This is a genomic window from Shewanella gelidii (assembly GCF_014647855.1).
Taxonomy (GTDB): domain Bacteria; phylum Pseudomonadota; class Gammaproteobacteria; order Enterobacterales; family Shewanellaceae; genus Shewanella; species Shewanella gelidii.
The window spans coordinates 634,386-749,728 of sequence record NZ_BMPZ01000001.1 but is presented as its reverse complement, the minus strand read 5'-3'; the positions used below and the strand labels follow the sequence as shown (position 1 = coordinate 749,728).

Annotated in this window: 92 protein-coding genes and 1 riboswitch (2 of these 93 cut by a window edge); of the genes, 51 read left to right on the top strand and 41 right to left on the bottom strand. The window is 44.2% G+C overall.

The window, feature by feature from the left end; genetic code table 11:
* Together IEY18_RS03230 and IEY18_RS03225 are read left to right on the top strand one after the other, a co-directional pair.
* Positions 1–20: the end of a DUF3297 family protein gene (locus tag IEY18_RS03230; RefSeq protein ID WP_188917913.1), read on the top strand. Its footprint begins 229 nt before the window's first position; only the last 20 of its 249 coding nucleotides appear in the window; the start codon falls outside the window, past its left edge; its stop codon occupies positions 18–20.
* A 182-nt stretch (positions 21–202) separates the two neighbouring features.
* Entirely contained in the window at positions 203–598 is a 396-nt protein-coding gene (locus tag IEY18_RS03225) for a ribosome recycling factor family protein (RefSeq protein WP_188917714.1), read from the top strand.
* An 81-nt stretch (positions 599–679) separates the two neighbouring features.
* On the opposite strand, the gene IEY18_RS03220 is transcribed toward IEY18_RS03225, so the two are convergent.
* The 3 genes from IEY18_RS03220 to IEY18_RS03210 form a co-directional block, all read right to left on the bottom strand.
* Positions 680–1,360: a YiaD family glycine zipper/OmpA-like lipoprotein gene (locus IEY18_RS03220; protein ID WP_188917712.1), complete on the bottom strand. Its 681-nt coding sequence runs from the start codon at positions 1,358–1,360 to the stop codon at positions 680–682.
* 343 nt (positions 1,361–1,703) lie between these two features.
* Entirely contained in the window at positions 1,704–3,212 is a 1,509-nt protein-coding gene (ccoG, locus tag IEY18_RS03215; protein ID WP_188917709.1) for a cytochrome c oxidase accessory protein CcoG, read from the bottom strand.
* 269 nt (positions 3,213–3,481) lie between these two features.
* On the bottom strand, positions 3,482–4,924 hold the full coding sequence (locus tag IEY18_RS03210; protein WP_188917707.1) for a sigma-54 interaction domain-containing protein: 1,443 nt from the start codon (positions 4,922–4,924) through the stop codon (positions 3,482–3,484).
* Positions 4,925–5,154: 230 nt separating this feature from the next.
* Here IEY18_RS03210 and IEY18_RS03205 point away from each other — a divergent pair, with 230 nt between their 5' ends.
* Positions 5,155–6,093, top strand: coding sequence for a LysR family transcriptional regulator (locus IEY18_RS03205; protein ID WP_188917706.1), 939 nt, complete (start codon positions 5,155–5,157; stop codon positions 6,091–6,093).
* Between the two features lie 96 nt (positions 6,094–6,189).
* On the opposite strand, the gene IEY18_RS03200 is transcribed toward IEY18_RS03205, so the two are convergent.
* Positions 6,190–7,092, bottom strand: coding sequence for a DUF4437 domain-containing protein (locus IEY18_RS03200; protein WP_188917703.1), 903 nt, complete (start codon positions 7,090–7,092; stop codon positions 6,190–6,192).
* 224 nt (positions 7,093–7,316) lie between these two features.
* Entirely contained in the window at positions 7,317–8,729 is a 1,413-nt protein-coding gene (locus tag IEY18_RS03195) for a TonB-dependent receptor (RefSeq protein ID WP_188917700.1), read from the bottom strand.
* A gap of 411 nt (positions 8,730–9,140) precedes the next feature.
* On the opposite strand from IEY18_RS03195, the gene IEY18_RS03190 reads away from it, so the two are divergent.
* From IEY18_RS03190 to IEY18_RS03180, 3 genes are all read left to right on the top strand, one after another.
* Complete coding sequence (locus IEY18_RS03190; RefSeq protein ID WP_188917698.1) at positions 9,141–9,389, top strand: hypothetical protein; 249 nt, start codon at positions 9,141–9,143, stop codon at positions 9,387–9,389.
* 225 nt (positions 9,390–9,614) lie between these two features.
* On the top strand, positions 9,615–10,460 hold the full coding sequence (locus tag IEY18_RS03185; RefSeq protein WP_188917696.1) for an HDOD domain-containing protein: 846 nt from the start codon (positions 9,615–9,617) through the stop codon (positions 10,458–10,460).
* A gap of 179 nt (positions 10,461–10,639) precedes the next feature.
* A complete protein-coding gene (locus IEY18_RS03180) occupies positions 10,640–11,290 on the top strand; it encodes a class I SAM-dependent methyltransferase (protein ID WP_188917694.1) in 651 nt (216 codons plus the stop codon).
* A 153-nt stretch (positions 11,291–11,443) separates the two neighbouring features.
* Here the strand turns inward: IEY18_RS03180 and IEY18_RS03175 are convergent, their stop codons facing one another.
* Positions 11,444–11,815, bottom strand: coding sequence for a hypothetical protein (locus IEY18_RS03175; protein ID WP_188917692.1), 372 nt, complete (start codon positions 11,813–11,815; stop codon positions 11,444–11,446).
* Between the two features lie 492 nt (positions 11,816–12,307).
* Between IEY18_RS03175 and IEY18_RS03170 the strand changes: the two genes are divergently transcribed.
* The 4 genes from IEY18_RS03170 to IEY18_RS03155 all read left to right on the top strand — a co-directional run bounded on the left by IEY18_RS03170 (position 12,308) and on the right by IEY18_RS03155 (position 18,508).
* The gene (locus IEY18_RS03170; protein WP_188917690.1) at positions 12,308–12,967 is read left to right on the top strand and encodes a nitroreductase family protein; all 660 of its coding nucleotides are present in this window, start codon (positions 12,308–12,310) and stop codon (positions 12,965–12,967) included.
* Positions 12,968–13,233: 266 nt separating this feature from the next.
* Complete coding sequence (locus tag IEY18_RS03165) at positions 13,234–16,854, top strand: FG-GAP repeat domain-containing protein (protein WP_188917688.1); 3,621 nt, start codon at positions 13,234–13,236, stop codon at positions 16,852–16,854.
* 255 nt (positions 16,855–17,109) lie between these two features.
* Positions 17,110–18,084 (top strand): CDF family Co(II)/Ni(II) efflux transporter DmeF, encoded by a 975-nt coding sequence (gene dmeF / locus IEY18_RS03160; RefSeq protein WP_188917686.1) that lies wholly within the window; start codon positions 17,110–17,112, stop codon positions 18,082–18,084.
* 7 nt (positions 18,085–18,091) lie between these two features.
* Positions 18,092–18,508 (top strand): MarR family winged helix-turn-helix transcriptional regulator, encoded by a 417-nt coding sequence (locus tag IEY18_RS03155; RefSeq protein ID WP_188917684.1) that lies wholly within the window; start codon positions 18,092–18,094, stop codon positions 18,506–18,508.
* Here IEY18_RS03155 and IEY18_RS03150 read toward each other — a convergent pair.
* On the bottom strand, positions 18,492–18,728 hold the full coding sequence (locus IEY18_RS03150) for a hypothetical protein (protein ID WP_188917682.1): 237 nt from the start codon (positions 18,726–18,728) through the stop codon (positions 18,492–18,494). The genes IEY18_RS03155 and IEY18_RS03150 overlap by 17 nt on opposite strands.
* A 227-nt stretch (positions 18,729–18,955) precedes the next feature.
* Here IEY18_RS03150 and IEY18_RS03145 point away from each other — a divergent pair, with 227 nt between their 5' ends.
* Complete coding sequence (locus IEY18_RS03145) at positions 18,956–21,931, top strand: bifunctional diguanylate cyclase/phosphodiesterase (protein ID WP_188917679.1); 2,976 nt, start codon at positions 18,956–18,958, stop codon at positions 21,929–21,931.
* Positions 21,932–22,016: 85 nt separating this feature from the next.
* Here the strand turns inward: IEY18_RS03145 and IEY18_RS03140 are convergent, their stop codons facing one another.
* From IEY18_RS03140 to pntA, 4 genes are all read right to left on the bottom strand, one after another.
* Positions 22,017–22,940, bottom strand: a complete 924-nt coding sequence (locus tag IEY18_RS03140; protein ID WP_188917678.1) for a LysR family transcriptional regulator — start codon at positions 22,938–22,940, stop codon at positions 22,017–22,019.
* 175 nt (positions 22,941–23,115) lie between these two features.
* Positions 23,116–23,838: an SDR family oxidoreductase gene (locus IEY18_RS03135; protein ID WP_188917676.1), complete on the bottom strand. Its 723-nt coding sequence runs from the start codon at positions 23,836–23,838 to the stop codon at positions 23,116–23,118.
* A 214-nt stretch (positions 23,839–24,052) separates the two neighbouring features.
* A complete protein-coding gene (gene pntB, locus IEY18_RS03130; RefSeq protein ID WP_188917674.1) occupies positions 24,053–25,426 on the bottom strand; it encodes a Re/Si-specific NAD(P)(+) transhydrogenase subunit beta in 1,374 nt (457 codons plus the stop codon).
* Between the two features lie 10 nt (positions 25,427–25,436).
* On the bottom strand, positions 25,437–26,969 hold the full coding sequence (gene pntA, locus IEY18_RS03125; RefSeq protein ID WP_188917672.1) for a Re/Si-specific NAD(P)(+) transhydrogenase subunit alpha: 1,533 nt from the start codon (positions 26,967–26,969) through the stop codon (positions 25,437–25,439).
* Positions 26,970–27,995: 1,026 nt separating this feature from the next.
* On the opposite strand from pntA, the gene IEY18_RS03120 reads away from it, so the two are divergent.
* Entirely contained in the window at positions 27,996–29,267 is a 1,272-nt protein-coding gene (locus IEY18_RS03120; protein ID WP_188917670.1) for an outer membrane protein transport protein, read from the top strand.
* A gap of 13 nt (positions 29,268–29,280) precedes the next feature.
* On the opposite strand, the gene IEY18_RS03115 is transcribed toward IEY18_RS03120, so the two are convergent.
* Positions 29,281–30,237, bottom strand: a complete 957-nt coding sequence (locus IEY18_RS03115; RefSeq protein ID WP_188917668.1) for a hypothetical protein — start codon at positions 30,235–30,237, stop codon at positions 29,281–29,283.
* A gap of 268 nt (positions 30,238–30,505) precedes the next feature.
* Between IEY18_RS03115 and IEY18_RS03110 the strand changes: the two genes are divergently transcribed.
* Positions 30,506–30,808: an NrfJ gene (locus IEY18_RS03110; RefSeq protein WP_188917666.1), complete on the top strand. Its 303-nt coding sequence runs from the start codon at positions 30,506–30,508 to the stop codon at positions 30,806–30,808.
* Between the two features lie 512 nt (positions 30,809–31,320).
* Positions 31,321–32,637 carry an MATE family efflux transporter gene (locus tag IEY18_RS03105; protein WP_188917664.1) on the top strand — a complete coding sequence of 439 codons (1,317 nt, stop codon included), beginning with the start codon at positions 31,321–31,323 and terminating at the stop codon, positions 32,635–32,637.
* Positions 32,638–33,345: 708 nt separating this feature from the next.
* Here IEY18_RS03105 and yghU read toward each other — a convergent pair.
* The 3 genes from yghU to IEY18_RS03090 form a co-directional block, all read right to left on the bottom strand.
* Entirely contained in the window at positions 33,346–34,209 is an 864-nt protein-coding gene (gene yghU, locus IEY18_RS03100; RefSeq protein ID WP_188917662.1) for a glutathione-dependent disulfide-bond oxidoreductase, read from the bottom strand.
* A gap of 281 nt (positions 34,210–34,490) precedes the next feature.
* Positions 34,491–36,407 (bottom strand): monovalent cation:proton antiporter-2 (CPA2) family protein, encoded by a 1,917-nt coding sequence (locus tag IEY18_RS03095; RefSeq protein WP_188917660.1) that lies wholly within the window; start codon positions 36,405–36,407, stop codon positions 34,491–34,493.
* Complete coding sequence (locus tag IEY18_RS03090) at positions 36,404–37,021, bottom strand: NAD(P)H-dependent oxidoreductase (RefSeq protein WP_188917658.1); 618 nt, start codon at positions 37,019–37,021, stop codon at positions 36,404–36,406. The genes IEY18_RS03095 and IEY18_RS03090 overlap by 4 nt, the downstream gene beginning before the upstream one ends.
* 211 nt (positions 37,022–37,232) lie before the next feature.
* Between IEY18_RS03090 and IEY18_RS03085 the strand changes: the two genes are divergently transcribed.
* Positions 37,233–37,901, top strand: a complete 669-nt coding sequence (locus tag IEY18_RS03085; RefSeq protein WP_188917656.1) for a haloacid dehalogenase type II — start codon at positions 37,233–37,235, stop codon at positions 37,899–37,901.
* A 31-nt stretch (positions 37,902–37,932) separates the two neighbouring features.
* Here the strand turns inward: IEY18_RS03085 and IEY18_RS03080 are convergent, their stop codons facing one another.
* A complete protein-coding gene (locus tag IEY18_RS03080; protein WP_188917654.1) occupies positions 37,933–38,484 on the bottom strand; it encodes a carboxymuconolactone decarboxylase family protein in 552 nt (183 codons plus the stop codon).
* Between the two features lie 147 nt (positions 38,485–38,631).
* On the opposite strand from IEY18_RS03080, the gene IEY18_RS03075 reads away from it, so the two are divergent.
* Complete coding sequence (locus IEY18_RS03075) at positions 38,632–39,213, top strand: TetR/AcrR family transcriptional regulator (RefSeq protein WP_188917652.1); 582 nt, start codon at positions 38,632–38,634, stop codon at positions 39,211–39,213.
* 252 nt (positions 39,214–39,465) lie between these two features.
* Here the strand turns inward: IEY18_RS03075 and IEY18_RS17370 are convergent, their stop codons facing one another.
* Entirely contained in the window at positions 39,466–40,215 is a 750-nt protein-coding gene (locus IEY18_RS17370) for a putative bifunctional diguanylate cyclase/phosphodiesterase (RefSeq protein WP_229779705.1), read from the bottom strand.
* 21 nt (positions 40,216–40,236) lie between these two features.
* Positions 40,237–41,736 (bottom strand): diguanylate cyclase domain-containing protein, encoded by a 1,500-nt coding sequence (locus tag IEY18_RS17365; protein WP_229779704.1) that lies wholly within the window; start codon positions 41,734–41,736, stop codon positions 40,237–40,239.
* A 331-nt stretch (positions 41,737–42,067) separates the two neighbouring features.
* On the opposite strand from IEY18_RS17365, the gene IEY18_RS03060 reads away from it, so the two are divergent.
* Positions 42,068–43,249, top strand: a complete 1,182-nt coding sequence (locus IEY18_RS03060; protein ID WP_188917651.1) for a cyclic di-GMP phosphodiesterase — start codon at positions 42,068–42,070, stop codon at positions 43,247–43,249.
* 67 nt (positions 43,250–43,316) lie between these two features.
* On the opposite strand, the gene IEY18_RS03055 is transcribed toward IEY18_RS03060, so the two are convergent.
* Complete coding sequence (locus IEY18_RS03055) at positions 43,317–44,297, bottom strand: hypothetical protein (protein WP_188917649.1); 981 nt, start codon at positions 44,295–44,297, stop codon at positions 43,317–43,319.
* A 488-nt stretch (positions 44,298–44,785) separates the two neighbouring features.
* On the opposite strand from IEY18_RS03055, the gene IEY18_RS03050 reads away from it, so the two are divergent.
* Positions 44,786–45,406 carry a putative quinol monooxygenase gene (locus tag IEY18_RS03050; RefSeq protein WP_188917647.1) on the top strand — a complete coding sequence of 207 codons (621 nt, stop codon included), beginning with the start codon at positions 44,786–44,788 and terminating at the stop codon, positions 45,404–45,406.
* 21 nt (positions 45,407–45,427) lie between these two features.
* Complete coding sequence (locus IEY18_RS03045; protein WP_188917645.1) at positions 45,428–45,742, top strand: DUF1330 domain-containing protein; 315 nt, start codon at positions 45,428–45,430, stop codon at positions 45,740–45,742.
* 7 nt (positions 45,743–45,749) lie between these two features.
* On the opposite strand, the gene IEY18_RS03040 is transcribed toward IEY18_RS03045, so the two are convergent.
* Entirely contained in the window at positions 45,750–46,697 is a 948-nt protein-coding gene (locus IEY18_RS03040; RefSeq protein ID WP_188917642.1) for a LysR family transcriptional regulator, read from the bottom strand.
* Positions 46,698–47,216: 519 nt separating this feature from the next.
* Here IEY18_RS03040 and IEY18_RS03035 point away from each other — a divergent pair.
* A complete protein-coding gene (locus IEY18_RS03035; protein ID WP_188917641.1) occupies positions 47,217–47,699 on the top strand; it encodes a DUF2059 domain-containing protein in 483 nt (160 codons plus the stop codon).
* A 61-nt stretch (positions 47,700–47,760) separates the two neighbouring features.
* On the top strand, positions 47,761–48,204 hold the full coding sequence (locus IEY18_RS03030) for a hypothetical protein (protein WP_188917638.1): 444 nt from the start codon (positions 47,761–47,763) through the stop codon (positions 48,202–48,204).
* Positions 48,205–48,766: 562 nt separating this feature from the next.
* Here IEY18_RS03030 and IEY18_RS03025 read toward each other — a convergent pair.
* Positions 48,767–49,483, bottom strand: coding sequence for a FadR/GntR family transcriptional regulator (locus IEY18_RS03025; RefSeq protein ID WP_188917636.1), 717 nt, complete (start codon positions 49,481–49,483; stop codon positions 48,767–48,769).
* A gap of 361 nt (positions 49,484–49,844) precedes the next feature.
* On the opposite strand from IEY18_RS03025, the gene IEY18_RS03020 reads away from it, so the two are divergent.
* The 4 genes from IEY18_RS03020 to IEY18_RS03005 all read left to right on the top strand — a co-directional run bounded on the left by IEY18_RS03020 (position 49,845) and on the right by IEY18_RS03005 (position 55,159).
* A complete protein-coding gene (locus tag IEY18_RS03020) occupies positions 49,845–51,521 on the top strand; it encodes an FAD-dependent oxidoreductase (RefSeq protein WP_188917634.1) in 1,677 nt (558 codons plus the stop codon).
* Between the two features lie 72 nt (positions 51,522–51,593).
* Positions 51,594–51,947, top strand: coding sequence for a cytochrome c3 family protein (locus IEY18_RS03015; protein ID WP_188917632.1), 354 nt, complete (start codon positions 51,594–51,596; stop codon positions 51,945–51,947).
* Positions 51,948–52,002: 55 nt separating this feature from the next.
* Complete coding sequence (locus tag IEY18_RS03010; RefSeq protein ID WP_188917630.1) at positions 52,003–53,256, top strand: OprD family outer membrane porin; 1,254 nt, start codon at positions 52,003–52,005, stop codon at positions 53,254–53,256.
* Between the two features lie 121 nt (positions 53,257–53,377).
* Positions 53,378–55,159 (top strand): tannase/feruloyl esterase family alpha/beta hydrolase, encoded by a 1,782-nt coding sequence (locus IEY18_RS03005; protein ID WP_229779703.1) that lies wholly within the window; start codon positions 53,378–53,380, stop codon positions 55,157–55,159.
* 1,135 nt (positions 55,160–56,294) lie between these two features.
* Here the strand turns inward: IEY18_RS03005 and IEY18_RS03000 are convergent.
* The 4 genes from IEY18_RS03000 to IEY18_RS02985 form a co-directional block, all read right to left on the bottom strand.
* On the bottom strand, positions 56,295–57,383 hold the full coding sequence (locus IEY18_RS03000; protein WP_188917626.1) for a DUF6765 family protein: 1,089 nt from the start codon (positions 57,381–57,383) through the stop codon (positions 56,295–56,297).
* Positions 57,384–57,554: 171 nt separating this feature from the next.
* Positions 57,555–58,640, bottom strand: coding sequence for a YHYH domain-containing protein (locus IEY18_RS02995; protein WP_229779702.1), 1,086 nt, complete (start codon positions 58,638–58,640; stop codon positions 57,555–57,557).
* Between the two features lie 103 nt (positions 58,641–58,743).
* The gene (locus IEY18_RS02990; RefSeq protein WP_188917623.1) at positions 58,744–60,471 is read right to left on the bottom strand and encodes an RluA family pseudouridine synthase; all 1,728 of its coding nucleotides are present in this window, start codon (positions 60,469–60,471) and stop codon (positions 58,744–58,746) included.
* Positions 60,472–60,990: 519 nt separating this feature from the next.
* Complete coding sequence (locus tag IEY18_RS02985; RefSeq protein ID WP_188917621.1) at positions 60,991–61,374, bottom strand: VOC family protein; 384 nt, start codon at positions 61,372–61,374, stop codon at positions 60,991–60,993.
* 323 nt (positions 61,375–61,697) lie between these two features.
* Between IEY18_RS02985 and IEY18_RS02980 the strand changes: the two genes are divergently transcribed.
* On the top strand, positions 61,698–62,444 hold the full coding sequence (locus IEY18_RS02980) for a substrate-binding periplasmic protein (RefSeq protein ID WP_188917619.1): 747 nt from the start codon (positions 61,698–61,700) through the stop codon (positions 62,442–62,444).
* Positions 62,445–62,775: 331 nt separating this feature from the next.
* Positions 62,776–62,898, top strand: coding sequence for a hypothetical protein (locus tag IEY18_RS17450; RefSeq protein WP_268244242.1), 123 nt, complete (start codon positions 62,776–62,778; stop codon positions 62,896–62,898).
* Positions 62,899–62,999: 101 nt separating this feature from the next.
* Here the strand turns inward: IEY18_RS17450 and ppiC are convergent, their stop codons facing one another.
* Complete coding sequence (gene ppiC / locus IEY18_RS02975) at positions 63,000–63,278, bottom strand: peptidylprolyl isomerase PpiC (protein ID WP_188917617.1); 279 nt, start codon at positions 63,276–63,278, stop codon at positions 63,000–63,002.
* 118 nt (positions 63,279–63,396) lie between these two features.
* Positions 63,397–64,317, bottom strand: coding sequence for a LysR family transcriptional regulator (locus tag IEY18_RS02970; RefSeq protein ID WP_188917615.1), 921 nt, complete (start codon positions 64,315–64,317; stop codon positions 63,397–63,399).
* A 96-nt stretch (positions 64,318–64,413) separates the two neighbouring features.
* Here IEY18_RS02970 and IEY18_RS02965 point away from each other — a divergent pair, with 96 nt between their 5' ends.
* The 5 genes from IEY18_RS02965 to yfcE all read left to right on the top strand — a co-directional run bounded on the left by IEY18_RS02965 (position 64,414) and on the right by yfcE (position 68,459).
* The gene (locus tag IEY18_RS02965; protein WP_373290701.1) at positions 64,414–65,217 is read left to right on the top strand and encodes a class II aldolase/adducin family protein; all 804 of its coding nucleotides are present in this window, start codon (positions 64,414–64,416) and stop codon (positions 65,215–65,217) included.
* A gap of 57 nt (positions 65,218–65,274) precedes the next feature.
* Positions 65,275–66,153, top strand: coding sequence for a bile acid:sodium symporter family protein (locus IEY18_RS02960; protein ID WP_188917613.1), 879 nt, complete (start codon positions 65,275–65,277; stop codon positions 66,151–66,153).
* Positions 66,154–66,683: 530 nt separating this feature from the next.
* Positions 66,684–67,166, top strand: a complete 483-nt coding sequence (locus IEY18_RS02955) for a GNAT family N-acetyltransferase (RefSeq protein WP_188917611.1) — start codon at positions 66,684–66,686, stop codon at positions 67,164–67,166.
* An 18-nt stretch (positions 67,167–67,184) separates the two neighbouring features.
* Entirely contained in the window at positions 67,185–67,754 is a 570-nt protein-coding gene (locus tag IEY18_RS02950; protein WP_188917609.1) for a hypothetical protein, read from the top strand.
* A 159-nt stretch (positions 67,755–67,913) separates the two neighbouring features.
* Complete coding sequence (gene yfcE / locus IEY18_RS02945) at positions 67,914–68,459, top strand: phosphodiesterase (protein WP_188917606.1); 546 nt, start codon at positions 67,914–67,916, stop codon at positions 68,457–68,459.
* 82 nt (positions 68,460–68,541) lie between these two features.
* Here yfcE and IEY18_RS02940 read toward each other — a convergent pair whose 3' ends face one another.
* The gene (locus IEY18_RS02940; protein WP_188917604.1) at positions 68,542–69,255 is read right to left on the bottom strand and encodes a hypothetical protein; all 714 of its coding nucleotides are present in this window, start codon (positions 69,253–69,255) and stop codon (positions 68,542–68,544) included.
* 167 nt (positions 69,256–69,422) lie between these two features.
* Here IEY18_RS02940 and IEY18_RS02935 point away from each other — a divergent pair, with 167 nt between their 5' ends.
* The 3 genes from IEY18_RS02935 (at position 69,423) to IEY18_RS02925 (ending at position 74,053) form a co-directional block, all read left to right on the top strand.
* Positions 69,423–70,406 carry a LysR family transcriptional regulator gene (locus IEY18_RS02935; protein ID WP_188917602.1) on the top strand — a complete coding sequence of 328 codons (984 nt, stop codon included), beginning with the start codon at positions 69,423–69,425 and terminating at the stop codon, positions 70,404–70,406.
* 330 nt (positions 70,407–70,736) lie between these two features.
* Positions 70,737–73,358, top strand: coding sequence for an ABC transporter substrate binding protein (locus tag IEY18_RS02930; protein ID WP_188917600.1), 2,622 nt, complete (start codon positions 70,737–70,739; stop codon positions 73,356–73,358).
* A gap of 200 nt (positions 73,359–73,558) precedes the next feature.
* Positions 73,559–74,053, top strand: coding sequence for a TlpA disulfide reductase family protein (locus IEY18_RS02925; protein WP_188917598.1), 495 nt, complete (start codon positions 73,559–73,561; stop codon positions 74,051–74,053).
* Between the two features lie 104 nt (positions 74,054–74,157).
* On the opposite strand, the gene IEY18_RS02920 is transcribed toward IEY18_RS02925, so the two are convergent.
* The 3 genes from IEY18_RS02920 to IEY18_RS02910 all read right to left on the bottom strand — a co-directional run bounded on the left by IEY18_RS02920 (position 74,158) and on the right by IEY18_RS02910 (position 76,839).
* Complete coding sequence (locus IEY18_RS02920; RefSeq protein ID WP_188917596.1) at positions 74,158–74,943, bottom strand: PepSY-associated TM helix domain-containing protein; 786 nt, start codon at positions 74,941–74,943, stop codon at positions 74,158–74,160.
* Between the two features lie 32 nt (positions 74,944–74,975).
* Positions 74,976–75,506 carry an FMN-binding protein gene (locus tag IEY18_RS02915; protein ID WP_188917594.1) on the bottom strand — a complete coding sequence of 177 codons (531 nt, stop codon included), beginning with the start codon at positions 75,504–75,506 and terminating at the stop codon, positions 74,976–74,978.
* Between the two features lie 148 nt (positions 75,507–75,654).
* Positions 75,655–76,839 carry a porin gene (locus tag IEY18_RS02910; protein WP_188917592.1) on the bottom strand — a complete coding sequence of 395 codons (1,185 nt, stop codon included), beginning with the start codon at positions 76,837–76,839 and terminating at the stop codon, positions 75,655–75,657.
* 300 nt (positions 76,840–77,139) lie between these two features.
* Between IEY18_RS02910 and IEY18_RS02905 the strand changes: the two genes are divergently transcribed.
* From IEY18_RS02905 to IEY18_RS02890, 4 genes are all read left to right on the top strand, one after another.
* On the top strand, positions 77,140–77,841 hold the full coding sequence (locus tag IEY18_RS02905; protein ID WP_188917590.1) for a DUF3581 domain-containing protein: 702 nt from the start codon (positions 77,140–77,142) through the stop codon (positions 77,839–77,841).
* Positions 77,842–78,110: 269 nt separating this feature from the next.
* A complete protein-coding gene (locus IEY18_RS02900) occupies positions 78,111–81,797 on the top strand; it encodes an ATP-binding protein (RefSeq protein ID WP_188917588.1) in 3,687 nt (1,228 codons plus the stop codon).
* Positions 81,797–82,465 carry a hypothetical protein gene (locus IEY18_RS02895; protein WP_188917586.1) on the top strand — a complete coding sequence of 223 codons (669 nt, stop codon included), beginning with the start codon at positions 81,797–81,799 and terminating at the stop codon, positions 82,463–82,465. Before IEY18_RS02900 ends, IEY18_RS02895 begins: the two co-directional genes overlap by 1 nt.
* Positions 82,462–83,679 (top strand): phosphoenolpyruvate carboxylase, encoded by a 1,218-nt coding sequence (locus IEY18_RS02890; RefSeq protein ID WP_188917584.1) that lies wholly within the window; start codon positions 82,462–82,464, stop codon positions 83,677–83,679. Before IEY18_RS02895 ends, IEY18_RS02890 begins: the two co-directional genes overlap by 4 nt.
* A 127-nt stretch (positions 83,680–83,806) precedes the next feature.
* Here the strand turns inward: IEY18_RS02890 and IEY18_RS02885 are convergent, their stop codons facing one another.
* On the bottom strand, positions 83,807–85,189 hold the full coding sequence (locus IEY18_RS02885) for a sigma-54-dependent transcriptional regulator (RefSeq protein WP_188917582.1): 1,383 nt from the start codon (positions 85,187–85,189) through the stop codon (positions 83,807–83,809).
* Positions 85,186–87,189, bottom strand: coding sequence for an ATP-binding protein (locus IEY18_RS02880; RefSeq protein WP_229779701.1), 2,004 nt, complete (start codon positions 87,187–87,189; stop codon positions 85,186–85,188). Before IEY18_RS02880 ends, IEY18_RS02885 begins: the two co-directional genes overlap by 4 nt.
* Before the next feature lie 713 nt (positions 87,190–87,902).
* Between IEY18_RS02880 and IEY18_RS02875 the strand changes: the two genes are divergently transcribed.
* Positions 87,903–88,547 carry an acetate uptake transporter gene (locus IEY18_RS02875; protein ID WP_346347683.1) on the top strand — a complete coding sequence of 215 codons (645 nt, stop codon included), beginning with the start codon at positions 87,903–87,905 and terminating at the stop codon, positions 88,545–88,547.
* A 1,022-nt stretch (positions 88,548–89,569) separates the two neighbouring features.
* Positions 89,570–90,907, top strand: a complete 1,338-nt coding sequence (locus tag IEY18_RS02870) for an FAD-binding protein (RefSeq protein ID WP_188917579.1) — start codon at positions 89,570–89,572, stop codon at positions 90,905–90,907.
* Between the two features lie 171 nt (positions 90,908–91,078).
* Here IEY18_RS02870 and IEY18_RS02865 read toward each other — a convergent pair whose 3' ends face one another.
* Positions 91,079–94,480, bottom strand: a complete 3,402-nt coding sequence (locus IEY18_RS02865) for an EAL domain-containing protein (protein ID WP_188917577.1) — start codon at positions 94,478–94,480, stop codon at positions 91,079–91,081.
* 248 nt (positions 94,481–94,728) lie between these two features.
* Positions 94,729–95,673 (bottom strand): pyrimidine-specific ribonucleoside hydrolase RihA, encoded by a 945-nt coding sequence (gene rihA / locus IEY18_RS02860; protein ID WP_188917575.1) that lies wholly within the window; start codon positions 95,671–95,673, stop codon positions 94,729–94,731.
* 528 nt (positions 95,674–96,201) lie between these two features.
* On the opposite strand from rihA, the gene IEY18_RS02855 reads away from it, so the two are divergent.
* The 4 genes from IEY18_RS02855 to IEY18_RS02840 all read left to right on the top strand — a co-directional run bounded on the left by IEY18_RS02855 (position 96,202) and on the right by IEY18_RS02840 (position 101,181).
* Positions 96,202–96,867, top strand: a complete 666-nt coding sequence (locus tag IEY18_RS02855) for a hypothetical protein (protein WP_188917573.1) — start codon at positions 96,202–96,204, stop codon at positions 96,865–96,867.
* A gap of 376 nt (positions 96,868–97,243) precedes the next feature.
* Positions 97,244–97,450: riboswitch (cobalamin riboswitch) on the top strand.
* 161 nt (positions 97,451–97,611) lie between these two features.
* Positions 97,612–99,591: a TonB-dependent receptor gene (locus tag IEY18_RS02850; RefSeq protein WP_188917571.1), complete on the top strand. Its 1,980-nt coding sequence runs from the start codon at positions 97,612–97,614 to the stop codon at positions 99,589–99,591.
* 98 nt (positions 99,592–99,689) lie between these two features.
* Positions 99,690–100,274, top strand: a complete 585-nt coding sequence (locus IEY18_RS02845; RefSeq protein ID WP_188917569.1) for a GDSL-type esterase/lipase family protein — start codon at positions 99,690–99,692, stop codon at positions 100,272–100,274.
* Positions 100,275–100,452: 178 nt separating this feature from the next.
* The gene (locus IEY18_RS02840) at positions 100,453–101,181 is read left to right on the top strand and encodes an HDOD domain-containing protein (protein WP_188917568.1); all 729 of its coding nucleotides are present in this window, start codon (positions 100,453–100,455) and stop codon (positions 101,179–101,181) included.
* 151 nt (positions 101,182–101,332) lie between these two features.
* Here IEY18_RS02840 and IEY18_RS02835 read toward each other — a convergent pair whose 3' ends face one another.
* A complete protein-coding gene (locus IEY18_RS02835; protein ID WP_188917566.1) occupies positions 101,333–102,235 on the bottom strand; it encodes a LysR substrate-binding domain-containing protein in 903 nt (300 codons plus the stop codon).
* 513 nt (positions 102,236–102,748) lie between these two features.
* On the opposite strand from IEY18_RS02835, the gene IEY18_RS02830 reads away from it, so the two are divergent.
* The 5 genes from IEY18_RS02830 (at position 102,749) to IEY18_RS02810 (ending at position 107,792) form a co-directional block, all read left to right on the top strand.
* A complete protein-coding gene (locus tag IEY18_RS02830; protein ID WP_188917564.1) occupies positions 102,749–103,327 on the top strand; it encodes a peroxiredoxin family protein in 579 nt (192 codons plus the stop codon).
* The gene (locus IEY18_RS02825) at positions 103,321–103,992 is read left to right on the top strand and encodes a gluconate 2-dehydrogenase subunit 3 family protein (RefSeq protein ID WP_188917562.1); all 672 of its coding nucleotides are present in this window, start codon (positions 103,321–103,323) and stop codon (positions 103,990–103,992) included. The genes IEY18_RS02830 and IEY18_RS02825 overlap by 7 nt, the downstream gene beginning before the upstream one ends.
* A 33-nt stretch (positions 103,993–104,025) precedes the next feature.
* A complete protein-coding gene (locus IEY18_RS02820) occupies positions 104,026–105,696 on the top strand; it encodes a GMC family oxidoreductase (protein WP_188917560.1) in 1,671 nt (556 codons plus the stop codon).
* An 89-nt stretch (positions 105,697–105,785) separates the two neighbouring features.
* Entirely contained in the window at positions 105,786–106,832 is a 1,047-nt protein-coding gene (locus IEY18_RS02815) for an endonuclease/exonuclease/phosphatase family protein (RefSeq protein ID WP_188917558.1), read from the top strand.
* A 39-nt stretch (positions 106,833–106,871) separates the two neighbouring features.
* A complete protein-coding gene (locus IEY18_RS02810; RefSeq protein ID WP_188917557.1) occupies positions 106,872–107,792 on the top strand; it encodes a hypothetical protein in 921 nt (306 codons plus the stop codon).
* Positions 107,793–107,817: 25 nt separating this feature from the next.
* Here the strand turns inward: IEY18_RS02810 and IEY18_RS02805 are convergent, their stop codons facing one another.
* The 5 genes from IEY18_RS02805 to IEY18_RS02785 all read right to left on the bottom strand — a co-directional run bounded on the left by IEY18_RS02805 (position 107,818) and on the right by IEY18_RS02785 (position 113,917).
* A complete protein-coding gene (locus IEY18_RS02805) occupies positions 107,818–108,513 on the bottom strand; it encodes a flagellar brake domain-containing protein (RefSeq protein ID WP_188917555.1) in 696 nt (231 codons plus the stop codon).
* 313 nt (positions 108,514–108,826) lie between these two features.
* Positions 108,827–109,387, bottom strand: coding sequence for a hypothetical protein (locus IEY18_RS02800; RefSeq protein ID WP_188917554.1), 561 nt, complete (start codon positions 109,385–109,387; stop codon positions 108,827–108,829).
* 189 nt (positions 109,388–109,576) lie between these two features.
* Positions 109,577–111,709, bottom strand: a complete 2,133-nt coding sequence (locus IEY18_RS02795; protein ID WP_188917553.1) for an LruC domain-containing protein — start codon at positions 111,707–111,709, stop codon at positions 109,577–109,579.
* 255 nt (positions 111,710–111,964) lie between these two features.
* A complete protein-coding gene (locus tag IEY18_RS02790; RefSeq protein WP_188917552.1) occupies positions 111,965–112,315 on the bottom strand; it encodes a putative quinol monooxygenase in 351 nt (116 codons plus the stop codon).
* 111 nt (positions 112,316–112,426) lie between these two features.
* Positions 112,427–113,917, bottom strand: a complete 1,491-nt coding sequence (locus tag IEY18_RS02785; protein ID WP_188917551.1) for a peptide MFS transporter — start codon at positions 113,915–113,917, stop codon at positions 112,427–112,429.
* Positions 113,918–114,406: 489 nt separating this feature from the next.
* Between IEY18_RS02785 and IEY18_RS02780 the strand changes: the two genes are divergently transcribed.
* On the top strand, positions 114,407–115,343 hold the beginning of the coding sequence (locus IEY18_RS02780) for a peptidase U32 family protein (protein ID WP_188917550.1). 983 nt of this gene lie beyond the right edge of the window; 937 of the gene's 1,920 nt are visible here — the first part of the coding sequence; the start codon lies at positions 114,407–114,409; the stop codon falls past the right edge of the window.

Below are 115,343 nucleotides of genomic sequence, written 5' to 3'. Positions count from 1 at the left end.
TTGAAGCGTTTTATCGCTAGGTTGTTCGCTTAACGATTCGACTTCCTGGACAGCTTGTTGCACCGTCAAGACATTGCCGTATTCATTGGGCAATTGTCTTTATTGGTGTCAAGCATGCGCCAACCGGTATTGCGGTTGGTGCCTTAAAACTATTCAGTCATAATCAGTCTATTCAACCTATTTGGCATGTCCGATACTCTTCATGGCTAGCAAGCAGTATATTGAGATCCCTTTGCCTTCTCTCATTCATCGAATTGGCGGAGAAAAGGTAAAACAGGCAAAAGGAATTGCAGTTGAATACGACTGTCTTCTTAGCCGTGTTCGTCGTTCTCGGCATTGGCGGTTAAGTGGCGATGCCATTGCGATTCAATCCTATAAAGAGCAGCTACAATACCTTGCAGATGATAGGTTTCGTTTTTTAATCCAAAAAGTAGAAGCTGCACTGCTCGCGCATCCAGACAAGTTGGAAACCCTTGAGCAAAAGCTGGCCCGCTTGATCGCCGAGAACCCCAACGTTACCCTTGCAGAATTAATCGAGTTGACGCAATGCACGCTGGCAGAGGCGAGAATTGCTCGAGATCGAGCTGATGCTTGGTAGGAATAGGACATGTACTAAAAAAGCTGCCAATGGGCAGCTTTTTTTAGGGTTAAAGGTAAAAATAAGGTGGGGCGAGATGCGCTAACCTTGTGGTAATGGACTTAAGACAATCTCAACACGGCGGTTTTGCGCTTTGCCCGCTTTGGTCGCATTGCTCGCAATTGGACGACTTTCACCTAACCCTTGAGCACTGACTCGATTTGCCGCCACCTGTTGAGCAATCAAGTAGTTACTGACTTCATAAGCCCGGTTCTTTGAAAGGTTTAGATTGTAGGATTCGCTTCCTGAACTGTCGGTATGGCCGAGTACATTCAACAAGGTTTTATCGTACTCTTTGGCAACTAAAGCCACACTATTGAGGACATTCTTAGCGCTTGGGCTAAGGCTAGATTGGTCGACAGCAAAAGTCACTTCGTTGGGCATGTTTAAGATAATGTTATCGCCATCTCGGGTGACACTCACTCCCGTTGAACGCAGCTGCTTGCGTAACTCCGCCTCTTGCGTATCCATGTAATAACCGATCCCGCCGCCTATTGCTGCGCCAGATGTTGCGCCGATGAGTACGCCCTTACCCCGATCACTTTTGCTAGAGGAAGCTGCGCCAATTGCTGCACCCGCAATGGCACCAATAATTGCACCATTGGTTGCTTTAGAGTTTTCAGACTCATTGGTATAGGGGTTTGTGGTTTGGCATCCTGCCATTGCGATAAATGAACAACCAATAATGGCTTTTACCACAGAAGAACTTTTAAGAATTTGCATAGCTACTCCATTGATGCACTAAATAAAAAAACACTGAATTATTATCAAAAATCTCATGAATACCGCCTGAACAAGCTGCGAAAATGATTCGATTTCAGTGCTATCTCTTTATTGTGTCATATCTAGCGCTGGAAACCATGGTTGGTTGCGCAATTTTTCTCATGTATAAACCGCTGCTGATAACGTATTGGCGAAGGGAGTCCTTTCGTTTAAGGGGCAAGGTTAAAAATATCGCATGATATCGCGTTAGCGACGCCATTAACTGGTGCCACAATACGCGATGATCATGTTCTTCTCGGGCTCATCTTTATATGGGGCTACATTGATTTTACCTCTTAACTTTCTAGCGCATTGTGGTCGCGCTGAAGAAGTTACTTTGTTGAGAAACCCGTTGGCCTGGATTGTTAAGGTCAGTGACCAGAAAGCGAATCGAGATTTGCCGTTGCTCGATTTTACTTTTGTTTCCGAGTACCGTGATTGGGTAGTGAATTTGCTCTCCTGCCGCAATTGATATCTCAGCTTTACGAGGTAGGTACAGGTAGCTGGGGCTTTCAATCGTGACCCGATATCGTGTTGCTTGCTGAGTCTTGTTGCGAATTTTTAGCAGGTAAGTGTTTTCATAATGGCCTTGAATATCTGAGTCTCGATAAAGTTCTTGGCGGTCTCTGAGTACATTGAGCTGAATATCCTCTCGATTGAGAATATCGATACTCATAATGATGAGCATAATAATAATCGCGCAACCATAAGCGGCAAATCGACCAGAATCCCATATTGATTTCGCTTGGCTTTGTCGCGCGTTTTCACTGGTATATCGTATTAATCCTGGCGCATAACCAAATTTATCCATGGTCTGGTTGCATGCATCGATACATGCACCACAGCTAATGCATTCATATTGCAAGCCATGACGTATATCGATACCAGTTGGGCAAACATCCACGCACAAATTGCAATCCACACAATCTCCTAGATCTGTGTCTTGTTTGCGTTTACGTGGTCCCCTTAATTCACCGCGAGCCGAATCATAGGTAACCGTTTTCGTGTTTGCGTCAAACATAACTGATTGAAAACGAGCATAGGGGCAACAGTGCAGGCACATTATTTCTCTCATCCAGCCAGCATTTAAATAGGTGCATGCAGCAAAGAAAGCCACCCAGAATGTGACCCAAATGCTGGCATTTAAACTCCATACTGAAAGGTATAACTCTCTTGCCGGTACAAAATACGAAACAAACGCGCAACCGGTTGTAATGGCGAGCAATGCCCAGCACAAATGCTTGAGGAAACGTTTACTCAGTTTCTTTAGTGTCCATGGCGCTTTGTCGAGGGCATGCCGTTTGTTTTTATTTCCTTCGATTTGGGTCTCAAACCAGATAAAAATGAAACTCCAGCTGGTTTGTGGGCATAAGTATCCGCACCACACGCGTCCCCAAAACACAGTCACAAAAAACAATATGAAGGCCGCAGTAATAAATACCCATGCCAACAAGGTGAAGTCTTGTGGCCAAAGGGTGGTTCCGAAAATGAAAAACTGCTGCTCAGCAAAATCAAACAGAATGGCTTGCCGGCCGTTATATTGAATAAAAGGAACAAGCGCAAATAGGGCAATCATGAAGGCGTTGATACTGGTCCTAAGTCGCTGTAATGGCCCTTTTTGTGTACGAATATGGAGCTTGTGTTGCGAAGGTTCATCGACAAGCTGGACTGGGATCCGCTGATTCGGTGCCTGCTTTGCGATTATGGGGTGAAGCTGAGGTATAGACTGGGCTTCTCGCTCTTTTGAGCCTGCAAGTTCGCTTGTTGGATAAGCGTCTTGATGAGATGGTACAAATACGGTTTTGTTTGACATTGGGCTCTGCACTTTCTGCTGGTTGTGCCTGCAAATTCTGAGTGCAGGCAGTGCCTAGAACGCTTCGCGTGAATCGCCGCTCATGAGAAGGGCGCTGCACCCGCGATAAAAGCTTTCTAGGCAAAAAACAAATGGAATCAGACATAGCAGTATTTGAGCCATAATTTATTTGGCTCATCCTATTGTTTTTTAAGTGCATTTTGTTTGCTGTGATTTCAATGTGACGCGATATATCGTGGTTTGGCGATATATCGCGATTTAAACAACATTTAAGGGGATTTGATAATACCCAGCTTCTTCATTTTTGAGCGTAAGGTGCTCGCGGGAAGTGCAAGTAGAGTGGCTGCACCGTTGGGACCCGAAATACGCCAGTTGCAGTGGTTCAATGTTTGTCGAATGTGTTGCGTTTCTGCTTCAGCGAGCGTGATGGGAGATGCTTTGTCGACCTTTTGGGGATCGCTCGCCGTGATGGCGAGGTGTTGGCATTGGAGGATGTTGCCTTGACTTAGAATCGCTTCTCGCTCTAAAACGTTTTGTAGCTCTCGAACATTTCCTGGCCATTGATAACCTGCGAGTTTTTTAAGCCCTTGCTTGCTAATCGCTTCGATCTTTTTACCCAGTTTATGGTTTAAATGGCTGAGTATATGTGTCGCCAATTCGGGAATGTCTTCTAGCCGATCCCTTAGTGGCGGCACATGAATGGGGAATACATTGAGTCGGTAATACAAATCCATTCGGAACAAGCCCTGCTCTACACGCTTTAACAAATCATAATGGCTAGCAGCGATCAATCGAATATCGACCTGAATCGTTTCACTGCTGCCGACGCGCTCAAACTCTTGTTCTTGAATCACACGAAGCAATTTTGATTGTGCTTCTAGGGAGAGCTCTGCCACCTCATCTAAAAATAAAGTGCCTTGGTGGGCGAGCTCAAAGCGGCCTTTACGGCGCGAAGTGGCGCCGGTAAACGCTCCTTTTTCGTGACCAAATAATTCGCTTTCCAGCAAGGTTGATGAGAATGCAGCACAGTTGACACTCACCAAAGGTTTGGATTTGCGGTCGCTCAATTGATGTAGATTTCGGGCTACAAGCTCCTTACCTGTACCGTTTTCGCCACAAATCAGTACAGTACTATTGGTATTGGCGACCAATTTGATTTGCTGGATCATTTGTCCGATAGCCAGGCTGCTACCCGCAATCCCCACACTGCCCGATTTATCGGCGAGCTCTGCCTGTAGATAATGATTTTCGCTTGTGAGCTGTTCAGAGAGTGCTTGTACTTGGGCGAGAGCTTCTCGGAGAGATTGCTCCGTGTGTTTTTGCATACTGATATCGCGAAATATAGCAACTACTCCAATAAGTTGCCCTGATTTATAGACAGGTGTAGAGGTGTAGTGAACCGGAAATGAACTACCATCTTTACGCCAAAATACTTCGTGATCGATTTCTCTGGCAATACCATCTTTGAGGGTGCTGTAAATTGGGCAGTCATGTTGATGATAGGGGCTGCCGTCTGCGTGGCTATGATGGTGGCAATCATGAATGTTCTTACCAAGTAGATCTTGCGTTTGCCAACCCGTCATTTGCTCCGCAGCTGGATTAATGAAGACGGCGTTTCCATCTAAATCAAACCCATAAATTCCCTCTTTGACGGCATTCAGTAAAAGCTTATTTTCAGGTAGAAATCCCGTGTAACCAGCTACGTGCGTCATCTTTACTTCACTTTTTTCATTGTTATTTCACGATATTATAGTTCAGTTTATCTAAGGCGCGAAATATCGCGTTTTTTTGGCGTCGAGCAATGTGCAACTAAGCTCGGTTAAAATAGTGATGTCACTTGAAGGTGGGCTTGCGCAGATAAAGATTTTTAGCTTAAGTGCGTATTTTTATTCGGTAATAAGCAATACAATAAGCTCAACATTATCAAATTTGGATAGATAATATGTTACTTGAAGATCTACAAGTGATTCTGAAAGTTGCTGAGTTTGGCAGTATTACTGGGGCCGCGACCAATTTAGATATGCGCACTGCAACTGCGAGTGCAGCAGTTAAACGGGTGGAGGCGGCACTTGGTGCGGAACTGTTTGTTAGAACGACTCGGCAGCTTCGATTATCTAGTGCGGGGGAGCGCTATATTCCCGAATGCCAGCAAGCTCTAATGATGTTAGAACAGGCCAAGCAAAATATGCGTCAAGAGCAAGGCATTATTGATGGTGAAGTGCGTATTGCGATGTCATCTGATTTAGGCCGCAATCTCGTTACACCTTGGCTCGATGAGTTTTTGGAGAGTCACCCGAATGTGGCTTTACGAAGCAATATTAGTGACAGCAATATTGATTTCTATCGAGATAAAGTTGATATGGCGTTGCGTTATGGAGCGCCGTCAGACTCGAGTATGTCGGGGTTTAAAATTTGTAATGTGCCGCGTTTAGTATGCGCAAGTCCCAGTTATATCAAGCATTACGGTGCGCCTGAACAACCTGAGCAGTTAAAAACTCACGCGGGACTGTGTTATCAGTTACATGAGATGTTGCAGAATGAGTGGCAATTCCAAAGAGGTGAGCAGAACTTGAAAGTGAAGCTCAGTCCAACTCGGGTGACCAATGATGGCGATTTAGTCCGTCGTTGGTGTGTTGCGGGGAAGGGGGTCGCGATTAAATCTTGTTTGGATATGTCGCAAGATTTACTTGCGGGTCATGTGGTGCCCTTGATGCAGGAGTACCAACCGACACCAACGGAGTTGTGGCTGATTTGTCCTAGTCGGCAATCCATTACACCTACAGTTCGATTGCTGCGAGATCTATTTCGCGAAAGAACGGCAATAATATTGCAACAGCTCGTCGCCAAGGGGTGGATTGACTGCAAAGCGTTAGCTCGATAACAGTGTGAACGATTGCGTCATACCTTATGAAAAACAGGGGCTATTGCCCCTGAGAGATCACCGATTGCCCTAGCCAAATCGATTGGCGTTTCTTCGCTACATTTCTGAAAGCTTAAATGCACCATGAGTGCGTAGATAAAGCAGCGCCGGTTTGTTGCCTAGATTTTTAACAAATTGTGGCGAGCGATCTTGGGCACCGAAATATCCACCTGCTGGTAAATGGGTGACATGGTGCAGCGCCGATTGGTGCTCGATTTCGCCTTCGATAATGACCGCATGGAGCTGTTGGCCTAGGTATTCAATTTTCCCTTGAAAGCCCGCAGGCAGCTTTATCAGCGTTCCCCTCGGCAATGTTGAGTTGCGCTCGCCCCAGAGTAAGGCTAACTCTGCACTCTGTGTATCATCTGTCGCAGTAACCCAATTGAGCTCATTAGCGGAGATCCACACAATATTTGATGGTGCTATATTTACCGCGCGTTCACCGCTATCAAAAGCTTGTGCTGTCGGCTTGACTAAATAGGGGCCTGAGTCGATTTCGATATACGCCAAAGCGTCTTGCCCTTTGGCTGCAGTGATATGGACATGGCCTTTAGGCTGAGTCCAGTAGGATCCGCTTGGCATCCACATTTCCGCAGCATTGGGATCATCGTTATGGATCTGCCCTTGGATTACGATGCCCCGATAGGAGACGTTGTGAATATGTGGCGGAGACTGGAAGCCATCTTTGGGCTTGAGTAAGAAGCCTGTCGCTTCTGTGCCATTGCGGTTTCCCCACAAGGTGCCGGCTTGCGGTGCTTTATCACCTCGGGCTGGGTTGAGATGTTGCCATTCGACCTGTGAAGGTTTTAAAACTCGGTTAAGCTGGCTAGTTTGAGCTGCTGTTGGTGGTACGTGGGATATGTTGTTTGCGTCCGATGTTTGCAGGTATGCAAGTGTGCTGCAACCACTACTCGATGCAAGAACCAATAAAAAAGCCGTGCTTTGGATGATTGATTTCATAGTCAGAATTTGAATGAATAACTTTGGGGTCAGTATGTTAAGTCATCAATACTATGTGAATGAACAGGGGGTGATTTGATAGAGTTTCAAATAATAATTGATAATCGGCTAAATATTTTCACGTGTGCACTAACAATGCGGTAAAAAGGCGAACAGAGAGGTTGTTCACCTTTTCATCGCAGCGCTTGTCCGGCTTGAAGCAGAGCCGGCAGGATCTTGTATTGCTAGTCTCGATATCCAAAAAGCTTATTGGTGATTATGGCTTGGCCAACTTCTTCAGGCACGGCATTGAGCCATTCACCTTGACCACGGAGGATCTGCTGCAGAATTTCACGAGAGTAAATACTAAATAGATCTTCATTGCTTGATTCGATACTGGCAATAAAGTCATTGTCGATTAAATGGCGGAACAAATAGCGTAAGTTATTGGGAACGCTAACGGTAGAGAGGTCATGAAGTTCGCCTTTTTCATTGAGCTCTGGGTAAACAAATAATTTGGTATTATCAGGGAACAACTTACCAAACCCTTCCAAAATTCCACCTTCCAAGCCACGATAGAACTCTTCATCAAAGATTTGTTTGATATTAATCATGCCCACGACGATACCGATTTGCAGTTGGGTATATTGACGGAAATAGGCACGCAGTGAAAAGTAACGGGTATAGTCTGAAATCATCACATTGTAACCCATGACATTCAGCAACTTAACCCGTTCCATGATGTCCTTTTCGGCGATATTAGCGTCTTTACCGTACAAATCGTTGAGTGAGATTTCTGCAATCATCACGGTATTGTCTTGCGTGACACCATCCAGCTCGGAGAAAGCTTTTAGGCCTTGCTCCATCATATCGATATTGAGTTTGGTGACGGGTTTAAATGAACCCCGAATCGCTAAGACATTTTTTTTATAAAGAAGCTCTGCTGGAACGGCGACACTGCCGTCTGCTTTAAACATAATGGCGCGAGTTTTCCAGCTGCGGATCAAATGGATATTCTTGGCTTGATTATCAACTTCTTCAAAGTAGGGACCTTGGAAGTCAATGCTATCGATTTCCAGACGGTTAGCTTTTAAATTATCGGTTAATGAATCGATAATCATTTTCGGGTCTTCAAAATAATAGTAGGCGGCGTAAATCAGGTTTACACCAAGAACACCTAAAGCCTGCTGTTGTGCTTCTGCGTTGTCATCGAGCATGCGCACATGCACCACAATATTTGAAGGGGCCGCACCAGGATACATTTGAATTCGCACCCCACACCAAGCATGGCATTCGTTTTTGCGATTAAAGCTTTTGGCTGCCACGGTTGTCGCATAGGTAAAATATCGTGACGAGCGCGAACGGATGTCACCAACACGATCAAGAACCAGATCAAATTCGGTTTCCATCATAGCCAGTACACGAGATTTACTGACATAACGGCGATCTTCTTGGACACCATAAATGGCATCAGAGAACTTCATATCGTAAGCAGACATGGTTTTCGCAATTGTGCCGGCAGCTGCGCCAGCAACAAAAAAGTTACGAGCGACTTCTTGACCCGCACCAATTTCAACAATCGTTCCGTACTTTTTATCGTCTAAATTAAGGCGAAGTGCTTTTTCTTTAGTACCACGGGAACTGACTTGCTTATCCATATTTTCTCCGGTCGATAGAATATTCTTTGCTACACGTTAACGGTTTTCAGCTCGAGATATTCGATACTGGTTTTATCGATGTGCTGTAAGCATGAAGTGCTAGGCCTTTCTTTTCAAGAACTGACTGACTTATTCCGTCAATCCCCTTTATACAGCAGTAAAACACCCTAGTTGGTACGACCTTTTAGGTACAAAAAACACTAATTTTCAGTGCTGTGAGCTATCTCTAGCTGCATGGTCGCGCTGGGTTATAGCAAGGTGAGAAAACAGTGTGTGGCAGTAGTGGTCGAATTTTTGAGGGGGAGTATGACTCGGCTTGCTACGCGTGAAGGTTTCAATCTTCAACTTGCCTAGGTAAAGTAGCGACATTACGTGGTATCACGACAAAAATGTTTATATGGGACAATTAAAATGAATAATGAGTTAGCCGTAATTGAAACCTTGGAAGAGTTAAAAACATTTGTGCTTTCGATAGAGTCGGGCGGTTTGGGCCTAGAGGGTGTGGTTGGTATTGGGATGGCGACGAGTAATAAAGACGGCCGTCATTTTGTGGCCGTGTTTGGAGAGAATCACAAATTGTTGTTGGGGCGTTGGATTACTCAAGAAGTATTTGAAAATGGCAAAGAGATTGTGCAAAACGGTGTGCAAGGGGCGCATTAGTCGCGGGGCTGTATTTGCATTAGCACGTTGCCACGGTTTGTGGAACCGTGCTTTTATATTCTCAAAGTGCTTATAACAGGCAGAGAATCATTCGTGGATTTTACCCCTTTATAACGCGTTTTTAGAACCCAGTGAGGCCTTTTTCTCTTGTTGCACATTTGCGTTTTGAGAATGAATTGGGTTTTATTATGATTAGGTTTATTCGATTTCAAAGAGCAACATCACATGTCAAAGTCAGCCGTTGATTACGCCCAGCAAGCACAGGAATTATGTGTCTTATCTGATGTATACATTCAGTTAAATGAAATGCTATCTCGTGATGATTGCAGTATGGAGCAATTGTCAGATGCGATTGCATATGAACCCGCAATCGCCGCCAGCTTATTAAAACTGGCGAATAGTGCGATGTTTAATATGCCACGGCAGGTCGATAATCTTGCTCGTGCTTTAGTATTGCTTGGTTTAAAAGAGGTGAAGCAACTGGTAAGCGCTTATGGGGTAACTGCGGCGTTCGCAGGGGTTAACCCTGACGTAGCAGATATGGACCGTTTCTGGGAGATAAGTGTTGATTGTGCGCTCATTTGTCAGCATCTCGCGAAAGCGAAACAGAGCCCATATGCCGACAGTATTTTCCTTTCAGGTTTGTTCCATAACCTTGGCATGTTGGCGATGGTTCATAGTGAGCCGCAAAAAGTAAAATATTGCGAGAGCTATGACCGCGAAGAAACGCCTTGGGAAAGGCAGCAAAATGTGTTTGGATTCAGGTTTTCAGATTGTGGTGCAGAGCTGTTAAAGCTGTGGAGTTTGCCTGATGCGATTGTACGTCCGATTACTGAGTTTAATCGAAAAGACGTGATACAACTGGCTGAGGATAGCAGTATACTCTATATCGCATCTCGGTTAGCCGTGATGAATGCAGATCCTAGCATCTATGCGAAACAGCAGATAATTGACCCTGCCGTATTGAAAAAATTGGGCCTTACGAAGCAGGATTTAAAGGATGCACTGGCTTATTGTAATGAGCAAGCGATGGAATTACTGGCGACTTTTCCGATCCAAAGATCAACATAAGCGCATTATTAGGGTTGTTGATTGTTCGATAGTTGAAACAAAAGTGGTACGCATTATCCTTTTGAGATGAATGGAATTAGTTTGCCATTCTGCTTAAAACCTATACTCTAGATGAAACATTCGTTTCGTCACTTATCCTAGATAGTTGGCTTAGCGCCCATTTATGAAGGCAGCCAACTATGACCGATCTACGATTGAAGTACCAAACTGTTGAGTTTGGTACCACCGACATTCATCTTTGTACTCTGCGAGATCGCCAAGAGTTTTATGACCCAAAGGGCATTGCCGAAAAGTTGGGTATTTCGTCTGCGACCTGGCCAATATTTGGGGTGATCTGGCCTTCGAGTATGGTGCTGGCTCACTATATGTCTCAGTACAATACGAAGAGCAAGAGAATTCTTGAAATTGGCTGTGGAATGGCGCTTTCAAGTCTTCTATTAAACAAACAGCAAGCCGATATCACCGCGACGGATTACCATCCAGAAGTAGAAAATTTTCTTGCGCGAAACACTCAGTTGAATCAAGACCCACCGATTAGTTACGAGCGAGTGGACTGGGCTGACGAAGATGATTCGTTAGGCATGTTTGATATTATTATTGGCAGCGATTTGTTATATGAAGATGAACATATTGGTCTGCTAGCGAATTTTATTGAAAGTCACGCCAAGCCGGATTGCGAAATTGTATTGGTTGACCCCGGTCGAGGCCGGAAAAGTAAGCTAAGCAAGAAACTGGTGGCGTTTGGCTTTAGCGCTAGCCATGTAAAGCCTGAACATACCGATTATTTAGAGCAAGACTTTAAAGGCCATATTCTCAAGTTCAGTCGTTAGCCCGAATATGGCATTGATTGTATGACTTTTCTAGTCAAGGTGCAGGCTTCAATGGAAACTGCCCATGTTAGTTAAGCATACTCGTTCACATCATTGCCATGAAGTATGGCAAGCATTGTCTTGCTGCTGAGAGCGCCTCGTTTGACTTTTCAATCAATTAAAATCCACTGAATACGCATTTGCCTCGCATTGCACGCTTGCAAAGCAGCGGCCAAACATTGTGGCGTTTTGGCAACCTTTATAAACAATGCCGTTACCCCCAAGTTTTTGAACCTTTGCTCTTAAAATTCGATTTAAGTCAGTATTGGGTGGCAGCCGTCCGGTTCGACTCTCCTGGCAATATTCGGTTTCAACTAAACCTAAATAGGTGGTTTGCATCCGCATGATTTCGTCTTGTGAATAAACTTGAACCAGGTTACCTCTCGCTTCCGTATTTGCTTTGGTTGCGACATATGAACCGAAATTTGTATTGATAGTACAGCCAGATAGCAATAATCCCGTGAATATCGAAACAAGGTATCTCATTGAGTCAATTCCTTTTGTGACGTCCTATTTTTCAAGCAATTTTCTAAGTATAAGTATAAGTACAAGTTGAGGTCGAGCAAGCGCTGTTTAGCATACTCGTTTTTGACTGTATATCTAGTGATAAGTTCTAAAGATGCTTAGTTTTCAAGCCAGTACTCGCGAGGAAAGTCTACTGTCATTGCAATGCATTTGTCATGGTGTGGCCTAGTTTAATCACAAACCGCTTCAGGCGAGGACAAATCCCGCCCCTTTTCTCGTACATTTCGAACCTTGAGAAACGACCCATAAACGACCTTTCACGCATAGACCTGCGATTATTATTGTGGACATTTAATTCCACTAATATTGGATTTAAAGGTTCTTTCTGTCCTCGTTTGATTCCATTAACCTTGCCAACAATCAAAGCTAGTGAGATAGAAGCTATTTCTACTGGCAGAAAAATTGTTGTAATAACTGACATGACTTGGGCTGTTGAGCCGAGAGGAAAAGCAAATGACGCATCCTATTATTGAAGACTTAAAATACCGCTATACCGCAAAAAAATACGATGCGAGCAAGCGCATTTCTTCCGATGATATGCAAGTCATCAAAGAAGCGTTACGTTTGTCTGCTTCATCGATCAATTCCCAACCATGGAAGTTTATCGTGATTGAAAGTGATGCAGCAAAACAGCGCTTTCACGATACATTTGCAAACAAGCATCAGTTTAATCAGCCTCATGCAAAAGAGGCATCCCACACAATTTTATTTGCATATAACCCTAGGTTCACTAAAGACCAGTATAAAAAAGTGGTTGATGTTGAGGTCACCTCAGGTCATTTACCCGCAGAAATGTTTGATAATATGCTTCATGGCGGATTTAGTTTTGCCGAGGCCAATACTGGCGCCGACGGTTTCAATGGCAATTGGACCAAAGCGCAGTTGTATTTAGCGTTGGGAAATGCATTGCATACACTTGCGCGTTTAAAAGTAGATTCAACACCGATGGAAGGTGTCGATGCTGAGCTGATTGGTGAACTATTTGAAGATGAACTGGGTGGTTTTGTCTGTGAAGTCGCTTTAGCGGTTGGCTATCACTTAGAAGGTGAAGACTATAACCATGGTCTCCCTAAATCTCGTCTGGCAGCGGAAGACGTTATTCAAGTTATTTAGCTGTGAATGTTTCTATCAGATCTCTCAAAGCCTCCTTATGGGGGCTTTTTATTTAGCAAGTAGAAGGAGAGAACTCACCTTCTGTTACCCAAAAATATGAATCATTGATCTATAGCACGAATAATGTGTAACAAGGTTGAGCTTAAGATGAATATTTTTTTAAACATGTTAAAGTCCTTTCTTCAATTAATTTTCTACTGAATCCACAAAAGTATATTCACTAGCGAGAAACTTTTGTTCAGGACGTTTTAGTTTAAGGATGACTCATGTTACCAGCGTTTCGGTTTTATTCGACAGTATTTTTTTTAGGATGCCTGACTGCATGTGGTGGTTCATCTGATTCGGGATCATCAAACCCTGGACCTTCGAATAATTCGAGTTCGGAAATCATTCGCCAGGCCAATAACTATGGGCCAGTGAAGTTAGCGAATGCCGCTGATGCGCTTGTTGAAGAGCGCTATATTGGAAAAAGAGAGTTGATGCCTCTGAATATAGCAGAGTCCCAAAAACTATTTCAGTTGCTATTTGATGATGGATTAGGGGGGCTCCCTGATTTAGCGCTAAATCATTTTTCAGAAAATCTAAGTAGTAATCTAAAAATTGATAAAAAAGTGAACTGTGATGTTTCAGGTTCAGTAACTTTTAAAGGGCAGTTTGAAGAAAATTATACTGGTACCGTCGCTGCTTCTTATGTCAATTGTCTTAATTATTCTGCCGATTCGGCAGTCTCTGGAAATGCAGCTTTCTCTATCGTTGAATATAGTCAAAATGATGAGGTTGTAGAGTTTTATTTTGACAATTTAAACTGGACTACAGATAAAGGTCAGCAATCATTAACTGGTGTCATGAACACTGGGATTAGCGATAGCGGTTCGAAAATTATTGTAAAGCAGAAGCTTCTGTATTCAATTGGTAATATCCAACAATATGTCGTTGATACAACCAGCACTGAAACCACAAATGGTGTTCCCTACTTTAAATCTGAAGTGACTGGTTCATTGCTTACTAGCGATAAAGGACGCGTCAATATAACGACCACAGATATTGGAAGAAGTTATTACTACGAAGCGCCTAGTTTTAGTCAAGGTAAAATTACGTTTACTGGTGACAGAAGAGTTCAATTTGATTTTGGGGACAACCTAATTAAGTATCTAGAAGATACGGACGGGGATAACTCTTATGATGTCGGGACTTATTTTGGGAATATAGAAGAGCTTATTAATGGCAGTGTGCTTGATAAGACCTTAGTTGCCTTAACTGATATGTCATTACCACCAGTCGTTAACGCTCCGTATTTTTTAAATTCATATGCGGATACGAGAACGCCAATCGAGGTTTACGCGGGCTATTATAGAGATGAAGACACGGCAACAGAAGATCTAGTCGTTAGCTATCGCTGGTATATAAATGGGGTGTTGGTTGAAGGAGAGCATAGTTCTCTGTTTCCAGCCTATCTTGCAGTTTATGGTGATGTTGTTTCAGTAAGTATGGTTGTCGCCGATCAAACGAACTCAATTGAAAGCGAAACTAAATCAATTACCCTGTCTGACTCGCCATCAGAACTTATCGTTTCAAATATTCCAGAACAGATTCAAGCAGGAACTCGTATTAATTTTTCGGTTAGGCTGACCGATCCAGATATGAAAGAAGAAGACCAGTTCGGTGTTCTTATTTCTGGCCCAAGGGGAGCCAGTATGGATCAAAATGGTGAGGTGAGCTGGGATGTGCCTTCTGATCTGGTGTTTTCTACGCAGTTTTTTACCTTTACCGTAGGTCTGCCTAACCTTACTGGGGAAATTGCTGAAACCAGAACCATTGAGGTTGAGGTAACCTCAGATAAGGAGCTTCCAATCGTAAGATCCGGGCTATTAGCTCCTCGTTTAGAACATTCAATTCTGGTGTCTGATTTTGACCAGAATGGTACAAGTGAAATATTAACAACGGATAATTATAAAGCCTTGTTCATACTGTCAGAAGTTGATGGCACGTTACAACAAAAATGGATGTATCCATATTCGCTTCCTACTGATGGAAATATTATACAGATTGCATCCTATGATAGTAATAATGATGGCAAACAAGAAATCTTCATTGCTACTGAACACGGGATTAGTGTTATTCATGAGTTGACTCAAAATGCAACAAAACTATTTTCTACTGAAAAATATATACGAAGCATTGCTATTGCTGATGTCGATCATGATGGTCGACCTGAGATTGCATATTTATATTCAAATAGCGAATACGAATATAGTGATGACGGTCAGGTCAAAGTTGTTCAATTTGATACCCCGGATACAGTTGAATTTGTGATAGACATGCTTGGGGCTAAACAAATTATTTTTGCGAACGTGGATAATGACTCAAACCTTGAACTTATTAGTAATAGTGGGCTTGTATATGACTCAGAAACATGGACAAATCAATGGTTGAGTGGTACCGAGTTTGGCCGACGCTTTGTTACCACTGGTGATTACAATGGTGATGGGATTTCTGAGATTGCTGGTGCAGGTTCATGGGGCGATATTAGTATCTTTTCTGCGCAGAGCAAGTCCACACTTGCAACGATAGAAAATCAAGAAATATGTACTCTAGTGAGCGGAAATATAGATAGTGATCCACAGGATGAGCTAGTAGCTGGTGATTGCCAGTGGGGTGATATTAATGCTTATGATTTAGAAAATGGACAATTAGTTTCCCAATGGGAAGTTGGGATGCAAGGTCATGGTTCAGCATCTCTGGCCATAGGCGATTCAGATAACGATGATCAACTAGAGATTCATTGGGGAAGCGGGCTAACTTCATCAGGACAAGACTATTTTGTCACAGCCGATGTAGATGAGGGCGTTGTTATCGTGAAAAATAATGAATCGTCGGTGCAAGCGACTTCATATAGCACTGCTGGATGGTCGAAAATTACCGAAGAAAAGGAGCGTGCTATTTTCTTTGTGCCTGAAACTAAAGCAGGCATGGACAGTGGAAGTAGAGTTGTAGAAATGGATAGTACGGGTTCTTTGACTTTTAGTGAGCTGATTTCTACAAATTGGGATGGAAGTCGATACGCTATTACATCCGATTTTAACAACGATGGATTCGGTGACATTTTTTTACCTGCAACATCATATTATGATGGAGAGGTAGCAGTGATGCAGTTATTCGATTATTCAACACACTGGTCATTGTCTTCCCAGACGTCTTCAGACATTGGAGTGATTAAAGCATTCGATTTAAATCAAGATGGTTTTGATGATTTAAACTATATTGATGGTCGACAATTTAAGGTCATTGATATTGAAAATGAACTGGAAATTGCAAAGTATACGTTTGATGATTATCCTCAAGATTTTACATCATTGTATTTAGACCATTCTATTTCTATTGTCGCACATGGAGATAAGCTTTCGCTTATGACTGTTTTGGGTGGCGCCTTTTTTGAGCAGTCTTCGCTTGAGCAAAGTTGCCTCCGACTAGAGATGTTCAACTATGATACTGATGACGCGTTAGAACTGCTTTGCTTGAATTCATCGAGCCATTGGAGTGTGAGTGGTACCAAGAATGAAATAGTTATTTATGAAATAGAGAGTAACAACTTGGTTGAACAAGCAAGGCATGAGCTGGCTTACAAAGCGCTAGATGTTGCCGTTGACGTATCTAGTTCGACTAAGCAGAGTTTATTTATCGCGGGCCAAATTGGAGATGATTATTCCTATTGGAATGATAATAATATTTACTTCGTAGGAAAGGTGTCTAATGAAGGATTTCCTATATGGAAAAGTGCAGCTTTAATCGGTAAGCCCGCACAGCATGGATTGAAAGTGCGTAACCACGGTGAGCAGGGAATTCAAATGATGATTTCCACATCAAATTCCATGTATCTATTGAATTAAAGATTGAACTTTATTGGTAGAAAGCTTTCGTTTTATGGCGAAAGCTTTTTTGCTTTTAGCTTAAGTGTGCAGTGTTTAAGTGGGAGTGTTACAGGAGCTTCCCATACGCTATAGCTTGGATGAAGGCTTAGAAGTAGAGTGTCGTTGAGCTCACATCTTTATTATTTTGATGGTCAAACTAATTGCTGGCTATTTACTTTGGGTGTCAAAGTAAATACATTGCCAATACTTTGATGGTCAAACAAAAATAATACGATGGATTTAACTAAAAAATATACCCATTCTCACCAGTTTTCTTCTGTTAGTGATAAAAATGAGCGCCGTACTTGGTATGTCCTTCTTCTCACCTTGGTCACCATGTCTGTCGAGGTGATTGCTGGTACGATTTATGGCTCAATGGCGCTGTTAGCCGATGGCTGGCATATGGGCACCCACGCAGCCGCTTTTTGTATCACACTGTTTACCTATCGCTATGCTCGCAAACACCTCCATAGTGGGAAGTTCTCTTATGGTACCGGCAAAGTCGGGGTCTTAGGTGGATATACAAGCGCCATTGGACTGGGGATTGTCGCTTTAATTATGGTTGCGGAATCGGTTCATCGGTTATTTTCACCGTTGGAAATTCAATTCACGCAAGCCATTATGGTTGCGGTTATCGGCCTTATCGTGAATGTCGCCAGCATGTTTATTTTAGGTCATGAGCATCACCACCATCATCATGGTGACGAACACGATGATCATGGTCATGAGCATGGCGATCATCATCACGGCCATCATCATGAACATCAGCATGGGCACGGTCACCATGGACATGATCATAATTTGAAAGCTGCCTATCTACATGTGCTTGCGGACGCACTCACGTCTTTATTAGCCATTACCGCATTATTAGTTGGGAAATATGTAGGTTGGACATGGCTTGACCCAGTGATGGGAATCGTTGGTGCAGTCGTGATTACCAAATGGGCGTACGGTCTGATGCAGCAAACAAATCCTATATTACTTGATGCTAGCATTAGCCAAGGCTATCAAGAGAAGGTCGTTGCTGAAATTGAGAAGGATGGTTTAACGACGGTAACAGATCTACATATTTGGAAAATTAGTGCAGATCATTATGCGGCATCAATTGTGGTCGTGACGCCGTCAAAGGATCAGGCTGACGATTATAAACAGGCACTGCAAAAGTTTGGTAAACTTAGTCACTTGACGATTGAAGTGAACTATTGCTGAGAAATTTATGCATCCTCTGAAAAACCTAAATAGCCTCATTATTGAATTTTACGATAAGCTCTCTTCGTGGGAGCAGTCGGTTGTAAAAGAAACTGGCTATACATTGGCCCAAGTTCACACCATCGAGGTTTTAGGTTCTTTTGGACCAATGCGGATGAAAGAGCTTGCAGAACGACTTGGCATTACCACGGGGACTTTAACCGTACAGATTGAGAAACTCGTGAAGTCTGAGCTTGTTGAACGTCACCCCCACGATGATGATCGACGTTCAATTTTAGTTGGGCTGACCGTTGCTGGGGAAGCATTACATAAACAGCATAATGAGATGCATTTGCAGCTGACGCAAGATATTACTCAGCCACTGAACCAAGATGAACTCTCCGTACTGACCGAAAGCTTGCGAAAAATCAATCAGGAGTTTTGATTGTATTGCGATCCAGAATTGGGTCGCTGCGATGCCGTGAGGGAGTAATCGATTCACTGTTGACGGTGGGCTGAATAGCCCTTTGCCATGTCTGCCGGCCACGGCGGTCTTCGCGCAGTGAATCGCTTGTTTGCTTTACTTCTATGTTGCGACTCATTCTCGGCTTATCATCTTCAGTCGCTGATTTTGCGTTGATTTCATTTAGTTTTGCTACACTCATTACATGGCTCACCTGACGGAGTAACAGAGCCAATCCTACGGAAATATTATTCGTTCAATCTAAGGTGGACGAGATGAGTCGCAAATATTCGAACCGTTTACATCCCATCCTTTATCTATGCCTATTCGACGTGTGCCTATTGATGTGGCCAAGTGCTGCTCATATCGAATTGCGACCATCCTAGGTTTGAGCGTGAAAATTAAAATAACCGTCGCGAAATAACACTTATGCCAAAAGATTGGAAAGCGCCAAGTATTATATTTCTCACCTATTATCTCATGGCAACATGTGCACTACTCTTGTCGAGAGGCGAGCATAGTTTAGCGGTCGTTTGGTACGCGAATGCTGCGATGGGTGTTTATTTTGCTGGCCAGCATTTATTGACCCAATCTAGGCTCCATTGGCCGAAAGCGTTGTTTGCGGTTTTGTTCGCAAGTTTGGCCGCAGATCTGCCTTTTTCACAAAATGTACTCATGAGTTTTATGTTAGCTGTGGCTAATGTTTTTGCAGTCTTTTTGAGTGCATACCTGATCCGGCAGCATGCTGCTTTAGACCGAGCAATGCACAGCCCAAAAGACTTTATGATCATTCTAAGTTGCACCTGTTTGATTGCGCCAGGTGTCAGTGCATCACTGGGGGCAACGGTAGTATCACTGCAAGGAGTAGATACCCTATTTGAAGCTTGGTCGAGTGGGTTCATTGGTCATTTGTCGGGCGGGATTAGTATGACCGCAATCGCACTTGCCTATACGCTTATCGGTCCTCGCGTGTTGGTTCAAAGAGCACTCAACCTTGGAAACTTAGCGTCAATTGGCATTGCCTTGATAGTTTCATTTGTAGCACTGCAGTATTTGTCTTTTCCGTATATTTATGTCGCTGCGATTTTACTCTTAGTCGCTTTTACTTCTTTTGAAGGCATGGCCATTAGTGCCATTGGCATCAGCGTTTCCCTGTCTGCTTTGATTGCATTAGGTTTAGAAGGTTTTGATGCAAGTCGCCAGCCGCACATGCCAGAAGTGTATTCATATATCCCCCTTGTGCTCAGCTTTTTACCGCCGATGTTATTGGCGGTCTCGATGGCAGCTACACGTCGCGCAAAAACCGAAATCGTGAGTATTCGTCGTCGGGCAGCGCAGATTTATGAAAAAACACCAGTTGCCATGCATTCTATTGACGATGAAGGCGTGATTACCGCTGTCAGTGATACTTGGCTTGATTTGTTGGGATATCATCGTGATGACGTCGTCGGGCAAAAGTCGAGTGTGTTTCTCACAAAGGAAAGCCAACACAGAGCGATTCATGAAGTGTTACCGACCTTTTTCAAAACCGGTCGTCTCGATAAAGTCGAGTACCAGTTTGTGAAGGCTAATGGCGAAATACTGGATATTGAACTGTCTGCGATTTTAGATACCAGTTCTGGGGTAACCCGATCATTTGCAGTGCTTGGGGATGTCACCTTGGAAAAGCAATTGACCCAAGAGCTTTCGCGGGACAAGGAGCTCATTGAAATCACACTAAAATCGATGGGCGATGGGATGGTATCTACCGATACCGACGGCCGAATTAGCTATTTAAACCCAGTCGCGGAGCAATTAATTGGCATTGAACAGCACGAAGCATTGGGGCGCAAGTTTGAAGATGTGGTGATGTTGTGTGATGTGGAAACCCAAGAGGTATTACCAAATCCTACCGCGGTAAAAAATCAGACAGGTGAGCAAAGTCGATTCTCGAGTACGGCCACACTAAAGAGCAAGACCGGAGATGAGTTTGTTGTACAGCAATTGGTATCGCCAATCATCGATAAGTTTAATGCCGTGCGCGGTACAGTCATTGTCTTTCAAGACATCACAGAAACTCGAGCCATTTCTGAGCGGATGTCTTACCTGGCGCAACATGATGTGCTCACCGACTTACCGAATCGGTTATTACTAACGGACCGATTGAATCATGCTTGTTCTTCCCACGCACGAACAAATCATGGTTTTGCCCTACTATTTATGGATTTAGATAACTTCAAAACCATCAATGATACCCTTGGACACAATGAGGGAGATAAGCTATTGAAGGTGATTGCAGAACGTTTGCAATCGATAACCCGTGATAACGATACGGTATGCCGGTTGGGGGGAGATGAGTTCATTGTATTGCTTGAAGGAGTGGAAAGTTCTTACGATATTACAAGAGTTTGCAAACAAATATTGAATAAAATCAATGCACCGATCTGGAATGAGCGAATTGAATACAGTGTGACTTCGAGTATCGGGATTGCGATGTGCCCTAAAGATGGCACTGATGCCGATACCTTAATGCGTCGAGCTGATGCGGCGATGTATCGTGCGAAAGGACTCGGACGAAATACATTTAGTTTCTACTCAACCAATCTCGAACAAGAGGCGAGCCAGCGATTGAAGCTCGAGCAGGATCTAAGGCAAGCGATTGAAACCGACCAAATCTCAATTGCTTATCAGCCCATTATTGATGCCGAAACCCAAGAGGTTGTCTATGCCGAAGCCCTATGTCGTTGGTATGACAAAGATGGTCATGCGGTGCCGCCTGATGTGTTTATTCCCGTGGCCGAAGAGACGCGGCTGATTAACCGCTTAGGTCAGCAACTTTTGGCTAAAGTCTGCAAAGACATCAAGGTCTTTGTACAGCAAGAAAATGCTGGCTATCGAAAAATTTCAGTGAATATTAGCGCGGTTCAGTTAGAAACCCCAGGCTTTTTGAAAGACGTTAAACGACTACTAAGAACGGAGTCGATAGACTCTGAATGTTTGATTTTTGAACTCACGGAAACATCATTGATGAGCGATCCGGATCGAAGTTTAAAAGTGATGCGGAAAATTCGCGATCTTGGGATTCAAATCGCGATTGATGATTTTGGTACCGGTTATTCAAGTTTAAGTTATTTAAAACGCTACCCCGTCGATATTCTCAAAATTGATCGCGAGTTTGTGCGGGATATTGAAGTCGACAAGCAAGATAAAGCTTTTATTAAAGCGATTGTCAGTATGGCAAAAGTGCTTGATATTACCGTTGTCGCTGAAGGCGTCGAAACACAAAAACAAGCGCGTGCATTGACCAAAATGGGTTGCGATTATTTACAGGGCTATCTATTTGGCAAGCCTGGGGCCTTGCAGAATAAAAAGCCTGCTTCAGCAGAGAATAAGTCAGCCATTCAATCGGTGAACTATGATATCTAGCGCCTTTTTGTTGGCGTCGGCTTCGAAGGGGTCATTAAGAGATAGTGATCATTAAGAGATAGTGACCATTAAGAGATAGTGGTCACTAAGATTTATTGGTCGCATTGTGCAGCGCCGTGCTTTTCAAGGCTTGTAGCGTAAATTCGATGAAATCTCTCAGTCGCTGGGGTTGGTATTTGTCTTTTTGATAAATCGCGAATAGAGGCACTGGCGCGATATGCCAGTTTTCAAGTATAGGCTGCAGTAATCCCTGTTCTATTTCATGCTGGCAATATATTTTGGGAACTCGAATGATGCCATTGTTTGCAAGTGCGCCCTTAATTAGCGCACGACCATTTTTACAATGTAGGCGGCCTTGAATTTGAATTTCAATCGTTTGGTTTTTATCGTGATTGTTATGAAAACACCATTGAGTGACTGAACCGGTTAAGCAGCGATGTTGACTCAGTTGCTTAGGATGCTCAATTGGGGGGTGTTGTTGTAAGTATTTGGGGCTGGCAAGGGTCACCATTTCTATATCTAAAAGATGCCGACCAATAAAACTAGCATCTTGTAGTTTTCCCATGCGAAAGGCGATATCAAACTCATCGGCGATTAAATCAATTCGGTGACTACTAAAATCCAAAGCAATCGATACATGCGGATAGTGCCCCATGAATTGATGCACAATGTCGGCGACAATCTCCTCACCAATAAACCCACCGACACAGTTGAGGCGAATGTTGCCACGAAGCTGTTCATTGTCATCGACAGCGGCCAATAGTGCGTGCTCAATATCGGTGAATGCAGTTTGGCATTGGGCAAAAAGTGTTTTGCCTGTATCGGTTAAATTTAATCGCCGTGTGGTTCGCGTAATCAGTGTCACGCCGAGCTGTTTTTCAAGGGCGCTTAATTGTCGAGAGACATGAGAACGTGATACTTGGAGCACGCCTGCTGCTTGAGTAAAACTGCCAAGCTGCGCAATCAATACGAAGGCTCTTAGGTCAGATAAATTGACTTGATTGAGCATGGCTTTCAGTTCCTCTATGCGGTTATTGCCACACCTTATCTATGTCGACAATAAAAAGCCAGCCAACGTATGGTTTGAAAAGCCAGCCAACGTATGGTTTGAAAAGCCAGCCAACGTATGGTTTGAAAAGTCACCCACTGCGCTGACTGATTACACAACCAACATTGCGGCAAGGTTACGCATCTTGCTTGGTATCAGTGATAATGATTTCCCGTAGAGAAACGGCTTGTGGTAACTCATAAGAAAATTGAATGGTCTGCGCAATATCATCTGCCGTAATATGAATGGCTCCAACACTTTGCTTCCATTGTTGATACCCTTCAATTATTGCGGGATCACTGGTATGTCCCAGTAACTCGGTGGAAACCGCACCAGGACAAATAGAAAGCACCCGCACATTGCTTGCCGAGAGTTCAGCACGAGCAACAGCTGTGAGCCCTGTTACGCCATACTTACTCGCACAGTAGGCCGCATGTGTGGCAAAAGGCTGCTTACCAGCAATCGAGGACACGTTGATGATGGTGCCAGTTTGACGTTGCTTCATTGAGTTCATGACGATCTGCATGCCATTGAGCACGCCCATGACATTTACATCTAGCATCTTCTGCCACTCGAGTGGGTCTTGATTTTCTATAGAGCCAAGTAACATGACTCCTGCATTGTTGATGAGTAAATCTGTTGGACCATAAACTGATTCCGCTTCAGCAACTGCTGTGGCAAAGGCAGGTTTATCCGTAACGTCAACTTGTCGACATAGAGTGTTTGGCAACTCAAGTGCGGTCATCTTGTCTAAGCGCCGTGCCAGCAATAGCAATGGGTAACCTGCGTTTGCAAAGCGTTTCGCTAACGCTAAACCAAATCCTGAACTTGCCCCTGTGATGACGACTAATTTTTTCATATCCATTTCTAACCCGTTTCAATGTGTCGAAGTTGTTGATGGTAGTCGTTTTGATTGGTGCAATATAGGTGGCAAAAGTCAAATTACTGTTGCTACTCTACAACAATGGCTGGCGATGACACATAAAAAATCCCCCCAACTGAGAGAGTCGAGGGGATATTTATACCAGTTCAGTGTATTTGAGAATGAACCGTTTTTATGTGCGACGTTGCAATTATAGATGCTTAGATATTGCGTCTACACTGCCTTTTGCATCGCCAAATAGCATTTGCGTATTCTCTTTGAAGAAGAGCGGGTTCTGTACACCGGCATAACCCGTGTTCATTGAACGCTTAAATACAATTACATTTTGTGCATTCCAAACTTCAAGTACTGGCATGCCAGCGATTGGGCTGTTTGGATCTTCAAGCGCTGCTGGGTTGACCGTATCGTTTGCACCAATCACAAGCACGGTATCAGTCTCTGGGAAATCATCATTGATTTCATCCATTTCCAATACGATGTCATAAGGGACTTTGGCTTCAGCAAGTAACACGTTCATATGGCCAGGTAATCGCCCTGCTACTGGATGGATACCAAAGCGAACTTCTACTCCCATTTCTCGCAGCTTCGAAGTGATTTCATACACTGGGTATTGGGCTTGTGCCACTGCCATGCCGTAGCCTGGAGTAATAATGACTGAGCGAGAGTTTTTCAGCATTTCTGCAACTTCTTCCGCTGATGTCTCACGATGCTCACCATAGTCAGCATTTTCATCAATAACCACTTCTTGACCAAAACCGCCAGCAATCACCGAAATGAATGAACGGTTCATCGCTTTACACATGATGTAAGACAGAATGGCACCCGAAGAACCTACAAGCGCACCTGTAACAATCAAAAGGTCATTCGCGAGCATGAAACCAGCAGCAGCTGCAGCCCATCCTGAATAGGAGTTCAGCATGGATACAACAACGGGCATATCTGCGCCACCAATAGAGGCAACTAAGTGATAACCAAATGCAAAGGCAATGAGTGTCATCAAGAAGATAGCGAAGAAGCTGCCTTCAGCACCGACGAAGTAGAACATCAGTAATGTTGATACCACAATCGCAGCAAGGTTGAGCTTGTGTTTGTGCGGAATGTTTAACGGCGATGATGAAATCACACCACGCAGTTTACAAAACGCAACGATCGAGCCAGTGAAAGTCACCGCACCAATAAATACGCCAAGGAAAACTTCAACAAGGTGAATATTGAGCATTGCGTCAGTCATGACACCATGATCTAGGTAGCTGTTATAACCAACCAGAACCGCCGCTAGACCCACAAAGCTGTGAAGAATTGCCACGAGCTCGGGCATTTCTGTCATCTCAACTTTCTTGGCGTAGTGGATACCAATACTGCCACCAATAACCATGGCGACAATTACCCAACCTAGCCCTGAAGCGTCAGGACTAAAGATCGTTGCGATAAGCGCAATGGTCATACCGGCAATACCATAGTAGTTACCGTTACGCGCTGACTCTTGCTTAGAAAGTCCCGCGAGACTCATGATAAATAGAACCGCAGCAACAATATATGCGGCTTGTACTAATCCTGCAGACATTTGTTACTCCTTAGTCTTTACGGAACATTTCAAGCATACGTTTGGTGACGGTGAAGCCGCCAAATATGTTGATGCTTGCAATTAACACGGCGATGAAAGATAGCAAGGAAACAATAAAGCTGCCTTGTCCTATTTGTAATAATGCGCCGACGACGATAATGCCTGAAATGGCATTGGTCACAGACATCAATGGAGTATGAAGTGCGTGTGTTACATTCCACACGACGTAGTAACCCACAACACAGGCTAAAACAAAGACTGTAAAGTGTGCTAAAAACTCTGCGGGTGCAACGGTAGCCACCCAGCCAAATGCAAGGCCTGCAATGGCAAGTGCTGCGGCTTTCTTTTTCGGAGAGACAGGCTCTTCAACTTTCTCTTCAACGGGAGCTGCTGCCGGTTTGGCTTGCGGTTGAGCAGAAACTTGGATGGCCGGGGCAGGCCAGGTGATCTCACCTTCTTTAACCACGGTTAAACCACGGATAACGACATCTTCAAAGTCGATATCAATATTGCCGTCTTTCTCTTTACAAAGTAATTTCAGCAAGTTGACAAGGTTTGTACCATAGAGTTGAGACGATTGCGTAGGTAGACGACCCACCATATCGGTGTAACCGATAACTTTAACGCCGTTTTCTGTGGTGATGACTTGATCAGCCACAGAGTATTCACAGTTACCGCCATTGGCCGCTGCTAAATCGACAATCACGCTGCCAGGTTTCATGCTATCGACCATCGCCTTGGTAATTAGCTTCGGCGCTGGACGACCTGGGATCAACGCAGTCGTAATAATAATGTCGACATCTTTCGCTTGTTCAGCGTAAAGCTCTTCTGCTTTTTTGTTAAAGTCGTCAGACATCTCTTTTGCGTAGCCATCACCCGCACCAGAGTTTTCTTTGAAGTCGACTTCAAGGAACTCAGCGCCCATGGATTCAACTTGCTCTTTGACTTCAGGTCGCACATCAAATGCTCGAACAATCGCGCCTAGGCTGCCTGCCGCGCCAATTGCTGCAAGACCGGCAACACCTGCGCCAGCAACAAGTACTTTCGCTGGTGGTACTTTACCTGCTGCGGTAATTTGGCCCGTGAAAAAGCGACCAAACTCATGAGCAGATTCAACAACGGCACGATAACCTGCAATATTGGCCATGGAGCTAAGCGCATCTAATGCTTGTGCTCGAGAAATACGTGGCACAGAGTCCATTGCCATGACATTGATTTTTCGGCTGGACAGTTTTTCCATCAGCTCAGCATTCTGTGCTGGCCAAATAAAACTGACTAAACTGGCGCCTTCTTTAATGAGTGCGATTTCGTCGTCTGTTGGTGCATTTACTTTGAGAATTAAGTCCGCATTCCAAACTTCATCTGTGGTTGCAATTGATGCGCCTGCAGCTTCGAATGCTGCATCGTCGAAGCTGGCAAGCAAGCCAGCGCTGGATTCTATTGAGACGTCAAATCCCAGTTTCAATAGTTGCTCCACCGTTTTTGGTGTTGCAGCAACTCGAGTCTCACCTTCGAGTATCTCTTTAGGTACCCCAATTTGCATAGCTTTTCCCTATGAATGGCAAATGAATTAACTGGTTAACTTAGGCAGGTTATCTTAAAGGTTTTGAGTGGAATGATGAATACACAGAACTTCTAATACCTTGCATAATCGTATAAATAACCACATTTTTTAGGCGAACACAATTCACGAATTGCAGATGTTGAATTTTGTTCAGAGAAGTAAATGGAATAACAAATATCAAGGTGTCCTTATTTTTACCCGAAAATCTGGCGTGCGTTATCGCAAGGCATTGTTTTGAAAGGGTGTGATCTATATCAATATCTAGGTTTGATTTGAGTTGGCGATCAAGTCACTAAAGTTGACTAATTTTCAAATGTTCAATAATTACTTGATTATTTTGCTTGGTTATTCAGTTTTGTGCGCATATCGACGAGCCAATAGAAATGGGATTCACATTGTCATTTTTGGACTTTAGCATAAGCAAACCCTAATTATAAAGAGGTTTTCGGGATGTTCAGCATGGCAAACATTCAGGCTAGCCATGAGCGATTTTTTCTGATGCCACTTTGAATGGATGCAAATGTATAGGCGCTCTCAATTCTGAGGCCGTTTCGATTTTTAATACCTCTTTAGGGGGGCTTGGGTCGCGAAGATACTTACCCGTGGCATAGTGAAAACACACGATATTGTCGATGAAGAGGAGGAAGTGACAACATCAATTCATGGCGATGCTTCCCGTTTAAATTCCCTAGTGAAGAAGAGAAATGTTGGGGGCTATAGCCGAAAAACTGCAGAAAAACTATCTGCGGCATGTTGACTTTAAATCTCGTTGGAACAGGCTTTAGGCCTTCATATTGGACAGTACTGCCGACCCACGTTTAGTTAAAGCGCCAAATCGAACGAACATGTTCATCTTTACCGCAAAAACCAGATCTACGGGACATTATCTGCGTTGATATTTCAATGTCTTGTGTCAGTCTAACGGTTTATGGTGTTTTTACTCTATTTCTGGCGTGAGTGGTATTTAACCTAGCTTGGCCCGAAGAGATAAGTGCAGGTTCGCAGATGATTTTCCACAAGACGCTTTTCGCTGCAGTACTGCTCGTGCCACATGTTGCAGTGAGTGGTGGTTTTCAATTGAATTCCCAGTCGAATACCGGTCTGGGGCGTGCGTTTTCTGGTGATGCGGTCATTTCTGATAATGCATCGTCCATTGCAAGAAATGCGGCGACGATGATGCTGTTTGATAAACCATCTATGTCGCTAGGTATCGTGAGCTTAACATCTATGGTCGAACTGAAGGACGCCACCTATACACGGGCGCTGTATCAAAAAGGTTTACTGCTCGATACCAATTCAGCCTCCGCAAACTATGACGACGCAGGTGATGTCGCGTTTGTGCCCAATTTCTATTGGATCCAACCTGTGAACCAGCATTTTGCGTGGGGAGTCGCCGCATATTCCAATTTTGGAACCAAAACCGAATATGCTGAGGACTTTGTAGCGAGTGAATTTGGTGGACTAACTGATGTCAAAAGTTTCAATCTAGGTCTGTCGGTTGCATATCGAGTTGATGACCATTGGAGTGTGGGGGCTGGCTTAGATGTCGTCGCCGCTCAGGGAAAGATGCAGCGGCGCTTGCAGCCACAACAGTTGCCTTTGCTTGAGGTGGATGCAACCGGTGTGGGACTGGGGTTTAATCTTGGTTTAGTCTATGAACTGGATAGCGACAACCGCTTTGGTCTTTCTTATCGATATAGTCCAAAGCTTGAAACCAAAGGTGAGGTCGATTACGCCGGTTATTTAGGCGCAAATGGCGCAATTGACGATACCGTGGTGATTCCATTACCGGATATGGCGGAGTTCTCGGGTTTTCACCGCTTTCGATCTACTCCATTTGCAGCACACTATAGCGTGCAATGGATCGGCTGGGACGTATTCCAAGACTTAAATACGGATATTAGCGGTACACTTGGACATTACCATTGGCGGGATGGCTGGCACTACTCTGTGGGAGGCACCTATTTTGCTAGTGCTTATTGGACATTGCGTGCAGGTTATATGTTAGATAAGAGCGTGCAAGATGCACTGACATCTATTTCTGTGCCCGACTCCGATCGCCAGTTTTTTTCAGCGGGCGTGACCTATCATTTGGATAGTGACTCCAATATTGATTTTGGTTTTACTTATTTACTGGGGGCTGATGTGGAGGTCGTAGAGTCTAAGCCAATGTTACCGATTGATATGGCTTCGGGTACATATCTTGCGACACAAATAACAGGGGTTACCCATGCAAACGCAATGATGATGGGCTTGCAATATAGCCAATCATTTTAGGTTGGTTGTCGGGTTAATGGGGACGAATTTGTGTGTGGATGGGTACGTAAGCACCGTCTTGCATTAAGGCCTTAAACACGAGCCAACCGGGATCCTTTTGTTTGGGATGATCTGCTGCAACATATTCGCCGCAACTCGATGCATTGAGCTTGAATTCATGTTGGTAGGGCGCAATTAAGGTTTGTAGTTGTTTAGCACTGGTAGGGATGAGAGGCTCACTCTCGTGAAATATATCCCATTTGCCTCCTTCAATATTTTTGGCAAGCGACACTGTTAAGCCAATCATTTTGGCACTTTCCCGTGTGATGGAAATATTACTGCCGATCAATTTGACTGAGATCTGGCCGTAGGGTTCACAGAACTTTAGTGACACTTGATAGCGAATGCCGCCCGATATAGACCAACCCTCACCGCGATGTGCAGTTTGGATCGGAATCGATTTCCATTCAATATTCGATGTTTTTACCACATGTTTAAGCTTGCGTATCTCTCGGACAATCGAATCATGAACGCGGTCAATTTTAAACTCGAGCTGTTCTGCCTGCGCAAGAGCTTGTTTTACGGCTTTGTTAATTTTGTTTGCAGTCGTTGAGCGGCGATATTCATCTTCGATAAAGCAATACTCTTCCAAGCTTTCGAGCAGGTTCGTCGCTTGTGATAGTTGCTGTATGACCACTGCTTGTGACTTTGCTAGCTCATTAAACTTTTGTTCTTGTATTTGGAATGTAGCGAGTAATGCTTCAATTTCTGGGCCTGCATCTTGCCAAGTCTCGAGATAAGCGTTGGTAAGAATACCGTATGGAGGAGAGCTTTTTACTAAATCATTGTAATTTTGAAGGTTGATTTGCTGGGACGCTTCGCTTTGCGTAATCAGTGATTTACTTTTTTTGAAGTCGCTTCCAAGACAATAGTCAGCGTACGCGCTGTTGCACGTGAATAATGCAAAAATGAGTAGTCCAAACCGCTTCATAGTCGCCTGCCGAAAAGTACTTTTAAGGCCCATTAGAAAGCTATCATTTCTCTGAGCAAAACACACCTTTTTAAATCTAGTGATAAATCATATACGAATTATCCCTGTAATTTCTTGATTTAGATATCAATATCGTTACGTCAATTTTTAAAAATAGGCCTTAGATCAAGCGAATTACAATCAAGTGTGAATTTTAAGGTTATTCTAAGGAGTGGCAGTTATGGTGATGACATTATAGAGCTGAGTCGTAGAGCTAAAGGAATTGAACATGAAGAAAACATTACTAAAAGTCGTTGCAAGTGCTGTACTTGCCTTAGGTGTTTCAAGCGCTTGGGCACAAGGAATTGTACATGAAGGTGTTGTACTAGAAACTATGAACAGTGGTGGATATACCTATGTTCAGTTCCGTGAAGGTGAAGTAAACCGCTGGGCTGCTGGTCCTTATGCTGAAGTGAAAAAGGGCGACACCGTCATCGTGGTAGAGGAAATGACCATGGAAAACTTTACCAGCAGCAGCCTAGACCGAACTTTCGATGAAATTTTATTCGCGGGTAAGATCCAGAAAAAGTAGGCCAAAAGCCTAAGCTATTGGGTTATTGATTCGGCTTCTCCACCGTATGAATGACAGACTTAACCAGTAGCGACAATGCGATAAGACATCTCATCTCCCACGTCATCACTTATCGCAAATCAAAAAAACAGCCCTAGAGGCTGTTTTTTTGTGGATGACGATATTGAACGGATGCAGATCTTTCATTGCCACGGGAAGCTGTAGATTCGAGTCTTTAGTCCATGCAACAGCCTTTTGCTCAATGTTGTATGACGCTGCATAGAAGAGTGTGGAAAAGCTTGAATATAGATTGTTGGTGGAGGGCACTCGGCGAGAAAAGTTGTATGTAGAGAATCATTGCCATTTGACGACAAAGCGTTCAACACTGCTTCCCCTCCAAATGCAGACGTCTGCTTTTGAATTTGTTAGGGTAAGCCTCACGTTACGCGGTTCGATTTGTTTTGATACACGACATTTGAAATGAAGCGCTGACCTGTACCCACCTTACCGGACGTAGACGACTGAAAAACTTGATGAACGAATCCACCAAATCCCTCGCGAAGCAGCTCTATAAAATGACCATACCTATGATCATTGGTGTTTTTGCCATTATGAGCTACCAATTGGTCGATAGTGCTTTTATTGGCCAGCTTGGGGTTAAGCCTCTGGCTGTCGTTGGTTTTACCATTCCAGTTTATCAACTCATTATTGGTATCCAAGTAGGGATTGGGATTGCAACCACGGCAGTGATTTCTAGATCATTAGGAGCCAATAACCAGCAGCAAGCGAGGCAACTGGGCACATTAGTCATCAGTATTGGCTTTCTCTTGTTGCTGTTGTTGTGTGTATTGATTTGGTTGAATCAATCTCGCCTGCTAGGGATTCTAGGTGCCGAAGCCGACATTTATCCGATTGCCCAAGCTTATTGGCTGCCTTGGTTGGTCAGTACTTGGTTAGGCGCGATGTTATATTTCGGCTACAGCATTTATCGAGCCCATGGGCATACTAAACTGCCGGGTTTGGTGATGGTGGTGACGAGTGTCCTTAATATGTTGCTGGATCCCTTGTTTATATTTGTATTCGATATGGGGATTGCGGGCGCGGCTTGGGCGACGATTTGTGCATTTTGTGTTGGTTGTCTGATTATTTATCCGCGGATCCTCAGCAAGCAATGGATGAGTTTGCAACTGAAGCTCAAAGAGAATTTAGATGGGTTAAGACAGCTGATCTCAATCATGATCCCTGCCATGATGAGCCAATTTATCCCGCCAATTTCAGCGATGGCGGCAACAGCAATTGTCGCCGCGTTTGGTGAAAGTGTTATTGCGGCTTGGGGGCTGGGAACGCGAATTGAGTTTTTCTCTATTATTATTGTGCTTGCTTTGACAATGGGCATGCCGCCTATGGTGGGACGCATGCGAGGCGCACAAGAGTTTGAAAAAATTCATCAACTCGTCAAGTTAGCCCTCGGGTTTGTCATGGGTTGGCAGTTGCTGATTGCGGTTATCGGTTTAACTGTTTCTGGGATGATTGGCCGATTGCTGACAAGTGATTTGGTTGTCGCGGAAATATTACAAGACTATTTATGGCGGGTACCGTTCAGTTTTGGGGCCTTAGGTTGTTGTATGATTTTGGTATCGGTATGCAACGCTATGGGTTTATCCATGCGGGCATTGATGATATCGGCGCTTCGTTTACTCTGTTTTTATTTACCTTGTTTGTGGGTTGGTGCTCAAATGAATGGGCTCAATGGCTTATTTATCGGAGCGATGCTCGGTAATTTGGGGGCAGGGATTATGAGTTGGTTCATGTATAAACAAGCGCTAAACCAACTTCGTCGCTCAAGGTAATTTGCTGGCTTTACCCTGAGCCGAATACAGTCACCACGGATATTGAATCGATTTACTGGCGTGCCTTGGCGTAAAACCTTCTCCTTATTTGTGTAATTAAAGTACCAAAAAAGCTCGTTCAAAAGAATTTTTGAAATAATTCTTGTAATAAAATTACATTTAGTTATAATTCTTCTCGTTGGTTAAGCAGGGTGCTTAACCACTCTAGTCAATCCAGGATGGATTATTTTTCTCCAAGGAATCGAGTGACAAGTTGTCTCCACGGATATGAGAATCTCTAGTTCCAGGGAACCGAGCCAAGCTTTACTAGAGTCTTTTAAATTACAACTTTGTTAGGAGTCTATGACTATGTCTTATACGGGAAAAAATACAATTTACTGGCAGAATGTTTGGTTTGAAGCTGAAGTCCTTCGCGGTGGTTTGTACGCGATGTCAGTCAAGCGTTAACCGCGCGCTAGCCGAGAGCTAGCAACAACCCCTTGATGATTCATCCATCATCGACAACCTCTTTTTGTGTACCACCGTTTGGTACATCTCCGACTTTGAGTGATCACTTTGATGACTCTACAGCTAACTAGTTGGTTGCTCGTTAGTTTGTTCAAATAGTCTTTGCCCGCTCTTATTGAGCGGGCTTTTTTTTGCCTGAAATCAGGATGGTCTGTTATCGCATCGATCAAGGCTTAATCATGCGAGCATGGGAACAAGGCGTTAATCTTTTGGTTCTAAATTCAGTGCGTCAGTAATGTCTTTGGCATGATGGCGATTAGGAAGCATTTCCCAAGGCTCCCCCCAGGTACGATTAACGATTCGACCGCGTTGTACCGCTGGTCTTGCAAGAACGGTTTTTGCCCAACGAACAACATTGGGATAACTAGATACATCCAGAAATTCTGCGGCATCGTAAATTGTGCCGAGAACCAGACTTCCGTACCAAGGCCAAATAGCAATATCGGCAATTGTATAATCGTCCCCGGCAATAAATTCATTTCGACTTAGCTGCTTATCGAGAACATCTAATTGTCGCTTCACTTCCATAGTAAATCGATTGATCGGGTACTCAAACTTCTCTGGCGCATAACTATAGAAATGCCCAAAGCCACCGCCTAGATATGGGGCTGAACCATGTAACCAAAATAGCCAGTTATACACTTGTGCGGTTGCATTGATATCGGTTGGTAAAAATCTGCCAAATTTTTCGGCGAGATAAAGGAGAATAGAGCCTGACTCAAAGACTGAAATGGGATTAGCGTGACTGTGGTCGACTAAGGCTGGGATCTTTGAGTTTGGATTGATACTGACAAAATCAGTCCCAAACTGGTCTCCTTCAGCAATGGATATTAAGTGTGCATCATACTCTGCACTGCCTTCTCCGAGAGCCAACAGTTCTTCAAGCATGATAGTGACTTTTTGGCCATTGGGTGTTCCCATGGAATATAGTTGCAGCGGGTGTTTTCCAATTGGCAATGATTTTTCATGGGTTGCGCCGGAAACGGGGCGGTTGATGCTGGCCCATTTGCCACCGTTTTCATCATCATGAGTCCAGACCTTGGGTGGGACATATTCTTGAGTCATAGGTAATCCTTGCTGTATTTGCCATAAATTGGGTTAAAACCAATGCTTGAACGAGTGTTCACTTTTATGATGCTAACGACAATATGAACAGAGTTCAAGTCTTATTTGAACGAGTGTTCAGGCGCGTTGTGTTGTCGGATCTTCGCTCACCATGTTTATACTGGGCATCAGGTTTTATGAAATTTACGTTACCAGTAACGCTCATCATCTCCCAGAATGAAAGCAGGCAAGTTCCTTGTACAAATCAGGCGACTCACCCACATTGAATCGCCAATCGTGTGTTATTCCGCAAGACTATCAGTGTATCCTTTCGGCGGAGGAGTCCAGCCTCGTTCACTACGAGAGTGTTTGTCGTTACGATCGACAGTCATCTCTTCGGCCATGCGTTCTTCAAGGCGTTTAAATAATTTCCGGTAATTATTGTCATAGCGGGCTTCGGTCGCATCACTTTGCCATGCTTGATAGAGCTTGTCTGACTTCATCTCTTCAACGCGGCGGTAGGTTGCCTTTTGTTGCTCGACGTAGAAAGGGTGCAATCCAATGGCTTTCATCGCATGGCCACCCACTTCTAATGAGGAATGGTAAGTTTCAGACTCAATAAAGTCGGCGCCAGCCTGACGTAATCGATAGCTATGTCCACGGTCAAATGCTCGAGCGATTACTTTTACTTTTGGGTAGCTCTGCTTAACATAATGTACGACTTCGACACTCGCCTCTGGGTTATCCATCGCAATCACAATCGCTTCTGCATCGGCGATGCCTGCGGTATGGAGCAGTTCGGGTCGGGTTGCATCGCCAAAGAAAGCTTTGCCTCCAAATTGACGCACAATATCGACTTGATCTGCTTGATGATCAAGAACCACTGTTTTTATTTCGTTTGAGACGAGTAGTCGGTTGACGATCTGGCCGAAGCGACCAATTCCAACAATGATAACCGTTCCTTGCTCATCAATTTGGTCTGCTTTTCTGTCATTCGAGCTCTTCTCGTAGCGTGGCAATATGATTTTATCAAATAAGATAAATAACCCAGGTGTTAAAAACATGGAGAGCGCCACAACTAAAGACAGAGTTTGTGCTAAATCTGGAGGGAGAACATGATGTTGAACGGAGAAGCTTAAGAGCACAAAACCAAACTCTCCCGCTTGTGCGAGGCTTAAGGCAAATAACCAGCGATCGCTGCCCTGAATACGAAATACAATCGCAAGGACGAATAACACAACAGCTTTAAGAACAATGATGCCAAACGTAAGTGCCAGCACTATGGTCAATTGATTGGACAGTATCGAGAAATCAATCCCCGCGCCAACGGTGATAAAAAATAAGCCTAATAGTAGGCCCTTAAATGGGTCAATGTTAGATTCAAGTTCGTGGCGAAACTCACTATTTGCGAGTACAACCCCAGCTAAAAAGGTCCCCAATGCAGGAGATAAACCCACGAGACTCATCAGCGCTGCAATGCCGATGACGAGCATTAATGCTGTGGCAGTAAAAATTTCCCGCAGTCCTGAACTCGCGACAAAGCGAAACAGAGGGCGACTTAAATAGTGACCAGCAATAACCACTGCCGCTATCGAGCAAATGATGACAACACCATAAGCCCAGCCATGCAAACCTGTGACTAAACTGAGTTCATCATGATGCTCTGCTGCCGTAGCAACCGCGGATTGGGCTTTTTCAATTAACTCCGGTAAGGCGAGCAAAGGGATAAAGGCCAGCATTGGAATTACGGCAATATCTTGAAAAAGCAGCACCGAAAATGCGCTTTTACCGCCATCAGTGCGATTTAAGCCCTTTTCATTTAAGGTTTGCAACACAATTGCCGTGGAGGAAAGCGCTAAAATCAAAGCGATTGATAGGGCAATAGTCCACTCCTGTTGTAAATATAGAGCTATCGCCATGACTGCAGCTATCGTGAGTGAGACTTGTAAACCTCCTAAGCCAATTAATCGATGACGCATCGACCAAAGTGTCTTTGGCTCTAGCTCCAAGCCGACTAAAAACAGCATCATTACGACGCCGAACTCGGCAAAGTGCTGAATGGTTGTCGTCTCTTCGCCAACGAGTCCGGTTATCGGCCCAATAATGACACCGGCAATGAGATAGCCCAATACTGAGCCCAAGCCGAGTTTTTTGGCAATGGGTACGGCTACAACTGCGGCTACGAGATAGATAAAGGCCTGTAAAAAAATTCCCGTCATGACGCTGGCTCCGTGATCAGTTCCTCAAGAAAAGGCGCAATTTTCCCAACTTCATTTGCTTTGGCGACATCAAAGCGTTCTTCAATTAATGCTTGCAACAAAGCCGTCCACTGCTGGGTGTGGTGTTGAACTCGGCCTTCTTCCTTCGCGGTACGGGCTCCAAACAAGGCAAACGGAGCGACATAACGCATACCTGTCAAAGATGCCATCTGCTCCAGAGGGTAAAGAATTTCGCGAATTTTGAAATGATTAAAGCCTTCTGCACGGTAGGCTTCAGCTTTGCCACCGGCGGTAATGGCACAGAAAAACACTTTATTTTTCAATGCGCCGCCTCGGCTACCGTAAGCAAAATTGTATTCTAAAACTAAGTCTTGCCATTCCTTTAAGATCGCGGGAGTGGAATACCAGTATAAAGGGAACTGAAAGATGATGACGTCATGGGACATCAATCGTTGTTGTTCTCGGTCAATATTAATATTAAAGGTTGGATATTCAGCATATAAATCAACCACAGTGACATGTGGCATTTGACTTGCGGCTTCATAAAGCGGTTGATTCGCTTCAGAGCGATGTTGGGAAGGGTGCGCATAAAGAACGAGAACTTTTTGGGTCATACAATGTTCCTACTCAGTAAATATTGCTGACAGAAGAATAATATACCTGAGTGTTCTGCCTCTGAATAGGTATGCAAATGTTGAAAACATTGACGGAGTATGGACGCGCTTATCTAGCCGTGGCGTTATTGCTTTAGTCATCACAAACGCTTATTGAGTGACAGTTCACGCTGTGCTTCAATGAAAAATCAATAAGTGAAGGGAGAGACTTATGAAACCAACATTGGCGTTTGATGTTTACGGCACCTTAATCGACACCCAAGGTGTTCTGGATACATTGCTGCAAATGATGGGCGAGGATGCCTTTGCTTTTTCAGCTGCGTGGCGTGATAAGCAATTGGAATACTCGTTTCGGCGTGGCTTAATGGATCAATATCAAGACTTTTCAGTTTGCACTCGAGATGCTCTTGAGTTTACTTGCCAATCTCAGCAAAAACACTTGAGTCGCATTCAAAAGCTAGCACTGCTTGAAGCCTATAAAACTTTGCCTGCTTTTGATGATGCTCCCCCGGCTTTAGCTGCGCTACAGCAATCAGGCTATCCACTTTTTGCCTTTTCTAATGGATCGCGAGCAGCAGTTGACCAGCTGCTATCTGCCGCTGGAATTATTGATAGCTTTCAAGCCATTGTTAGCTGTGAAGATGTAAAAAGTTTTAAACCAAACCCCAAGGTTTATCAGCATTTCTTGCAGACTGCACAAGTGGATGCGCAGCAAGCTTGGCTCATTTCAAGTAATCCTTTTGATGTAATCGGTGCTGTTGCGGTGAACATGAAAGCTGCATGGGTGCAACGATCCCAATCCCAAGTGTTTGACCCTTGGGATGTGTCACCGACTATGACTCTGGAATCATTGCACCAATTGACTCATATCGAAAGCTAGCTATTCTCGAGTTGTAGCGCAGCGATTATTTCTATTTCTTTTCCCAAGCGAATGGCTGGAAGGCTGAGTCTAAAGGGGTATGCGCAAGGTGATTGACATAGTTACTGATCACTTTTTGTGATAAGCCTAAAACAATTTCTAGCAGCTGGCGCTGGGCGTAGCCGACCGAATAAAACCGCTCGAGCGAGACGCTGGATAGCTCACCGCGTTCCTGAACCAGCTCAAGCGTTGTATCTCGTAGGACTTGCAGTTTTTCAGTTGGCATTGCGTCGCCATTACGGAGTGCTTCAGTTAGCTCAGGGTCGACTTTCATCGAGTGAGCTATCGCCGTATGGGCCGGTACACAATACGTGCAATTGTGTGCGGCGTTAATTGTTTGCCAAACTACGGTCATCTCCTCGTGATCAAGGGATGACTCAGTAAATAGCTGGTGTAATTGGCTATATGCCGCGAAGGTTTGCGGTGACTCGGATAAGACACCTAACAAGTTTGGGATCATGCCGTTATTGTTCTTGGCTTGTTGTAGCATCGCCTTACTTTCAGCTGGTGCAGTCTCTACGGTGTGAATGTTGAATTTGCTCATCAAGTCTCTCCTGACTTCAAAGGTTTAAATTGCAGTGTTCATTTACTGGTATGGATTAGATATTGGGTTGTCGAATTGAATATAGTTGAAATTGAACGGTCGTTCAATATAAAATTGAACACATGTTCAATAAATGGTGAAGCGTCCATGGCAAAAACAGCTAAGTTTGATAGAGAGGAAGTGGTCAACAAAGCCATGAATCTTTATTGGCAAAAAGGTTTTCATGCGACTTCTATGCGCAATTTACAGGACGTGATCGACATGCGGCCCGGTAGTATTTATGCCAGCTTTGGTAGCAAAGAAGGCTTATTTAAAGAAGCGTTACAAAACTATGCCCGCCTTTCGATTGTTCAAATTCGAGCATGCGCGGCCGCCGCTTCACCGTTGCACGCGTTAAAGCAATTGCTGCGACAAATGATTGTAGACAGTTGCCATCAAGCCCCGAGTGATATGTGTATGCTCGCTAAAACTGTGGCTGAGTTGACTGAAGATAATGCAGAGTTACTCAAAGAAGCGCGTTTATTGTTAGCAGAGATTGAGCTTGTTTTTGCTGAAGTATTTTTGAAAGCGAAAGCATGTGGAGAATTATCAGAGCACGTTGATGCGCAGGCTCTTGCAAGCTATATACAAGTGCAAATTATGGGGCTGAGAACCTATGCGAGAACCACTGGGAACATCGAAAGGGTGGAAGTTCTGATTGATAACTTATTTAAGCAAGGCTTTCATTAGTCTTTATCTTGGATGCCGTGAAAGTGCAGCAGGGTTAACTGGTGCTGCCGCTTGAAACACTGCGCTTGTTTTCTGCTGCAAAATCTTTCGATTTTTCAAAAGGCAGATGGATGATTGTTCTGCTTGATATTGTGAAATGCTATTCTGCAGCCCTCTCGTTTAGGGTTCGTGTCAGGACTACAAAACCAACAAATCATGCGTTTGCATGCGTTGCGCTTAGATGAAAAAACCTTTGTGTTATGTGCTGGCTGGTTAACGAAGGTATATCGCTAATTCAGAGATCGGCATGGGTTTACCAAACAAGTAACCTTGGAAGTAATGGCAGCCTTTATTTTGTAGATATTGGAACTGTTCATTAGTTTCAACACCTTCAGCGATGACTTCTAGCCCCAAGCTATTTGCCATGGAGATTATGGTATGAACAATAGATTGATCACTCATATCGCTCATTAAATCGCGAATAAATGATTGATCAATTTTGAGTTGATATAGCGGCAATTTTTTCAGATATTGAAGGGAAGAGTACCCAGTACCGAAGTCGTCAAGTGAGAACTGGATCCCCAATGCGCCGAGTTTCTCCATCTGTATAATTGTTCTGTCCACATTATCAAGTAACAATGATTCCGTCAGTTCAAGTTTGAGCTGCTTAGTATTGATCGCATGTTGCTGAATAATTTGGGTAACTTGGGATGCAAATTCAGATTGGGAAAACTGCATTGAACTGACATTGACCGAGATGGTTAGGTGTTCAGTGCTTGTGCATTTTTGCCACTGCTTTAGTTGTTTACATGCTGTCTCTAAAACCCAAAGACCTATCGGAATGATCAGTCCTGTTTCTTCTGCCGTTGAAATAAATGCGGCCGGTGAAATAAGTCCTCTTTCTGGATGATTCCATCGAATTAAACCCTCTGCGCCAATGGGACGGCCGTGATGACCATACTGAGGCTGAAAGTACAGTTCAAATTGCTGTCTATCGACAGCAGCTCGCAAGAGCGATTCCATTTCTGCGCGTTCAGTAAACTCTTACTGCATTTTTGGATCAAAGAATTTGAGTGTGTTGCGGCCAGCCAGTTTGGCTTGATACATCGCAATATCTGCTTGTTTCATTAACTCAGTCGTGTCAGTTTGATGATCCTTAAATAAAACCACGCCGATGCTAATACTGCTGTTGTAATGAATGTCTTTTAAGCGATAGGGTTTGGCGAGTACCTGAAGGATCTTATTGGAGATGGTTTCAGTTTGAGTCGCCGCTGTGAGAGCATGCTCACTTAACCCTTCTAAGACAATTACAAATTCGTCACCGCCAATACGTGCGAGCGTGTCCCCTTCGCGGATGTTTTTGCCAAGGCGCTTGGCAATTTTTTTCAGCAACATATCGCCGTAATCGTGACCATGGGTGTCATTGAGTGTTTTAAAATGGTCGATATCTAGAAAGAGTAGCGCGTTCGAGCTTGTGCTTCGTGCGCTGGAACTCAGTACTTGTTTGAGTCTATCTAGAAGTAATCTGCGATTCGGCAACAGGGTCAGTGGATCGTAAAATGCGAGCATTTCAATTTTTTGCTCGGTTTCCTTGTGCTCAGTGATATCTTGAATAAAACCAGAAATTTTTTCTGGTGTGCCATCATTGCTCTTGATGACTTTGCCTCGACATTCAATCCAGCGTTTTTGCCCATCATTTGGGCGTGTGATTAAGTACTCCACGTGATGTTCATGCCCATGTTCAAAACTGTTTTGCATCGAGTTCATAAAACGGTCCTGATGCTCTTGCGACATTAAGCCACAGAGAGTTTCAGGCCCTGATGATGCATCGGTCGATAAGCCGAATAATTCGTACATTTGAACAGACCAATTGGCTTGAGTGCCTTGGTAAGGTAAATCCCAGTGGCCAATTCGAGCATAATTCATGGCCTCGTGTAATCGCTCTTCACTTTCATGAAGTTTGATTTGCATTTGTCTGCTGATATAGGTTTCACGGATTAATTCCAATGTATTCAGCGACAGTCCTTGATAGATCGATAAAATGGCGTCAATCACAAATGCATTTGAGAGGTGCATCTCTTGGTTTGCTGCGATTTTTGCTTCATCAATGGATAGCCCTTGATTCAAATAGTTCACGATGTATGCGAGATGTTTATCACTCTCCACCACATGCAAAATAGTCCAACGACTTAAGAAGCCAAAAATCTCTTGAACAGTTTCAAACGTTACGGGCTGTTTAAGATTGCTTTTAATTTGCGAGAGCTTCAGCGCAAATTCCGCGTGGTGCTTTTTATGTAAATTGCTTAATGGGTCATTGGGAAGGTGTTTTTCCCAGATTTGCTCTTCGGAATGAAAATGGAACAGTGTGAAATCGGTGAGTTGAGTCAGAATATCTTTGATTTCGCTATATTCAGCGCCCAGCGCAATTCTCTGAGCAAGTCGGTTGAGGATCTCCACCATATGCTTATGCTGCAGATCGACTTCTTCAAGCCCAGTGTTAAACGAATCGCTCCAAGAAAATATATCGATTTTTATCTCTGACATAACACCTCTACTAAATTTTCTCGGCAGTTGACATATGCTGCGATCAAAAACTAACCAACCTCTACTACATAATAGAAACAATAACCCTAAATTGGTATTCCAGTTTTGCATCAATGTCGCTTGAATTTTGTACTTTTAGAGGTCGATGACAAACTGAACAACATGATTGCTGCAATTTGAGTATAGAGAGTTAAAATTTTAATCATGAATCGACAGGTTTGTATCGCTAAACGCTACGATTTTACTAATCTTTAATAAGCCAGTTCTTTTGTTGTTGAAGGTTGGAAAATTGGCTGCTTATTGAATCGTCATTGCAAGGAGTTTTGGCAATATGCCCCAGCAAGAAAAGTGTGCAAATAAGGATTTGCTTCAGGTTAGTTTAAACCAACTCCAAGTGGGGATGTTTGTGGCCGCGATAGAAAAAAACGGCAAAATTAACCTATCGACACCGGGGCGCGTTCAGTCTGCATCAGCAATTGCTCAGCTTGAAAGTAAGGGCATACAACAGGTGTGGGTGGATGTTGGGCGTTCAAGTGAGTCCTGTCATTTTGAATTGCCTGAGCAGCCTCCTCAAAAAAAAGTTACTGAACAAACACGAGCGCAACGGATTAATAAAGCAAGTTTGATGCTACAGGAAGCCAAAGCGCTGACCCGTAAAGTGATGGATGACATCTATGGTGGTAAGGCGATCGATGCCTCGGAGATAGAAGATCTCGTTGAGCGAATGATTGAGATGGTTTTACAAGATGCCGATGCTTTTAAATATGTTTCAGCGTTGCGAACCAAGGGCGCGTACTTGTTTGAACACTCGGTGAATGTTGCCTTTCTATTGGTGGCTTTTGGTAAATATTTAGGGTTAAAGAAGTCGATATTGGCACAGCTCGCCATTGGCGGCATTATTCATGATGTGGGCAAAGCTGAAGTTGATGACTTGATATTGAACAAACCGGGTAAGTTAACCACGGAAGAATTTGAGCACATGAAGTTGCACCAAACATTTGCCGAAGAGATCATGCAAGAAGCAAAAGGATTTTCTAAAATCTCCAAAGATGTTTGCTTAATGCATCACGAAAAGCTCAATGGTCAAGGCTATCCTCGCGGGCTGAGTCATGATGACATTCCTGTGCATGGTCGTATGGGTTGTATTGCTGACATTTATGACGCACTGACGGCGACGCGCTGTTACAAAGAGGCCATGAGCCCCTCAGAAGCTTTCGAAATTCTTCAAGGTCTAGCACCACATCACCTCGATGCCAAACTTGTGCGTAAGTTTATTCGCTGTGTTAGTGCTTATCCCATTGGCTCGTTGGTAGAGTTGAGTGATGGCAGAATGGGGATCGTTTGGGAAACCAATGGCCGTGAGGCGCGGCAGCCCATCGTGAAATGTTTTTACTCATTAAAGCATCACCGATATGTCGAAGTAAGTATGATTGATTTGAAGAAGTCAGAGTTAAATATCAAACGCGGGGTTTCTCCTTATACCATTGATATTGACCCTACACCCTTCTTCTAAAATCACTCATTGCCAGATTTACTCAATTTGCGTAGGCATGCGTTACCCACGCAAAGAGAAGAAATATTTAACTCGGATTAAATAAGAAATTGGCGCTGCCTTCTAAATAAAATGACCAACCATATCCAGGGAAAGCCTGTTGCATTGCTGCAATGAATTCGGATTTGTTTTTAGATGCTTTTAAAATTCGCTTGAAGGCATGATAGTAAGCGAGCTTGATGGACACATCACCTCGTGTTTCAGCTTGTGCATGGGAGCTAAAAACAAACTCATAATCATTTTGCTGAAATCGTTCTAGTTGCTGGATTGCAGCATCCAAAAACGCCATTGAAAAGATCAGAGCATGCTTATCATGACCTAACATATGTGAGTGCACGGCATTGATTTCAGGTATTGCCATATCAAAGGCAAAATCAGCGTGAGTCATAAAGAATTGAATCCCAGCAATTTGTACTGAGCCCTCATCAAGCATCATTGTGGGTTGATAGACGGTCTCGTCAAACGCTTGCCCAAATCGTTGTTTTAGCCCGACCAATGAAGAAGCACCGAGCCCATGTTTATAATTGTCGACGGCATGTTGCATTGAATAAATATTTTTAAACTTAAGATGAGGTGTTTCGATAAATTGCGCCCCAATTGGGTGGTAAGACACAACCAAGTCAATCTGTTGGTGTCCAAGTGAGAGGATATAGTTTGTTAGCTCTTGGTAATTACTCTTCAGTGGCGGTGTTTCAAGGAGGACAGCTTGGCCAAGCTTTTCTAGAATAAAAACAAATGTATTGAAGGGATCTTTTGTTTCATAAGCGTGGAGTTTGATGCTGCCAAAATCATAAAGATGAACAGCACCAAGTTCGAGCTGTTTGACTCGGTGGGCAATTGAAAACTGACTCATACCAAACTCACGCACCACAGGTTTTGCGTCCTGCTGATGGGTCACCTGCGTAGTTACATGCTCAATCGTGTTGTCCGCTTGCGCGTTGTTGATATTAATCGCCATAATCGCGAGGCAACATATCCTGATAAAAACTCCTCTTTTCAAGTCTTTCAATTGTTTCTCCTTTTAAAAATTTGGGGTGAAGTCAGCAAATCACTGAATAAAAGAACTCATTTCTTCAACGTTACTCTTGGCGAATTCTTACGCACTATAGAAATCAGTTAAGGTTTGTATTTGCTTAATCTCACGATATATGAAGGCGTTGGATTATATGGAGTAACGGGATTTGGTCAATAACGTAGTAACGCACGAGAAATTCGTTTGAAATTTAACCGTGACAAAAGAAAAATATGGACTCTGTGGATAGGTATATCACTTGTCTTCTTTTCGACCTTGTATTCAAAGGGTTAACGAGCAACTAGTCGCCTCCTCTAAAGCAAGAAATATCCTTTAAAACTCTATATTGTTGTCTTTATCGACCTTAATGTTTGGTTGGAACTCTCCTGTATTCACGTCAATAAAGTCCGGACACTAGCATCCGTTCATAGGACACAAATATTTGTGATCTGATTTAGGAAATTGATAGGAAAGAGGATTGGCTAATGTTGACGCGAATTGTCAAATTTAAGGTGAAAGCAGACCAAGTTGATGTGTTTCAATCGGTCATGCTGGCACATCGAGAGCTGGCAATCAAAGAGGCGGGGTGCCAAGAGTATCGTCTGTTTGTGGATAATGAACAGCCATCGATATTTTTCATTTACCAACGCTGGCTAGATAAGCCCGCCGAAGCACTCCATGCACAGCAGGATTATACGTTAAGCGTTTCGGAAACCGTAAAAGCGAGTGTTGAAGAGAAGCCTGAGGTTTTTGATTTACAAGATACGTTTCCACAGCCTGTGGCCATGAAGCCAGCACTTCGTTCTGACCAACCTTTTGTAATTTTCTTTATCTTTAAAATTGAACAAGCCCATCGAGCTGCATTATTGGAGCAATTTGAACAGCATATTGTCCAGACTCGAGAGGAGGCTGGATGTCGCCTATTTGATCTTTATACAGTTGATGGTGATGAAAGCACGTTGGCAGTATATGAGCACTGGCGTAATGAGTCCGCAGTTTGGGATATTCACTTCAGCCAACCTTATTCAAAAGTGACGGGCGCGTTGATGGAGTCAGCGGTAATCGGCGATATGAAACAGTACATGAATTTCGTCACTGAACTGTAAAGCGAGAGGATTAATAGTGCTATGAGTTGCTTTTTTATCGTGAGTTATGACATCGAGTCTCCAGCACAATATGCTGACTATAATCCGGGTTCCAATCATGTCACGTTGGCCTCGGTTGCTCAGTACGGAGGTGAAATCCTAGTGGCAACCCAATTGGCACTGCATCTTTCAGGTGCAGCAAAAGATATGACTGTGATTATTCAATTCCCAAATCGCGAAGCTGCAGTCGCATGGCATGAAGGGCCTGAATACGCGCAAGCTAAATCGTTGCGGTTGCAATCGACGCACAATATTACTGCACTGGTTGTTGATGGTTTAAGTGAGCGTGTCAGTTAGCTGCACGCTATTTGTAGAGTTTGTGATAATTGGGAATGTATTGCTCCCAAAATGCGGGCTCGCCAATATAGTCTTGGACGGCTTGAATAAAGGTATTGGCAAGCAAGGTCTGTTTACGGTGTGGATACAGGGTATAAATGCCCGTATCCATAGTGGAAAGGTGATGGTTCGTAAGCAGTGGCTTTAAGCCAAGCTGGTCAATGGGTTGCTCCAAATTCGATAAATCGATTAATGAAAAGCCAAGCCCGTCTGCGACTGCTGCAATGAGAGTTCTCACGTCGCTAACTTTGAGATTCCCTTTCATTTTATAGTCTTTTAAGGCCTGTCCCTTGGGCTGCTCACTCATTCTCACCAAATCTAAACTGACATCGTCATTGCTGTATACCACGGCAGGAAGATCAAATAACTCCTCAGGAGTTTGCGGGCTGCCATGGCGTGCGATAAAGGCTTTAGAAGCGACTAATGCAAAATTGGTTTTAGCAATTTTTCGTGCAATGAGGCTAGAGTCCTTCAGCTTTCCAACGCGAAAAGCAAGATCAAAATGATCGCTAATAATATCGGTCTTATGATCATCTAGGGAGAGTGTAATTTTTACATCAGGAAAGCGCTGTATAAATTGGGTGATGACAGGCTGTAGATATTGCTGGCCAAAAAAGCTCGCAGAGGTGATTTTCAAGGTGCCTTTGGGCTCTGACTGATGAGCATCTGCAATGCTTTGAACTTGTGCTAATGTGTCGCTCAGCATTTTGGCCTGGCGTAAAATATCTTCCCCAGCGGGCGTCAGTGAAAATGAGCGTGTAGAGCGGTTGAGCAACTGTACGCCAAGCTCAGTTTCGAGCTTCTTAATCTGCTTTGATAAAAAGGAATTATCCATTTCATGGAGTGCTGCCGCTTTATTAAACGAGCCTTGTTGTACAACATCGACGAATAAAAGCAGTTGTTTCGTTAAAGGCACTGGCGCTCCACTGGCTGGTTCACGGTGGCGTTTGCCCAAGTCAATGCAGCAAATACATTCGGTGCCTAGTATAAGCCAAGCTCTTAAAGAAACTCTATGCCTATCTTGTGGTTGAGGGGCGTCTTTCATTCATGTCTGAAACTAGACGCTTAAGATTGCAAGCAAAGGGCTAACACGAGAAACACTTTGGGTGTGCCCAAAAGCAGAAAGCTGCTGACGAACATGTCTCTGCCCCTAAATGAGTTTCATTGGGTAAGCATCTTAGGTAGTAACCCTGTCAGTTGGCTCAACTTTGCTAATCCATTATTGTCACAGGTTTCCTGCTTTCAACAAGATCTCTGCGCAAATGCTCATTTTTCGTTTAAGAATGCTCGTTCTTTTTGCGCAAGGCTGATAGAGTGCTTATTAATCAATGGCTTTGCGAAGCCTAGATTTAGATAAAAGGTTTACTAAATGCGCATGCGCGTTTTTTCAAATATTCGCGCATGCGCAGTATACAAATGTTATACGAGTTTAATTATGTTCCGAGTAGCGATCACTATTTTTATCTGGCTTTTTTCAGTCTCTGTGCTTTCTGCTGAAGACGGAGCTTACAAAGATACTATGCGAGACTTTCTTGAAGCAACTGGGTCAATTGAAAGCACCAAATCCGTTGTAGAGAACTCACTAATGTTGCAAGCCCAGAACTTACGAAATTCACAACAAGATCCTGAGTTAGTAGATGTTGTATTTGATGAAATACGAAAACACTATCTGGAAAACTATCTTACAGAGCAGTATCTTCTAAATCTGTACGAGCCCTCTTTCCGCAAGCATTTTTCATTGGTAGAGCTACAAGAATTAGTTGCTTTTTACCGCTCACCAATCGGGCAGAAGCTAGCAAGCCTTCAACCAGCAATTGCAATTGAAGCTATGAACAATCTTCAGGCTAATTTGCGTGCTGGTGAGGCACAGCTTCAGTCAAAAATTAGGAGCCGTCTTGCAAAGGAGGGGCTTCAATGACCACTTGTATAACAAGGCGCACAAGCAAGCTGCGCTGCTTTGCTTGGCGTTAAGCACCCACATGAATATAGATCGTGCAACTGAATTTCTAAACGGATATCTACACTCGCTCAGACGATTGAGTGGGAATAATTGTGATTTTTGGGCAGAGATTTTCGATATTAATGAAACTATTGAGAATGTTCTGAAAGAGCACTTATCCGAAAGAAGCGTAGAGTTAGGAGATTATTCCAAAATTGGGTATTCTCAACTAACGAGTATTATTAATGAAACGATTCTAAAGAAACTGAAAATTTCAGATGATGATACGTTAAAGCTTTTCGAGTGGGATATCATCGAAAACATGGAAATGACCTATCGAATGATTGAGCCAGAGATAAATCCATTTTCTGATGGTCAAGTAATGTTATTCAACGCTAGTTCAGATTTCCATGGAGAGTATATATATTTGGTTATCCCCATTCACAAACAAGTGGTCAGTATCGGGGTAGCAAGCCGTGCTTAACAAGGTGCAGCAACGGACTGCCAATACTTTTCCTAATCCTTCAATCTACCTTTAGAGTGTTTGCGTTAACGCATTTTTGTCCAGCCTAGAGTTAACCGCCTTTTGCTAGCTCAGCCATGCCCCTTTCCTATTTAGAAGGCGACTCTTCATATGATACTTTTTTTAATGAAAAGGCGTTTGGATTGTCACCATTGAAGTTCGAGAAACAGAATTTTGAGGAACTACAAAGCGTATAGATAACTAGGGGGTTATCAACTCCCGGATTGTGTTCCAGTTATTCTGTCATAATTGGCAAGCCTCTTTGGTAAGGCTGCCGCGAACACGTTGCTCTTTTTTCGGTGTCTAGCTATCAAAACTTGAGCCGCCACAGGCGCCAAGCATTAAACTGGTACGAGTAATAAGAGGTGGTTTGATTTCATCTAGCTAAGTCCCTTTAAGACTGAAAATGCGATGAGAATTTAACAGCTTTAAAGGGAAATTAATAATTATTTATACTGTTCAGTGGAGTTATTTAACTTGCTGCAGTATTTATTATTTTGATCAATGAAGGGGTATGCCTGTCTCAGCCCTTCTGCCGATATTCTTGCTCAATTTGCTGCAAAGTATCGAGGAAATATTTCAAGTGCTCACGCATTTCACGCTCGGCGGTTTCTGCGTCACCGGCAATCACTGCTTCAACAATTACGTCATGTAATCCAGCTGGGTGAATTTGGTCTGTATCTGGCTCAAATTGTTTGGTGATCTTGCCGACCAGTTCGATCATGGATTTGACGATGGCGGTGAGATAACGGTTATTGCACATCTCTGCCAAAATATAGTGCACCTTGCTGCGCAGAATTACCGTCTCAGGGTATTCAAGAGTTGCGCTTTCATTCTGGCAAGCAAAGCGCAGCCGCTCTGCATCTTCAGCACTGCAATTTTCAGCGGCAAGCCTTGCTACTAACGGCTCGATTTCTAATCTTGCTTCACAAATTTCGCGAAAGGTCATTTGGTTCATAAAGAACAGATCTTTGGTCGCTGAACTGAGGTGTTCAAAATTCATCAGCTTAACAAATGCACCTCCCATTGCTCCTTGTTTGATCTCAATTAAACCGCTGGCTTCCAGTACTTTAATGGCTTCTCGTACCACAGTTCGACTCACCTGAAAATTCTCAATGAGTTCTCGCTCAGATGGTAATTTATCGCCAGCAGAAAATTGACCATTAAAAATAGCGCTTTTGAGTTGCTGCAAAACTCGATCAGATGCTTTGACCTGCTTGATGGGCTTGAATGGTTCCAAGGGTATTCCTTTATCTCAATTTTGCCGAATTGTACCACAGCCGCGGTCGCTGAACCCGCGTTCACGGCCTTGATAAACGCGAGCTAGCGCTGATTTTACTCAAGTTGGCTGCTTAATATGCTTTTGATCACAAAATAGCTGTTGATTGAGAATACCTCCAAAGATATAGAACATAAAGCTTTTTGTCATATGTTATACATTATACATTTGACATAAGAAAAGCGGAATGAACGCCATATTGCGGCAGAAACCGTTTTTTGAAGTGAGTCGATTTAGAGCTGCCTGGGGTTTTTCCTGAATAGAGTGTCGCAACCTATAGAACACATTCACTAAGAATCACGGGGCAACAAGGAGCATTAGAATGAGTAAAAAAAACATGCAGAATCAGAATGAAAGTGATCTGTATACCTCCCATGTCCTTCAAAATGGTATTTCAAGAAGGCGTTTCTTAACTGGCGCAGCGGCAAGCACTGGTGCGGTGGCTTTAACTGGTGGCTTAGCGAGCACTGCAGCAACTGCAGCAACTAAAGGTTCTGAGTATGCAATGAGTTCCGATGGCGGTGCATCACTTGAGTTTATGCCAAAGCCAAAGCCAATTGCAGATAAAGATATTGTTTCAACCCAAACTTTTGACGTGGTTGTGGTTGGTGCTGGTGCATCAGGCGTACCAGCAGCGCTTTCTGCTGCAGAAAATGGCGCGAATGTTGCCGTATTGCAAAAACAAGCAATTGTGGTTTCTCAAGGAAATACCGGCTCTGGTCTAGATCTATCTAAATGTGATAAAGCTGGTGTTGAAGCGCTCGTCAATCGCTTGATGGCAGATAGCGCCCACCGTTGTCACCCAGATCTAGTGCGCGAATGGGCTTATAACTCGGGTGAGGCAGTGGCTTGGGTTATTGACCGAGCTAAGAAAGGTGGTGCACAAGTCCAAAACCAGTATTCAAAAGTTCAGCACGGTATACGCGGCCTGACTGAGTACAAACTAAATTTCCACACTTCTTACTTCGGTCCTAAGCCATACACCACTGGTGATGGTATGCGGGCACTGGCTAAGTACGCTGAGAAGCAAGGGGTGAATTTCTTCTTCAACATGCCTGCGCAACAACTCATTCAAGATAAGTCTGGCAATGTAATTGGAGTGATTGCTCAAAGTCGTGATGGTAAATACCACAAGTACATGGCGAAGAAAGGTGTGATTCTTTCTTCTGGTGATTACCAGAACAACAAAGACATGTGTAACTTCTTCATTCCTGATCTGAAGAATTTTGAGCGTAAGCAGATGGATCGAACTGGTGACGGTTTTGCGATGGCTTACTGGGCTGGTGGTGTTATTGAGCCGATTGGGCATACGAAGATGCTACATGATTTTGATGCAGGCCCCGCATCGATGTGTGATATGCCATTCCTTGCAGTGAACCGCAAAGGTGAGCGTTTCGTCAACGAAACGACCGCCATGTCACTCATGAATAACTACTTACGCGATGAGGAAAACGCAGGTCATTATTCACAGGTATTTGACTCTGAGTATATGACGCGCGCGAAAGACTGGCCGGGCAAACTATATGACCCTGAGCAAATCAAGATCTACATGCCTGAAGATCCAACACCGAAGAAAAATGTATATCCATCGCAAATCAATACCTACAAGGCTGACACGCTAGAAGAGCTGGCAGTGAAACTTGAGTGTGATCCAAAGATATTTACAGCCAATGTGAAGCGTTATAACGAGCTGTGTAAGAAGGGGCAGGATGATGATTTTGGAAAGCCAGTAAACAAAATGGCGCCTTTACTGAAGCCACCTTTCTACGGTATCCACCGTCGCATGCGTATCTCGACCTTGTGTTCAGGCATGTTAGTTAATAAACACCACCAAGCATTAGATGCAGATGGGAAGCCAATTGGTGGTCTATTTGTCATCGGTAATTTAGGTGGCGGTTTCTATGGTGGTGTGGATTACCCACTAACCGTATTCGGTCTATCGCTTGGTCGCTGTTACACCTTCGGTTACTTAACGGGTAAACACGTGGCCAATCTTTAAGCCATGGCGACTATTTAGACGTTGCCCGAATGAATTCGGGCATCTGACTCAATGAGAATACGGAATAACATCATGAAACAGTTAACTTTGAAAAATATTGTTCTATCACTTGCACTAAGTGTGTTCGCCGCTGGCGCTTTTTCAGCAGACAAACCGCTACTAGAAAGCGTCCATAAAGATCTAGGTCTGACCTGTAAGGATTGCCACAGCAGTAAGCCTTTTAACGAACCACCAGTAACGGCTTGTTTTGAATGCCATGACACCAAAGAGCTTGCTAAAGAAACAGCCGATCACCCAATAACTAACCCACATGAAAACCGTCATTTTGGTACTGAAACGAACTGTAATTACTGTCACCACCAACACAAAGAGTCTGAAAACTACTGTGGCAGCTGCCATTTACGTTTCAAACTGGTAACGCCTTAATCGTGAAAATTATGAAAGAACTTGAATTACAAAATATGAAGCGAGAACCGATGAAATGAAAACTAAATTACTTCCTCTTGTGGCTGCCTGCATGGCCGCTAGCCCAGCAATGGCAGCAGATCCAATCGAAAACATCTTTAAAGATGGCAGCGTAAAAGGCCAGATTCAGTTGTTTGATTTTCAACGTAATTTTGATGATGGAACGGACCGCCGTGATACCTCTTTGGGTGGGCTGTTTTACCTTAAGTCAGGTGATGTGAATGGCATTAGCTTTGGCGGTGCATTCGCATCGGCAAACCCCATTGCCGAAAGTGATAGCAAAGGTTTATATGGTCTTGTTGGTGGTGGTGCGCCTGGCATGTTGGTTGAACGTCAGGCTGTGAATCGCATGCAGGAGTACTATGTTCGTGGTCAATGGGCTGACACTGAAGTGAAGGTCGGTGCGCAGCAACTATATACCACCATGATGAGCATTTTCCCTCTGCGTGCGATTCCATTTACTTACCGCGGTGTAAGTGCCAAAAACACGTCTATTAAAAATCTAACTATCTCCGGTCTTTACATCAATGACTATATGGGATGGACGGATACCAAATTTAAATCAGTATCTAAAGGTGTGAAAGGTGACTTGGCTCGCCAAGGCGTCGATATGAGCAATATCGACCTTGAAGAAAGCCCAATGTTAGCTTTAGGCCTCGATTACAAGTTACCTGTTGATAGTATTTCTGCCAAAACTCGTTTTTGGTATTACAGCATGGAAGATGTCTATAACCAGTACTACTTCAATGCCATGTTCAGTGGCGATTTAGCTGGGACGAAATGGTACTTTAAGCCATCTTATCTTAAGCAAGATTCTGTGGGTAAGTTAGATAGCACCACAGCCAAGTTTGATACCTATCAAGCGGGTTTCCACCTAGGCATGAAGTGGAGTGGTTTTGATGCCACCGTGAAATATGTCACTACAGGTGAGGGTAATGTTGTTGCCCCGTTTGGTGACGACAAAGTTGTGATCCAGCAGGTACATCAGTCTGGCCGTGCGAATGAAGATGTTTATGCCGGTCAACTCGCGTATCGTTTTGCAAAAGACTCTGCGCTGAACGGTGTGAGTGCCTACGTAAATTATGCTAACTATGAGGTTGATGGTAATGCAGATAGTGATTTTACTGAAACAGACTTTTCTGTGACCTATAACCTTGCGAAATACGTTGATGGTCTTAGCGTCCGTGCGCGTCACGCGATTGTTGACTACGCCGCAGGTGATGATCTAACTGATACGCGTTTCTACGTGTACTACAAGTTCAAAATCTAAGCTCACGTTAACACACACCATCGCTTAGTACCGGAGCCTGCCCTTACTCTCACTCTCGCTGGCTCCATTCCCACCTTATGAATTTTATCTTTAGGCAATCTTTGCCATGGAAGGAGTTCCAATGAAATTATCGATGACCTCAGTCGCCATTATCCTGGCGCTGTGCACAGGCCTTGTTGGCTGCAATAGCTCAGATACTGAATCAGAAAAAACCTTAACCGTATTGGCGGCAGCAACCCCCGCAAGTCTGCAAAATTGTGACGGCTTGCTTAACAATTTTAGCTTTGACGACACCGAGATTACCTCTGCTGAACTTGTAGCCGCAGGTGATATTGACTATAACGGCCGCGGAGAAATATTTACAGCCCCAGAACATTGTGTTGTAACCGGCGAGATGGAGCCGCGTTTGGGCACAGGCTTACTTGGTGCAGAAGACCAAGTATATACCATCAAGTTTGAAATGCGCCTGCCGACGAACTGGAGCGGCCGATACCTATATCAGGCCAATGGTGGCCTTGATGGCCGAGTTAATAAGGCGGTTGGCCGCTTTATGACTACAGTAGCAAAAGATGCGTCAGCCCTGAACAAAGGTTTTGCTGTGATTAGCTCAGATGCAGGCCATGAAGGCTATGGCTTGCAGTATTTTGGCCTAGATCATCAAGCGCGAGTGAATTATGGCTATCAAGCTGTTGCCAAATTAACGCCTATGGCAAAATCTCTCATTGAGTCAGCATACGGCAAGCAACCAGATCGCTCTTACTTTACCGGTTGTTCGAATGGAGGGCGGCACTCTATGGTTGCAGCAACTCGCTATGCTGATCAGTATGATGGCTTCTTGGTGGGCAATCCAGGCAATGACCTTCCCCAAGCCGCAGTGTCCCAGCTCTATGGTGTGCAGCAGTTTGCCACCTTAATCCCAGCAGGCACCGCGCTTGACAGCGCCAGCGCAATTACAGCTGCTGTACAAGCGACAGTTACTTCAGAAGAATATGATTTAGTTGCCAATGCTGTGATCAAGCAGTGTGATGGTTTAGATGGCGCTGCCGATGGCATGATTAGCAATACCTTGGCTTGTCAAGATGCCTTTGATCTTGACCGTGATGTAGCCACCTGTAGTAGTGACCGTGATGGCACATGTTTGACTGCTGCGCAAAAGGTTGCGCTGGGTAACATAATGCAAGGGCCACAAAAATCAGATGGTACTGGGCTGTATGTAAACTTCCCTTATGATGTTGGTATGGGCGCTAGTGGCTGGGCCAGCTGGGAAATGGTTAACGCATTTAGCCGTGATGCGGGTACAGTTGCGACAGTATTTAGCACGCCACCGGTAGAGTTTACTGACTATAACACCCAAGGTGATGCAGGGTTAATTGAAGCCTATCAATATGCAGTGAATTTAGATATGGATGCTGCCGATGCCGCTATTAATAACACCACCAGCGAATTCCCTGAGTCTTCCATGCAATTTATGGCATTGAATGGTGAAACTGAGTACGCGACTTTGCGGGATCGTGGCGCCAAAATGATAGTGCTGCATGGCACCTCTGACCCAGTGTTCTCGGTGCAAAATACCATTAACTGGTATCAGGCCGTTGATGAAGCCAACACTGGTACGGCGACTGATTTCGCTAAACTGTATTTGATGCCGGGGATGAACCACTGTGGCGGTGGCCCTGCGACAGATCAGGTCAATACGATTCTTGATGATATTGTTGCCTGGGTTGAGCAGGGTGAAGCGCCAGAAGCGATTGTTGCTAACGCCCGTGCGACTAATACTGAGCTGCCAGCAGATTGGTCAGCCGAACGCTCGCGTCCACTATGTCCATTCCCAAAAGTTGCCACCTATAATGGCAGTGGTGATATGGAGTCAGCTGCGAGCTTCTCTTGCCAGATTCCACAATAATTGTGGCTAGGGACTCGATGTAAACTGATGGCCTCTATGCAATGGCGCTAGAGGTCATTTGCAATGCAGCTAGTCGGAAAAAGGGGCTCATGGTGAGCCCCTTTTGCTTGGTTGCTGTTCAATTAAGTCTTTTAAACTAGAGCTGCTCAACTCTAGATGGTTATGCGATGGTTTGATACAGCGCTTTATAGCACTGCGGCAAAGTATGGCACTGAGGTTTTGCTGCATTGAGGACGCTGGCTGCATCGTCTAGTCTAAGTAAAGTGGCCTTCGTGACGATAGGCTTGCCCCGCACGTTTTGCCAAGCTTTTTTTCTACAAACTGGAGAAATGGACTGGTCTGCTTTACGCAGACCAGACACCTCTCATTTATCTAATAGAAATACTAATCTGAATATTCCCTGCTAGAGCTTAAAGTCTAGCACGTATATGTCCAACTACGAGCCAGAGCGTTCTATTCTTGACTCGTTATTGCACCTTCGATAGTTAAATTGGGTAAACAGGCTAGTTCAATATTCAATTAGTTGGCCTATCTTTATTCATTCACGCACTAACTGGTTTCTTTAAGCAAGCTCTTTGTTGCTAAGCGAATTATTCGGTAAGCTAAACATATTTACCATAAAAGGAGTTTTGAATATGGTCTTCAATGGTACGTTTTGGGGGCAAGTGTTTGCTGTACTTGCTGTAATCATCATATATTTCACTGTTCGGTTTGCCAAAGGTAAAGCTAGTAACCTCCCTCTTGTTGGATTTTATTCGTTTTTACTCAACTTTATTTTTCCTCCTGGTGGTTGGCTCTATTGTTTGTACTGGGCAAAAAGAAAGTGTGTTTAAGCATCCGCTTATCGTAATTTCTGCAGTCGCAAAAGCCCTCTGTTTAAGGTGTTACAACATATCCAGCTACCTTACTTTTCTTAATCCATTTAATGTTGCTGAGTACTTATTCTAGCTAGTTTATGTCCAAAATAAGTTTCGAATTCTATTGTCGCAATCTATTCGGTTAGCGAGTAGAGTTCAAAACTTAGCGTCCTACGCCAATGGGGAGGTGTTCTTTTTGGACTTCCAAATATAACAGAGGCCCCTTTGGGAGCCTCTTGCCTAAATTAAACCGATTAGCAGTGGAACGTTCGCTGGCATTAAGCGGCACAAATTCCATAGCGGGGGAGAATGTCGTGCAATACATCAAAGCGATAGGCCTGCAATGCATCATGAAACATCTTCCAATCCGACGTGAGAAATGACTCGCTGTAAACAAACTCTTCGTCATCTTGGTCAATCGCTTCGAGCTGACCAATTGCCTGATACTTCCAGGAGCCTTGTCCTTTTGCTATATACACAGGGCGCTCTGGACCAAATGAAAACTTGCCATGGGCAATTTCTTCTAACCAACGTTGATGGCGAACTTCGCCGTTATTGTCACGAATTTCATCCAGTAATAGTTTGATTACCTGTGCGTCTTCAATCGGTAAACCGGGTGCTTGCGCCATTGCGTGGCCTAAATCTTGTTCTGTTAAATTGCCATGCCGAAAACACTGCATGACGCGGCACATTTTGTCTGTTGCTTCGAGGAAAATATCGCGATTATCCCGTTTGACTTTCTGATCGAGTCCGTTGGTGTAGCTCCATACTAAATAGGGCTTATCTGGAAAACTCAACGCCGCGCCATGACCGAGTGGATAGCTTTCACTGACAAAAAAGCTCTTTATTTTTTGAAAAAATCCTTGGTCGAGCGCACTGTCATTACTTTTGAGGTGATGTACTTCGTTCACTTTATGAGTGACACCAGCAAACCCCTGATGGGCAAAGGTATCAGCATAAACATGCAGGCTAATGCCAAGGCGATGCAGACCATAGGGCTTGTCACGATCCGCGATCGCTTGCTTCAGCATATCCTTAGCGACAAAACTATCGGGATGGCATACCAATTTGTGAATAAAGCTACCGTGTGGATTCTCGCCAGCTGGGAGTCCATTATTGCCGGGTAAGAAATGAAATGGTGCCCATACTTGATGGTTGGCGAGCTCGTCGAAGTTGCGGTAGTCCAACATTTGGTGGGCAGATGAAATGCGGTTGTACATGGCGCCATTGCTAAACTTTATCGTGCCACTATTGGTTGCGTCATCAACATATTGCGCGCTATAAGCAATGGTACTGGCTTGCATTTGGCTAAAGCCAGCAAAGCGGGCTGCGATATATGTTAAGGCATGATGACCATCGATTTGCATAAACTGCTCCTTGCATGTCGGGCTATCGCGGCAGCTAAATTTTGCCGCGAATTCTTCCTTGAAAATTTTGGCCTGATGAAGTTAAACCTTAGCATGTTTTAACTGACTAGCCAGTGGACAGGTCACGCTTTATTTGCATCATTCTCGATAAATTATGTTCGCATTGATTGGCTAATCATCATCGCTGCGTTGCTGGATCGTGAACTGTACCGGGTGATGATCTGAATATAAGGTTCTAAATTGATTATGAATATACGGCTCTTTACCAGGGTAAGGCGTGGTAAAGTCTTGATACCAAGCTTGTTCCATCCCATCGATTAAGTTGATGACCTTAAAGTTGCCATCTAAAAAGAGTTCGTTGGTGCCAGCGGGATACAGAACATTGTCATAGGGGCGAGGGCTGTTTATGTTGGTGTTGGTATGAAGACAATCTTGGCCAGTGTTCAATGCAGTCAATGTTTCCGGAACAATTTCACTAATTTCGGCACAGTTTTTAAAGTTCATATCGCCAACCACAAAAAAATCTTGCTCTGTATCGTCATGCGCTTCAATCCACCTTGCGACCGCTGCTAGCTCTTCGCGACGACGTTCTTTATCTTTTTTACTATCTCCGGGTTTTAAGTGCACCGAAATCAAAACAAAGTCATTCCCCGTTTTGCTATTTCTAAATGGTGTCGCATATGGCACGCGCTCATAACTTTGGTGGTTTGACCGATCTAGCTCAAGAAAGCCATTGGGTAAAGTTAACTCGGGTTGAACGGACTCAGGTTTGTAAAAGGTAACAAACCACTCCGTGGCAGTGCTGTTGAGGTGAATGCGATTTCCTGTACCAGTATCTTCCTCTGATAAAATATAGCGGAACCCATGGGATTGCATGGCATCAAAAAACTCTCTGGCCTCTGCATCGGGTCGGTAAGGCTGGTTATCTGGAAATGTACCTGCAAAAGGAGGCGCGACCAGTTCTTGAATCACTACAATATCGTTGTTTGCAACGAACGCTGCTAAAGCTTCGTCATCTCGCTTTTTGAAATTGCCTAAGAATTGGATATTAAAAGAAACGACTTTGAGAAAATCACTGGCTTGATTGAGGGGATCTGGCAATACACAATCGGCACGATGGCAATGGTATTTACCCGTTGTTTTATCGACATGACCACCGTTGTCATCTTGCCCCCCTGAATGGGACCAAGCATTCATGGCAAAAAAACCAATCCATAACCAAGCAATAACACGCGCCAACCGACGAGAGTACTTCATACCGCCTACCTCTTGTAACAACTAAATAGCAACAGGTTCAGTGGTCTATTTTGCGCTTTTTGCACCGAACTGACTAGTGCTTACTGACGTATATTTTACAATCTCAATCGTTTGTATTCATTGACAATGATTCAAAGTCGGCGGCAGCTTCAAAACGCATCATTTCTTGGGTGTGTGGATGTGCAAATGTAAGCACTTTTGCGTGTAGATGGAGCCGTTTGGCGGCGGTACCATATAAATCATCGCCGATGATGGCCATACCGAGCCCTAGATGATGAGCGCAATGGACTCGGAGTTGATGGGTGCGGCCTGTTTTGGGGAATAAATCCAGCAGGCTTTGATCATGACTCTGTTGATTTAGTCGCCAATAGGTTTCTGCGGGTTTGCCATGCTGTTCGCAGACCAGTTGCCTCGGACGATCATCAAGGTCAACGCGTAGAGGCAGTTGAATCACACCTTCAGTCGTCGATGGCACCCCATCGACCAAGGCGATGTATTGTTTCTGAACGGTTCTGCGAATGAATTGCTGTTGCAGGTGTTTATTTGCATCTTTGGTCAACGCAATCACCATTAGTCCTGAAGTCGACATATCTAAGCGATGCACGATTAACGGTCCGGTGGCATCTGGGAACATTTTTGCCACGCGGGTTTGAACTGAGTCGGTAATGGCTTTACCTGCAACAGAGAGTAGTTCGGGTGGCTTATTTACAATCGCGATATGTGCATCTTGATAAATAACGGGTAATGCAAGGGTCTCGGCGTTGTTTTGTTGCAGTGGATCATCGTCCACTACTAGCCCTTGTAACATATGCCCTAAGATAGGCCGGCATTTACCGTGACAGGCCGGATAGAAATTCTTATGTTTCTTCACATCAGACTTTGGCGCCGCACCCCACCAAAATTCTGCCATGGCTAATGGTGTAAAGCCATGGGTATAGGCGTATTGAAGTAGTTTTGGCGCCGCGCACTCACCAGCTCCAGCAGGCGGAAGCTGGTCAGGAGCATCTTGAAACAGATCATTGAGATCTTGAGTTTCAAGTTTGGCATTTAAAAAACGATATTGAGAAAAAAGGTAGCGTTGCAGCGCATTTGATAATTGTCTTCGCTGTTGCTTTAACGTGGTGATTTGCTGCTCAAAACTTTGTTGTTGTTCCTCAAGCAAAGAAATTGTCGTTTGCCAACGCTCTTTGAGTTGTTGAATTTTTTGTTTGAACTGAACACTTTGCCGGCTTAATTCGATGGAAAGCTTTGTAAAATCTGCCGTTGAAAGTTGATTTTGACCTGCGGCTCTTTGCGCTTTTCGTTGTTTTTTGGCTTCAACGCCTTGCTGCTGCAATGCTTTAATTTGCGTAGCAGATTGCGATTTTGCCTGCTCTAATTCCGCCTGAATTTGTATTGCTTGCGGATCTTGCTGTAGTTGCTCTATTTGGACGTTTATTTGGTTAATGGGCTTGCTTTGCTGCTGAAAATAACTGTCGCGAGTCAGCATATCAAATACGGGTGGCACAAACGGGGGGAGGATGTTTTGCTCGGCTAGCTTCCCAGAGAAAGCCGCCAAATATCCTATCTCTCCTTGGGGGCTGCGAACCAAAAGAACACCAAACATTTTGCCAATAGCAATGCTCGAAGTGCGCTCACTTGCAGTCGTTGTTAAACCGAAATTATGTTGCCAGTCATTTTGTGTCAGTAAATAGGATTGCAGTTCATTGGCCGCGACTTGGCATAATGGGTGCGGCTGATAATAAAAGGGGAACGTGAATTTATTAGGGAGCGAAATGGCTTTGATAGATTGCTTAAATTGAATAAAACAAGGATCTTTCGAGCCTGCCATGTTGCTGTACCTACACTGCCAAATAAAATGCTGATTTTCAGAATCTGTATTGTTCCAGACTTTGAATGATGAGTTCAAAAAAAGTTGTTGATAGACTGATTCAACACCGCTCATTTTGAAGCGCACGATTCTACCCTGAAATCATGACAAGATCATCGCGTAATCACGGATGCTGGTTTCATCATTGATGTTGATCGCTAAGCGATGACAATACATTTCTTCATCCTCCCCTGAAATCCTGCTGTATTGCGTAAAGCTGGTCAAACTCTGGGTTTTTAATTGGGCATCACGGTTTGAGCGGCAGGAAGAGCAGAAAAATCATTCACTCGGCTTTTTAACGTCTGCCAATATGAATACTTGCCGTGGTCAGTAAAATCAGAGTGTGCAGCCATAAAATACGGATAAAAAATAAGTTAATTTGTAGGCTTGCGAGATATCGAGGATGCGAGGTAAGCGCCAAACCTAATGATTAAAAAGCATCGGCTTGGCGCTCTAGATGTTCAAAACGCTGCGTTGACTTTAAGCTTGCACACGGTGCAAAGCGCAAATTTTGTTGCCGAAAGGATCACGTAAATATGCAAGATATAAAGGACCAACGCCCGCTTGACGAATGCCTGGGGGGGCCTCGCACGTCGTGCCACCATGTTGGACACCAGCAGCATGCCAAGCGTCAACTTGCTCAGGGCTTTGCGCACTAAAGCCTATCGTTGAGCCATTGCCACAGGTGCTTGTCTGCCCATTTAGCGGTGGGGTTACAGCAAATATGCCGGCTTGATCCATGTAGAAGCAACGACCTTGCTCGTCGATCATTCCGGGTTTAATTCCTAGAGTGCCTAATACCGCATCGTAAAACGCTTTCGAAACTTGGACATCATCTGTCCCAACCATAATATGACTAAACATAGAATATTTTCCTTTGCATGCAGAACTGTGGCGTGTATCAACCCGTTTGTTTTGGAGAGAGGCTGCAACCTTGATGCACTCCAATGCAGTTAAACTATTCTCATTACGATCGAATGGCAAGCTAGCCGAAGGTCTCGCGGTGTTGCATAGAGCATGATTGATTACTCGCGATATGTTGGCTTTTTTGAATTGGTTCATTTGAAATGATTCATTTGAAACGATAAAGGCTTGTTTTTATTTTGAGTTCAAGTTTGTAGGGCATTGCGGGAAGTTGCTATGATTGAATGAACAATGCTCGTTAGCGAATCCCTAGGGGATGTGAAATGAAAACAGTCGTATTGAGACCGATTACAGTTATTTTGATGATGGTTTCATTTTTTTCATCGCAATGTGTCGCTGAAACGTTTCGAGTGATGCTGCATACCGGTTCTTTTCCACCTTATTTTTTTGCCCAAGGCGACACAAAAAGTGGAACAATTCGAGATATTTTTGGTGCGATAGCGCAAGAAACTGGTGACCATTTTGAGTATATCAGAGTGCCATTTAAGCGGGCGCTTCATCAATTTGAAGCTGGCGAAGTCGATATTGAGCCGATGACCAATCCGGCCTATCGAGGTGTGTCTTCAGTGCCAGGGATTTATAGCATTCCATATACAGTGGCAGAAGAAATCATTTTGTTTAATAAGAATCACTATACTCCCGTTGACTCACCGGAGGACCTGTTAGGTCAATCGATTGGTGTGGTGAATGGATACTATTACCCAAAGTATTCACCGTATTTCGAAGATGGTCGTATTCGGGCGCTTCCTTTTGAAAATGAAAATAAGCTGGTTCAACTATTATTGGCTGAGCGTTTAGCACAAGTGCTTATCAATAAAGATTTTGCCCAGTATGAGATTCAAAAGCAGCAGCTCGCTGACCAGCTCACCGTAGGAAAGCCTTATCATGTATTGGACATGATGATTCGTTTTCACCCCAATAAACAAGAGGCCGTTCCTCGGTTTAATCAGGCGATTAAAAAGTTGTTGAAAGACGGAACCATTGAACGTATCTATAAAAAATACCGCTAAATAGTGGTGATTATGCCGCTTGTTTTCCCACGCTCTGTCGGTGTTCACCGTTAGAGCAATACCCACTGAATTATTCGCGTTTAGCACTTTAGAGGTTGCTGCAGCCTTGGGTAAAGCCGTAATTTCTGTGTCAATTTTAAGGCTTTTTCGTGGCATGCCCTGCCTAACCTAATGATGCGAAAACATTTTTGCGACACTCTGTATCACTATGATTTAAGAAGGGAATTTGACGCGAAAACGGCATTATATTGACAGTTTTTTTTGACAAAAATCTGATCTATATTGTACATAAAATAGCCACCACATATCGAGTATTTGCAAGATGCTACGCGTGATTAGAAATATCGTTTTGGCATATGCGCTGTGGTTAGTGATTCAGGATGTTTCCGATTATATGGAGTCTGAATCCGTCGAAACCCTGTTTGCGTATATCGTCGAACAAGCTGAAGCTTAGAAGGTTTCGCTACAGCTTGAGAGAAGAGCACATCGACCAGCAAACACACCTTGAACCGTGTGCTTTGCTCGGCGCGCTCTGCTTGAAATGCGGCGTAAATTTTAGGTTCGGTATAACACTTTGATGACATGCCAGCCGAATTTAGTTTTGACTAAGTGTGGTGTAATAAGCTCACCAGTAAAGCAAACTTTATCGAATGCTGGCACCATCTGCCCTTTCTTAAATTCGCCAAGGCTGCCCCCTTTCTTTCCTGAAGGGCAGGTTGAATGTTTCTTGGCTAGCATGTCGAATTTCGCACCTTTGTTAAGCTGTTGAATGAGGTCTTCTGCAAGTGTTTTGTGTTTTACCAAAATATGCAGTGCAGCTGCCGTTTTTGCCATGGATTTGCCTTCGTCATTGATGGGTTGCAAGCCGGTGAATTGTACCTGTGTTGTATAAACTGTCTACCCATAAGCACCAATTCTAAGAATTCTCGTTGCGAGTTGAGTATTCATTTGCCTATGCATCGGGGGAGCCAAATCGCTCCTTTGCAATATTGATTATTTTTTCTCGTAACCAGTTATTAATTGGATCCAGTTCGGCGCGTTGATGCCAATAGAGATGGATGGGTAACGGGGGAACCTCAAAAGGTAAGGGGGCAATGGCTATGGGGAACTTTCCTTGCAAGAAGTGCGCATAAGTATTGGGGAGTGTCATGATCATATCGCAACGGGTTATGACACTCACAGCAGCGATATAGTGTTCACACTGCAGTGCGATATTTCGCGAGATTTGATGTTGTGCTAAAGCCATATCAACGATATTAACTTTCGCCCCTTTCTGCGCGGCGAGTGCATGGGTAGCCGATGCGTAGCTTGTAAGGCTAAGATCGTTCAAGATCGGATGGTTTGTCCGACACACGAGAGAAAAGCCTTCATTACAGATGAGCTGGGAGCGGATCTCTTGTTGTGTCGGTGTTAGCACGTCAATAATCATATCGACATCCTGCTGCATCAATGCTTGATCGAAATCTTGGGTGTTGACCTGAAAGCTGTTGATGGCAATGTTTGGAGTATTTGTTTGTAAATCAGTGACTAATTGTGGGAAGAACGTGGTTTCTAAAATATCCCGCATGCCCATCTTGACCGTTCTTTGTTGCTTCGTCATGTCAAACTCTGCTGGCAACGTAAATGTGCCATTCAAAAGCTGTAGTGCTGCGACGACATCTGGCAGCATTTGCTGACAGAGTGCCGATGGAATCATTTTTCGACCCTGTCGAATAAATAGCGGATCATCATATTTTTTACGCAATCGTGATAATGCATGGCTGATGGCTGGCTGAGTCAGGTGAAGGCGATGTGCAGCAGCAGTAATTGAGCCCTCTTGATAGACAGTGGCCAATACTAAAAACAAGTTCAGATCGATCTTACTATGCAGCATATTTATACTTTTTTATAAATCAATATCATTTGTACTAATTCTATTCCTCGATAACTTATGGGTCAATGTCGCAAAAATATTAAAAAGGTGATCTTGATGTTGAGTGTTGATGAGCAAATTAAAAAAATGACGATTGGCAGCGAACAGCACTCGGTTCCGATGCCGCCGGTGTTTTCTGACCCACTCCAGCAGCGTCAGTATGAAAAGCAAAGGTTAGCTGCTGCATTTCGAGTGTTTGCCCATGCTGGCTTTGATGAAGGCCTTGCGGGCCATATTACATTGAGGGACTGTATTGAGCCGGAAACATTCTGGGTGAATCCTTTAGCAATTCATTTTTCACTCATCAAGGCTTCAGACCTAGTCCGAGTTGATCATCAAGGCAAGATTGTTGAGGGTCAGCACGCCATTAATAATGCCGCTTTCGCGATTCATTCACGGATTCATCAAGCCCGGCCAGATGTCAATGCGGTGGCCCATGCGCATACAACCTATGGTCGAGCATTTTCTGCCTTAGGTCTGCCGTTGCAACCTATTTCGCAAGATGCTTGTATGTTCTACGACAATCACAGTGTCTTTGATACCTTTACTGGCGTCGTTGCTGAGCTATCGGAGGGAGACATGATAGCTGCGGCGCTGGCGGAGCATACAGCTGTGATCTTGCAAAATCATGGTTTGCTAACCGTCGGGAAAAGTGTTGATGCTGCGGCTGCGAACTTTGTCATGATGGATAGTTGCTGTCAGAGTCAGCTATTGGCACAAGCAGCGGGTTCACTAAAAACGATTTCCCATGAAATTGCTATGCATACCCGCGAAGTGAATGCTTCTGAAATGGTAACTTGGGGTAACTTTCAACCCATGTTTCAGGTGGTTCTGGCTAAAGATCCAAGTTTTCTTGATTAAATTTGGACAACGAAATCAAACTGTCGTCAGTGTGAGTTATGGGTAAGGAGAAAGGAGATGAGCGGTTCAATTCTGACTGAATTACTTCTACCTATTGCACTGGCTTTTATTATGTTTGGTATGGGATTAAGTCTAACTAGTTTTGACTTTTTGCGGGTTTGGCAGGCGCCACGCTCAGTGATACTGGGCTTGTTTGGTCAGTTAGTTTGCTTACCCTTATTGGGCTTTTTAATCTGTTTAGGTCTGCAATTGCCGGTTGAGCTAGCCATGGGCGTCATGGTACTCGCCGCGTGTCCTGGTGGCAGTATGTCCAACGTGCTCAGTCATTTAGCGAAAGCAAATTTGGCCTTGTCAGTGAGCCTTACAGCGGTTGGTACCTTAGCGTGTATCGTGACGGCGCCATTTATCATCTATTTAGCGACCGTATTTTTTGTTGAGCACGCATCCCAGCAATATTCTTTGTTATCTATTTCGCTGAAATTGTTTGTCTTTACGCTGTTGCCAGTATTGTGTGGCATGGTGGTTCGTCATCTTGCTCGCTATTGGGCGGTGAAGGTTGAACCCATATTTAGAGGTTTAGCTTTGGTATTTTTAGTCCTACTTGTGATTGGCGTGGTCGCACAAGAACTTGAAGTGCTGCAAAACTCTTTCTCTGATGTTGTTGTTGCTTGTCTTGGGCTTAACTTAATCTCAATTGTGATTGGGTTGTTGCTGGCTAAGTTTGGCGGCCTTCAACAGCGAGACGGCTTGACTTTAGCGATAGAAATTGGAGTTCAAAACTCGACGATGGCCATGCTGGTGGCACTGAGTATTATGCAACAACCGGGCTATGCTATCGTTGCAGGTGTGTACGGTTTAACGATGTATATTGGCGTCGCTTTACTCATGCTCTATGCCAAGTATACAACTCAGCGCGCTCAAGCATTACAAACATAGCGATTTTGTCAGCATCATTTTAAAGCACTCGCTGCTGTTTTTGATGTCACTCCAGATGCATTGCAGGTATCAACAAAATTGAAAATGTGAGGTTCAAGTTGATATGCAATATGCTTGGCTTATTGCATTAGCATTCTCCATTGAATTTTTAGGTTTAAACGTCTCGTTAGAGTACTTTGGCAACAAAAGACGACTAAAAAGTCAACGCAAACCGCTCACGAATGCGGGCGTTCAAAATAGATATCATATCGATGGCAGTATTCATTGCTATGGGTGCAGTCTAGCACTCGCAGGCTCTCCATTTATTAATGCTAAACCAGCGCTACTCACCGAAGCGTCATGTTGATTAATGGAGTGCTTCACTCCAGCCATTCACCATTGGTTTATTTAAAACCGCATATCGCGCACTGTCGTTCCTTTTTGTTTGCTTATCGTTAATCAAGATTTTTGGGCGCAAATACGTCTCTTTTTTGCCGCTGTGATATGCTCAATACTGTGGTTTGACCGAAAGCATTTTCAAGGAGTGGTTAGTGATTATTCGTGAAGCAACCCAAGCTGATTTTCAGTTCATCTGGCCAATATTTCGGGAGGTCGCTGAGGCTGGAGACACCTATGCATTCTCGACCAATACCGATGAGCAACTTGCTTTACAAATTTGGCTAGATACACCCCGAAAAACCTTTGTTGCAGTGGAAGGTAGTCAAGTTGTAGGCACTTACTACTTGAAAACAAATCACTCTGGTCCGGGAGCTCATGTTTGTAATTGCGGCTATATGGTTGCTCAAGACTATCAAGGTAAAGGTTTAGCGACGGCAATGTGTGAGCATTCCCAAGTTATTGCAAAAGAGTTGGGATATAAAGCGATGCAATTCAATTTTGTTGCTTCTACAAATACCGGAGCCGTGCGATTATGGCATAAATTAGGATTTCAAACTGTTGGACAATTGCCCAAAGCATTTGAACACCCAAGTCTTGGTTATGTCGATGCATTGGTCATGTATAAGTGGCTCTAAAAAACAGCAAGGTAAACTATGGCGAACAAAAGCAAAAAGAACAAAAACTACCAAGCACGTAAGGATATTGGCCCAAAACCAAGTGCCAGCCAGCGTTTGAGTATGGGGTTTGGTCTCGATCCTGAAACCGGAAAAGTCAAAAACGTGAAAATGGTAACGATTATGGTCGTGGCCGCAATTTTGCTTTTTGTTGGTGTGAGAATTTGGGCAGGGTATCAAGCGGCAAATTATGATGAGACAGCCAAGCCCTATATGCGTCAAGCTATCCCTGAAATTTCGAAATGGGATGCTGATGTGATGAAGTCATACATGGCTCCTGAGACGCTCGTCAGTATCTCAGAGTACGACTTTTTAACCATGATGAATTCATTGAAAAAGCTAGGACCATTGATTTCGATTGAAGATCCGGAGTTTCAATCTGTGAACACGGTGAAATCCCGTGATGGGGTTAAGTCGGTCGTTGTGACTTATGCTATTGAGGCTCGGTACTTAAATGGCGATGCGGATTTGGTTATGGCGCTGAAACAGAAAATCGATGGTTATGAAGTCTATCGATTCAATGTTGATTCAAAAGCCTTGAGCCAATAATTGAGGCAAAATTATTTTGAATTTATTGTGAAAGGTCATGCAATTGCATGGCCTTTTTTATTTGCAGGTCCATTTGTTTCAACTTGAATCGGCTCACAGCAACCAGGGTTGAGTTCGATTACACTGAGACTTATAAATCAATCGCAACTTTATAGAACTATGAAACTCTTTTTTGCATCGGATATTCATGGCTGTGTACACAGCGCAAAACGTATGATTGAGGCTTTTGAGCAAAGTGGTGCTCAACAATTGATTATCTTAGGCGATGTGCTGAATCATGGCCCTAGAAATGCGTTACCTGCAGGGTATGACCCCATCGCTGTGGCTGATTTACTGAACGAATATGCAGCTAAGATTATTGCGGTTCGTGGCAACTGTGACAGTGAAGTTGACCAAGCATTGTTACATTTTCCAATGATGTCAGATTATAACTTAGTGTTATTGCCAAGTGGTCGCAGAATATTCTTAACCCATGGGCATACGTACAATATCGACAATCATCCGGTTTTAGCTGCTGGGGATATTATTGCATGTGGGCACATTCATGTACCGGTTGCTGAACTCAAAGGTGAGCAAATCGACTTTAATCCTGGCTCTGTTGCGATCCCTCGTAATGGTCATCCAGCAAGCTATGGGTTACTCAATGATAAGCGTTTGTCTGTTGTTAGCTTTGAGGGCGCAGAACTCGTTGGGTTAGATTTGTAGAACGTAAATTTTTGAGGGCGACTTGAAAAAGCTGCAGTGATGCAGCTTTTTTTGTTGCGTTTTTACTCGGTCAATTGTTGCATTATCTAACTTGGAAATCTTGGGTTTCTAAATAAAGTTGTTTCTTAATCATGTAGCCTTTGGGAAGCTGGGGATGATGCTTTTGCGGCGAATATGGCTGTTGATCGGCGAGAGGGATTAATTGAAGGCGAGTATTGCTTAGATTTTCCTTAGCCAATTTTTCAGAATTTTGAAGCAATAGGATTTGATCATAGCTAGGCAATTGGCTAATTCTATGAACCGCTAATGCGTATCGTGAATTGAGTGGGATATGATAAAAGAATCCGTTTTCTTTGTGGCTAAGAGATTCAGATAACAGGATTTTATCTACCTTGATAATGACTTCAGAAAGCTGCTTCTTGCCTTGTCTTTCAAAATGCCCGCGATAAACATCGGCTCTAAATTCAGTTAACTTGCCTTGCATCAGTGCTACCAAGTCAAACCGCTCTGGCACGATAGACAATAGCGTTTGTTCGCGATCTAGCTTTTGCATTTGTTCAAGTGCGGTTGCATTGACTTCTATTGAAAAAATAATTTGATGTGAATGTATCGAGTTAGCTAACGGCATATGTGAAGCAAAAAACTGACCATCTACAGCGAATAGTGCCATCCCGTGAATCCCGATCGCCGATGTATGCACCCCATGATGGTGGTTATTCTCTTGTGGATGCTGATGAGGTTGGGCCATTGCGGCTGCAGATATAAATAGGCAAAAAACCAGAGCGATGTACTTCATTGTGCGTGTTCCTAGGGGGATGACTCCTGATTTGCAAAGCGCCATAACAGGATTGAATTCATAGATTTTGCGCTGTTATTGTTTCCTGATCAATTCCATATTGTGTGGTATTGTTTCTGCATTGGAAATGGTGATGGCGGAACTCGTCCGGGTTCATGGAATGGACCATGGGAGTTGAAGCCAGCGCTCTAGATTGTTTATTCAACAGTAACAAGCGAACCCTATCGATGAATAGTAAAGATCTTGAGATTTTTCTACAGTTGGCTGCAACGGAGAATATGCAACAAACCGCAGCGCAATTGGATAAGTCCGCCAGTGTTATTTCTAAATCGTTGAAACGATTAGAGTCTTCTCTAGGCGTTTTGTTGTTCGACCGGGTGGGGAAGAGCATTGTGCTCAACACACAGGGGCAAGTGCTGCGTCAACAAGCAGTGTTGATTGTCAACCAAACCAAGCAAACGGAAGCCATTTTTAAAGGGCAATCGGCAAAACAAATGATTCGTATCGCCGCACCGACAATCCTGCTGTTTAAATGGGCGAGTGTGATTGCCAAAGGGGTGAAACAGCGTCAACCTAGTGCGAGGCTTCAATATCAGCAGGTGTTTGAGCGCCAAGCATTACAAAGCTTGCTGGATGGCACGGCTGATTTTGCTATCGTGACCACGAGTTTATTGGCGCAAATCCCTGAAAATGTGTATCGACTTCCACTGGGGAATGTCACCATGCAAGTTGCTGCAGCTGGTCATCACCCATTAGTGTGCCAGCAGCAAAAATCACAGCATAAGCTCGGCCATGACCTGATGAATCATGTTCAAAACATGCGGCACAGTCGAGTCGTGGTGGATATCGATGAATTGATGGCTGCAGATTGGGTCGCACCAAGTTTATCACCATTCTGCGGAGAGCCCAGAGGGATGGGGTGCGATGGCTGGGATGAGCGTCAGTATCCGAGGAATATTGTCTATGAAGTCAATGACTATGGACTCATGGGGCAATTGATAAAAAGTGGACAAGCGCTGGCCTATATCCCCGATTATTGGGTGCGGGAACTGGGCCTAGTCGAGTTATTACCGTCTTCTACAATTGAGCAGGTGCCCGAGCAATTATTACTCCTGAGCTATCAGTCTCAACTATTGGATTGGCTTCGTTAAGTCATTTAAGAACATGAGAAAACTCCAATTGAGCTTTTCTATTGATGCGCTAAGCTTGTTCAATGGCAATACTTTTTTAATTTACGTATAAAGATTTTTGAATGGCGTACCGTATTCGGTATAGAAATTGTTGCATGGCTCCCATTACTTTTTAGGTATGTTGTTATGATGAGCATTAGTTGAAGATATAAAGTATTGTAGTGAGTAAGCTTGGTGTTTGGTCATTGATTTTACTTATGAAAAACTAAATTAGTGAGCAAGTTAAATGTAATCTCGTACAGCATTTTCCTTTTGTGCTGGACGTTGTGAAGAAACCGACCTAGGAACGAATTGGAACCGTTGAATGCAGGCCAGAAGCTGTTTATGACGATGACTTGTCCATTTGAGTCGCATAATTTCAAACAATTCTCTATTCGCACAGTTCGAGTGATCGCGCTGTCATGGTTGTTGCTTTGCTTTTTTTCGGTTCAAGCGCTCGCCGCGCAAGTCATCGACAAAGTTTCTCCCGAAGTACTTATTATCAATTCATACCATAAAGGCTATGTATGGTCGGATGAAGTCACTAGTGGCATTGAAAGTGCGATTTATCATACGTTTCCTAATGCCAAGATATCCATTGAATATATGGATACAAAACGAAATACCTCGCCGACTTATATGGGCAAACTCACGTCTTTATACCAAGAAAAATTTGCACACGAACACTATGATCTGATTGTGGCGAGTGATGACAATGCCATAAACCTGATCCGTGACCACCATTTGTTCCCATCGACGATTCCAGTGGTCTACAGTGGCACCCATGAAATTATTATTGATGAGAAAAATAATGCTGGCAATGTCACGGGAGTGAAGGAGCATCTGGATATTCAGGCAACCCTTGAGCTTGCCAAAACTTTACAGTCCAACATTAAGAAAGTCGTCGTTATCAACGATAAAAGTACCACGGGGCGTCTCGCGAGCACTTTGTTTGAGGAATTGATTGCCGAGCTTGAGCAACCATTTGAATACATTCAGCTTGAAGATGAACCGCTGGCGACCATTGAAGATCAAATTGCCGATTTAGAAGATGACACCATTGTATTGCTACTTGCTTATATCCGAGACAATCAAGGCGTTTATTACCCTCCAGAAGTGACCGCATCTCGGCTGAGCCAAGCATCTAGCGTACCCATTTACAGTGTTTGGGACTTCTTCTTTAATCATGGCATTTTAGGTGGGCAAGTGACCTCTGGCTATCTCCATGGGGAAGCCGCAGGTGATATGGCGGTAGAAATTTTATTGGGGGCAGACCCGAGTGATATCGCCATTGAAAATGAAGGGGGGAACCAAATGTTGGTGGATTATCGCCAACTGCAACGCTTTAATTTGTCGATTAGCGATGTCCCTAAAAACGCTGTGGTTAAAAATATTAATTACAGCTCCGATCGCAATGTGTTGATGCTGCTGTCTTACTCCTACGAAGACAAATGGAGTCAATCGATTGTGGAAGGTGTCAGGCATACCTTCTCGAAATCGGATCAAAATATAAAGGTATCCACTGAGTTTATGGATACCAAGCGCTATAACGACAAATCTTATATCAACGATTTATTGCTCCTTTATAAAAATAAGTACCAACAACAAGAGCTTGATGTGGTCATGGTGGCAGATGACAACGCATTTCAGTTTGCCCAACGTTACCGCAATGTCTTGTTTCCCGGTGTGCCGATAGTTTTTTGTGGAGTTAACTACCTACAAGATCCAAAAAAAATGAGCTTGGCGGACATTACAGGCGTGACAGAGTCGTACGATATTCTTGGTACGATTAATATGGGACTGACGTTATTTCCGCAAACACGTAAGCTCTATGTGATTAACGATCAGACAACGTCAGGTAGAGCTAACAGTCTCAAACTAGCCAAGGTGAAGCCGCGGTTACCAAAATCTTTAGAGGTGTTTGAGATTGGCGCGAAATCGATGCAACAACTTTTGCACGAAGTCGCCAAGCTAGATGATGACACGCTCATCCTGCTCATGTCGTTTACAACGGATAAAAACAACCACCGTTTTAGTTATGAAAGCAGTATTCGGATGCTTCATCAAAAAGCCAATCGTCCAATCCTTGGGTTTTGGGATTTCTATGCCGGTGAAGGAATTGTTGCTGGTGTGGTGACCAGTGGCTTTGATCAAGGAAGAACCGCAGGCTCTATGGCGTTGCGCATTTTAGGTGGCCAGTCGGCAGCGAATATTCCCGTGATGACTCGCAGCCCAGTGCAACCCACAATTGATGAAGCACAGTTATTGCGGTTTGTGAAAAAGGAAGTGGAGTATCAGCCAGATGTTAAGGTGCTCAACCAAAATATAGATTTCTTTGAACGTTACCAGAAGTACATTATTGCGGTCACGTTAGTGATTTTGGTTTTGTTAGTTTTAATTGTGTCCCAGTGGTTTAAAATTCAGCTGCAAAATCGCTTCAATCAACGTTTGTCTGTGAAAGCGGTTACAGATGGCCTGACCGGCGCTAAAACACGAAGTTACTTTGAAAAGTATTTGCGTCAAGCGATGCGTCAGTGTGTTCAAAGACGTTTACCTTTGTGCCTTTGCTACATCGATCTCGATGGGCTTAAACATGTTAATGATGATTTTGGCCATGCCGAGGGCGATAAGTATATTAACCATGTTGTGCAAGCGATTAAGACCCATATTCGTGCAGAAGATGAGGTATGCCGAGTTGGCGGAGATGAGTTCGTCGTTGTATTTAAAGGCTGCGAGCAGGATAAAGTCACGACGCTTTGTCAGCTGATTAATAGTGAACTACAGCTAATGGCCAAGGATAAAAGCCTACCCTATGAAATGCGCGTTAGCTGCGGTATTAGCAGTCTAGACCTAGACAGCCCTCAACCTGCTGATGTACTTGTCGCAAAAGCGGATTCAGATATGTACCACGCTAAACGTCGTAATCAAACCTAGGCACAATGCTTGTGTGATTGAAACGCTTAGCGCTCCGAATATTTACCTTTTCTTCCATTTCTACATCGCCACCTTTTAAAGTTTGGGCGGTGTATATCGTCGCTCGTTTCAATGTTGCACACTTCTTTGAATGAAAATCTTCACTCGCGCGGTCTCTTTCAATAATCGACAATTTGTAATCATGTGAAAGAGGACATTCAATGCGCTGGATGAAAGCAACGCTCGCAAGTATTTTTGTGTTCAGTATCAGTTGGCTAGGTAGTGCACAAGCAAAAGAAATTGAAGCGGCAGCCTTTTTTAGTTTGGCTGATCCCCAAGGGCAAGTGCATACCTTAGAAGATTATAAAGGTCGGCCGCTCATCATACATTTTTGGGCAACTTGGTGCCCATATTGTAAAAAGCTGCAGCCTGGTTTGGAGAGAATTCATTTAGATAATCAAGATACTGACCTTGCTGTATTGGGGATTAGTTTCAATGAAGATGAAGGTGCCGAGCCTCAGAATGTACTGCAAGCACGAGGTATTACCTTTCCAACGTTGATCCACGGGGAAAGCGCGGCACGAGCCTATGGTGTGCCTGGTACTCCGACGACGGTATTTATCGATCGCAGGGGGAATAAAGTTTGGACCACCAATATCTCTGATCCCAATAATCCTAAATTAAAACAAGCTGCGGCTTATATATTGAACCAGTGAGCTCGCAGTTTTTTGCAAACCGATCTCTTCGTTTCGCCTTCACTTGTACTCTCATCACTTGTGAAGGCATTTTTTTGGATGAAAGGAATGTAGTCAGTAGGGAGTTATTTAATCTTCGGGTGCTTAGCGGGCTTTTGCTGCCACCAAATGACAAAGCCTGTGACCGATATAAAGATTAAAGCCAGTGCTGCAAGATCCATAAACCAACGCCCAAGGTCGCCAAATAGTCGACCGCTATGCAGGTCGAGCAGGACTCGTTCCCAGCTAAGGTGCATGGCACGAGTATTTAGGTTTATTGTAGCGCGTTGCTGCGGAGCTAATTGATGCTGAGGTCGTGCCGAAAACCATGCGATAGGAGCAAGCGGTGTTGCAGGCTGCCATTCGATGAAGTCTTGATCTGCTAGAAATAGACGCTGTTGACCTTGCACCCAGATTTGCTGACCCGACGTGCCAATGGCTGTGATTTGCTCAGGCAGGCCAGAGCTAGAATCTTGAGTTTCGATGATTTGGCCATTGAGGCTAAGTAACGTGATGGTTTGTTGGTTGGCAATAGCATAGCCTTGCTCAAAAGTGGCGATACCAACAAAGCTTGAGTCAGAATCCATGATCCGTTGCGAACCAAACCAGAGTTGATTGTCAGCTGCCGCAATCAGTTGCGGTGTCAGTTGCAGGACATTGATCTGCTGCGGCGGTTTTATCCCATAATAATCTAGTAACCACTCACTGTGAACATGGCTGCGATCGATGCCAAGATCATGACTGTGGTTGATAAGAATGCCAGTACTTGCAAGCAATAAGATAAATAGCGCACTCAAGATCCCAATGCGACGATGCCACGGTCGAAGTAGCCGAAGAAGCTTGACTCTAAGGTTTGGGTGTCTGCGGGTCATATCGGTGCTGCCATTCGTTTTGGTGATTTACCTTAGTTTGCGTTTTGTTGTCGAATATACCCGTCTAAATACAGTGCAATTCTCGATAGCTTTGTCAAAGCGCGAACCGAGAGTGTTGCTCCGGTGATGCCATCAATATGTTTATCTAGTTGGTGGTCGGCTTGTAATTGGGCATCAATAAATTGATTGGTGAAAAAGTCATGACGAACTTCACCACCACGGGTTTCTCGATATTCTAGCACTTTAGTTTTTGCTATTTTACCTTGCTTAACATGAATACCGACAGTGATTGGCGATTCTTTGCCGATTTCGTTCATAATCCAAACAGACTCGTCGGCTTGCTGCCAATACTTTAAGCGTAGTTTATTAAACTTATGCGCTAAGATAGCTTCAATACTGGGTTTAATTTCGCCATTGATCCAAAGCACTTTGGGCTTTGGGGACTCACCAGCAAAAGCCGTTGAAACAAAATCGCTCTTGGTTTGGTAGACACCTTTAGCGAACGGCTGTGGCATGCATAAGGTAAATAAGAAAAATGCTGCAAGTAGATGGATCAATCTCATCAAATTTCTCTCTAAAAGTGGTTCAGGCCTGTCCATGCCTTTGTGAATCAATGCGGTTTTGTTGCCCACATTTGCTTCGGTAATAAAAAGCGAAAAAGGAGCGCTATCGAAATAGCACTCCCTGCTTTGACTTTAAGTGTCGTCAGTCTTAGAACTGATAACCAACACCTAGGTTAAACCCGTCTGAATCTTTTGAGCCGCCAAGCTGTTCCCAATCTGCTTTCAAGACAACATGCTCGTGTAACCAGTAGTTCAAGCCCACGTTGGTTTGCGTCACTTTGGTATCATCGCTGTTACCAGCTGCGTTGTCATACTCGTTGTAGCGAGCAAATACACCGAACTCTGGAGAGATGCGGTAAGAAGGCTCGATGTAATAACCGTTTTGCTCGTCACGACCTAATGCTTCAGCATCTGCTCCGTCGATATCCCACTGAGCGTATAAAGCTTTTACGGTGAAATCTTCAATGCTGTATATCGCATGGGCAGTCAGCATAACCGCAGATGCAGTGTCGCTTGCGGCACCTTGAGTTAGGTCGCTTTGGTACTGTGCAGATGCAGCAAGTTCTAGGCCTGGGATCGCAGTGTACTTCACGCGACCGGTGTAAGCTAAGTCATCACCTTTAGCGTTTGAAACCTTTTGACGACCGCTACGGATATTGTAGGCTTTGCTACCTTCAGTTGGGACGTTAAGACCTGAAGTCACGCCAAAATCAAAACCAAGGCCAGGAGCTGCTTGATAGTTCAGTGCAAGACCGGCTTCCCACCACGTGGCTGGTATAACGTTTTTCTCGACAGGGTTACGTTCAACACCGTAGAACGTATCTGGCTCGTGGGTCTCGTTCATGATACCAACAGGCATTAAGAATAAACCGGCTTTACCTGAAGCGTTTTGGCTGAAGTCATGCTCAATGTAAGCTTGCTCTACTTCAACTTCACCATTTTTGCCTTCACCCGCAAGTGAATGCTCAACTTCTAATTCAGAGAAGAAGCGGGTTGTGTCATTGAACTCATGACCAAAGAACAGTACGAAACGATGGAAATCAAATTCTTTTTTGGTGCTGTCATTCAGATTGTTCTTGATGTTGTTGTAGTGAAGTTCACCATAACCACCAATCGTCGTTGAAGATGTTTTCGCAGCAGTTTGCTCTACTACGTCAGCAGTTGATTCAACGCGTTGCTCAGTTTGTTCTAGGCGACGCTCTAGTTCAGCAAGGACTTTTTGCTGTTGTTCGATAACTTTACGTAGCTCTTGGGTTTCTGTATCTGCTACTGCGGTTTGGCTAGCAAATAAAGCGAATAGTGTGCTTGCAAGAAGTGTTTTTTTCATCATCATTTTCCGAATTTTATTGTTAGTCGGTATAAATTGCCCAGAAGCTTAACATCTGCGCATGGGAATGCAAACAATTCTCACTTAGATTATCGATATGCGTCATGTTGTACTAAATTTTGTTGAGCGGCTCACAAATCTTCATGGTATTTGATGTAAAAAAGATGTGAGTGTAATGGTTTGTTTTTATTGAACTAGCTAAGACTAAGCACGTTTTTTTGCGTGTTTTTTAACTCATCGGGTGAGTTTAAGTCGCTTTTTGAGATAGACTGCGCGTTTATTTTTAACTGTTGGATCTATCTCCGCGTGAATACTTTTTTAGCCTCTTACTACCAAAAACAAAATCAAGCGATTAGCATTACCCAAGAGCAAGCCAGTGATTTCGCCAAAGGTGTCGCGCAAGACTACAACCCAATCCATGATGTGGGTGCAAAACGCTTTTGTGTGCCAGGAGATTTGCTCTTTTCCCTAGTGCTCGGTGAATATGGGCTAAGCCAAAAAATGCGTTTTAGTTTTGCAGGTATGGTGGGTACCGGCGTTCAGCTGCAATTCCCTGATCCTGTCAATGAAGCATTTGATATTCGCGACAACAACGACAAGCTTTATCTGAGCGTAGAGCGCCAAGGTGAAGTCGCATTTTGCCAGACTCAAATTGAATCGTTTATCCGCAGTTATGTTGCATTTTCTGGTCTGAACTTTATCCATGTATTGGTACCACTGATGAAACAACATCAAGTGATGATCAATCCAGCGCGTCCATTGGTGATTTACGAAAGTATGTCTTTCGATCTGAATACGCTTGAATTTGATCAAGTTGAATTAACCTTGGTCGACCAAAAGTTGGCAGTGGATGGCAAACGCGGTGACGTCACGCTTAGTTTTGAGCTTCACAGTGATGGGAAGCTTGTGGGAACGGGCGAAAAAACACTGGTGATGAGTGGCTTGCGTCCATTATGCGAAGAGAAAATACAAGGTTTGTGTGACCTTTATGAGTCTCGCAAGCTGTAAACTTCATTCCGTTTTCATCTATCGCTGACATTTCTTGCTGAGATGTCAGCGTTCCACGTCTCAAATGTGCTAATTTTTGTACAATTTGTGCATTCTCCCTGCTCTTTTTGCTTCAATTTTCCGCTAATATTGCCCTTTGCTTGGGGGTAATTGCCTATATAGATTGCATCTATTAACCTATTGGCAATTTTTATCTTTCTGTTGAGTCTATGCCTTGAATTTCACGGATAATTCCGTGCATGAATGACAAGGTTTGGATAAGGAATAACATGTCTAGCTTGATCCGTATTGTGCTGATCGATACCCACTTACCGGGCGTCGTAGAATTGGCCTTGAATGGGCACACCAATATTTGTGGCACCAATGCCTCCGGTAAAACAACATTGCAGCGCTTGGTGCCGGTTTTCTATGGCGAATATCCAAGTCGTGTCGTGCCTTCGACACGGGATAGTTTCGAGCGATGGTATTTGCCCCATGAATCTAGCTATATCATTTATGAATATACCAAAGCTGATGGTTTGTTATATCAGGCGGTGCTTGCTTCGGCCGGAGATGGCAAGGGCGTGAACTATCGATTTATCGCCAAAGGCTTTGAACTGTCGGATTATATTAAGTCTCAACAGGGTGACCAAATTTCCTGTTTAACCATGGCCGAACTCGGAAGGTTTATGAAGCGCGGGGGAGTGGCACACACCAATCTTCTTAATACCCGAGAGTTTCGTGCGATTATCCAGAATGATCGAGCTTTACAAGGTACAGGCGGTAATCGCAGTGAACTGCGCCAGTATGCACGACAATTTTCATTATGCGATGCCGAGCATTCACTGCGGCATATAGAAAAACTTGCCAAAGCTGTGCACTCGAAAGAGGGCAAAATGGAAACGGTCAAGTCCATGATTGCGGCCATTCTTGAAGAAGACGGCGTTAACCCACCCAGTTCGAGAATTAACCCGCAGCGGGTTGAAGCATGGATCCGTGAAAGTCAGTTAATTCAGGGTTTTGAAGAAATTCGTCCAGAATTTGAAAAGCTAGAACAGGAATTTAATCAGCTACAAAGTGCTGAACTAAGACTTGCCTCATTAGCCCAAGGTTATCGTGAAGATGAGAGCACCGAAGTGGCGCGTCAGGAGCTGAGTCAAAGCGAATCTAAACAACATAATTTGGCGCTAAAACAACTGGATGAGGGTTGGAAAGAGCAACGGGATTATCTCAATGGTGAGTTGTCGGCTGCACGGAGTGATGTTTCAGCGATTGAAGACGAGCTCGATACCATTGAAGGCCAGCATTATGCGTTTCTTGATGCGGATATTGAGCAAGCAAAGCTTAATCTGGAGCAGCTGCCGAATTGGCGCAGCGATCTTGAAAACTTAAACGAGCGTCATAAATTACAGACCGAGCAGCATCAGGATGTGGAGGCCGCTTACAACGCACGTCGTAGTAAAATTGCAGAGCAATTGCATCGAGAGCTTGAAAAACTGCATCAAGAACAAGAAAGCCTGCATGAAGCTAAAGATAAACAAAAAGCGCTTGCGCAAGAAGATATGGCGAAACTTGAGCAACAATGGCGAGAGCAAGCTGAAGCTCAGAAGCAGCAATATCGTGAGCAAGACTATGAGCTAAAATTGTCAGCGCAAACCCATCAGTTGCAAATCGATAACCTAACTTACACGTCGGAAGAGAAGCTTGCGCTTGAAGTGTTTGATGAGCGTATTACGTTGGCTGAAGAGGAGCAACAAGCTTGTGATGACAAAGTCGAACGCTTCACTCGCGAAGAAAGAAAACTAAAAGCCCAACGTGACCAAGCCAATGAAAACTTGCGACTTGCCAGCCTAAGAGTGACTGAACGTCAAACTCAGGTAGAAGAACTGCAGCAGATCCTATTTCCGCAGTCGCACACCTTATTGGAGTTTTTACGCAAAGAAATACCTGAGTGGGAGCAAAGTCTGGGTAAGGTGATCCACCCTGATTTATTGTATCGTTCAGATCTTCATCCACATCTGGCGCAAAGCTTGACCCAAGCACAGCAAACGTCACTCTATAGCGTTCTCCTTGATCTCAAAGCCATTGAATTGCCGGAATATGCCCGCTCTGAGCAAGATCTTCGACAGTCACTCGCGACAGCAGAAACAAATTTGCATCATGCACAAACACTGCAATCAGAGGCCGAGTCGCAACTGATTGCTCTCAATACCGCGTTAGACCAAATGAATCGAGAGCTGACGGTTGCTCGAACTGCTTATAAAAATAGCAGAGAAGATTCTCGACGTTTATTCGAAGAAAAACGCGCGGAAAAAGAGAAAGTTAATCAAGCTTTATCCGATCGCAAGCAAGCCGCGCGACAAAGCTTAGTGCAGATAGAATCCCAGCAAAAGCAAATTCTCACGCAACATCAGGCTTGGCTTGAAGAACAAAAAGAGCAAGCACTAGAAGCGCGAATGGAGAAAAATGCCCACTGGCAAGAAGTCGTCGGCGCCATTGAAAGCCAACTTGCTCAATTAAAAAGCAACATTGAACAGCGCCGTAGCAATGCTAAAACCGAGCAAAAAGCATGTGAAACTTGGTATAAAAATGAGTTGAAGTCTCGTGGCGTCGATGAAGACAAAATTATTGCCTTGAAAGGTGAAATACGCCAGTTAGAAACGCAAATTAGCCAAACTGAACAACGTCGCAGTGATGTGCTTCGATACGATGATTGGTACCAACATACTTGGATGCAACGTAAGCCTAAGCTGCAAGAAAAGCTCAGCGAATTAAAACTTGCTGTGGGTGATTTAGAGCAGCAGCTACAAGCGGCAACTCACCAAATGAAAGCGGAGCGCAAGCGGCTTGAAAGTGCGCGTAAACAATCTGATGCTGCACAGGTTGAGTCTTCAGAAAACTTGACCAAGCTGCGCAGTGTTATGCGCAAGTTAGCGGAACTAAAGCTATCAGCCAGCACAGAGCAAGCCCAAGGCCATTTAGGTGAGCGCTTACGCCAAGGTGAAGAACTGCTGCTGAAACGAGACTACTTAATGGGCTCGGTGAAGCAGTATGTGGAACATTTTGATAGTGTCATCGCGAGCAAGTCAGGCTCCAGTCTGGCTGAAACGTGGGAGCGTGCACGGGAAGAGTCGAGTTATCTTACCGATAAAGGGATCCCCTTATTAGATTATCGCAAGCTCGTCCCCCAGCTTGAGAAGCTTCTCAATGTTATGGTGCCGCAATCGATGACAGCGCTTCGCGAGCAAGGGCGAATATTCGGCGTCGATCTCACTGCTTTTTATGATGTACTCGCTGATATTGACCGTCGTATTGCTAGTCAAAGCGCCCGGATCACCCATGAGGTTGGCGAAGAGCTATTCCTTGATGGTGTATCAGAGTCGGCTGTTAAAATTCGCTCTCGTATTAGTGAGCTCGAGTTTTGGCCTGAATTAGAGCAGTTTGTAAATGCCTTTGAACGCTGGAAAGCTGATGGCTTTACTGGCTTGCCCGATGAAAGCTATACCACGAGCATGCGCAGAGCGCTGGATATTATTGGCCGCGCCGCTTTATCGGGCGGTGTGGCGAAACTACTCGAAATTGAACTCAGGTTGAAAGAAGGTGAGAGCGATCTGGTGATCCGTACCGATCGTCAGTTGAATGAGTCTTCAAGTCATGGCATGGCCTATTTGATTTTATGTAAATTCCTCCTCGCGTTTACCCGTTTGCTCAGGGGGCGAGCCGACGTCACCATTCATTGGCCGATCGATGAGTTAGGCACTTTGCATCATGGCAACGTAAAGAAAATTTTTGATGCTTGTGAGAATAATAACATTTCCGTACTCGGCGCTTTTCCGAACCCAGAGTCAGACGTGCTTAATTTATTTAGTAACCGCTATATCATTAACAAGCAAACTCGCAAACTTCAGGTGGTTAAGCCCAAGGTGAACCCAATTGCAGCCAAGCTTGGTCAACGTGTGGATAAGGAAGTCGTGTAATGTCAGATATTCAACAGAGTCAAAGCTCAGCGACCCCGCACCAAGCAACGAGCCTATTGATTGAGCGCCTTTTGCAGGGGGAGTTTATTTGTCGAACCACCGATGAAGAAGGGTGGCGAGCGCTGAAGAGCGGTAGCACACGCAATTATATTGAGCAGTTTCTCAATCAAATCAACCGAACATTAGCCAGTGCAGGCGAAGGCGAGGTCTTTTTCTGCGGCTACCTCCACCTCGGAGAGTCAGAACGTAAGGTTATTTCGTCTCAGTTTAGAGATATCTGCAATGGTCTCGTACCATTAGTGGAATGGCTGGTTTTAGTCCAAGAAGCAAGCGGTCAAGATGCGCCTTTAACTGAAGGCGCCGCAATTCGTTTGATTGAATTGCAAGCTCGCATTGATGAAACACCAGCTTTTAAGGAGCAGCTTGCAAAGTTAAGTCATTATCGGCTATTTGGCTCTACGAGTAGTCAAAGTGAAGCACAAATAAAACTGATTTTTAAACGTTTACTAGAGCTTGGTTATCTATCACGCCCAAATAGTGAGAAACAGATTTATATCGCGACAGGTAAAATTGATTACCTATACGAAGTGATCCGTTTTATTGATGAGACCGAAGGCTTGAGTTTAGAAGCGCAAGCAGAAACCGCGAGCCAAAAGGACTTGCTATGAGCAGTAACCTACATCACGCAGGGGTAAAGCTATTCAAACAGCTTGCACGACATGCCGATTTGGTGATGGATGCTTATCTAGCGGGATCGATATCGGAAGACGGTCGGGATCCCGTGGTGATGGAAAAGCTGACGCAGAGTGGCATTTTATGGCGGCCAGATCCAGAGAGTGAACTTCGTCTTAAACGTTCAATTCGCGCCTTATTAGAAGAGAGTTTAAGCGACGAACGCAATCGGCAGATTGATGCCAATGTTGGTTCTTCGCTTGCCACGATTAAAACGTTAGCCAATCACTATAAAGAAGCACGTGAGCACACCGATTATGGTGCCGCTGAGGCGTATTTAGCCGATCTCAGTGAGCATGTGTACAGTTTTACCGATAGTTTACGTTATTCGATTCGAGTGCTGTGGAGCCGAATTAATAATGAGTTTGGTTATGTTGGCAGTTTGACGGCGAAGATCCGAGAAAATGAGTTAGCGCAAAGCCAAGTCTCTGAATTGCTCAACGGTTTGGAACTGTTTCAGTTTAGCGAGCTGGCAGAGATTGCAGGGGATATTCGAGAGTTAAGACGATTACTTGTTACTACGCTGCAAGAGAGCTTAAGTGACTGCACTCAAGAACTCAGCGTGGTACAAGGCCGCTTACTTGAGCTGCTTGGTCGCTTTAGGCAGATCCGCGGCCGAACGCGATTACTGAAAGGTTGGTTGCTCTACAATAATTTACACCCTGACTACCGCCCTGTGGATCATGTGGCGCACAATAAGGTGCCGCAACTATTTAATCGTGCGGAAGGTTTGTTGAAACCAGCCGCTGTTGACGTTAGAAATACCACCCAAGAAGCAGAGTTATTGGCGTTGGTTTCTAAAGTTAAGAGCATTAGTCGCAGTGTGCTCCCCCATCAACCACTGGAGAGTTCAGCGGTTTCGTTAGAACAAGCGGAAGACTTTGACATCCCAGATAATCCATTGAAGCTTGCGGTTGAAGAGTATTTTTGCCAAGTGATTGATACGGGTAGAAGCCAATCGGCACTGAGTTATCATCAACAGCAACAATTGCCTTGGGATACTGAAAGCTGGTTGTATCAAGTGATTGGTGAATATGATGGTTTATCGGAGGAACATCGACGCTACTTTGAACTTGAACCTCAAGGTGAGCCGCACCCCGATTTTAGCGGGAACTTTATTATTCGTGATGTTGAGCTTTGGCTTGCATAGCTTAGCTTGAATAGTGGTTTGAGCGGAATTCAACTTCGCAAACCCATTAAAAAAGGCCAATGTAAATTGGCCTTTTTTATGGGGAGCAATCACTATTGTTATTATAGGGTGCGCTAATTTTGAGCCGTTATTTATCTTTGGTAATGCGGCGACTGAGGGCGCTTTGGCTGATGCCAAGCATTTGCGCAGCTGCCGTTTGGTTATGGGCCGTTCGATTCAAGGCTTCTTCAATCAATGCTCGATTCATTTCCGACAAGGTTGGTAAACTTTGCGGGAACACTAAGTTATCCGGCGTATCTCCATTCAGCTCTTTGTGCTCTTTTATCGCTTCCATAAATGGAGAAATATTGAGTTGGATACCATTACTTCGGCTAACGGCATCAAACACCATACCTTTGAGCTCGTGTAGGTTACCTGGGAACTTATATCCTGAAATTTGCTGTGCGAGCTCTCGGGGTTGCAGCGGAGCATCGGTCCCAATTTCTTCAGCAGCAAGTTGAATGAAGTGATTGATCAACATTGCGATATCTAACTGGCGATAACGTAGTGGTGGCAGGTTTATTTTATGCGTTCGCAAGCGGTATAGCAGGTCTTTGCGGAACTTACCTTGTTGATTTAATGGCAACAGATCAATTTGCGTTGATGCTAGAATTTTACAGTTCACGGGATAGATTTGATCACTACCAATCGGTGAATATTCTCGTTGCTCAATGATATCCAATATTCGAGCCTGAGCATCCAGTGGTAGCGCATTAATCTCATTTAAGTAGAGCACACCTTCACCCACTTGATGGAGCAAGCCTGCTTGAGATTTTACACTTGGGTCTTGCTGTAAGCTCATGCGACCACATAGTTTAAGCTCAATGGTTTCACTGGATAATCCAGCAAGGTTAATCGTCACAAATGGCGCATCTGGGCTATACAGCTGGTGACAAGATTTGGCAAATTCGTTCTTGCCGGTACCGGCTTCACCAATTAATAGGATAGGCTCTGGACTGTAGGCAACCGCTTCTAGATAGCGGAACTGATCCAGTAATGCGGGCTCACAGGTGAGAATGTTATTAAAGGCTTGTGGTTCCGCTAAGGTACGGCTTAAAAAGCGTTCTTTAATGCGGTGATAGTTCCGTTCCAGTCCGACGACTTCGAGCGCACGACGCACGGTATTGGCGAGGTCTTCAACATCATCGGTTTTAATGAAGTAGTCGTAGGCTCCGTTTTTAATGCAGCGGACAGCGGTGTCGACTTCATTGACGCCCGTAACAATAATCACCCGTGTATTGGGGCTCTCGCTTCTAATCGAGTCAAGCAATTGCTCTCCTGAATGAAACGGCATCGTTAAGTCTAATAGCACCAATGCATAGTCTGCGCCCGCGAGTCGGCTCATCACCTGGCGGCTGTCTACACATGAGTCAATAATGGCTTCAGGAACTAGACGGTTGAGCGTGATTGAAAGCGTGCGGAGCCATGCGGCTTCATCGTCGACAATGAGTATGTTTCTAGCGAGTTTCACGTTGTTTGCTCCAATTTAAAAATGAGCGTGATGCAAGTTCCTTCTCCAACACGAGAGCTGATTTGCATTTGGCCTTGGTGTTCTTTAATGATGCGACTGGATACCGATAAACCTAATCCACTACCGCCACTAGCTCTGCGAGTTGTGAAGAACGGCTCGGTGACCCTTTGCAAGGTTGCGCTGTCCATTCCGGGTCCATTGTCACGGATGATTATTTTTGCTTTTTTCCCTGACACGAGGGTTTCAACGTCGATTTGCCCGTTGACTTGTTGATTATTCTCTAGCTCTGAGGTGAGTGCATTGCTGGCATTTTGCAACAAGTTAATCATGACTTGTTGTAATTGCTGTGGGTCACCGATAACAAAAGGTTCAGACTCAATTAAGTGAGTGTTCACCTGGAAGCGTTTGATTTGGTTTGCAGCTAATCGTAAGGACACTTTGACGACTTCGTTTAGGTTTGCAGCGGTATGTCGTGACCTGAGGTTAGGTTGGGCGTATCGCTTTAAATCACTCACGATTCGACTGATGCGCCTCGCGCTCTCCTCAATGGTGACACTTGAGTGCTGTAACTCCTCTAACGCCCGATTCGGTGCTAGGCCGGCAATCTGCCAAAAAGGATTATCTTCTTGGTAGTTTTTGGCTGCGGGTTCCAAGTCGACCAACGCTTTAGCAAAGAAGTCGATAGAGTGAACAATGATACCCGTTGGGTTATTAATTTCATGAGCAATCCCCGCCGAAAGCTCCCCTAAAGAAGCAAGACGACTGGCCTCATCATTGGCTTGTCGTAGTCGATGTTGCTCGGTTGATTCTTCGAGGAGTATGACCACCTGCCGATTAGCTATCGGGTGTGCCTGCAGTAACCAATATTGGTCGCGATAGCTCATCTCTTGAATCACAGACTTTTGCTGCATTAACACGTTGTCGACTAGGTTTCTAAGTGAGAAAATTTTGCCATTTTGATGACAAAAGGCCTCATCTTCGAGCAATTGGTTATTGTTATCATTACTCCAGAGGCAGGAAAGCTCTTGATTGTATAAGCTTACGCCATGGGGGATCCCGTCCAATACCGATTGGAATTGTTGTGACAGACTGGATATCTTTTGCTCGGCTTCATGCCTTTGTTTGAGCTCAAGTGCCAGTGCAACTGTTCGTTTTTCTAGGCGTTGGCTAATCGAGCGGGTATAGACCATACCAAATGCTGAGATTGCTGTGACAATAAGAGCCGCAAATAGCATTTTTTCTTGGGTACTGATGAGATCAACTTTCTCACGTCCGGTACCAAACCACTTATTTACCAGTTCATCGTATTCTCCGGAAAGCTTAAGTCGCCGAAGTGTGCCATTAATTTTGATCATCAGCTCTTTGTTGGACTGGTTCGCGACAAATACGAATGCACCAAAAATGAGAGGGTCACTGGAGCTGTGAATTGACGTGAAAAATGGCAGTAACCGACGCGCAACGAAGTTTTCGGCGAGAACCACATCAACTTTATCTTGTTCAAGGAGTTTGAAACCCGTTTCATAGAGGTCAACATCAACTCGGGTAAATTCTTGCACATGGCCACGAATATAAACATCGACAAATGAGCCACTTTTGATCGCGACGCGTTTACCTGCCAGATCGTCCCAATTATCAATGAAATCACGCCCTTGTAATGTATAGGCTTGCGCATGAGTCGCATAAATAGGGTCTGATTGCAGTTGTTGCCGTGCAATCCCTACTGGACTGACCATGACGGCAATATCGACGTCGCTATCTGAGTTGTTAATATCGCTGACTAATTCTTGGAAGCTTTTACGCTTGACGATGAGTTCTTTATCATTGAGCTGGCTAATGCGTGTAAGTAATTCAATATTAAAGCCCTGATCTTCGTCATTACTATGCCAAGCAAAAGGTGCCGTTTTAGAGTGGACACCTAAAGTCACCGTATCTTCCGCATAACTTGGGTATGCAAAGATGATTGCTATAACGCATAACCATTTGAAGGGGCTTAAATTCAAAATCTTATATTTCCTTTCTGCATAGCGCTCGGGTTTATCTCTTTCATTATCATCGGCTTTTTATCGTGATTTTAATGCGATGTAAGTTCCAGAACTCGTTCAGAATTTGCTGTCGATGATTGATATTTGCAAATGCTTTTATAGCTCAATGCCCTTGTCCTACGCCTTTTTGATGATTCTATTATCAACTTTTGTACGTGCTGATGGTAGCGAACAAGTTGAAAACTCCACACTAATTCACGCCTCTCAATAGCTTGTGACCAACCCCCTGCATGGGTATGAGATTTTGCATATTTTGCTTCTGTTCAATGCAAGCTTGCATGTTGATTCTTGGGAGTTGTGATCGTGGTTTTAGTTAGCTTTTCTATTCTAGTTTTTCACTTGAGTCTCGGTTTGCTCATGCTCAAGATTTACTCGGGAAAGGGAAACTCTTTGGAAAACGAGCTTTCTAAATAGAGATTCCTAATTTAGTTAATTATTAATGTTATCAATGTCTTGCTTGTGTTTTTGCGCCCTTTTTATGTTGATTGAACATCTCAGTATAAAAGGGAGCGTCTGAGCTCGAGTAGTCATACCGAAAAGGAACTTGGGTAAATAGGACCTTGCAGGGAAGTGGTGAAAACCATGGGTAACAAAAGAAGAACTTTTTTAACGTTCTATTAATTATTGGTTATTTCGTACCGTAAGAATGAGAGCTGTAAAACAGCTTTTCTATACACACTAACAATGAAGGTAAGCATACAATGTCTACAAACTACGCTAACCCTGCGCCTTTAGGTCTCATGGGCTTTGGTATGACAACGGTTCTTTTGAACATTCATAACGCGGGATTTTTCCCAATTGACTCAATGATCTTAGCCATGGGTATTTTTTATGGTGGTATCAGCCAAATTATCGTTGGCACAATGTGCTTTAAGCGTGGAGATACCTTCGGAACTACGGCATTCACCTCTTATGGACTATTCTGGCTAACGCTGGTTGGTTTGATTGTAATGCCTAAGATGGGGCTTGGCTTATTGAAAAGTCCTGAAACGTTCATGGGCTGGTACCTAACGTTGTGGGGTATCTTCACTGGCTTCATGTATATCGGCTCTCGCTGCTACCCAATGGCGAAGCAAGTGATCTTTGGTTCATTAACGATTCTATTCTTCTTGCTTGCGGCGCGTGACTTCACGGGCAACCACATGATTGGTGTGATTGCAGGATACGAAGGGATCTTTGTTGGGGCATCGGCCATTTATTTTGCCATGGCGCAAATCCTTAACCAAGAGTACGGTCGCGTTATCTTGCCAATTGGTGAGCCTAAATTTAAGAAAGAAGCTGCAAAACCGGTACAAACGGTTGCCGCTGCTGCTTAATCTCAAGGTTTATCCTTGAAAAAAAAGAAGCCCTGTGGGGCTTCTTTTTTTATGGAATTTTTCTTTGGCCTTTGTGTGCGGCAATGGGCAATGATAAGGACATTGATGATGCACGCCCTGCGATTGTTGCCTAACTGGTCATCTTGTAATTTTTCTAATATTTATCAGCCAGAATTTTGAGTCACGTTTAAATTTCAAACAGATTCACTTCGATTATGAATTGTAGATCGCGGTTTTTCAAAATAGCGGTGGCAATGTTTTGGGCACAGCCAATTCAATAAGTATGGCAAGACGTGTGTTGCGAAACGACCCTGCTCAAGCTCGCACTCAAGTTTTCTCGCTCTAGACTTTTCACTCCAACTGATTTAATCAAAGTGCGTCACTCAATTATTTTGCCGGCAGCAAATGAACGATATCTGCGATGAGTTTTCTGTGCGCTACTTGGTGCCATGATCCTATTCGCTGAGCGATGAGCAATCAAAAGCAGCAAAGTTAATACTGAAATTCACAAACACTGACATGCCGCAGCACGAATGCTGCATCATGCTTTTGATCATGTAGAAGATGATTGTGCTCAAATTTGGGCTCTTAAAAGTTATGCCTTTGTTAATTCGGTTCTTTTTATGATTTTTTGCTTCTTTCATATTTGCATGGCCGGTCATTTTTTTGGTGTTAATTTGACCATGCGTAAAATTGCCATTTCTGGTTATTTAAATTTGCATTGCCTAATTTACATAAAGTTTGGCCGTAGATAGAGCTTGCTGGTCGTACTGTGAACAATGCCCTATTGGGGTATGAGATTTTGCATATTTGGCGCAGTACTGATGCATCCTTGCATATGCGTTTTTGCAAGATGTGATCGTCCTTTTAGTTACCTTAAGGTTTCCCATTATCTGCTTGAGACAAGACGGAGCTCAGCTCAAGATTTACTCAGGGCGGGGAGTATCCTGATGCATAAATCATAGAAGCTGACTCTCCAAGGACGCGATCTTATTCGCATTGATAATGATTTAGGGACCACCATGAAGAAATTAAAAACTGCATTATATGTCGCTGCGGCGTTAGCAGCACTCAGCACTTCAAGCGCCGTTGTTGGCTCAGAAAGCTTGACGGGTCTTCAGGGCGAACGCGCACAATCTTACGGTAGTCAATGGCAACATCATGAGCCTGCTATCGTTGCATTAGAGCAAGACTTAAAAGTTAGAGAGAACGCACTATCTAAGGCTCCTCAGTCTAAGACCAATATTGTTGTCATCGGTTCTGGTAGTGCTGGTTTCTCTGCCGCTGTGTCTGCCAGAGATGCCGGTGCTCAGGTGATCATGATTGACAAAAAGCATGTCGTTGAAGCAAATGACGCCGTAGAAGCCAAGCTTGTAGAAGCCCTTGCGGATCAATCTTCTAATTCTGCACATTGGTTAGCTTCACTTGGCGCAGATTTAAATCAACATATGGACGACGCAGGCGTATGTGCTCATGTGATGAAAGTACTTCATCAAAATGCACTGGAACGTGGCGTAGACTTGCGTATGGATACCCGTGGTGTTGAAGTTCTCAAAGACGAAGATGGACGTGTTCGTGGGGTGTTGGTGAACGAAAAGAATCGTGGCTACTATTGGATTGAAACAGATGCGGTTGTCTTGGCTGATGAAGCGAAGGATGGCGATGCACTGGCTAAGTTAGACCCTAAATTGAAGCATTTGATTGCAACGAGTCACCCAGAAGTGCATCCAACACTGTCAGTCCAGGGCGGCGTGATGGTGACTGAAGCGATTCGGGGCAGTGGGGCGATTCTTGTGAATCGTGAAGGGAAACGTTTTGTCAATGAACTTGCAACACGAGATAAAGCTGCGGCTGCGATTTTAGAGCAAAGCGGTGGCTCGGTATTCTTAGTTTTTGATGATTCAGTGCGCCGTTCATTAAAGAAAATTGACAACTATATCGATCTTGGTGTGGTCTCCACAGAGAGTTCGTTGCAAGCGCTCGGGGCTTCATTGGGAATTGATGGTAAAGCGTTACAGCAATCTGTAGCACTTTATAACCGTCATGTGGGTAAAGGGATTGATTTGGAATTTGATCGCCTTGAGGATCGCCGTCCAGATATGACCAAGACCCTTAAAGGTAAGCATTTCTATGCAATTGAAGTTAGCCCAGGTGTTCACCATACGGTAGGTGGGGTGTCTATCGATGCGAAAGCGGAAATCTTAAATGCTAAAACAGAAACCATTCCCGGTTTATATGGCGCAAGCGAACTTGCTGCCAGTCTTCAAAATGATCAACGCCCTGAGGGCAGTTTGACAGCCGACGTTGTTACTTTTGGTAAGTTAGCCGGCGAACATGCTGCTGCTTATTCAAGGTTGTAGTTCGATGTATGCCTTGGGTGATGTGATTTGCTAGCTCACAACACCCGCTGGTTGCTAACTAAAAAGCGCTCCTCTTGATTGAGGAGCGTTTTTTTATTGGTAACGATTGAACGCAATTAGCAGGAGGCCAAATCGCAATAAGATCAGGATGAAATCAAGCAGATAATACGCTTATGTTTGATGCTCCCGCTGAAGGATTTGTTCAAACTCCTCAAGCGGAACTGGCCGACTAAATAAGTAACCTTGGCCATAATTACATTTTAGCGCGTTCAGAAGCTGATATTGCTCTTCGGTTTCGACACCTTCAGCAATCACATTGAGGTTGAGACCGTGCCCCATAGCGATTGCAGCACCTACGAGTTCTAAGTCTCCAGGGTCGACAGTAATATCATTGATAAAGCTTTTATCGACCTTCACCGTATCAAATGGGTAGCTGCGGAGATAACTCAGTGACGAATAACCAGTACCAAAGTCATCCATGGAGATGCTGACGCCGATATTGTTTAATTCCGACAGCGTTTGAGCAATGACGGGGTCGCCACTGAGTAACACACCTTCGGTAATCTCTAGTTCAACACAGTGGCTCGCCAATTGGTGCTCCTGCAGAAGTTGCGTGAGTACCTCAATAAATGCACTGTCTCTAAATTGTTTTGGCGATACATTAATGGCGATTCTGAAGTTATTTTGATAGTTCTTTTGCCATTGGGCCGCCGCCGTAAAGGCTTGCTCCATCACAAAGCGGCCGATGGGAACAATTAGCCCAGTTTGCTCCGCGATTGGGATAAACTCATCGGGTGTCACTTTGCCCAATTTGACATTATCCCAGCGAAGCAGGGCCTCAGCACCAATGGTTTTGCGATCACGAATATCCACTAAAGGTTGGAAATAAACTTCAAGTTCTTGTCGTTGCAGCGCGCTTCTCAGTTGCTCTTCAACTTGCAAGCGGCGATTCATATCTTGGTTCATTTGCATCGTAAAGAAGTTGTAAGTATTGCGACCCAACTCTTTTGAATGGTACATCGCTGAATCTGCTTGTCGCAGTAGCTCGGTAGGCTTGGTACTGTCTTCTGGGTATACGGAAATACCAATGCTGACTGTGCTGACAAGTTCGCGGTTTTTAAGCTTGAACGGATGGCTAAATTGCTCAAGTAGCTTTTCTGCGATGGTTATAACGTCACTTTCATCGGAAATATTATTGAGAATGACGATAAACTCGTCGCCGCCTAAACGACCCACAACATCGTTGCTTCGGATACAGCTGCTCAATCGACTGGCGGCTTGTATCAGTAATGAGTCCCCGACCTGATGACCTAAGGTATCATTCACTTTTTTAAAGTCGTCTAGATCTAAAAAGAGCACGGCAACTTTGCTCCGAGTGCGATTGGCATCTTTCAGAGTTTGCGACAGTCGGTCTAATGACAATAAACGATTTGGCAATTCAGTGAGGCTGTCGTAGTGGGCCTGGTGAAGGATTTTCTCTTCTTGTTTTTTATATTGAGTAATGTCTTGTTTTAGCGCGAGGAAATGTTTGGTGACCCCTAAGCTATCGACGACAGGCGCAATGTGGGCATGTTCCCAAAAAATCTCGCCATTCTTCTTTTTGTTTTGCAGCTCACCTTCCCAAGCGTGTCCTTGGGTTATCGCTGACCAGAGCTCTGCATAAATTGATTTCGAGGTTTTTCCTGATTTGAGCATGCGCGTGTGTCGACCAAGCACATCTTGACTGCTATACCCAGAGACCTTTTCGAAATGATGGTTGACGTACTCAATCATGCCATTGGTGTCGGTAAGCACTGTTGATACAGGGCTTTGGTCGAGTGCTTGTGACAGAGTCAGCGCTTGATCTTCAGCTTGTTTTTGCGCGGTCAAATCCATATCGATGCAGTACATCTCAGGCTCATTGTCGCTATTGTAGATCATGACGTGTGAAGAAAAGACGGAAACGGTATCACCACTTGCAGTAAGCAACTCAAGTTCTCCAGCTGGAATCGCATTGCCGCCATTTACCCAATTATTCACATCTTGGATCACTTGCTGACGATGTTCTTCGGGGATCATGAGATCTTCTAGCTGGCTGCCAATCGCTTGTTCTTTGCTGAAGCCATAGAGTGTTTCACTGGCTTGGTTCCAGTAGATTACTGCTCGATTTTTATCATAGCCCTGCACGGCAATAGAGTTTGTGGTGTCGAAGATCCGCTTGAATTTGATTTCGCTTTCAATAAGCTTCTTTTGGTTCTCGATGCGTTCGGAAATATCTTTAACAAAAACAAAGAACTTACCACCATCTTCATTCCAGTAGCGGACGTTCACTTCGACTGGGAAGTTATGACCCGCTTTATGTCGATGTAAGGTCGTGATGCTCATGCGACCATCTTGAATGACTTGGCGGACAGTTTGCTGATCGAAGCGATGCTCGGTACTTGCATCGAGTTCATTGATCGGTAGTCCAATAAGTTCATTGAGGCCAAAGCCTGACATGTCACAATAGCTTTGGTTGCTTTCTATGATTTTACCTTGCATTGAAATAATAAAAAAACCATCGAGCGCAGTACTTAAAACGGCGCGATAGGTCATTTCACTAACAAGTAGCTGTTGCTCGACGCGTTTACGGTCTGTGATATTTCGGCTGACACCCACGATGCCACGATGCTTGCCATGCTTGTCTTTGTAGGGGGTTTTTACAGTACTAAAGTCAACAAGGCGACCATCTGGGTAGGCAACGGTATCCTCATTGGTCACAAAACTATCCTCAGCGATAATAATGCGGTCTTTTTCTCGAAACAATTTTGCGTTTTCTTTGCCGAACAGCTCAACATCATCCTTTCCTTGGATCTCCGATACTGGGCGCCCCATAAATTCAGCAAATGCTTTATTACAGCCCAAGTAGATTCCTTCAATGGATTTGTAGAAAATCAGGTCCGGGATGCCATCAATAATGCTTTGTAGTGTGTCTTTTTGTTTCTCCAATAATCGCTCATGCTTTTTGAGCTCAAGTTCGAGCTGCTTTTTATCCATTTGTCGCTTCAGTAGTAAACCTAATAACATGGTCCCGATGGGGAATACAGTGAAGAGAATTGGAGTGATGGTTTGAATGATGTTGTATTTTTCTGTGGTTGGCAGCAGGAGCATCGTCAGAGTTACGACAATCTCAACAACTAACCCCATTGCGATTAAGTTGAGCCAATTGACCTCTTTGTGAAAGTGACGCAACCAATAACGCCAACCAAGACCTGTGGCTGCGCTAGCAAAGATTACAATAATCCCTACGGGCACCCCAATGCCACCTTCATAGAGTCGAAAGCAGCTGGTGATAACAATGGCGATAGCCGTCGGAATCAAGCCAAAAAATAGTCCGCTTAGACTCAGTAACACCCAACGAGTATCAAACAGTACCCCAGGATGCAATTCCCAAGGGTGACTCATCACGCTAATACCGATCATGCCGATAAACAAGCCACTGGCTATGTTTCTCAGATGGGTATTTCCAATATTTCGCAGGCCAATCGAGTCGTAAATCACGCCAAGAGCGACTAATAGGACTGCATTGTTTAATAGACTTAGAAAGCTATCCATTCAAGTTCCGCAAAGTGGTTTCGCACAAAAAATACTTGTTCCAATTGTAGTAGATAATATGATGAAAAATCTTAAAAAAGTTACGGTAACTCTATATTTTATGGAATCGTGTGAAAGGAGGGTTTCGAACAGGGAATTTAACTTGTTTTGAGTAGGAGAGAGTACTGCAGAGCTTGGTTCGCTGTTCAATGCTCACTGCACTGCAGTTATTGTGTTTAGGGCATCGAACAGCATTTGTGTATATTGAATTACAAGTGATTGTAGGCCGTCAAACTTGTCACCAACAAATCGACAAACCCTTGGCGGTCAATATCGAACAACACTTTTGCGTTGGGCTGTTTGCCTGTGAGTTGATATCGATCCACGACCGTCATGCCTTGGGTATGTTCGCCCTTGGTTTCGATACCAACCCAGCATTCTTGGGCGGTAAATAACTCAGGCTTCAACAAGTAGGCGATAGTGCAAGGGTCGTGTAAGGGGGCACCTTTAAAGCCCCACTTGGGATCGCGATGGTAAATCATGAAGAAGTCGAGTAAGTCTGCGACACATTGGGCTATCGGGTTATCAATTGCACGTACTCGTGCGATATCTTCATCGACAATGTAGGCTTCATGGGTCACATCTAGGCCACACATGACGATCGGGATCCCTGACTTAAAAACAATGTCAGCCGCTTCTGGATCAACGTAAATATTGAACTCAGCGGCAGGAGTCCAATTGCCGACACCAGCAGCGCCCCCCATCAGCACAATTTGTTCAATTTTTTCATGGAGCTCAGGGTAAGTGGCAAGTAGTAACGCAATATTTGTCAGCGGCCCTGTCGGATTCAAAATAACTGGCGTTTCACTTTCTGTCAGAGTTTGCGCCATAAGCTCCACAGCGGAAATTTGGAGTGGGTCAAATCCAGGGTCAGGGAGCGCAGGTCCATCAAGGCCTGATTCGCCATGAACGTTATCGGCAATAATGAGTTCTCGCGCAATGGGTTTGATGGCACCACCTGCCACTGGAATATCACTTCTTTGTAATAGCGTTAGGATCCGTAACGCGTTGTTCAGCGTCTTGTCAGGAGTTTGGTTGCCGGCGCTTGTAGTGACGGCTTTGACGTCGAGAGCATGTGTGCTGAGGGCTAAAATGAGGGAAATTGCGTCATCATGGCCTGGATCGCAATCGCAAATAATGGGGCTGGTAGTCATCGTGCATTACTCCTTGTGCAAACAGGCTTCAAATTAGCACGCACGGAAATGCGCCAGAGAGTAATTCCTCGCACTTACCTACAAAAATGTGAACGGGGTAACAATCGAAAGTTTTGCTGCACATTTATGCAAGCTTTGGCATGGATAGAATGTTAACAAATGTTGTTAGTTGTATGATTTATGTGGTTATTTTTTTCATTTGCAGGCCTACGAAAGAGGGCCTGGTTTTTTATTCATTCAAGTTTAAATGGCGTTGTTGTTTCGCTCATTCAGTGGATTAAGACCTGTTGAATATTAAACAACAATATTTTCAGTAGATTATGCATAAGTTCATGGGGTTTACTACAATCAACAGAGGACAAATTAAGAACTGAATTGAAGTGCGTCGGACCGCAACATCATGATGGCTTCTTTTATAAATTGTTTTTCAACAACCTTTGCGAATTTTAATTTACAAAATAGCTGTGGTGTCACGTTTAAAATTGCATCAAAATAACAAGATACCGGAAACAAGGATGCGAGCTTGGTATGAAAAGAGTTACACGCAAGTTAACTTCAAGTATGGCTGTCAGCATGTTAGTGCTGAGTATTTCTGCGCCAGTAGCATTTGTGCATGCAAAAGAGCCTGCGCCGGAAGTCGAAGAGGAGACCGACCTTTCCAACGAGCTACCAATATTTAGTCAAAATTTAGGCTTTTACTTACCTGCAGGCTGGAAGTTGGCTTTTCAGAAGCTTGAAAGCAATATGTATAGTGCTGAATATGTTCCAGCAAAACAAAAGCTTCGCCGCTGGAAATCGTTATTTTGTGTGCAAGGCTACCAAGGAATGGCAGATTCAGTTAGCCCGCAGCAATTTTTTGATTCTTTCGCTGCAACCTACAAACAGACATGCCAAGGAGAGGTCTACCTGAAGCAACTCGAAAATGTGCAAATCTCTGGAAACAATGGTATTTCAGCACTAATGGGTTGTACTTTGATGCCAAATACCCACCGTTCTGACATGCTCAAAGAGCACGCTCATCAGTCTCAGCCGCAAGGAGAAATGGGCTATTACACGGTTTTAGAGGGACGCGATGATTTGTATATGTTGCATAAGTCGATCCGCGGCAACGTATTTACCTTACAGTCTCTGCCCGTAAATCAGGACACTTGGCCTGCTTTCATTAAAGATATGAAACCTTACTCTTTGCAATAATTTTAGCGACAACAGCATTGTCACTTTGCTTTGCACTTTCTCGAATGCAAACAAACCTTCATCTAGGATGATTTCAATTAGGTTGTGTGCGTTTTCTTTTTATATAGACGCCTCTGTTTTCCATAGGATTACTGAAAATGCCGCGCGTTGAGATATGTGATTATTTGCAATTGTCGATTTTTAGCGCTGGTTAATTCCGTTGATGAAGGCTCGAAGGTGCAGGCTTATAGTGGTAGACTCGCCACGTTTTATATTGAATTCAATTAAAGATACAAAGAAATAAATAGACATTTAAACGTATAGACGTCTATAGTCTGTTCCGGTTCTTGCTCCTGCAAATGATTGTTTCACTCCCCGAGCAGCATGTGTAGCAGCAGAATCAGTTAATCTAATGTGGTGCTTAGAGCGTTTTTGCTTTGAGATAATCGGGAAACCAGTGAAAGTCTGGTACTGCCCCCGCAACGGTAAATGGTGAAAAACCGGCGCACTGTATTTCAGTGTTCAAAGCAAGGTTTTGCAGTATCTCTCGATGTGAGTGATGCCTATCCTAAGTCCGGAGACCGGCCCAATAGATGATTTCGAAGATTTCGGTGGGCAGATCTCGAGATGCGATAATGACAGGACCAGTACACTATTGCGTGTCTTCAGCAGTCAATGCTGAAGTGGACGTATTACAGTGTGCTGCAGAACTGAGACTTTATCGTGACATTTTGCCCCGTTTTGCTTTTAGGAGTTAAAGCCAAAATGGGAACTAATCCAACTAAATTAGCCGTGTTACTGGGCAGCTTGCTTAGTGCATCAATTTCTTCGGTGGCCCTTGCTGCCAATCATACCCCTAACACATCTCCATCGATTGATAGTCAAATCAGTCCAAATACGATGGAGTCGATCGTAGTGATCGGCCGTAATGAACATACGCCTTTGGATCTTGCTGCCAATGTGAAAGTGATAGATGCCGCAACGATTGAAGTTTCAGCGGCTTCCAGCTTAACTGAAGTGTTGCGTAGCCAAGCGGGTATCCAAGTTTCAGATTCAAATTCAGGCGCTGTATTCTCAATGCGCGGCTTTACATCTGGCCAAGCTGCAAATAACACTTTGATTTTGTTAGATGGTCGCCGCCTGAATCATATCGATATTGCCGCGCCTAATATTGACGCGATTCCCCTTAATCAAATCGAAAGGGTAGAAATTTTATCAGGCAGTGCAGGCGTGCTTTATGGTGATCAAGCTGTTGGCGGGGTGATTAACATTGTAACCAAGTCACCAGATGCAACACAGGGCTCCATTGAATTAGGCTTGGGAAGTTTTGATGCTTACGAAAGCAAGTTCGATGTCGCGGGCCGCTTTGCGGAAGATTGGCGTTACTTTTTCGCGGCAAGTTATGGCGAAAGTGACAATTATCGCGAGCATAATGCAAATCAGACCGGCTCCATTCTTGGCCGAATTCAGTACGAACTGGACGAACAGAACTTTTACCTTGAAGCCAGTTATTATGATGATGACCAAGAGCTTGCTGGTGCACTTTCGGAGTCTGATTTTGACATCGATCCGCGACAGTCATTCAATACGAATCAGTACCTACACAATATTTCCAAGGCGGTGCGTAGCGGCTATCAACAACAAGTCTCAGAGACTTGGAATTTAAGCCTTGATGCGGGCTACAGTGATACCTTAGTCAACGGTTTTGTATGGGGGCCATCGACGAACGAGCGCTCTTTACTAGAGTTTAGCCCCAAAGCGATTGCCGCATTTGATACCGCCAATGGCCCATTAACTGTGGTCTCAGGTGTTGATTACAAACTTGGAGAGTCTGACTTTAAGAACGGGCGCCGTAACGAACAAACAAGCTATAGTGCATATGTACAGGCGACGGTGCCAGTGACCGATTCTTTGAGTTATATTGTTGGTGGTCGTTATGCGAAAGCCGAGGATGAACTAGTGGACCCGGTTTATCCTAATGGTGTTGAATTAGAGCAAGATGCTGATGCATTTGAGTTTGGCTTGAATTACCGTCCATCAGCGGCACATCGTCTCTATGTTCGTGCTGACGATAACTTCCGTTTCGCGAAGGTCGATGAGCAAGCTTATACCTCACCGGGTGTCGTTGGCTTGAAGCCTCAAACAGGCCGTTCGTTCGAAGCGGGTTGGGACTATACCACTCAGCAGCATGTGCTACGTATTAATGTCTATCGTCTTGACCTAGAAAATGAAATTGTTTGGGATCCCAATGCGCAAAAACCAGATCTAGGCTTCTTCAATGGCGCGAATGTTAACGCAGATGAGTCTCGCCGCTATGGGGCTAGTGTCGACTGGGATTGGCAGCTGTCGACAGCGTTACAATTGGGCGGTGAATACCATTATATTGATGCTGAATTTACAGAAGGAACCCATCAAGGCAAGCAGCTTTCATGGGTGGCAGAACATAATGGCAGTGTGTTTATTAGTCATGATCTCAGTGACCACTGGCAGCTATTTGCTGATGCTGTTTATGTTGGTGAGCGCTTTATGGAAGGCGACAACGCTAATGTCGGTGACCAGCTTGATAGCTATGTGTTGACCAATGTTGCGATTAATTATCGACGCGACGCATGGTTAGCAAGTTTAAAAGCTGAGAATCTCTTTGACGAAACATATGTGAGCGGGGGCTACTATTCATCTTGGGGAAGCGGCTTTTATACTGGTACAGGACGAAATGTTCGTTTCAGTGTCAGTTATCGTTTCTAGCACTTCTACGTAAGGTAAGTTAGGTTATAAGGAAGTGGTTGCTTTGAACGTACAGAGCAACCCTTTGTTATGACTTGCCGCGATTTTCGGGGGCTCACGTGGTAAAACTGCTTTTAAAAATATTCTTGCTGGTATTACTGATTGGTTGCTCAGAACCAAGTTTACCCAAGCTTACAGCACCGGCGACTATATTAGCGTTTGGCGACAGCTTAACTGCCGGTGTGGGAGCATCGACGGGCAAAGATTATCCCAGTGTTTTAGCACAAATGAGCGGTTTAGAAGTGATTAACGCTGGCGTTTCTGGAGAAACAACGGCTGAAGGGTTACGACGTTTTGAGTCCCAGCTCGTCGAGAGTAAGCCACAACTGGTGATATTGCTTGAAGGCGGTAATGATATTTTGCGTAATCATGATTTGAAGCAAACAGAGCATAACCTTTCAAAAATGATAGCAATCGCACAGCGGTTAGATATTGCGGTTTTATTGGTCGCTGTGCCCCAAAAAAATATGTTTCTAACCCCAGCACCCTTGTATCAACAGCTGGCTGAAAAGTACCAAATTCCACTATTAGAAGAGGTACTGAGCGAGCTTCTACGCCAACCGGGTTTGAAATCCGATTCGATTCATTTGAATGATGCTGGATATCAAAGGCTCGCAGAAACGATATATGCTGAATTGCATTGATGTTCGATAATCGGACTCGGATCATAGAATCACGGTTGTATGCTAAATTTAATTCTATAATTGATCGCAAAGTAGGCATTGTGAGCTAAATCAACTTGACCCTTGCCCCGGTTTTATGGATAAATCCCAAGGTAGTTAAGCAGTCTTTTAAGTAATCATGATTAGGTTAAAATGATCCATGACAGATCTTGAGCAACAAGTATTTACTCAAGTAAGAGCGATTATCTCCAATGAGGAGCAAGTCATTGGACGACGTGGCATTTTAATTCCGCTAAAAAAGGCGATTATTGCTGACGGCGATATTCGAAATGTCATCGATATTGTCGCGAGTGATCCTGCGCTTGCAGCGCACTTACTTTGGCGCAGTAAAAGCGCCACCAACCCGGCTTTACAAAGTTCTAAAGCGCGCTCGTTGAAAGATGCGCTAATTCGTCTTGGTCAGGTCAATATTTACCGCTATGCCTTTACCTTTTATTTGAAAGAGCGTCTTGATGAGTTGCCACAACCCTACAAGAAACTTGTTCAAGGGTATTGGAAGTTAACCGAAAATATTGCAATTGATTCCGTTGACCGCTTGCATCATATGGAGTCGGTAAACATTGATGCTGACGAAGTACAAACCCTTGCGTTGTTTAGTGTATTTGGTCAGGTGATCACGTTAACGGCCTTTGCGTACCTCAATGCTGAGTCTGATGTTTCTTTTCCTCTCAGTATTATTAAGTCTTTGATTGATAATCAGCAAGAGACCTTATCGCTTGAAGCTTTTGAGTCGCTCGGATTAGATGAAGAACTAAAAGAAGAGTTTATGATCGCCCATAATATAAAGCCGGCAACCGTTGAAGTCAGCCCAGGCTTAATTGTGAAAAAAGTCTTGGCGAAGCGAGGCTTGCTGCTGAACCCACTTTAGTGGTTGATTCGATGATGGGTTAAAGCGCCAAATAATTTTGAAGAAAAAGCCGCAGATTGTTACCAATCCGCGGCTTTTTAAATTCTTATCGATAGCGTTCTAACTATCTTTTTGAGTTAGCGTTATCATGATTTGTGGGCGAGCTTTGTCACTACGAAAGATGCTGACGAGCCAGTCCTGCTTTGGTTACTAATTCGAACCAGTCTTGAACCAGTCGACCGTTGGTTATGTCACGCTTATATGCGCCAAACAGCGGTCGCTTCAACCCTTCTAAGCCAATTTTAAGGGATTTCACGCTGTGGCTGTAAGCATCTGTAATCGCCCAAGTCGGTAAAGCAACCACACCTTCATTACACGCGACACGTTGTAGCAAGATATTACTGTGCTCGTATGTTTTGTGATGTCCTAAGGTGACGCCAGCTGGCTCAACAAAGTGGCGGTAGAATGCTTGGTTTGCCAATGGAATCGGGTAGCTTAATAAAGTTTCCCCTTCTAACTGGTGCGGCAATACATAATCTTGCTTCGCCAGAGGGTGATCATTGGCAACGATGAGTTTCATTTCAAAGTCAAATAAGTGCTGATAGGCAAGAGCTTGTCCGGGGATTGGGTCCGAAGTGAGCACAATGTCGAGCTTACCTGATTCAATGGCGTTTAGAGCATCAGCTAGTTGATAGCTAGAAACATTTAAATCTGAATCTAAGTGAGCTTGCTTAAACTTATCAACAACTGGCATTAACCAACGCAAGCAGCTATGACAATCTAAACCAACTTTGAGGCTATTTTCCGCCAGAATTCGACCTTGCTTCAGATCCGATTCCGTTTCTAAAACACGCGGTAATATCTCTTCGGCCAAGTTAAGTAGTCTTGTACCTTCTTCGGTGAAGGATAGAGGCTTACTCTTACGAATAAAAATGGCTGAGTTAATTCGAGTCTCTAATTCTTTAATTTGATGAGACAAAGCTGACTGGGTTACAAAACGTATTTTTGCAGCCGCAGCTAGGCTGCCACTCTCTTTTAATGCGACCAATGTCCGCAGATGTCTTAACTCTATCATTTGACTCCCCATCAATACGACTAATGTTGACAGATACCATTTTCAACCTGTTTACAAAAGAGTAACACGTAGAACTTCTGGACGTCCAGACACCTTCATCGACTTTGCTCATGTTAATTGTGGCATAAATATGCTTTTTTAGTGAATAACGATTTATGGAAAGTGCTTATATATCATAAGGCTTGCTTCATTGTGGTGCGTTTAAAGTGACATAAATTTGGCGTCAAAAAAAATTTTTGGAAAATTCCATTTTGTGGTCTAGATCAAAACGAATCTATAAGTGTTATCTCTGTTTTTGGTTGTTCGCACCGCTAAGCCACTGGATATTAAGTTGTATGTACCCATTTGTGTATATGGTGTGTTGCAACTGTTTGTCGGTTCGAACAGTTGGAATTTGTCCTAGATCAAAGCATGGCGACTTTTATTTGTTTGTTTGAATACAAACATAGAAAGGCGCGGTCTGCTTGAATAATGGAAGTTGAATCTGATTCAGGTTAACTCAGGAGATGTTTCATGATGGTGCAAATGACTCAATTGCTAAAGCACATCAAATGGATAATGTTAATGGTTTGTGCTTGGTGCGCAATGCCTGTACAAGCAGCGGATCCTACTTTAGCAGTCGGAGATAAGGCTCCCCACTTTCGTTTGGTTGCGATGGATGGCTCGGTAGAAACTTTGAGTGACTATATTGGAAGACAGCCTGTTTATTTGATTTTTTGGAATACCTGGTGCGGTCATTGTATTCACAAGGTTCCTCAGGTGATGCAAACGCAGAAGGAACTTGGTTCAAAGTTAAAAATCATTGCCATTAATACCAGTTGGAGTGATTCGCTGGCAGAAGTGCGTGCCTTTCAACAGCGGTTTCAAACAAATTATCAAATCGTGTTTGATGATGGGGCGAAAGTCACGGACCGATATGGCGTTTGGGGCGCTCCAACGGAGTTTATTATTGATGTGCACGGTATTGTGCGACATCGCGATGATCTCCCTAAAGATTTAAGTGCTCGTGTTGCATCATGGCAATTTTCGGAAACAGAGGAGCCAGCGATAAAGTTGGTGTCAACATGCGAAGGAGAGCAGACTTCATGTTAAAAAGTGGTGCGAAATCTAAGCTTCATCAACCCAGAGCGCAAAGTCGGAAGGCGCTGACTTCTAACAAGCCTGAAGTGGTTCGGGCGTATCAATGTGGTTTGAATCGACGCGCATTTCTAAAGCAAACTGGGGCGTTCACGCTTTTTGCCTCGTTATTGGCAACAAAGCCGGTAGCAGTCGCGGCAGATCTGCCATCAAATGTTGGCCAAGATGAACAAAACGTTCAGTTTGATGATGACGCCAAAATCATACTCACGCAGGTGCAGATGCATTTGTTTCCAGATGATGGTGATGGCCCCAGCGCCAATGATTTAAATGCGTTCGCGTATTTAAGTTGGGCGTTGACCGATCCAGAAAACCAAGCTGAAGGTGATCAGGAATTTATCGTGAAAGGGGTTTCTTGGCTACAAGATTTATCCCAAAAAACTCATGGTGGTGGGTTTATGCAGCTGACTAAGACTGAGCAGGAGAGATTACTCCACCAAATTGCCCGCAGTCGAGCTGGAGAAAATTGGTTGTCTATGTTGCTGTATTATCTGTTAGAAGCACTCACTTTAGACCCAGTTTATGGTGGTAATGTCGGGGGGATTGGTTGGCAATGGCTAGCGCATCAACCCGGTTATCCGCAACCAGTTGTCGGGAAGACCTATCGAGATTTCCAATAATATTGAAGTAAACCCTATTGCTGAAAGGTTGTTATGAACACTCATAATTTTGATGTATGTATTGTTGGCAGTGGTGTGGGTGGTGCGCCCATCGCCTATGAACTCGCAGCCGCAGGATTTCGCGTGGTTGTGCTAGAAAAAGGTAAATGGCATAAGGAGTCGGACTTTTTCAAAGATGAAAACTTAGGGCGCCATCGTATTTTTCGTTCTCAGTTTCAGGATGAACGCCACGTTTTAGAAGAACCCAATGATGATGGCTCTTGGTCTAGTGATACGACTTCGCAGTTTTGGGGAGGCAATATTGTTGGCGGCGCAAGTAACTTCATGAGTGCCTATTTTCATCGGCTGAAACCGCAAGATTTTAAATTACTTTCGACCTATGGTGCGATTGACGGTGCTAATATTGTCGATTGGCCAATGAGTTATGACGAACTTGAACCCTATTATGCCAAAGTGGAGCAACTAGTTGGCGTGTCTGGCAAAGTGGTCTCACATCCACATTTAGAGCCGCGTTCAACCCCTGATTACCCATTTCCACCGACGGCAGAGCATCCGGTCGCCCACCGTTTTGATAAAGCCTGTAACAAACTCGGTTTCCATCCATTGCCTATGGCAAGAGGAATCCTATCCATTCCCCATAATGGTCGTCGCAGCTGCGAGTACTCGGGCTATTGCGGTAGTTACGGTTGCCATTCCGGGGCTAAAGCTAGCGCCCGAGCGGCACTGCTTGATCTCGCGGTAAAAAACGGTCAATGCCAAGTGATAACACAAGCCAAAGTCTATCGACTGAACACCAATGATCAGGGCAATGTCACGAGCGCTGCATATTTTGATGATGAGGGGAAGCCTCAGCAGATTACAGCGAAGGTCTTTGTCGTTGCTTGCTATGCTATCGAAAGTGCAAGGTTGTTACTGGCATCGACCAGTCAAAAGCACCCCAAAGGCATTGGTAATCAGCATGATCAGGTAGGAAAAAACCTTCATTGCTGTGCGGGAGGCACTGGTCATGGTGTGTTTAAGCTCGACAAATTGACTCCTGGTGAGGCGCAGCAGTTAAAAATGCGTGGGCCTTTTTTTAATCGAGCTCTACAGGATTGGTATGAAATAAACGATAAACGCATCGCTGAACAACCGATTAAAGGGGGAACGCTGGATTTTGTGTTTGATCCTCCATCACCGACTTCAGAGGCCAATAGTCTAAAGTGGCAGGATGGTAACTTGCTCTGGGGCAGTAAACTGAAGCAACGCATTAAGTCGCACTTTACGCAGTCGAAGGACTTCAAGTTTGAAGTATTTTGTGACTGGCTACCCAATGATGATTGCTATGTTTCTTTGGCTGAAAACGAACTAGATAAGTGGCAGCAACCTATCGCCAAGGTTAAAGCGGGCTTCCATCCCCATGACATAAAAGTTGCTCAATATCTTGTAGATAAAGGTGTTGAAGTGATGAGAGCGATGGGAGCCGATGAGGCTTGGGGAAATGTCTTTACGTCGCCCACGTCGAATCTTGTTGCGGGTGGGTGTCGTTTTGGTTTAGATCCAAAGTCTTCTGTTCTGGATAAAAATTGCAAAGTCCATGATGTCGATAATCTCTATGTGAGTGATGGAAGCTTTATGCCAAATGGTGGCAGTGTGACGCCGACAATGACCATTTATGCCAACGCTTTTCGAGTTGCAGACCAAATTATTCAGCGCTTGAAATGAACGTGATATTTCAGGCGCACCGTCATTTTCAACCAAAGTGCTTGTGTTAAGCTTGTGGCCGTAGAGGATTGAACCATTAGGGAAAGCAATTGACATCGTTTGAATTAGTTACGACGGGTGCAATAAAAATCGCCACTTTGAATTTGTTTAATTATCTTGAACCGCCAGGTGCTTATTACGACTTTCAGAATATTTATAGCCAAGAGCAATGGCTAAAGAAACAAGCTTGGATTGCAAATTATCTTAACTTGTATCAACCTGATATGATTGGTTTTCAAGAGGTTTTTTCCTCTAAGTCGCTTCAGGCATTATGTCTAGCGCAGGGTTATTCCTATTTTTCTGTGCTAGATGAGCCGGAAGTAGAGGATGAGTTTATCTATCGAAAACCGGTTGTCGCGATTGCCAGTCGTTTTCCAATCGTTGCTTCGAAATGCCTTCAAGCCGAGCCATCACACGTTGAATTACTCGGATTACACCCTGATTTTGATTATTCGCGCGCTCCTCTTTGTGCAACCGTGAGCCTGCCAATTGTTGGAGAGGTTGACTGTTATGTTGTGCACTTTAAGTCCAAAAGGCCTCAACTTGATACGCACAGTGCATTGCAACAAAACAAAAGCTTATTGAGCGGCGAGGAAGCCAGTATTCGCTATCACCAAGAAGTGCTCGGTCGTTGGGGAGCGAGTATGCGTCGCGGTTCTGAGGCCGCCCTTATCTACAGTGAAATTATACAGCAGCGGCAAATGACTGGCCGACCATTTCTTTTACTTGGGGATTTTAACGACGAAATGAATAGCGATGTGCTATCGGCGTTAAGCCACCAATATAGTCGAGTGCAACAATTGTCCAGCAAGGTTTTAGCATTATACGCCTTGAAAGATAGTTTTAGCTTATATCAGACGACAGATCACTGCTCTGAAGCGGTACAACGCCAGCCAACTCATTACTATGGTGCAAACGGGTCAGTGCTTGATTACATCATGTGTTCATGTGAATTTGATGCGGGTTATGATCAAAGTATTTTTGAGGTTAGCGATTATCATAGTCATGACAGTCATTTATTGCGCCCTGAATACGCAGTCGATAGCCACAGTAGTGATCATGCTCCTGTGATGATTACCCTGCAACCTAGGCGCTAGAATAGGGTTAAAACTATTGGCTCAGGCTAAGGAGAGGGGATGTTTGACGCAGTTTGTAAGCAGACGGATCAAGCCGACCGTGTTTATTCCATTTTGGAGTTTCAAAGCCTTGACCCCCAAGCCGTCGAAGCGTTGCGCCAGCATTTGTTTTGCCCTGAATGTGGCGGGAAAGCCTATTACCGCAAAGCTTCAATTGATGGCAAAGCTGCATGTTTTGGTTCTCGTTATCATGATGATGCGTGTCAAGAGTTTCACCCGTCCCAGTTAAAAGTCATCCGTGATGCACAGGAGATGAATCAAATTGTTCTCGAGTCTGATGCATTGATGATTGATTTTGACCACGCGGTGAAATTATCGCAACGTAATGTAGCACCAATACCTGATGGTCAAGTAGATCAGAATGCTACCAATGCGGCGATTGTGCCTGGTCAAGACAATACGGGGCGCTTCGAAACCCCACGCCATGTTAAATCAGAGCATGCTCAAATAAACCAGCAAAAATCTCCCACACATAGTCAGTCTGATACCAAAGTGAGTCGGCAGGGCTTAGCAAAGTTATTGAATAGTTTGATGCGAGGAAGCGCACTAGAAAAGTCGGATTTGTGGATCTATACCGATGAAAAGTATCGTTGGCGTGCCAAAAACCTCTTTGTAAATTTTGCTGATGCAGAGCCGACAGAAAATGGTTCTCCCCGTATGTATTGGGGCAGTATTTCCCATGCCGATCAAGCTATGGGCTGGTTGAATCCTGCTGATTGCAAGGATGTCGGGATCCCAATCGATCAGTTTAAACATGTTTTAGCGCATAAGTTTGCAGTGAAAGAAGCTCGGGATGTGGAAGGGGCTGCAATGATTCTATTTGGCCGCTGCTTTTGGAATAAAGACAAATCGAGAAAAATAATTCAGATTTGGGGAAAGCCGACACCCCGTTTTTATATTCAAAAGGTAGAGGACGACTAACCGACTTTGAGCGCTAAATTGCTTGTTATTCCGCTGTTTTCGCTTCTTGGCTAAGGTGTTGAAGGATTATTTTTTGCACGAAACTATCCGCTTCACCTTGCTCGCATTCGAGTACAAACCCATATTGGTAGAGTTCATTGGTTGCGTCAATAAGTTGTTGATTTTTAATTGTAATGGTGATGTTGTTCTCTTCATCGTCAGCGAGTGAAAGACAGAGCGAGAATTTTTGATCAATCACAACACCCTTGATGTGGTTGCCAATATACGCCCCACCCATAATTGAGATATCACTCAGGTGGCCTTGTGTACTTTGCTCCTTGTTCTCGTTATCTAGTAACTTTGCTGCAACGTTAATGGGAAGCCGCGAATGTTGGCGCAGTGCCACTTGCTGTAATTCATCAGGGTAGCGTAAAACAAGCCAGCGTCCGGCTGCTGTAAATATACTATTGATGGTCGAACGAAAGGCAAGAATATTGGCTTCGGGCACTTCGCTATTGAAGAGCCTCACAATGACACTCTGACCATCGCGAATAAAGTCTTTCGCCGCTAGCCATGTTTTATCACCGCCCAGCGCAAGGATGATGCTTGATTTGGGATCAACGCCAATGAGACGCGTCCTAAGGCGGATCGGCTTGGTTGGGGTTAGTATCTGCAAATGCACTTCGGTATTGCAACTCACGTGATCTAAATAGCTAAATTCATCTTGAGCAGTTCCTGGCACAAGTCATCTCCTTTTGTGTGTGCACTATTGAGTATAAGTCTATGTTTTATCACTGTCTAATTTTGTAATCCCTTGGTCGGTTCTTTGGTTTTATTCAAAAAGCTCGCTTGGGATAACAGCGGTTCGTTTCAGAATTTTTAAAGCCGCTTCAGATACTTTGGACTCAAAGGGGACCGTGCTTTGGCTATTTTGATTGAATGCCGATGAAAGGAGGGGATGGAGGTATTCAAGGCTCAGCATCGTTGCCCTTAAACCAAAATCATAAGTGTAAGGGCAGCGATTTCAAGAGCGTCTCCGGAAAATATGACGTGAGCTACTGCAGGTTCATATTGAGGGACTGCCGGCTTGTGTTGTCGTCATATTGCCAGGTTTGATACGTCGGTGCGCTTCCATCATAGCGCCAAATAACGGCGATCAGTTGTTGGTGATGATTGGCCACTTGTAGCTCCCGGTATAGAGCCCCTTGGTTTAGCGGAGCGCGCAGCAAACAAGATTGATAATCCACTTGATACGCTTGGCTACTTGTTTGTTGGTAGGCATTGCACAGTGAGAAGTATCCTCGCTCTGGCGCGGATGTTACATCGACCCTAAGGACAAACGATGGCGTGAGTCCGTTGGTTGCTGCGACGACTAAATCATCGATTGATGTTGGGATTGGCTGTGTTTCTGTATCGTCATTGTCATCAGTTTCTGGTGTGTCTGTCTCTGGAGTTGTGGTGTCTGGTGTGTTTGTCTCTGGCTGGGTGATAGCGACGACTGTCGAATCAGTGGCTTCATCGCCAGAACCGCCGCCGCAGCCGATAAGACATAGCACAATGACGAATAAACCGTATCTTTGAAACGGAGCGGAATGTGTATTGAGTATCGGAATCATAACAATATCCTCTTGGTTTGCATTGCGATTGATAAAGGCTGGAGCTGTGGTGTTGAGAGTATCTACTGCCGAGCTCCGTCAATATGAACCGCTTCATTTGGATGAGTAGAATGGGGCGCCCGTACTATGTATCAAGCGCTTCATTCTGGATGGTTATAAGGTTTGAGAAGTTTCAAGTTGTTGGCATGACTAATCTTTGAATACGTAATCCAATGTTGGGTTTAAGTACCAACGTGTCGCCGTTGTTTGTGATTCATCAGCAGCAAAGTGGATGAAGTCGCGATAGGCATCATCAAGTCGCTGATTCTCTAGCGGGTGCTGCCAAGTCATCGGGATTTCTATCGCCCAACTCATCCCATTATGGTCCTGAAATGTTTGGCCTTGGCTGAGTGATGATGCATCGTCTCGTTGACCAAAATAGGCCTGTTCAAATCGGTCCGTTGGCATTTTGTTTTTGAGGTGGATTTCAAGTTTTCGACCTGGGTGACCGCCAGCGATGTTTTTGGCTGCTAGGCCATGGTCCATATTCGGGGTTGCAAAAATAAATGGATCATACGGGAATGATGGCATCTCTGCTTGGTCGATAGGTGTAACGAAAGGAACCGTCATTTGCCAGCTTGCTCGATATTGGGTGCCACAGCCCGGCTCGGTTCTAAAATATAAACACTCATCTGCAGTGCTCACCTGTTGCCAAAGATCGTCGGTAAATATCAGGACAGCATAAGTCTGATCTGCTTCTAAAGGCTGTGCTGTTTGCCTGACCCCTTGCTGGTACAGCGTGACCTGAGATTCTTTAACACGGTCTCTGGTAATATTGGGTAGCTGAATCGCAAAGCCATTATGATAAGCTGCTCCCATTGCCGCTAATTCCGCCTCAAAGCCAATTCGACGGACTTGTCCATCTTTTACATATTCAGCAATTCTTAAATGCATCACGACATCATTCATATCGAAATCACCTTGATCTGGATATAAATCTTCATAGGCAATAGATGTATAGCTTGACGCAGATGGATAATAATTAATGCTAACGCCGGTTTCAGTCAGCGTCACCGCATAGTCTTCAACTTCACCGTCACTGACCCCCCCGGTAGGGTTTATGTTCGCAATACTGCTGAGGCGAAATCGAGCCCAGGTTTCTCCTGCTTTGGCCCAACTTGGAATCTCTATATTGACTGTATGTGTTCCGTTTGAAATCGAATGGCCAGAAATTGCAATCTCGTCGCTATCAAAGTGACCATTTTGATCCCAATCAAACCATGCGTTGAGGTAGCCTGTGCCATGAGCACTGACCAGCATCACCGCCTGTTCGCCAATTTCTAACCCCGTCGGCATTTGAATACCATCTTCATCATTGTCAGGTCGACTATCGTCATCACTTAGGGGGTGTGGATACCCGTCAGCTTCATTGTCGATTCGACTACCTAGGTATAGTTGCTCCGAGATCTGGTGGCGCGCTCCATTGCTCGCAATCAACGTACCGTAGCTATCGGGGGCATCGCCAAAGTCAACATTGTTTCCAACAGGCACTTCAGCTAAAGCGCAGCGCGCACCATCATTTGTGCTTGAAGAAGGACCGTATGAAAACAGCTCGCCTACGGGGGAGTCATGCTCAACATGAATACGGTAAATATTTCCGTCACCATTATTGCTCACATAAAGGTTGCCGTCTGGGTCAAAAAACTGAGCACCAAAAGTAAACTTTCCTTGAGTTGACACAAGTACAACACCGAGTTCTGTGGCTTGTCCGCTACTTGGGTCGATTTCAAGTAAGGTGCCCGTAGTGCCATTGCTTACCGCATACAGTAAGCCATTATTTGGATGGAAGGCGAAATCAGTAATGCTGTAGGTTGCAAAGGCTGCACTGCCGCTAACTTGCGTCATTTGCAATCGGTTTGGATTGTCTAGTTCAATTTTGAATAGCCCTTTACCTCTTCGGTAGCCATACCAAGTGTTTTCGTTGATTGCGACATCACCAACGTAAAAGTTACCCGCATTAGCTGCGGCGGAATCCTTTTCGATGTTCAGGGGTAATGACTGATAATCGCTTCCAGCTTTGCCTAACGTTTGGTGTTGATAATCCCAGCCGTATAGGAAGTTGTCTTGATAGCTAAAGCCCACACCATTCAGTGAGTTATCAATGCCCATATCGGCAGATAAGGTGGCATAGCTACCAGTGCCTAAGTTTACGCCGTAGAGAATCGGGTATTTGGCGGGTGACTGAACGATAAACGCTTGCGTTGGGCACGCTTGAAAAGCCTGTTGGGCGACCACTGAGCCTGAATAGGCGATGCAGGCAGTGAGTATTGGCCAGTATTTCATAGTACACCTCGTTTAGAGTTTCCATTTGTCAACGAAGATTGCACAGGGCATGCCAAAAAATAAAGCCATTTAATAACAACGGCCTACTGGGTTTGTGGTCAATGCGGATTGAAAAATGAAAGTGCGATTGCAAAATGCAATGCAAGATACAAGGCAGGAATAGAAGTGGGTCGTACTGAAACATAAACAGCAGCGTCGCTGCTGTTTAATTGGTTGTTGTGGCGATTGGTTTTTTAGCTATTGCTTGTTATTGGTTCAGGCAAATACCGGTGCGTCGTAGTCGTAGCCTTCGTCTGTATACGCCGTTACAATTGCATCGTCTACAAGTCCATCTGCAGCAACAACTTGGGATTCAAAAAAGTGCTGAATTTGCTTTCTTCTGCCATGGGCAGCCCAGCTTTCACCGTCAGCCCAAATTTCATTAAAAACAATTGGGTAATCAGTTTGTGTGGCGCTAGGATGGCTGATCTGGCGTGTTAACATATATTGAATGCAGCCTTGCTCTCGTACCGAATCAGGTTCAAGTGCTTTCAACACTTCGAAAAGTTCGGCTTCTTTTCCCGCTTTGGGACGAAATTGAGCAAGTACGTAGACGCGAGTGGACATAAAAAGGACCTCTATGAAATCATAAAGGCCCAGTGTAAACCAAGTCGTGGTGCTGCAATAGCGTCACTGCTCAATCAGCGATATAGATCCCTATTCTTTGTGCAAAACCGGTTAGATTTGTACTTCAGTCAATTCATCTTTTTGCTGGCAGCCTTCGCTAGGATCGTCGTCATCAGCCAGCATTTTTTCAATGAGTTTAGAAGCCGCAAAAGCAACAGCAACCATAACCACAGCCATGAGTGTAAGCATTCCAAAATAATCCCCATACAGATTTTGCACAATGTCTTGCGTGATTGCTTGTCCCTTCTCGACTGCAATTGAGGTAGAGAATACTGCGCCAACGACACCACTGAGTGCTGTGGCTACGGAAAACAGACTCACAGAGAAGGCTTCAATATGCTTTGGGGTGACTGACAAAATAAAAGCCACGACCATGCTGCCGACGATAACCTCTGCTAGAGCCTGAAAGAAATGAATCGCTAAGAATACTTCTGGACGAATGATGACATCTTCACCAATGGTCATGACCGCAAGGGTCAGAATACCAAATGCTATTGCCGTCATAATGAACGCAAAGCCGACTTTGGTGGCAGTACTAAAGTGAATATTTCGCTTTTCGAGTGAACTAAATACGAAGGCTAGTAAGGGGCCGCCGACCATACACCACATTGGGTTCATCGCCATGGAGGCTTCTGGTGCAATGGGGAGAATGCCAAAGAGATCTCCGCGCATCGTATTGATGCTGACCAAAGTCATAGAGGTCATCATTTGTCCGTAATAGACAAAAAAGGCAATGGTTAATACAACCATAATTAAGATGGTACCCATGCGCAGTGATTCTTTTCGCTCGGCTTTTATCATCAATGAAACAAAGTACCCAATCGCACCAAGCCCGATGGCATAGACGATATTTTTACCGATATCCATGTTAGAAAACATAAAGAACACTAGGCCAATCATTGCCACTGAGCTCACGGCAAATAGCAGCCAATTCTTTGCGCTAACGGGTCTTTTATCAATGTCAGGGCTGATATGAATAAGTGACTTGCGAGTGAGTAGCATCAAGACCAATGCCAGTACAGCCATTAAGGCACACAATAAGTAACTGCCATGAAATCCGATAACTAAGACGACAAGCGGGAACATATACTGGCTAATAAAAGCACCAATATTGTTGATTGAATAGTTAACCGCATAGCCATTTTCGAAGGCTTCTTCAGTGGCAAAAGTTCGTTTAAATAGTGGAGAATATGATGGGAACATTAAGCCCCGTGCGTAGCTGGCCAGAGCGATCCCAGCTAAACTTAGAGGTACGTTGACCAGCGAAGCGCCGAGCACCAGCATGGCGTAGCCGCTAGCAAAACAAATAAAAGAGAGTGTGAGTGAGCGATAGGCGCCAAGGAATCTATCGGTAATAAATCCACCGGCAATGGCAAACAGTGGTCCAATGGCTGAGAAAGCGCCTACCACCATCATGGTATCAGCTTCCGAATAGCCTAGATCTTCTAAAAAGAAGCGAGTTAAAATCGCCATCACGCCATAAAAAGACATGCCAAACATCATTTGGCAGATCATCATCGACTTATTCAGTCTATTCCACATAGGTCGTTCTCTTCATTGGCAACGCATTGGTTACTTGAGTCGTCTCAACTTGTTGCTCTTGTAAAAATAGGCGTGAATTTTATCACCTTGTTGAGAGCAAGCCGCGGCTTTACATCCCAAATGCACAAGTGTTTGCTTTATAATTTCTAATCCGATTGGTGAGCTTTTTTGATGTGTAGAGACTCTTTGAATTTGATGAAACATTGATAAAAACAAGATATGGAATTTGCGCGCAGGAATAGTTGGCTTTGCAGTTATTCCTTTTTTGCATGAATAAAATTAACTTATTCCTAGCTGCCTTTGTTCACGGCTGACGTTTGTGATTGATTATTTGACGTCGCGCACTCGTCCATATCGAAGTTATAGATGGCGTTTGCTATAATCAGCAATCCTGACGCGGAATATGTCTTTGTGCTTTTAGTGTTAAGACTAAATGCAACAGGCTTCTATTGATGTGTTGATTCCCTTTGTCGCTTGAGTCCTTGTTTTATGAGCCAGCCTGTTATTTTCGACCCTAAATCTATTCAATCGAGCTCACTCGTTCACGGTCATGCCACTAACCGGATTGAGCTGCTGGCACCGGCAAAAAATGCTGAGTTTGGCAAACAAGCCATTTTGCATGGTGCAGATGCCGTCTATATTGGCGGGCCAGCATTTGGCGCAAGGGCTGCAGCGGGCAACGCCATTGAAGATATCGCAGAGCTTGCGGCATTTGCTCATCAATATCATGCTCAGGTATTTGTGGCGTTGAACACTATTTTGTCGGATATCGAATTAGCGCAAGCTGAGCAGATTATTTGGCAGATATATGAAGCGGGTGCAGATGCGTTGATTGTGCAGGACATGGGAATATTGCAATTGAATCTCCCGCCTATTGCACTCCATGCCAGTACGCAAATGGACAACCGGACGCCTGAAAAGGCCGCTTTTTTACAGCAGGTGGGCTTCACACAAGTTGTACTTGCCAGAGAACTCAATCTAGCGCAAATTCAAGCAGTCGCTGAAAAAACTCAATTACAGCTAGAGTTTTTCATCCATGGTGCTCTGTGTGTCAGTTACAGTGGCCAGTGTTATATTAGTCATGCATTTACTAATCGCAGCGCGAATCGAGGTGAGTGCTCACAAATGTGTCGGTTACCATGTAACCTCAAAACCCGCGAAGGCGAGGTCTTGGCTGCCAATGAGCACTTACTGTCGCTCAAAGACAATAATCAGACTACGAATTTGGAAGCTTTGATTAATGCCGGTGTCCGCTCCTTTAAGATTGAGGGCCGCCTTAAGGACTTAAGTTACGTTAAAAACGTAACCGCTCATTATCGACAGCAACTGGATGCCATTATGCAGAAGCGACCTGAGCTCGTCGCATCCTCCCATGGACGTAGTGTCCATCGCTTTCAGCCCGATCCGGATAAAAGCTTTAATCGTG

Coding starts and splice junctions, on each gene's coding strand:
- IEY18_RS02915 (WP_188917594.1), bottom strand. CDS start 75,506: ATGAGATTGATCCATCTACTTGCAGCATTTTTCTTATTTACCTTATGC.
- IEY18_RS02960 (WP_188917613.1), top strand. CDS start 65,275: ATGAGCGGTTCAATTCTGACTGAATTACTTCTACCTATTGCACTGGCT.
- IEY18_RS02950 (WP_188917609.1), top strand. CDS start 67,185: ATGGCGAACAAAAGCAAAAAGAACAAAAACTACCAAGCACGTAAGGAT.
- IEY18_RS03035 (WP_188917641.1), top strand. CDS start 47,217: ATGTTCCGAGTAGCGATCACTATTTTTATCTGGCTTTTTTCAGTCTCT.
- dmeF (WP_188917686.1), top strand. CDS start 17,110: ATGGATTTAACTAAAAAATATACCCATTCTCACCAGTTTTCTTCTGTT.
- IEY18_RS02850 (WP_188917571.1), top strand. CDS start 97,612: ATGGGAACTAATCCAACTAAATTAGCCGTGTTACTGGGCAGCTTGCTT.
- IEY18_RS03105 (WP_188917664.1), top strand. CDS start 31,321: ATGAACGAATCCACCAAATCCCTCGCGAAGCAGCTCTATAAAATGACC.
- IEY18_RS02790 (WP_188917552.1), bottom strand. CDS start 112,315: ATGTCCACTCGCGTCTACGTACTTGCTCAATTTCGTCCCAAAGCGGGA.
- IEY18_RS03165 (WP_188917688.1), top strand. CDS start 13,234: ATGTTACCAGCGTTTCGGTTTTATTCGACAGTATTTTTTTTAGGATGC.
- IEY18_RS03180 (WP_188917694.1), top strand. CDS start 10,640: ATGACCGATCTACGATTGAAGTACCAAACTGTTGAGTTTGGTACCACC.
- IEY18_RS03155 (WP_188917684.1), top strand. CDS start 18,092: ATGCATCCTCTGAAAAACCTAAATAGCCTCATTATTGAATTTTACGAT.
- IEY18_RS02910 (WP_188917592.1), bottom strand. CDS start 76,839: ATGATGATGAAAAAAACACTTCTTGCAAGCACACTATTCGCTTTATTT.
- IEY18_RS02970 (WP_188917615.1), bottom strand. CDS start 64,317: ATGCTGCATAGTAAGATCGATCTGAACTTGTTTTTAGTATTGGCCACT.
- IEY18_RS03015 (WP_188917632.1), top strand. CDS start 51,594: ATGAAACAGTTAACTTTGAAAAATATTGTTCTATCACTTGCACTAAGT.
- IEY18_RS17365 (WP_229779704.1), bottom strand. CDS start 41,736: ATGTCAGAGATAAAAATCGATATATTTTCTTGGAGCGATTCGTTTAAC.
- IEY18_RS02980 (WP_188917619.1), top strand. CDS start 61,698: ATGAAAACAGTCGTATTGAGACCGATTACAGTTATTTTGATGATGGTT.
- IEY18_RS03190 (WP_188917698.1), top strand. CDS start 9,141: ATGAATAATGAGTTAGCCGTAATTGAAACCTTGGAAGAGTTAAAAACA.
- ppiC (WP_188917617.1), bottom strand. CDS start 63,278: ATGGCAAAAACGGCAGCTGCACTGCATATTTTGGTAAAACACAAAACA.
- IEY18_RS02870 (WP_188917579.1), top strand. CDS start 89,570: ATGAAGAAATTAAAAACTGCATTATATGTCGCTGCGGCGTTAGCAGCA.
- IEY18_RS03090 (WP_188917658.1), bottom strand. CDS start 37,021: ATGACCCAAAAAGTTCTCGTTCTTTATGCGCACCCTTCCCAACATCGC.
- IEY18_RS03150 (WP_188917682.1), bottom strand. CDS start 18,728: ATGAGTGTAGCAAAACTAAATGAAATCAACGCAAAATCAGCGACTGAA.
- IEY18_RS02990 (WP_188917623.1), bottom strand. CDS start 60,471: ATGGCAGGCTCGAAAGATCCTTGTTTTATTCAATTTAAGCAATCTATC.
- IEY18_RS03175 (WP_188917692.1), bottom strand. CDS start 11,815: ATGAGATACCTTGTTTCGATATTCACGGGATTATTGCTATCTGGCTGT.
- IEY18_RS03170 (WP_188917690.1), top strand. CDS start 12,308: ATGACGCATCCTATTATTGAAGACTTAAAATACCGCTATACCGCAAAA.
- yghU (WP_188917662.1), bottom strand. CDS start 34,209: ATGACTCAAGAATATGTCCCACCCAAGGTCTGGACTCATGATGATGAA.
- IEY18_RS03225 (WP_188917714.1), top strand. CDS start 203: ATGGCTAGCAAGCAGTATATTGAGATCCCTTTGCCTTCTCTCATTCAT.
- IEY18_RS17370 (WP_229779705.1), bottom strand. CDS start 40,215: ATGGAATCGCTCTTGCGAGCTGCTGTCGATAGACAGCAATTTGAACTG.
- IEY18_RS03020 (WP_188917634.1), top strand. CDS start 49,845: ATGAGTAAAAAAAACATGCAGAATCAGAATGAAAGTGATCTGTATACC.
- IEY18_RS03075 (WP_188917652.1), top strand. CDS start 38,632: ATGGCAAAAACAGCTAAGTTTGATAGAGAGGAAGTGGTCAACAAAGCC.
- IEY18_RS03210 (WP_188917707.1), bottom strand. CDS start 4,924: ATGACGCACGTAGCTGGTTACACGGGATTTCTACCTGAAAATAAGCTT.
- IEY18_RS03110 (WP_188917666.1), top strand. CDS start 30,506: ATGAAGAAAACATTACTAAAAGTCGTTGCAAGTGCTGTACTTGCCTTA.
- IEY18_RS03220 (WP_188917712.1), bottom strand. CDS start 1,360: ATGCAAATTCTTAAAAGTTCTTCTGTGGTAAAAGCCATTATTGGTTGT.
- pntA (WP_188917672.1), bottom strand. CDS start 26,969: ATGCAAATTGGGGTACCTAAAGAGATACTCGAAGGTGAGACTCGAGTT.
- IEY18_RS03195 (WP_188917700.1), bottom strand. CDS start 8,729: ATGGATAAGCAAGTCAGTTCCCGTGGTACTAAAGAAAAAGCACTTCGC.
- IEY18_RS02795 (WP_188917553.1), bottom strand. CDS start 111,709: ATGAAATACTGGCCAATACTCACTGCCTGCATCGCCTATTCAGGCTCA.
- IEY18_RS03030 (WP_188917638.1), top strand. CDS start 47,761: ATGAATATAGATCGTGCAACTGAATTTCTAAACGGATATCTACACTCG.
- IEY18_RS03145 (WP_188917679.1), top strand. CDS start 18,956: ATGCCAAAAGATTGGAAAGCGCCAAGTATTATATTTCTCACCTATTAT.
- IEY18_RS02825 (WP_188917562.1), top strand. CDS start 103,321: ATGTTAAAAAGTGGTGCGAAATCTAAGCTTCATCAACCCAGAGCGCAA.
- IEY18_RS02810 (WP_188917557.1), top strand. CDS start 106,872: ATGTTTGACGCAGTTTGTAAGCAGACGGATCAAGCCGACCGTGTTTAT.
- IEY18_RS02935 (WP_188917602.1), top strand. CDS start 69,423: ATGGGAGTTGAAGCCAGCGCTCTAGATTGTTTATTCAACAGTAACAAG.
- IEY18_RS02865 (WP_188917577.1), bottom strand. CDS start 94,480: ATGGATAGCTTTCTAAGTCTATTAAACAATGCAGTCCTATTAGTCGCT.
- IEY18_RS02855 (WP_188917573.1), top strand. CDS start 96,202: ATGAAAAGAGTTACACGCAAGTTAACTTCAAGTATGGCTGTCAGCATG.
- rihA (WP_188917575.1), bottom strand. CDS start 95,673: ATGACTACCAGCCCCATTATTTGCGATTGCGATCCAGGCCATGATGAC.
- IEY18_RS03095 (WP_188917660.1), bottom strand. CDS start 36,407: ATGACGGGAATTTTTTTACAGGCCTTTATCTATCTCGTAGCCGCAGTT.
- IEY18_RS02840 (WP_188917568.1), top strand. CDS start 100,453: ATGACAGATCTTGAGCAACAAGTATTTACTCAAGTAAGAGCGATTATC.
- IEY18_RS03135 (WP_188917676.1), bottom strand. CDS start 23,838: ATGAAAAAATTAGTCGTCATCACAGGGGCAAGTTCAGGATTTGGTTTA.
- IEY18_RS03120 (WP_188917670.1), top strand. CDS start 27,996: ATGATTTTCCACAAGACGCTTTTCGCTGCAGTACTGCTCGTGCCACAT.
- pntB (WP_188917674.1), bottom strand. CDS start 25,426: ATGTCTGCAGGATTAGTACAAGCCGCATATATTGTTGCTGCGGTTCTA.
- IEY18_RS02900 (WP_188917588.1), top strand. CDS start 78,111: ATGTCTAGCTTGATCCGTATTGTGCTGATCGATACCCACTTACCGGGC.
- ccoG (WP_188917709.1), bottom strand. CDS start 3,212: ATGTCAAACAAAACCGTATTTGTACCATCTCATCAAGACGCTTATCCA.
- IEY18_RS02785 (WP_188917551.1), bottom strand. CDS start 113,917: ATGTGGAATAGACTGAATAAGTCGATGATGATCTGCCAAATGATGTTT.
- IEY18_RS02800 (WP_188917554.1), bottom strand. CDS start 109,387: ATGATTCCGATACTCAATACACATTCCGCTCCGTTTCAAAGATACGGT.
- IEY18_RS02985 (WP_188917621.1), bottom strand. CDS start 61,374: ATGTTTAGTCATATTATGGTTGGGACAGATGATGTCCAAGTTTCGAAA.
- IEY18_RS03045 (WP_188917645.1), top strand. CDS start 45,428: ATGAGTTGCTTTTTTATCGTGAGTTATGACATCGAGTCTCCAGCACAA.
- IEY18_RS02835 (WP_188917566.1), bottom strand. CDS start 102,235: ATGATAGAGTTAAGACATCTGCGGACATTGGTCGCATTAAAAGAGAGT.
- IEY18_RS03200 (WP_188917703.1), bottom strand. CDS start 7,092: ATGAAATCAATCATCCAAAGCACGGCTTTTTTATTGGTTCTTGCATCG.
- IEY18_RS02895 (WP_188917586.1), top strand. CDS start 81,797: ATGTCAGATATTCAACAGAGTCAAAGCTCAGCGACCCCGCACCAAGCA.
- IEY18_RS03140 (WP_188917678.1), bottom strand. CDS start 22,940: ATGCTCAATCAAGTCAATTTATCTGACCTAAGAGCCTTCGTATTGATT.
- IEY18_RS03115 (WP_188917668.1), bottom strand. CDS start 30,237: ATGAAGCGGTTTGGACTACTCATTTTTGCATTATTCACGTGCAACAGC.
- IEY18_RS03010 (WP_188917630.1), top strand. CDS start 52,003: ATGAAAACTAAATTACTTCCTCTTGTGGCTGCCTGCATGGCCGCTAGC.
- IEY18_RS02920 (WP_188917596.1), bottom strand. CDS start 74,943: ATGACCCGCAGACACCCAAACCTTAGAGTCAAGCTTCTTCGGCTACTT.
- IEY18_RS03000 (WP_188917626.1), bottom strand. CDS start 57,383: ATGCAAATCGATGGTCATCATGCCTTAACATATATCGCAGCCCGCTTT.
- IEY18_RS02940 (WP_188917604.1), bottom strand. CDS start 69,255: ATGAAGTACATCGCTCTGGTTTTTTGCCTATTTATATCTGCAGCCGCA.
- IEY18_RS02965 (WP_373290701.1), top strand. CDS start 64,414: ATGTTGAGTGTTGATGAGCAAATTAAAAAAATGACGATTGGCAGCGAA.
- IEY18_RS02890 (WP_188917584.1), top strand. CDS start 82,462: ATGAGCAGTAACCTACATCACGCAGGGGTAAAGCTATTCAAACAGCTT.
- IEY18_RS03050 (WP_188917647.1), top strand. CDS start 44,786: ATGTTGACGCGAATTGTCAAATTTAAGGTGAAAGCAGACCAAGTTGAT.
- IEY18_RS03080 (WP_188917654.1), bottom strand. CDS start 38,484: ATGAGCAAATTCAACATTCACACCGTAGAGACTGCACCAGCTGAAAGT.
- IEY18_RS03205 (WP_188917706.1), top strand. CDS start 5,155: ATGTTACTTGAAGATCTACAAGTGATTCTGAAAGTTGCTGAGTTTGGC.
- IEY18_RS03060 (WP_188917651.1), top strand. CDS start 42,068: ATGCCCCAGCAAGAAAAGTGTGCAAATAAGGATTTGCTTCAGGTTAGT.
- yfcE (WP_188917606.1), top strand. CDS start 67,914: ATGAAACTCTTTTTTGCATCGGATATTCATGGCTGTGTACACAGCGCA.
- IEY18_RS02830 (WP_188917564.1), top strand. CDS start 102,749: ATGATGGTGCAAATGACTCAATTGCTAAAGCACATCAAATGGATAATG.
- IEY18_RS02925 (WP_188917598.1), top strand. CDS start 73,559: ATGCGCTGGATGAAAGCAACGCTCGCAAGTATTTTTGTGTTCAGTATC.
- IEY18_RS03085 (WP_188917656.1), top strand. CDS start 37,233: ATGAAACCAACATTGGCGTTTGATGTTTACGGCACCTTAATCGACACC.
- IEY18_RS03005 (WP_229779703.1), top strand. CDS start 53,378: ATGAAATTATCGATGACCTCAGTCGCCATTATCCTGGCGCTGTGCACA.
- IEY18_RS02995 (WP_229779702.1), bottom strand. CDS start 58,640: ATGAAGTACTCTCGTCGGTTGGCGCGTGTTATTGCTTGGTTATGGATT.
- IEY18_RS03185 (WP_188917696.1), top strand. CDS start 9,615: ATGTCAAAGTCAGCCGTTGATTACGCCCAGCAAGCACAGGAATTATGT.
- IEY18_RS02820 (WP_188917560.1), top strand. CDS start 104,026: ATGAACACTCATAATTTTGATGTATGTATTGTTGGCAGTGGTGTGGGT.